The organism is Pseudomonas sp. Ps21-P2, assembly GCF_039672565.1.
Classification (GTDB): domain Bacteria; phylum Pseudomonadota; class Gammaproteobacteria; order Pseudomonadales; family Pseudomonadaceae; genus Aquipseudomonas.
Window position 1 is genome coordinate 1 of record NZ_JBDFPL010000003.1, and the last position, 115,343, is coordinate 115,343.

The 115,343-nt window shown below is 59.1% G+C and carries 105 protein-coding genes, 1 tRNA gene and 2 pseudogenes (1 of these 108 running past the window's edge); 65 read left to right on the top strand and 43 right to left on the bottom strand.

The features are described from left to right. Both ABEH28_RS07635 and ABEH28_RS07640 read right to left on the bottom strand, forming a co-directional pair. Positions 1-1,010: pseudogene (locus ABEH28_RS07635) on the bottom strand (RHS repeat protein); the annotation flags it as partial. A gap of 465 nt (positions 1,011-1,475) precedes the next feature. Beyond that, the gene (locus ABEH28_RS07640) at positions 1,476-1,919 is read right to left on the bottom strand and encodes a hemerythrin domain-containing protein (RefSeq protein ID WP_192174772.1); all 444 of its coding nucleotides are present in this window, start codon (positions 1,917-1,919) and stop codon (positions 1,476-1,478) included. 208 nt (positions 1,920-2,127) lie between these two features. On the opposite strand from ABEH28_RS07640, the gene ABEH28_RS07645 reads away from it, so the two are divergent. The 3 genes from ABEH28_RS07645 (at position 2,128) to ABEH28_RS07655 (ending at position 5,259) form a co-directional block, all read left to right on the top strand. Next, positions 2,128-3,069 (top strand): aliphatic sulfonate ABC transporter substrate-binding protein, encoded by a 942-nt coding sequence (locus tag ABEH28_RS07645; protein ID WP_346629551.1) that lies wholly within the window; start codon positions 2,128-2,130, stop codon positions 3,067-3,069. Positions 3,070-3,084: 15 nt separating this feature from the next. Beyond that, a complete protein-coding gene (locus tag ABEH28_RS07650) occupies positions 3,085-4,410 on the top strand; it encodes an LLM class flavin-dependent oxidoreductase (protein WP_346629552.1) in 1,326 nt (441 codons plus the stop codon). A gap of 126 nt (positions 4,411-4,536) precedes the next feature. After that, on the top strand, positions 4,537-5,259 hold the full coding sequence (locus ABEH28_RS07655; RefSeq protein ID WP_192174769.1) for a dienelactone hydrolase family protein: 723 nt from the start codon (positions 4,537-4,539) through the stop codon (positions 5,257-5,259). 23 nt (positions 5,260-5,282) lie between these two features. On the opposite strand, the gene ABEH28_RS07660 is transcribed toward ABEH28_RS07655, so the two are convergent. Continuing rightward, the gene (locus ABEH28_RS07660; RefSeq protein WP_346628168.1) at positions 5,283-6,137 is read right to left on the bottom strand and encodes a LysR substrate-binding domain-containing protein; all 855 of its coding nucleotides are present in this window, start codon (positions 6,135-6,137) and stop codon (positions 5,283-5,285) included. Between the two features lie 386 nt (positions 6,138-6,523). Between ABEH28_RS07660 and ABEH28_RS07665 the strand changes: the two genes are divergently transcribed. From ABEH28_RS07665 to ABEH28_RS07715, 11 genes are all read left to right on the top strand, one after another. Continuing rightward, positions 6,524-7,366: a transporter substrate-binding domain-containing protein gene (locus tag ABEH28_RS07665; RefSeq protein ID WP_346629553.1), complete on the top strand. Its 843-nt coding sequence runs from the start codon at positions 6,524-6,526 to the stop codon at positions 7,364-7,366. A 52-nt stretch (positions 7,367-7,418) separates the two neighbouring features. Beyond that, positions 7,419-8,267: a transporter substrate-binding domain-containing protein gene (locus ABEH28_RS07670; protein WP_346629554.1), complete on the top strand. Its 849-nt coding sequence runs from the start codon at positions 7,419-7,421 to the stop codon at positions 8,265-8,267. 16 nt (positions 8,268-8,283) lie between these two features. Continuing rightward, positions 8,284-9,723 carry an FAD-binding oxidoreductase gene (locus ABEH28_RS07675; protein ID WP_346629555.1) on the top strand — a complete coding sequence of 480 codons (1,440 nt, stop codon included), beginning with the start codon at positions 8,284-8,286 and terminating at the stop codon, positions 9,721-9,723. After that, positions 9,720-10,937: an aminotransferase class I/II-fold pyridoxal phosphate-dependent enzyme gene (locus ABEH28_RS07680; protein WP_346629556.1), complete on the top strand. Its 1,218-nt coding sequence runs from the start codon at positions 9,720-9,722 to the stop codon at positions 10,935-10,937. The genes ABEH28_RS07675 and ABEH28_RS07680 overlap by 4 nt, the downstream gene beginning before the upstream one ends. After that, complete coding sequence (locus tag ABEH28_RS07685; RefSeq protein ID WP_192174763.1) at positions 10,934-11,668, top strand: amino acid ABC transporter permease; 735 nt, start codon at positions 10,934-10,936, stop codon at positions 11,666-11,668. Before ABEH28_RS07680 ends, ABEH28_RS07685 begins: the two co-directional genes overlap by 4 nt. Then, entirely contained in the window at positions 11,658-12,446 is a 789-nt protein-coding gene (locus ABEH28_RS07690) for an amino acid ABC transporter permease (protein ID WP_346628172.1), read from the top strand. Before ABEH28_RS07685 ends, ABEH28_RS07690 begins: the two co-directional genes overlap by 11 nt. After that, the gene (locus ABEH28_RS07695) at positions 12,433-13,272 is read left to right on the top strand and encodes an amino acid ABC transporter ATP-binding protein (RefSeq protein ID WP_122535111.1); all 840 of its coding nucleotides are present in this window, start codon (positions 12,433-12,435) and stop codon (positions 13,270-13,272) included. Before ABEH28_RS07690 ends, ABEH28_RS07695 begins: the two co-directional genes overlap by 14 nt. Positions 13,273-13,311: 39 nt before the next feature. After that, complete coding sequence (locus ABEH28_RS07700; protein ID WP_346629557.1) at positions 13,312-13,908, top strand: cysteine dioxygenase; 597 nt, start codon at positions 13,312-13,314, stop codon at positions 13,906-13,908. 31 nt (positions 13,909-13,939) lie between these two features. Beyond that, positions 13,940-16,681: a cystathionine beta-lyase gene (metC, locus tag ABEH28_RS07705; protein ID WP_346629558.1), complete on the top strand. Its 2,742-nt coding sequence runs from the start codon at positions 13,940-13,942 to the stop codon at positions 16,679-16,681. A gap of 37 nt (positions 16,682-16,718) precedes the next feature. Further along, the gene (locus ABEH28_RS07710) at positions 16,719-17,417 is read left to right on the top strand and encodes an N-acetyltransferase (RefSeq protein WP_346628175.1); all 699 of its coding nucleotides are present in this window, start codon (positions 16,719-16,721) and stop codon (positions 17,415-17,417) included. Between the two features lie 281 nt (positions 17,418-17,698). After that, positions 17,699-17,869, top strand: coding sequence for a hypothetical protein (locus ABEH28_RS07715; protein WP_346629559.1), 171 nt, complete (start codon positions 17,699-17,701; stop codon positions 17,867-17,869). A gap of 102 nt (positions 17,870-17,971) precedes the next feature. Here ABEH28_RS07715 and ABEH28_RS07720 read toward each other — a convergent pair whose 3' ends face one another. After that, on the bottom strand, positions 17,972-19,156 hold the full coding sequence (locus tag ABEH28_RS07720; protein ID WP_346629560.1) for an MFS transporter: 1,185 nt from the start codon (positions 19,154-19,156) through the stop codon (positions 17,972-17,974). A gap of 279 nt (positions 19,157-19,435) precedes the next feature. Here ABEH28_RS07720 and ABEH28_RS07725 point away from each other — a divergent pair, with 279 nt between their 5' ends. From ABEH28_RS07725 to ABEH28_RS07735, 3 genes and pseudogenes are all read left to right on the top strand, one after another. Further along, positions 19,436-20,356, top strand: a complete 921-nt coding sequence (locus tag ABEH28_RS07725; RefSeq protein ID WP_192174757.1) for a Ku protein — start codon at positions 19,436-19,438, stop codon at positions 20,354-20,356. Positions 20,357-20,416: 60 nt separating this feature from the next. Beyond that, a complete protein-coding gene (gene ligD, locus ABEH28_RS07730; protein WP_346629561.1) occupies positions 20,417-23,092 on the top strand; it encodes a DNA ligase D in 2,676 nt (891 codons plus the stop codon). Position 23,093: 1 nt separating this feature from the next. Then, a pseudogene (locus tag ABEH28_RS07735) lies at positions 23,094-23,273 on the top strand (carboxymuconolactone decarboxylase family protein); the annotation flags it as partial. A 79-nt stretch (positions 23,274-23,352) separates the two neighbouring features. Here ABEH28_RS07735 and ABEH28_RS07740 read toward each other — a convergent pair. Next, a complete protein-coding gene (locus ABEH28_RS07740) occupies positions 23,353-23,688 on the bottom strand; it encodes a hypothetical protein (protein WP_192174754.1) in 336 nt (111 codons plus the stop codon). Positions 23,689-24,140: 452 nt separating this feature from the next. On the opposite strand from ABEH28_RS07740, the gene ABEH28_RS07745 reads away from it, so the two are divergent. After that, positions 24,141-25,136, top strand: coding sequence for an aldo/keto reductase (locus tag ABEH28_RS07745; RefSeq protein ID WP_346629562.1), 996 nt, complete (start codon positions 24,141-24,143; stop codon positions 25,134-25,136). 53 nt (positions 25,137-25,189) lie between these two features. Here ABEH28_RS07745 and ABEH28_RS07750 read toward each other — a convergent pair whose 3' ends face one another. The 5 genes from ABEH28_RS07750 to ABEH28_RS07770 all read right to left on the bottom strand — a co-directional run bounded on the left by ABEH28_RS07750 (position 25,190) and on the right by ABEH28_RS07770 (position 30,524). Then, positions 25,190-26,266, bottom strand: a complete 1,077-nt coding sequence (locus ABEH28_RS07750; RefSeq protein WP_346629563.1) for a nucleoside hydrolase — start codon at positions 26,264-26,266, stop codon at positions 25,190-25,192. 156 nt (positions 26,267-26,422) lie between these two features. After that, the gene (locus ABEH28_RS07755) at positions 26,423-27,736 is read right to left on the bottom strand and encodes an MFS transporter (protein ID WP_346629564.1); all 1,314 of its coding nucleotides are present in this window, start codon (positions 27,734-27,736) and stop codon (positions 26,423-26,425) included. Positions 27,737-27,877: 141 nt separating this feature from the next. Continuing rightward, positions 27,878-28,525: an N-carbamoylsarcosine amidohydrolase gene (locus tag ABEH28_RS07760; protein ID WP_346629565.1), complete on the bottom strand. Its 648-nt coding sequence runs from the start codon at positions 28,523-28,525 to the stop codon at positions 27,878-27,880. A gap of 35 nt (positions 28,526-28,560) precedes the next feature. After that, entirely contained in the window at positions 28,561-29,379 is an 819-nt protein-coding gene (locus ABEH28_RS07765) for an alpha/beta hydrolase (RefSeq protein WP_346629566.1), read from the bottom strand. Further along, a complete protein-coding gene (locus tag ABEH28_RS07770) occupies positions 29,376-30,524 on the bottom strand; it encodes an FAD-dependent monooxygenase (RefSeq protein WP_192174749.1) in 1,149 nt (382 codons plus the stop codon). The genes ABEH28_RS07765 and ABEH28_RS07770 overlap by 4 nt, the downstream gene beginning before the upstream one ends. Positions 30,525-30,884: 360 nt before the next feature. Here ABEH28_RS07770 and ABEH28_RS07775 point away from each other — a divergent pair, with 360 nt between their 5' ends. From ABEH28_RS07775 to ABEH28_RS07790, 4 genes are all read left to right on the top strand, one after another. Beyond that, positions 30,885-31,934, top strand: a complete 1,050-nt coding sequence (locus tag ABEH28_RS07775) for a 2,5-dihydroxypyridine 5,6-dioxygenase (protein WP_346629567.1) — start codon at positions 30,885-30,887, stop codon at positions 31,932-31,934. A gap of 426 nt (positions 31,935-32,360) precedes the next feature. Further along, positions 32,361-32,819: a MarR family transcriptional regulator gene (locus ABEH28_RS07780; RefSeq protein WP_192174747.1), complete on the top strand. Its 459-nt coding sequence runs from the start codon at positions 32,361-32,363 to the stop codon at positions 32,817-32,819. Positions 32,820-33,079: 260 nt separating this feature from the next. Continuing rightward, positions 33,080-33,598, top strand: coding sequence for a (2Fe-2S)-binding protein (locus ABEH28_RS07785; protein ID WP_346629568.1), 519 nt, complete (start codon positions 33,080-33,082; stop codon positions 33,596-33,598). Then, on the top strand, positions 33,595-37,176 hold the full coding sequence (locus tag ABEH28_RS07790) for a molybdopterin cofactor-binding domain-containing protein (RefSeq protein WP_346629569.1): 3,582 nt from the start codon (positions 33,595-33,597) through the stop codon (positions 37,174-37,176). Before ABEH28_RS07785 ends, ABEH28_RS07790 begins: the two co-directional genes overlap by 4 nt. A 1,145-nt stretch (positions 37,177-38,321) precedes the next feature. Here the strand turns inward: ABEH28_RS07790 and ABEH28_RS07795 are convergent. The 3 genes from ABEH28_RS07795 to ABEH28_RS07805 form a co-directional block, all read right to left on the bottom strand. Then, positions 38,322-38,966, bottom strand: a complete 645-nt coding sequence (locus tag ABEH28_RS07795; protein ID WP_346628331.1) for a TetR/AcrR family transcriptional regulator — start codon at positions 38,964-38,966, stop codon at positions 38,322-38,324. Positions 38,967-38,971: 5 nt separating this feature from the next. Next, a complete protein-coding gene (pssA, locus tag ABEH28_RS07800; RefSeq protein ID WP_346629570.1) occupies positions 38,972-40,315 on the bottom strand; it encodes a CDP-diacylglycerol--serine O-phosphatidyltransferase in 1,344 nt (447 codons plus the stop codon). A gap of 126 nt (positions 40,316-40,441) precedes the next feature. After that, on the bottom strand, positions 40,442-41,446 hold the full coding sequence (locus ABEH28_RS07805; RefSeq protein WP_346629571.1) for an NADP-dependent oxidoreductase: 1,005 nt from the start codon (positions 41,444-41,446) through the stop codon (positions 40,442-40,444). A gap of 253 nt (positions 41,447-41,699) precedes the next feature. On the opposite strand from ABEH28_RS07805, the gene ABEH28_RS07810 reads away from it, so the two are divergent. Next, entirely contained in the window at positions 41,700-42,461 is a 762-nt protein-coding gene (locus ABEH28_RS07810; RefSeq protein WP_346629572.1) for an SDR family oxidoreductase, read from the top strand. A 90-nt stretch (positions 42,462-42,551) separates the two neighbouring features. Further along, positions 42,552-44,024 (top strand): mechanosensitive ion channel family protein, encoded by a 1,473-nt coding sequence (locus tag ABEH28_RS07815; protein ID WP_346629573.1) that lies wholly within the window; start codon positions 42,552-42,554, stop codon positions 44,022-44,024. Positions 44,025-44,224: 200 nt separating this feature from the next. Here the strand turns inward: ABEH28_RS07815 and ABEH28_RS07820 are convergent, their stop codons facing one another. Next, positions 44,225-46,426: a TonB-dependent siderophore receptor gene (locus tag ABEH28_RS07820; RefSeq protein ID WP_346629574.1), complete on the bottom strand. Its 2,202-nt coding sequence runs from the start codon at positions 46,424-46,426 to the stop codon at positions 44,225-44,227. A gap of 143 nt (positions 46,427-46,569) precedes the next feature. Between ABEH28_RS07820 and sseB the strand changes: the two genes are divergently transcribed. Continuing rightward, positions 46,570-47,487 carry an enhanced serine sensitivity protein SseB gene (sseB, locus tag ABEH28_RS07825; protein WP_346629575.1) on the top strand — a complete coding sequence of 306 codons (918 nt, stop codon included), beginning with the start codon at positions 46,570-46,572 and terminating at the stop codon, positions 47,485-47,487. A gap of 155 nt (positions 47,488-47,642) precedes the next feature. After that, entirely contained in the window at positions 47,643-48,464 is an 822-nt protein-coding gene (locus ABEH28_RS07830; protein WP_346629576.1) for a hypothetical protein, read from the top strand. A 212-nt stretch (positions 48,465-48,676) separates the two neighbouring features. Here the strand turns inward: ABEH28_RS07830 and ABEH28_RS07835 are convergent, their stop codons facing one another. Continuing rightward, a complete protein-coding gene (locus tag ABEH28_RS07835) occupies positions 48,677-50,416 on the bottom strand; it encodes a hypothetical protein (RefSeq protein WP_346629577.1) in 1,740 nt (579 codons plus the stop codon). A 397-nt stretch (positions 50,417-50,813) separates the two neighbouring features. Here ABEH28_RS07835 and ABEH28_RS07840 point away from each other — a divergent pair, with 397 nt between their 5' ends. Next, positions 50,814-51,056: a hypothetical protein gene (locus ABEH28_RS07840; RefSeq protein WP_346629578.1), complete on the top strand. Its 243-nt coding sequence runs from the start codon at positions 50,814-50,816 to the stop codon at positions 51,054-51,056. 893 nt (positions 51,057-51,949) lie between these two features. Here the strand turns inward: ABEH28_RS07840 and ABEH28_RS07845 are convergent. The 3 genes from ABEH28_RS07845 to ABEH28_RS07855 all read right to left on the bottom strand — a co-directional run bounded on the left by ABEH28_RS07845 (position 51,950) and on the right by ABEH28_RS07855 (position 54,497). Next, positions 51,950-53,029, bottom strand: a complete 1,080-nt coding sequence (locus ABEH28_RS07845; RefSeq protein ID WP_346629579.1) for a hypothetical protein — start codon at positions 53,027-53,029, stop codon at positions 51,950-51,952. A 7-nt stretch (positions 53,030-53,036) separates the two neighbouring features. Then, a complete protein-coding gene (locus tag ABEH28_RS07850) occupies positions 53,037-53,609 on the bottom strand; it encodes a DUF3696 domain-containing protein (RefSeq protein ID WP_346629580.1) in 573 nt (190 codons plus the stop codon). An 84-nt stretch (positions 53,610-53,693) separates the two neighbouring features. Further along, a complete protein-coding gene (locus ABEH28_RS07855; RefSeq protein WP_346629581.1) occupies positions 53,694-54,497 on the bottom strand; it encodes an AAA family ATPase in 804 nt (267 codons plus the stop codon). A 618-nt stretch (positions 54,498-55,115) separates the two neighbouring features. Between ABEH28_RS07855 and ABEH28_RS07860 the strand changes: the two genes are divergently transcribed. Both ABEH28_RS07860 and ABEH28_RS07865 read left to right on the top strand, forming a co-directional pair. After that, positions 55,116-56,045: an LD-carboxypeptidase gene (locus tag ABEH28_RS07860; protein WP_346629582.1), complete on the top strand. Its 930-nt coding sequence runs from the start codon at positions 55,116-55,118 to the stop codon at positions 56,043-56,045. A 165-nt stretch (positions 56,046-56,210) separates the two neighbouring features. After that, positions 56,211-58,181 carry a methyl-accepting chemotaxis protein gene (locus ABEH28_RS07865; protein WP_346629583.1) on the top strand — a complete coding sequence of 657 codons (1,971 nt, stop codon included), beginning with the start codon at positions 56,211-56,213 and terminating at the stop codon, positions 58,179-58,181. 410 nt (positions 58,182-58,591) lie between these two features. Here the strand turns inward: ABEH28_RS07865 and ABEH28_RS07870 are convergent, their stop codons facing one another. Next, positions 58,592-59,779, bottom strand: coding sequence for a benzoate/H(+) symporter BenE family transporter (locus ABEH28_RS07870; protein WP_346629584.1), 1,188 nt, complete (start codon positions 59,777-59,779; stop codon positions 58,592-58,594). Positions 59,780-59,907: 128 nt separating this feature from the next. Next, positions 59,908-60,351 (bottom strand): MarR family transcriptional regulator, encoded by a 444-nt coding sequence (locus ABEH28_RS07875; protein ID WP_346629585.1) that lies wholly within the window; start codon positions 60,349-60,351, stop codon positions 59,908-59,910. Positions 60,352-60,432: 81 nt separating this feature from the next. Between ABEH28_RS07875 and ABEH28_RS07880 the strand changes: the two genes are divergently transcribed. The 3 genes from ABEH28_RS07880 to ABEH28_RS07890 are packed head-to-tail and all read left to right on the top strand — an operon-like array spanning position 60,433 to position 62,682. Next, positions 60,433-61,599 (top strand): PLP-dependent aminotransferase family protein, encoded by a 1,167-nt coding sequence (locus ABEH28_RS07880; protein ID WP_346629586.1) that lies wholly within the window; start codon positions 60,433-60,435, stop codon positions 61,597-61,599. A 60-nt stretch (positions 61,600-61,659) separates the two neighbouring features. Continuing rightward, a complete protein-coding gene (locus tag ABEH28_RS07885; RefSeq protein ID WP_192175052.1) occupies positions 61,660-62,262 on the top strand; it encodes a glutathione S-transferase family protein in 603 nt (200 codons plus the stop codon). 33 nt (positions 62,263-62,295) lie between these two features. Further along, positions 62,296-62,682 carry a lysozyme inhibitor LprI family protein gene (locus ABEH28_RS07890; RefSeq protein WP_346629587.1) on the top strand — a complete coding sequence of 129 codons (387 nt, stop codon included), beginning with the start codon at positions 62,296-62,298 and terminating at the stop codon, positions 62,680-62,682. Between the two features lie 441 nt (positions 62,683-63,123). On the opposite strand, the gene ABEH28_RS07895 is transcribed toward ABEH28_RS07890, so the two are convergent. Continuing rightward, positions 63,124-63,489, bottom strand: a complete 366-nt coding sequence (locus tag ABEH28_RS07895; protein WP_346629588.1) for a glutathione S-transferase N-terminal domain-containing protein — start codon at positions 63,487-63,489, stop codon at positions 63,124-63,126. 79 nt (positions 63,490-63,568) lie between these two features. After that, on the bottom strand, positions 63,569-64,114 hold the full coding sequence (folE, locus tag ABEH28_RS07900) for a GTP cyclohydrolase I FolE (RefSeq protein ID WP_065989346.1): 546 nt from the start codon (positions 64,112-64,114) through the stop codon (positions 63,569-63,571). Between the two features lie 632 nt (positions 64,115-64,746). On the opposite strand from folE, the gene ABEH28_RS07905 reads away from it, so the two are divergent. Then, on the top strand, positions 64,747-64,935 hold the full coding sequence (locus tag ABEH28_RS07905; protein ID WP_205484118.1) for a hypothetical protein: 189 nt from the start codon (positions 64,747-64,749) through the stop codon (positions 64,933-64,935). A 76-nt stretch (positions 64,936-65,011) separates the two neighbouring features. On the opposite strand, the gene ABEH28_RS07910 is transcribed toward ABEH28_RS07905, so the two are convergent. The 3 genes from ABEH28_RS07910 to ABEH28_RS07920 form a co-directional block, all read right to left on the bottom strand. Next, positions 65,012-65,572 (bottom strand): Smr/MutS family protein, encoded by a 561-nt coding sequence (locus ABEH28_RS07910; protein WP_065989376.1) that lies wholly within the window; start codon positions 65,570-65,572, stop codon positions 65,012-65,014. 106 nt (positions 65,573-65,678) lie between these two features. Further along, on the bottom strand, positions 65,679-65,999 hold the full coding sequence (locus tag ABEH28_RS07915) for a hypothetical protein (protein ID WP_192175048.1): 321 nt from the start codon (positions 65,997-65,999) through the stop codon (positions 65,679-65,681). Positions 66,000-66,233: 234 nt separating this feature from the next. Beyond that, positions 66,234-66,857, bottom strand: a complete 624-nt coding sequence (locus tag ABEH28_RS07920) for a cysteine hydrolase family protein (RefSeq protein WP_192175047.1) — start codon at positions 66,855-66,857, stop codon at positions 66,234-66,236. Between the two features lie 253 nt (positions 66,858-67,110). Here ABEH28_RS07920 and prmB point away from each other — a divergent pair, with 253 nt between their 5' ends. After that, positions 67,111-68,019, top strand: a complete 909-nt coding sequence (prmB, locus tag ABEH28_RS07925) for a 50S ribosomal protein L3 N(5)-glutamine methyltransferase (RefSeq protein ID WP_346629589.1) — start codon at positions 67,111-67,113, stop codon at positions 68,017-68,019. Between the two features lie 264 nt (positions 68,020-68,283). Here prmB and ABEH28_RS07930 read toward each other — a convergent pair whose 3' ends face one another. Then, positions 68,284-69,084 carry a hypothetical protein gene (locus tag ABEH28_RS07930; protein ID WP_346629590.1) on the bottom strand — a complete coding sequence of 267 codons (801 nt, stop codon included), beginning with the start codon at positions 69,082-69,084 and terminating at the stop codon, positions 68,284-68,286. 134 nt (positions 69,085-69,218) lie between these two features. After that, positions 69,219-70,214 carry an alpha/beta fold hydrolase gene (locus tag ABEH28_RS07935; protein WP_346629591.1) on the bottom strand — a complete coding sequence of 332 codons (996 nt, stop codon included), beginning with the start codon at positions 70,212-70,214 and terminating at the stop codon, positions 69,219-69,221. 127 nt (positions 70,215-70,341) lie between these two features. Between ABEH28_RS07935 and aroC the strand changes: the two genes are divergently transcribed. The 6 genes from aroC (at position 70,342) to ABEH28_RS07965 (ending at position 75,613) form a co-directional block, all read left to right on the top strand. Further along, a complete protein-coding gene (aroC, locus tag ABEH28_RS07940; RefSeq protein WP_192175043.1) occupies positions 70,342-71,433 on the top strand; it encodes a chorismate synthase in 1,092 nt (363 codons plus the stop codon). A 31-nt stretch (positions 71,434-71,464) separates the two neighbouring features. Continuing rightward, positions 71,465-72,619: an MFS transporter gene (locus ABEH28_RS07945; protein WP_346628333.1), complete on the top strand. Its 1,155-nt coding sequence runs from the start codon at positions 71,465-71,467 to the stop codon at positions 72,617-72,619. Beyond that, positions 72,616-73,230: a methylthioribulose 1-phosphate dehydratase gene (locus ABEH28_RS07950; RefSeq protein WP_192175042.1), complete on the top strand. Its 615-nt coding sequence runs from the start codon at positions 72,616-72,618 to the stop codon at positions 73,228-73,230. The genes ABEH28_RS07945 and ABEH28_RS07950 overlap by 4 nt, the downstream gene beginning before the upstream one ends. Before the next feature lie 106 nt (positions 73,231-73,336). Beyond that, entirely contained in the window at positions 73,337-73,885 is a 549-nt protein-coding gene (locus ABEH28_RS07955) for an acireductone dioxygenase (RefSeq protein WP_346629592.1), read from the top strand. Between the two features lie 5 nt (positions 73,886-73,890). Next, positions 73,891-74,574 carry an acireductone synthase gene (gene mtnC / locus ABEH28_RS07960; protein WP_346629593.1) on the top strand — a complete coding sequence of 228 codons (684 nt, stop codon included), beginning with the start codon at positions 73,891-73,893 and terminating at the stop codon, positions 74,572-74,574. Between the two features lie 322 nt (positions 74,575-74,896). Beyond that, complete coding sequence (locus ABEH28_RS07965; protein ID WP_282373315.1) at positions 74,897-75,613, top strand: LuxR family transcriptional regulator; 717 nt, start codon at positions 74,897-74,899, stop codon at positions 75,611-75,613. Between the two features lie 157 nt (positions 75,614-75,770). Here ABEH28_RS07965 and ABEH28_RS07970 read toward each other — a convergent pair whose 3' ends face one another. Continuing rightward, complete coding sequence (locus ABEH28_RS07970) at positions 75,771-76,049, bottom strand: DUF3509 domain-containing protein (protein ID WP_074891912.1); 279 nt, start codon at positions 76,047-76,049, stop codon at positions 75,771-75,773. A gap of 512 nt (positions 76,050-76,561) precedes the next feature. On the opposite strand from ABEH28_RS07970, the gene ABEH28_RS07975 reads away from it, so the two are divergent. The 15 genes from ABEH28_RS07975 (at position 76,562) to ABEH28_RS08045 (ending at position 92,737) form a co-directional block, all read left to right on the top strand. Further along, positions 76,562-77,098: an ankyrin repeat domain-containing protein gene (locus ABEH28_RS07975; RefSeq protein WP_346629594.1), complete on the top strand. Its 537-nt coding sequence runs from the start codon at positions 76,562-76,564 to the stop codon at positions 77,096-77,098. Between the two features lie 67 nt (positions 77,099-77,165). Further along, positions 77,166-77,690, top strand: a complete 525-nt coding sequence (locus tag ABEH28_RS07980; protein ID WP_346629595.1) for a hypothetical protein — start codon at positions 77,166-77,168, stop codon at positions 77,688-77,690. A gap of 109 nt (positions 77,691-77,799) precedes the next feature. Beyond that, positions 77,800-77,991, top strand: coding sequence for a PLDc N-terminal domain-containing protein (locus ABEH28_RS07985; protein ID WP_037009073.1), 192 nt, complete (start codon positions 77,800-77,802; stop codon positions 77,989-77,991). Positions 77,992-78,172: 181 nt separating this feature from the next. Then, positions 78,173-79,033 (top strand): polyamine aminopropyltransferase, encoded by an 861-nt coding sequence (gene speE / locus ABEH28_RS07990; RefSeq protein ID WP_346629596.1) that lies wholly within the window; start codon positions 78,173-78,175, stop codon positions 79,031-79,033. Between the two features lie 125 nt (positions 79,034-79,158). Further along, positions 79,159-79,410: a helix-turn-helix domain-containing protein gene (locus tag ABEH28_RS07995; protein WP_192175037.1), complete on the top strand. Its 252-nt coding sequence runs from the start codon at positions 79,159-79,161 to the stop codon at positions 79,408-79,410. Between the two features lie 5 nt (positions 79,411-79,415). Further along, the gene (locus ABEH28_RS08000) at positions 79,416-80,618 is read left to right on the top strand and encodes a type II toxin-antitoxin system HipA family toxin (RefSeq protein ID WP_346629926.1); all 1,203 of its coding nucleotides are present in this window, start codon (positions 79,416-79,418) and stop codon (positions 80,616-80,618) included. 270 nt (positions 80,619-80,888) lie between these two features. Beyond that, positions 80,889-82,961, top strand: coding sequence for an LTA synthase family protein (locus ABEH28_RS08005; protein ID WP_192175036.1), 2,073 nt, complete (start codon positions 80,889-80,891; stop codon positions 82,959-82,961). Positions 82,962-83,129: 168 nt separating this feature from the next. Beyond that, on the top strand, positions 83,130-83,366 hold the full coding sequence (locus tag ABEH28_RS08010) for a hypothetical protein (protein WP_192175035.1): 237 nt from the start codon (positions 83,130-83,132) through the stop codon (positions 83,364-83,366). A 249-nt stretch (positions 83,367-83,615) separates the two neighbouring features. Then, positions 83,616-83,954 carry a ribonuclease E inhibitor RraB gene (locus ABEH28_RS08015; RefSeq protein ID WP_192175034.1) on the top strand — a complete coding sequence of 113 codons (339 nt, stop codon included), beginning with the start codon at positions 83,616-83,618 and terminating at the stop codon, positions 83,952-83,954. Between the two features lie 459 nt (positions 83,955-84,413). After that, positions 84,414-85,823: a circularly permuted type 2 ATP-grasp protein gene (locus ABEH28_RS08020; RefSeq protein WP_074891898.1), complete on the top strand. Its 1,410-nt coding sequence runs from the start codon at positions 84,414-84,416 to the stop codon at positions 85,821-85,823. A gap of 12 nt (positions 85,824-85,835) precedes the next feature. Then, positions 85,836-86,795: an alpha-E domain-containing protein gene (locus tag ABEH28_RS08025; RefSeq protein WP_065989404.1), complete on the top strand. Its 960-nt coding sequence runs from the start codon at positions 85,836-85,838 to the stop codon at positions 86,793-86,795. Then, positions 86,792-87,646 (top strand): transglutaminase family protein, encoded by an 855-nt coding sequence (locus ABEH28_RS08030; protein ID WP_346629597.1) that lies wholly within the window; start codon positions 86,792-86,794, stop codon positions 87,644-87,646. The genes ABEH28_RS08025 and ABEH28_RS08030 overlap by 4 nt, the downstream gene beginning before the upstream one ends. Positions 87,647-88,450: 804 nt before the next feature. Beyond that, the gene (locus tag ABEH28_RS08035) at positions 88,451-89,656 is read left to right on the top strand and encodes an acetyl-CoA C-acetyltransferase (protein WP_346629598.1); all 1,206 of its coding nucleotides are present in this window, start codon (positions 88,451-88,453) and stop codon (positions 89,654-89,656) included. A 67-nt stretch (positions 89,657-89,723) separates the two neighbouring features. Beyond that, the gene (locus tag ABEH28_RS08040; protein WP_346629599.1) at positions 89,724-91,865 is read left to right on the top strand and encodes a 3-hydroxyacyl-CoA dehydrogenase NAD-binding domain-containing protein; all 2,142 of its coding nucleotides are present in this window, start codon (positions 89,724-89,726) and stop codon (positions 91,863-91,865) included. 149 nt (positions 91,866-92,014) lie between these two features. Continuing rightward, positions 92,015-92,737, top strand: coding sequence for an amidotransferase (locus ABEH28_RS08045; RefSeq protein ID WP_346629600.1), 723 nt, complete (start codon positions 92,015-92,017; stop codon positions 92,735-92,737). Between the two features lie 234 nt (positions 92,738-92,971). Here ABEH28_RS08045 and ABEH28_RS08050 read toward each other — a convergent pair whose 3' ends face one another. From ABEH28_RS08050 to ABEH28_RS08085, 8 genes are all read right to left on the bottom strand, one after another. Continuing rightward, positions 92,972-93,943, bottom strand: coding sequence for a magnesium and cobalt transport protein CorA (locus ABEH28_RS08050; RefSeq protein ID WP_192175029.1), 972 nt, complete (start codon positions 93,941-93,943; stop codon positions 92,972-92,974). Positions 93,944-94,035: 92 nt separating this feature from the next. Next, positions 94,036-94,791: a 1-acylglycerol-3-phosphate O-acyltransferase gene (locus ABEH28_RS08055; protein WP_346629601.1), complete on the bottom strand. Its 756-nt coding sequence runs from the start codon at positions 94,789-94,791 to the stop codon at positions 94,036-94,038. A gap of 152 nt (positions 94,792-94,943) precedes the next feature. Continuing rightward, a complete protein-coding gene (locus ABEH28_RS08060) occupies positions 94,944-95,633 on the bottom strand; it encodes a crotonase/enoyl-CoA hydratase family protein (RefSeq protein ID WP_122537869.1) in 690 nt (229 codons plus the stop codon). A gap of 139 nt (positions 95,634-95,772) precedes the next feature. Further along, positions 95,773-96,066, bottom strand: coding sequence for a DUF6388 family protein (locus ABEH28_RS08065; RefSeq protein WP_192175027.1), 294 nt, complete (start codon positions 96,064-96,066; stop codon positions 95,773-95,775). Between the two features lie 192 nt (positions 96,067-96,258). After that, positions 96,259-97,761, bottom strand: coding sequence for a cytosine permease (locus tag ABEH28_RS08070; RefSeq protein ID WP_346629602.1), 1,503 nt, complete (start codon positions 97,759-97,761; stop codon positions 96,259-96,261). A gap of 186 nt (positions 97,762-97,947) precedes the next feature. Further along, on the bottom strand, positions 97,948-98,346 hold the full coding sequence (locus ABEH28_RS08075) for a nuclear transport factor 2 family protein (protein WP_346629603.1): 399 nt from the start codon (positions 98,344-98,346) through the stop codon (positions 97,948-97,950). A gap of 190 nt (positions 98,347-98,536) precedes the next feature. Further along, a complete protein-coding gene (locus tag ABEH28_RS08080; RefSeq protein WP_346629604.1) occupies positions 98,537-98,971 on the bottom strand; it encodes a DUF4124 domain-containing protein in 435 nt (144 codons plus the stop codon). Between the two features lie 67 nt (positions 98,972-99,038). Next, a complete protein-coding gene (locus ABEH28_RS08085) occupies positions 99,039-99,533 on the bottom strand; it encodes a helix-turn-helix transcriptional regulator (RefSeq protein WP_192175023.1) in 495 nt (164 codons plus the stop codon). Between the two features lie 608 nt (positions 99,534-100,141). Here ABEH28_RS08085 and ABEH28_RS08090 point away from each other — a divergent pair. The 8 genes from ABEH28_RS08090 (at position 100,142) to ABEH28_RS08125 (ending at position 108,006) form a co-directional block, all read left to right on the top strand. Then, a complete protein-coding gene (locus ABEH28_RS08090; RefSeq protein WP_346629605.1) occupies positions 100,142-101,605 on the top strand; it encodes a site-specific integrase in 1,464 nt (487 codons plus the stop codon). A gap of 816 nt (positions 101,606-102,421) precedes the next feature. Beyond that, positions 102,422-102,832 carry a hypothetical protein gene (locus ABEH28_RS08095; protein ID WP_346629606.1) on the top strand — a complete coding sequence of 137 codons (411 nt, stop codon included), beginning with the start codon at positions 102,422-102,424 and terminating at the stop codon, positions 102,830-102,832. 153 nt (positions 102,833-102,985) lie between these two features. Beyond that, positions 102,986-103,549 carry a hypothetical protein gene (locus ABEH28_RS08100; protein ID WP_346629607.1) on the top strand — a complete coding sequence of 188 codons (564 nt, stop codon included), beginning with the start codon at positions 102,986-102,988 and terminating at the stop codon, positions 103,547-103,549. Further along, on the top strand, positions 103,549-103,809 hold the full coding sequence (locus ABEH28_RS08105) for a hypothetical protein (RefSeq protein ID WP_346629608.1): 261 nt from the start codon (positions 103,549-103,551) through the stop codon (positions 103,807-103,809). Before ABEH28_RS08100 ends, ABEH28_RS08105 begins: the two co-directional genes overlap by 1 nt. Further along, entirely contained in the window at positions 103,806-104,003 is a 198-nt protein-coding gene (locus ABEH28_RS08110) for a hypothetical protein (RefSeq protein WP_346629609.1), read from the top strand. The genes ABEH28_RS08105 and ABEH28_RS08110 overlap by 4 nt, the downstream gene beginning before the upstream one ends. Before the next feature lie 457 nt (positions 104,004-104,460). Next, positions 104,461-105,699, top strand: a complete 1,239-nt coding sequence (locus tag ABEH28_RS08115; protein ID WP_346629610.1) for a hypothetical protein — start codon at positions 104,461-104,463, stop codon at positions 105,697-105,699. A 409-nt stretch (positions 105,700-106,108) separates the two neighbouring features. Next, positions 106,109-106,420 (top strand): hypothetical protein, encoded by a 312-nt coding sequence (locus ABEH28_RS08120; protein ID WP_346629611.1) that lies wholly within the window; start codon positions 106,109-106,111, stop codon positions 106,418-106,420. A gap of 947 nt (positions 106,421-107,367) precedes the next feature. Further along, positions 107,368-108,006, top strand: coding sequence for a recombinase family protein (locus ABEH28_RS08125; protein WP_346629612.1), 639 nt, complete (start codon positions 107,368-107,370; stop codon positions 108,004-108,006). Positions 108,007-108,275: 269 nt separating this feature from the next. Here ABEH28_RS08125 and ABEH28_RS08130 read toward each other — a convergent pair whose 3' ends face one another. From ABEH28_RS08130 to ABEH28_RS08155, 6 genes are all read right to left on the bottom strand, one after another. Continuing rightward, positions 108,276-109,220, bottom strand: coding sequence for a hypothetical protein (locus tag ABEH28_RS08130; protein ID WP_346629613.1), 945 nt, complete (start codon positions 109,218-109,220; stop codon positions 108,276-108,278). A gap of 6 nt (positions 109,221-109,226) precedes the next feature. Beyond that, positions 109,227-110,159: a hypothetical protein gene (locus tag ABEH28_RS08135; RefSeq protein WP_346629614.1), complete on the bottom strand. Its 933-nt coding sequence runs from the start codon at positions 110,157-110,159 to the stop codon at positions 109,227-109,229. Positions 110,160-110,308: 149 nt separating this feature from the next. Next, entirely contained in the window at positions 110,309-111,037 is a 729-nt protein-coding gene (locus tag ABEH28_RS08140; RefSeq protein WP_346629615.1) for a hypothetical protein, read from the bottom strand. Further along, positions 111,034-112,221 carry a hypothetical protein gene (locus ABEH28_RS08145; RefSeq protein WP_346629616.1) on the bottom strand — a complete coding sequence of 396 codons (1,188 nt, stop codon included), beginning with the start codon at positions 112,219-112,221 and terminating at the stop codon, positions 111,034-111,036. Before ABEH28_RS08145 ends, ABEH28_RS08140 begins: the two co-directional genes overlap by 4 nt. A gap of 293 nt (positions 112,222-112,514) precedes the next feature. After that, a tRNA-Ser gene (locus ABEH28_RS08150) sits at positions 112,515-112,604 on the bottom strand. 164 nt (positions 112,605-112,768) lie between these two features. Then, on the bottom strand, positions 112,769-113,518 hold the full coding sequence (locus ABEH28_RS08155; protein WP_346628291.1) for a 3-oxoacyl-ACP reductase family protein: 750 nt from the start codon (positions 113,516-113,518) through the stop codon (positions 112,769-112,771). A gap of 119 nt (positions 113,519-113,637) precedes the next feature. Here ABEH28_RS08155 and ABEH28_RS08160 point away from each other — a divergent pair, with 119 nt between their 5' ends. Together ABEH28_RS08160 and ABEH28_RS08165 are read left to right on the top strand one after the other, a co-directional pair. After that, positions 113,638-114,561 carry a LysR family transcriptional regulator gene (locus ABEH28_RS08160; RefSeq protein WP_346629927.1) on the top strand — a complete coding sequence of 308 codons (924 nt, stop codon included), beginning with the start codon at positions 113,638-113,640 and terminating at the stop codon, positions 114,559-114,561. A 111-nt stretch (positions 114,562-114,672) separates the two neighbouring features. Continuing rightward, positions 114,673-115,236, top strand: a complete 564-nt coding sequence (locus ABEH28_RS08165; protein WP_346629617.1) for a cysteine hydrolase family protein — start codon at positions 114,673-114,675, stop codon at positions 115,234-115,236. Positions 115,237-115,242: 6 nt separating this feature from the next. On the opposite strand, the gene ABEH28_RS08170 is transcribed toward ABEH28_RS08165, so the two are convergent. After that, positions 115,243-115,343: the end of a methyl-accepting chemotaxis protein gene (locus ABEH28_RS08170; RefSeq protein ID WP_346629618.1), read on the bottom strand. It continues 1,837 nt past the right edge of the window; 101 of the gene's 1,938 nt are visible here — the last part of the coding sequence; the start codon falls outside the window, past its right edge — the gene reads right to left on this strand; its stop codon occupies positions 115,243-115,245.

The following is a 115,343-nucleotide window of genomic DNA, read 5'->3' on the forward strand; positions in this document are numbered from 1 at the left end:
GGACACGTACAGTTCTTCCGCTTGTTAGGCCGGGCTTTCGCAGGCTTCTCGAAACCAACCGCCTCCAGCTTCCCTTCGCCGCCCTGGCGCCTGGCCTGATTAACAACCCCCGGCTTGATGTTGAAGGCTTGCCCATGCCCATTGCGCGAACGCCAACTGACGACTGCCCCAGCCAACGTCTGCAGCAACGCCCCAATCGAGTTCTGAACCCCTGGATCCGCTAGACCATTAATCTGGACCCGAAGCTCTGACCCCATGGCACGCAACGACTCAGCCTGCCTGCGGATCGGGTCTTTCAGCGCTTCAGGCACAAGATGTTCGACGGTGCCGTTGACGATTTTTTGGCCGGCGGCGATGTAAACATCGGCAACCGCGATGAAGATGTTGGAAATCGCGCCTTTGGGATCGTAGTCCCACTGCTTGCGCCCATCGCTGATCAGTTGCACCGCCTCAAGCAGATTGCCCTCGGCATCGAGATCGCCGTTGACCACGCTCTCCAGACCCTTGGCGATCTCGTTCAGCACGCCTTCGCCGATCTTCCCCGCGTCATCGAGAATTCCAGCGAGCTTCCCCTGCGCCTGGGTCACAAAATCATCAAGGGTCCCGACGATGTCCGCATTGAGGTGCCCGATCAGCACCTCGATCAGCGAATCACCCAACACCAACTTTCCCGCCTGACGCATCTCTTGGCGCACCAGAAACAGCGTCGGCCGCAGGCTCATTCGCGCTGCCGCCATGGTCGGCGGCGTCGGCAAGACGCCAATCAAATTGATGCCCAGACTCACCCAATCCAGCGGGTCGCGCTTTTCGCTCGTCGCCAGCCGAACGATGTCATTCAGCGCATCAACCAGTGCCATGATGTTGCCCACCACGGGCAAAAATCCCGCAGCGTTCTTGATCCGCTCAAGCGAAACGACCCCGCCGCTGATGTCCTGCAGCCAGGCATCGACGTTCGCCGCACCGGCGCCAACGTCCTCAAGCTGAATCAGATCAAGCGGAACGATCGCCACCTGAGGCTCGTTTTTTGCGTCACTGCCGGACGTAACTGCGGGGTTTGCCAACGATGCTCTCCGTGCTCAAGAAACCATCCGAAAGGGCCTGAATGCCAATCCGGGGGCCACGGAAATATCAAGGGCTGTGCCAGCTATGATTTAGTCGATAAAAATCAATGAGTTAAGAAGGAATACGGAAGGTTTGAGCGAACGCCAAACCAGAGAACCCATAAAGCCTGCGCAAGAAGTTGCGCACTGCTGTGCAACTTCTTGCGCAGTCGCCTAGAGGCCAAAAACGACATGGCTTCCAGAGCAGTAAGGCCTCTAAAACACACAATCAAGTGCGCAACTTCTTGCGCACTCCACCAGACCCGCATTCAACCGCTCTTCACCTGAAACACCGCATCGCCAGCAAAATGCGGTCCCGAAAAATGGCCAAAAAAAAGCCCCGAAAATTCGGGGCTTTTCAGCATTCAGAGCGGCTCAAGCTTTGGCCAGTTGCTCCTCATACTCCTTGTGATACTCACGGGCCAGCGATTGCTTCTGCTTGTCGTCCAGCAGTTTGCCCGCCGACTGGAAGAACTTCTGCTCTTCTTCCTTCAGGTGGTGGTGGACCTTCTCCGACAGCTTCTTGGCCGTGGCCATCCAGGACGGGCTGGACATCTCGGTCTCGTCGAGCTCTTCCATCATCTCATCCATTTCATGGTGCTCGGAAATGGCATGGCGGCTGAGGTCGACACCGTTGTCGAACTGCATCAACGGGATATAGAAGAAGCGCTCTTCGGCGGTTTCGTGGGCCTGCAGTTCAGCTTTCAGCTGTTTGTAGACCTCGACACGCTCCTCGCTGTCGCCATGGGTTTGGATCAAGGCATCGGCATAGCCGCGTTGCCGGTCATGACTCTCTCTCAGGGCTTCGAAAATGTTCACGGGTGCTCCTTGGTTCGGCGACGGACTGATGTGCTTATCCCTAGACCGCAGCGGGTATTCAGCCGTTCCGTTGCGCTTCGGGCATATGCATAGACCTATAAGTTTCTTTCATAACTCATGCCGTTTTTTATAATGAAAGTGAAGCTGTTTCGATGTGCTCATTCGTTTTTGCGCTGAGCGCTCCTCCTGTGCCCGTTCAAGGATCCTCATGTCCCTGCGAAAGATCATCGTGGCCGCCGCATTAATGCTGGCGACCCTTACCGCTCACGCCGAGCAGGTCATCAACATCGGCTATCAGCGCTCGTCCACGCTGTGGATTCTGCTCAAGAACGACGGCCAGTTGGAGGAACGGCTCAAGCCGCTGGGCTTCACCGTCAACTGGCATGAATTCAGCAGCGGGCTCTTGAGTGCAATGAACGCCGGCAGTGTGGACCTGCATGCCGATGTCGCCGATGCGTTTGCCTTGTTCACGCAAGCGGCGAATGCGCCGCTGACCTACTACGCCCGTGAGAATCCTTCCCCGACAGCGCAGGCCATCATCGTCCCGGACAGCTCACCGATTCGCAGCGTTGCCGACCTCAAGGGCAAAACCGTCGCGGTGTCGAAGGGCTCGGGCAGTCATTTTCTGTTGATTTCGGCCCTGAAGAGCGCCGGGCTGACCCTCAAGGACATCAAGCCGATTTACCTGGAGGCGCCCGACGGTGTCGCCGCGTTTGCCAGCGGCAACGTCGACGCCTGGGCGATCTGGGACCCGTTCCTGGCGACCCAGCAGCGTGAGCATCATGTTCGCGTGCTGACCGACGGCTCCGGCGGCATTGCCAACTACAACCGTTTTTACGCGGCCAACACGAGCTTCGCCAAGGCCCATCCCGAGGTGCTGCAAGTGGTGTTCGAAACCTTGCATCAGGCAGGGCAGTGGGTGAAAGGTCATCCCCAGGAAGCCGCGGCGAATCTGGCGCCGCTGTGGGGCAACATCCCGCCTGAGACCGTCGAGCTGGCCAACAGCCGACGCAGCTACGACATCGTCCCGGTCAAGGTGGATGAGCTGGCCGAACAGCAGCGCATCGCCGACTTCTATTTTGAAGCCGGGATGATCCCCAAAGCGCTGAAGGTGTCCGACATCGCTGTCTGGACCCCGCACGCCCAATAAGTCAGGAGCGCGATCATGAGTCGTCACATTCACCTGTCGGCGTTCCTGCTGACCGGGCCGGTTATTCACAGTCATGCGGTCTGGCGCCATCCCGAAACGGTCGGCCATTACCTGGATCCCGAGTATTACGCCCGCACGGCGCGGGTGGTGGAGGAGGGCCTGTTCGATTTTCTGTTCTTCGCCGACCGGCTGGCGGTGGGTGACCAGATGGGCGGCTCGCGGGACGTGGCCCTGCGGTATGGCGCGCAGGATGCGACGCGTCTGGACCCGCTGCCGATTCTGTCCTACCTGGTCGGGCAAACGAGCAAGCTCGGCCTGGGCGCTACCCGCTCGACGACCTATTACGAGCCGGCGCACATCGCTCGGGAGTTCGCCACGCTGGATCATCTGTCCAAAGGCCGCGCTGCCTGGAACATCGTCACGTCGATGAACGACAGCGAAGGGCGCCTTTTCGGCAAGGACAAGCACCTTGAGCACGACCTGCGCTACGACCGCGCTGACGAGTTCGTCGAAGTGGCGCTGAAGTTGTGGCGCAGCTGGGCGCCGGATGCGCTGAAGCTGGACCGGGAAAGCGGCGTGCTGGCCGACCCGTCGAAAATCACCTCGGTGCAGCATAATGGGGAGTGGTTCAAGGTCGAAGGGCCGCTGAACATCCCGCGCACGCCGCAGGGGCGTCCGGTGCTGATTCAGGCCGGCTCGTCGGGGCGTGGACGGCGTTTCGGCGCGCGCTGGGCCGAGGCGATTTTCACCATTCACCCGCACCTCAAGGCCATGCACGCGTTTCGCCAGGACGTGCGCGAACAGGTCGTCGAGCAAGGCCGCCACGCCGACAGCTGCAAGGTGCTGACGGCGGTGATGCCGTTTATTGGTGGCAGCGAAGCCGAGGCGCGGGCCAAGCGCGACAAGCACAACGCATTGGCGCGCCCGGAACTGGGTCTGGTCACCCTGGCATCGCAACTGAACGTCGATCTCTCTCCGTTTCCGCTGTCTGCGACGTTGGCAGAGATCGCGCGCTCGCCGTCTATACCGCCTGCTGCGGCGGAGAAGCTGCTGATGCAGGGCCCGGACACGACGCTGGAGGAACTGGGCCGGATTTTCGCCAGCAGCGTACGGGTGCCGCAACTGGTCGGCACGGGGGCACAGATTGCCGATCAACTGGCGGAGATGTTCACGCTGGGCGGCTGCGACGGGTTCGTCATTTCCCCGGCATATCTGCCGGGCTCGTTCAGCGAGTTTGTCGAAAGCGTCATTCCACACCTGCAACGCAAAGGGCTGTTTCGCACAGCGTATGAAGGCTCGACCCTGCGTGAGCATCTGGGGTTGGAGGCGCTGGACTCCTGAACCCTGCGCCTGAGAAATTCATACTCCGTACAGCCACCTGACAGCTTTGCGCGATCATTGACGGGCTGACATTCGCGACATGCTGCGTATGATGAGCCCGACGTTTTTCGCAAAAGGCTCACGCTCATGATGAAGTTTTTCGCCGCGCTGCTGTGTGTGTTTACCGGCATGGCCCACGCAGAACCCGCGCTGCTCACCGACCTTGGGCTGCCGTATCTGGCGGCGGCGCCCGCTGAATCCAGAGACAAACCCCTGATCATTTTCCTGCACGGCTATGGCAGCGACGAGCGCGACCTGCTCGACATCAAAAACGATCTCTCCCCGGGTTACACCTACCTCTCCGTGCGCGCGCCGCAGGAAGTCGACGGCGGCGGCTACAAGTGGTTCACCCAGGACACCGATCAGGCTGAATATGAAGGCGTGACCAGCGACGTCGACAAAAGCACCGACCTGCTGCGGACCTTCATCCAGCAGGCCACCGAGAAATACCAGACTCAGCCCGACAAAGTGATCCTGGTCGGCTTCAGCCAGGGCGCGATGATGAGCTACCAGATCGGCCTGCAATACCCGGAACTGGTACACGGCATCGCACCGCTGAGCGGCAAGATTCTCGCGTCCCTCCATTCACGCCTGAAGCCCGATGAGCGCCTGAAATCGCTGAAAGTGTTCATCGGCCACGGCTCGGCCGACACCCGCGTGCCTTACTCGGGTGCAACCGATGCCAAAGCGGTGCTGGAGAATCTGCTGATCGTTCCGGAGTTTCATTCCTACGCCGGGGCAGGGCATACGATTACAACGGCTGAAGTGGCGGACTTGAAGCACTGGCTGGAAGCGCAACTGCAAAAATAACCACCTGGAAGAGGCCAGGGCCGCTACAGGCCCTGACTGCCACGAATCAATTCATACGCCCGGCGCGCCAGCGGATTCACCGTATTGGGACGAATCCACAGGTAATAAGTGACGTCGGGCATTCTCGGCAGACCGTCGGCTTCCCCCAGTACCCGCATGTCCGGCCCGAGCATCTCCATGCTGCGCGCCGTGACGCCAAGGCCCGCGCGCGTGGCCGCCTTGATGCCGATCAGGTTCGACGCCAGGTACGCCTGACGCCATTCGATGTCGGCGCGCTCCAGTGCTTCGATGGCATAGCGCCGGTAAATACTCGGCTCGTCCACCAGAATGAGCGGTATCGGTTCGCCCGGGACGTGCAGGTACTGCGCCGAACAGATCCACCAGACCGGCGACGTGCGCAGGGCGAATCCTTCCAGGGCCGAATCCTCGCGGGTCGAGATCACCATGTCGACCTTGCCTCGATGCAAATCCTCCATCAGAAACGGGCTTCGACCGACATCGATCTCCAGTCGCAGCTTCGGCGCAGAACGGGCAATGTGGCTGAGGATGGGCGGCAGGATGGTGTCGGCGATGTCGTGGGGCGAGCCGATGCGCAGGACGCCGCTCATAGTGCTTTCGCGAAGGGAGTTGAGCGCGTCGTCGTTCAGCGAAAGCATCTGCCGGGCGTGGCGTAACAGCTGCCGACCGGGTTCGGTGAGTTGCTTTTGACGGCCCTGTTTCTGGAACAGGCTGACGCCAATCTGCTGCTCCAGACGCTGCATGTGTTGCGTCACCGACGACTGCGTGCGCGACAGGTGCGCCCCCGCGCCAGCGAAGCTGTGGTGATCGACGACGGCGACGAAAGTGCGCAGCAGTTCGAGGTCTAGGGTCGAGGACATTGGTGGTTACTCGTTTAAACGGTTCATTACCCGAAGCGCTATCCCTTGTAGGAGTGAGCTTGCTCGCGATCGCGATCTGTCAGGCAAATCATCGGCACAGATCCACAGCAATCGCGAGCAAGCTCACTCCTACACGCCTGTATTACATCAGCTGAACGGGCTAATACATTACGGAATTTTATGAATGAGGAAAGGCTTACGTTTAAGAATATCGATAAGACACAATAAAATAAGCCTTATGCCTTTTTGCTCTGATACCTAAAACCAGAAAGTTATAACCATATTTGATATTTGAATTTCCGTTAGCTGCGCACCAACCCTAGGATGCAAATCACACAGGCGCTCATCTGAAAGCGCCGAGCCGATGATCATCCCAGGGGAATTCCATGCCATACACGCGCTCGCCAGTCGCTCGGTGCCTGCCGCTTTTCGTCGCAACGCTGGCCACACTTGGCGCCAGTTTCGCCGCTCAGGCCGACGCCACCCTGGACAAGATCGAACAGCGCCACCGCGTGGTGGTGGGTGTGCTGCTGTCCGGCGGCCCGTTTGGCTCCATTGACCCGAAGACGCAGAAACCCGAGGGCCTGAACGTCGACATGGCCCAAGACCTCGGTCGTCAGCTCGGCGCCGACGTGGAACTGGTGCCCGTGCTGCCCGCCAACCGTGTGCAGTTCCTACAGCAGGGCAAGGTCGATCTGCTGATCGCCAACATGGAGTGGACCGCCGAGCGCGGTCAGCAACTGGGCTTCGTACCCACCCCGTTCTATCGCGTCGGCGGCACGGCGGCCGTGCTCAAAGACAGCAAGATCACCCGCTGGGAAGACCTCAAAGGCCAACCGGTCTGCACGTCCCAGGGCAGCAGCTACGTCAAGCCGCTCACCGAATTCGGCGCTGAACTGAAAGCATTCAAAAGCTCCTCGGAGTCGTTGCTCGCCTTGCGGGGCAACAACTGCGTCGCGGCCGTGCACGACGCCACGCTGATCAATCCATTGGTGGCCGACAGCCCGGAATGGCAGAACTACCGCGCCCTCAGTCCCGAACTCAATCCTGCGCCGTCTGTGATCTGGACCCGCCCCGGAGAGACCGACACCCAGGCGAAACTCGACGCCATCGTCAAGGGCTGGCACCGCACCGGCTGGCTGATCGACGCCGAGAAGCGCCACCACATCACCCCGGCCTCGCCAGCGCTGGTCGAGCTGCACGACAAGTTCCAGGCCGCGGGCGCCTGAGTTGCCGCTCTTTTCCGCCCGGTTTTTCAGGTTTCCTACAAGGCATTCGTTCATGAGCAGCTTTTCCATCGGCAAGACCCTGTCCGCTATTGGCCTCTCGATCGGCCTGGCAATGGGTGCGACCCTGGCCCACGCCGACGCGACGCTGGACAAGATCAATCAGCGCCAAAAGATCAGCATCGGCGTGATCCTCAGCGGCCCGCCGTTCGGCACCATCGATCCGAAGACCGGCGAGCACCTGGGCTACAACGTCGAGCTGGCCAAGGGGATCGCGCAGAAGCTCGGCGTCGAAGTCGAAACCGTTTCCGTGCTGGCCCCCAACCGCGTGCAGTTTCTGCAGCAGGGCAAGGTCGACATCCTGATCGCCAACATGCAGTACACCGATGAGCGCGCCGAGATTCTCGACTACGCGCCGACGCCCTACGAAGAAGTCGGTGGCGCCGCGCTGATCCGCAAGGGCGCGGGCATCAGCAAATGGGAGGACCTCAAGGGCAAGCCGGTTTGCGTGTCTCAGGGCAGCAACTTCATCAAGCCATTGCAGGAAACCTATGGCGCTGAAATCAAAGCGTTCCGCAGCCAGTCCGAGTCGCTGTTGTCCCTGCGTGGCAACGGCTGCGTGGCCGCCGTGCACGTCAGTCCGACCATGCACGCGCTGCTGGATGATCCGGAGTGGGCCGACTACAACCTCCCGCTGGCCAACGACCTGATCCCGTCGAAATCGGTGATCTGGGTGCGCAAGGGCGAGCATGATACCGAGGCAAAAATCGACGCGATCATTCGCGACTGGCACCGCAGCGGCTGGCTGATCGAACTCGGCGAACGCACTGGCATGGCCCCCTCTCAAGCCCTGCGTGACCTGCACGAACAGTTCCGCAACGCAGCGCCGCTTGCCACCAAATGACCCCAGGAGGCCAGCGATGAACAGCGATCTGTTCCAGACGTTGCAGCAACTGATCGGCGCCAGCCATGTGCGGCCGGGCGCCGAATCTGCGGCGCAACTGACCGACAAGCAGGGCAGCTACGTCGGTCGGGCGCTCGCTGTCGTGCGTCCGGCCAACACCGACGAGGTCGCGGCGGTGGTCCGCGCCTGTGTCGCCCACAGGGCACCGATTGTCGTGCAGGGCGGCAACACCGGCCTGATGGGCGCGGCAACCCCGGATGCCAGCGGGCGTTCGGTGCTGTTGCTGCTCGATCGCTTGAATCGCGTGCGCCAGATCGATACCGACAACGACACGCTCACTGTCGAGGCCGGCTGCATCCTGCAGAACATTCAGGAGGTGGCCCGGGAAGCAGGGCGTCTGTTTCCCCTCAGCCTGGGCGCGGAGGGCAGTTGCACCATCGGCGGCAACCTCGGTACCAATGCGGGCGGCACCGCGGTGCTGCGTTACGGCAACACCCGCGAGCTGACCCTGGGCCTGGAAGTGGTCACCGCCGAGGGCGAGATCTGGCACGGGCTGCGGGGTCTGCGCAAGGATAACACCGGTTACGACCTGCGTGACCTGTACATCGGCAGCGAAGGCACCTTAGGCATCATTACGGCGGCGACGCTTAAACTGTTTCCGCTGCCCAAAGCGCAAAGCACTGCGTTTCTGGCGTTCGATTCGCTGGGCCAGGCGGTGAGTTCCCTGTCCCATGCCCGCGCCGGTTTCGGTGCCAGCCTGACCGCATTCGAACTGCTCACCGCCGATTGCCTGGCGTTGTTGCGCGAGCAGTTCCCCGAAGGTCCGCAGCCGTTTTCGAATGCCGCTCAACCCTGGTTCGCTTTGCTGGAACTGTCCGATAACCACAGCGAAGCACACGCGCGTCAGGCGTTCGAGGACGTGTTGGGCAGCGCCTTCGAAGAGGGCCTGCTGGCTGATGCGCTGATTGCCGAAAGTCTGGCCCAGAGCGAGGCGCTGTGGCTGCTGCGCGAGAACATGAGCGACGCGCAGAAGCGGGCCGGACGCAACATGAAGCACGACATCTCGATCCCGATTTCGCGCATCGTCGAATTCGTCGAACACACCGACGCCTTGCTGCAACAACACTTCCCCGGCGTGCGCAATTTCACCTTCGGTCACCTGGGCGACGGCAACCTGCATTACAACGTCGCCCACCCACTCGATTCCACCGTCGAGGCACACATGACCCATTACTCCGAACTCAGCCAACGGGTGCACGACAGCGCCCATGCGCATGGGGGTTCGATCAGCGCCGAGCATGGCATCGGCCAACGCAAGCTGAGCATGCTGCCGCGATACAAAAGCGCCGTCGAACTGGACCTGATGCGCCGCATTAAACAGGCGCTGGACCCTCTCAATCTGCTCAATCCAGGCAAGGTCCTGGCGAGCGTCGAAAGCCGGAGCACCGCCCCATGAGTGTTCGTTTGTCCAAGCGTATCCAGCGCGTTTCGCTGTCCGCCAACGCGGCGGCCAAATCCCGGGCCAACGCCTTGCGTAAGGCCGGTCACGACATCCTTGACCTGACCACCGGTGAGCCGGATTTCGACACGCCCGAGCACATCAAGCAGGCGGCCTGCGCAGCCATCAACGGGGGCGCGACCAAGTACACGCCGACGCCTGGGGTTAAAAAGCTGCGTGAAGCCGTGCAGCGCAAGTTGCAGCGTGAAAACCGTCTGGACTACGCGCTGCCGTCGATTGTCATCGGCAACGGCGCCAAGCAGGTCATCTTCAATGCCTTCGCCGCCACCCTGGACGAGGGCGATGAAGTGCTGGTGCCGGTGCCTTACTGGCCGTCGTTTCCGGACATCGTGCGGGTCAACGGCGGCGAGCCGGTGTTCATCGAATGCGGCCTGGAACAGGGCTGCAAACTGACCCCCGCGCAACTGGAACAACACATCAACGAGCGCACCCGCTGGCTCATCCTCAACGGCCCCGGCAACCCGAGCGGCGCGGTGTACAGCGAAGCGGAGCTGCTGGCGCTGGCCAAGGTGTTGCGTCGTCATCCCCACGTGCTGGTGCTGCTGGACGAGCTGTACGAGCACATTCGTTTCGACGGTCAGTCTGCGCTGAGCCTGCTCAACGTCGCGCCGGACCTGCATTCCCGTGCCCTGTTGATCGGCGGGGTGTCCAAGACCTACGCCATGACCGGCTGGCGCATCGGCTTCGGCGCCGGCCCTCAAGCCCTGACCGGCGCGATGACGGTCATGCAGTCGCAATCCACGTCCGGCGCTTCGTCGGTGGGGCAGGCGGCGGCATTTGCAGCGTTCGAAGGCGGCCTGGGTTTCTTGCCGGACCAGATCCAGGCTTACCGGCAACGCCGCGATCTGTTGGTGGCCGCGTTGACCGACGTAGACGGCCTTGATGTGCTCATACCCGAAGGTGGATTTTTTGTCTTTGTCCGCTGTGCCGGATTATTGGGACGCGTTCGTCCCGATGGCCAGCGCCTGACTAACGACAGCGACGTGGTGGATTACCTGCTGGAGCAGGGCGTGGCCGGGGTGGCCGGCAGTGCTTACGGTCTGTCCCCGTGGTTCCGTTTGTCCATCGCAACGGCCACCAGCAGCGTGATCGAGGCTGGACGGCGCATCGCCAACGCCTGCGCCCGGTTGCGGGTCGAGGCGCTGGCATGAGTCATTGGCTTGAAGGGTTCGTGCACTGGACGGCCGCGTTCGGCCTGAACTACAGCTTTTTGCTGGACGCCTATCAGCGCGGTTCGATGGTCAATGGCGCGCTGACCACCGTCTTGCTGTGCGTGTTCACCCTCATCGGTAGCCTGATCGCGGGCGTGGGGCTGGCGGCGATGCTGACCAGCGGCAAGCCCTATCTGGCCAGGCCTGCGCGGGCGTTCATCGAAGTGACCCGCAACACGCCGACGCTGGTGCAGCTCTACTGCGCGTTCCTGGTGCTGAACATGCTGCTGACTCAGGCCGTTGGCGCTGCGAACCCGCTGACGCCGTTCGCCTGGGTGGTCATCGTGATCTCCCTGCACAAGGGCGCGTTCCACGCCGAAGCCTTGCGCGCCGGCATTGAAGCGGTGCCGAGCGTGACGCTGGAAGCGGCGAGCTCCCTGGCCTTCAGCAGCCGCCAGTTGCTATGGAACGTGCAACTGCCGCTGGCGATGCGTTTTGCGCTCCCGTCGCTGATCAACAACCTGATCGATCTGGTGAAAATGACGGCGGTGGCGTCGGCCATTGCCGTAGGCGACATCACCTACGCCTCGATCATGATCTGGACCCAGAGCGACAACGTGCTGGAACTGATGATTCTGCTGCTGGCGTTTTTCGGCCTGCTCAGCTTCGTCGTCAATTGCGTGGGCCGTGCCCTCGAAGCCAAATTGAGGATGCCCGGTTATGGCCATTGATTCGTCTGTGCGTGTGCCGGCCGGGTGGCCGCGTCGGCATCCGGGCACGCTGGTGCTGCTGGCCGCGGTGCTGCTCTGGCTTGTCTTCGGCGCCCCGAAAAGCCCGGTGTTGGCGGCGCTCGTGGAGTGGTCGCCAGCGCTGGCGACGGGCTTTGCCCAGAACATTCTGATCAGCCTGCTGGCGATTGCCATCGGCTCCGTGCTCGGCCTGCTGGTCGGTGCGCTGGCGGTGTCGCCGCTGTGGATCACCCGGCTGCCCGCGAAGATCTGGGTGCAGGTATTTCGTAACGCGCCTTGGCTGGTGCTGATCTATTTCACCACCTACGTTTTCCCATTCGAGCTGCACATCGGTACGTCCTGGATCTCGTTTCCGGACTGGGTGAAAGTCACCCTCGGCCTAGCGTTGCCCGCCAGCGCCAACGTCGCGGAAATCTTTCGCGGCGCCATCGGTTCGATACCCGGCACGCAGTGGGAAGCCTCCCGCTCGCTGGCCTTCACACGCGGGCAGATCTTCCGTTCGATCATCCTGCCGCAGTGCTTCAAGCGCATGTTGCCGCCGTGGATGAACCTCTATGCGGTGATCACCATGGGCACCGCGCTGGCCTCGCTGGTGGGTGTGCATGACCTGATCGACACCGCGCAGATTGCCAGCAATACGGTCAACCGGACCGGCTTCACGGTGCTGATCTACTTCAGCGTGCTGGCCCTGTTTTTCGCCTACTGCTATCCGATCTCCCGATTCACTCAATTCCTGGAGCGACGTTATGCCTTCTCCTGACACGCGCGCCGAGCAACCGCTGGTCAGTCTGCGCGACATTCACCTGTCGTTTGGCAGCAATCGGGTGCTCAAGGGCATCGACCTCGACGTGCAGCGCGGCCAGGCGGTGTCGATCATCGGCCCTTCGGGTTCCGGGAAGTCGACCATCCTGCGCTGCATCACCGGCTTGCTGCAGACCGAGCGCGGCAGCATCCGCGTGGGCGACACCGATGTGCACACGCTCAAGACCGAGGCGCAGCGCATCGAACTGCGCAAGCGCGTGGGCTTCGTGTTCCAGCAGTACAACCTGTTCCCGCATTTGTCGGTGCTGGAAAATCTGGTGATCGCGCCGCGCAAAGTGCTGGGCGAATCAGCGGCCAACGCTGAAAAGCACGCGCACGAATTGCTCGCCAAAGTGCGCATGGAACACAAGGCCGATGCCTATCCGGGTCAGCTGTCCGGCGGTCAGCAGCAACGCGTTGCCATTGCGCGGGCATTGGCGATGCGGCCGGAACTAATCCTGTTCGATGAAGTGACGTCGGCCCTCGACCCGGAGACCGTCGGTGAAGTGCTGACGGTGATTCGCGAGCTGACCGAAGAGGGCATGACCTGCGTGCTGGTCACCCACGAAATGCGTTTCGCGGAGGACATCAGCGATGTCGTGTATTTCACCGAAAACGGCCTGATCGTCGAGCACGGCAGCCCCGAACACATCTTCCAGCGCCCGACCCATGAGCGGACCCAGACGTTTTTGCGCCATGCCCTGGGCGACGCCGGACGCCGTCCGGTCGCCAGTGGCGATCCGTTTCTGTTGAGCAATATCAGCCGTTACAGCCTGTCGGTCTGAGCCGGGCCTGTTGGCCTGAACCCACATAAGGAGCACCTGATGAGCATCGAGAACCGCAGCCAAGTCGTCGAAGCCTTTCTGCAACAGATACGCGCGATTCACCAGCGCGGCGTCGATCGCGAGGCATTGAAAAGCATCGTCACGCTACTCGAGGGACTGGCGGAGCGTCGTGATCTGTTCAACTTCGACACCTTTCCTGCACCCGTGCCGGGGGAGGGCGACACCGCGTTCCGCTACCGGCTGAACGACCACGGCGAGACCCCGACGCTCTACATGAACTCATTGCTGCCGGGGAAAAGTACGCTGCCGCACAACCATGAAACCTGGGCGGTGATCGTTGCGGTCGAGGGGCAGGAGATCAATTACGTGTGGGCGCGCACGGACGACGGCAGTGATCCGGCAATCGCCCGGCTCGCGCTGGAAAAGGAAGTGGTGGTGCAGCCCGGAACGCCCATCAGCTTCCTCGGCGAAGACCTGCACGGCATCAAGGTCGAGGGCGAGCAACCGACCCTGCATTTCCACTTGTACGGGCGCCCGCTGGAATCCTTGAACGGGCGCTATGGCGTGAACCAGGAAGGCAAGGTGCTCAATTACAACGCCTCGCAAATGGCCCCGTCGATCAAGGCCTACGCCTGATGGCGCTCTACAACAGAATCACGAGAACGTCATGAGCCAGAAAGTCACCCCGCACCAATTACACGCCTGGCTGTTCGACGGGCAGGAAATCGCCGTCTTCGATGTTCGTGAACACGGCCAGTACGGTGAAGCGCATCTGTTTCATGGGGTAAATCTGCCTTATAGCCGCCTTGAGCTGGACGTGCATCGCCTGGCCCCCAACCCTCGGGTCCGTCTGGTGATTTACGACCGCAATGATGGCGACCTCGCCTCACGTGCCGCGCAGCGTCTTGAAGCGCTGGGCTATAGCGGCGTGCATATTCTTGAGGGCGGCACCGATGGCTGGCGCGCCGCCGGACGGGAGCTGTTTGCCGGAGTACACGTGCCGTCGAAGGCCTTTGGCGAGTTGGTCGAAGAGGCCCGCCATACGCCACACATCAGCGCCTCCGAGCTGGCGGCGATGCAAGCCAGTGGCACGCCACTGGTGTTGCTGGACGGCCGGCCGTTCGATGAATACCGCAAGATGACCATTCCCGGTTCCGTCTGCTGCCCCAATGGCGAGCTGGGCTATCGGCTGACCGAGCTGGTGCCGGATGACACCACGCCTATCGTGGTCAACTGCGCCGGCCGCACGCGCAGCATCATCGGCGCGCAGACGCTGATCGACCTGGGGGTGAAAAATCCGGTCTACGCCCTCGAAAACGGCACTCAGGGCTGGTACCTCGCCGACTTGCCGCTGGAACATGGCAGCGAGCGCCGATACCCGAACGTCCCGCCGGGCGCTTCGCTGGAGGCGCAACGTCAGGCGGCTCAACATCTCGCCCGGCGCGCCGGGGTGCAGGCGGTGGATGCGCCGCAGGTTCTGGCGTGGTCTGCCGACGAATCCCGGAGTCTGTTTCTGTGCGACGTGCGTACCCCGGAAGAATTTGCGCTGGGCAGTTTGCCGGGCGCGCAACACACGCCGGGTGGGCAGTTGATTCAGAGCACCGACCTGTACATCGGTGTGCGTCAGGCGCGGTTGGTGCTGGTGGACAACGACGGCGTGCGCGCGCCGATCGTCGCCGCCTGGCTGCGTCAGCTGGGCCACGACGCCTATGTACTGGAAGGCGGGTTGAACAGCGGCTTGCACCTGCCGATCGACAACTCCGGTGTCTTGCCGCCCCTGGCTGAAGTGGGCGCTGCCGAACTGGCAGATGCGCTCCGAGACAATACGGTCGTGCTGATCGACCTGCGCGGCAGCATGGCGTTTCGTAAAGGCCATATCGAGGGGTCGCGCTGGTCGATCCGTCCTCGCTTGGCTGCCGATGTGGTTGGGCAAGGCAGCCCCGTCGTGCTGGTGGCGGAGCAATCGGCCGTGGCGGCGCTGGCTGCACTGGAGTTGCCGGAGGAGCTGCGCGGCTCGGTGCGCTGGCTGAATTTCAATGCATGGCAGGCGGCAGGTTTCAACCTCAGCGAAAGCGCCGGTGATCCGCCTGACGAGGACTGCATTGATTTTCTGTTTTTCACCCATGACCGTCATTCGGGCAACAAAGCGGCGGCCCGGCAGTACCTGGCCTGGGAGATCGGTCTGTTGGGGCAAATGACCGAGCAGGAGATCGCCAGTCTCAAGCCCTTGTCGGCCATCGCAGAAGATGATCGCGTTCGTACCCGGCTGGTGCATGCCGCCCGAGGCGCAAAGGGCGACGGGCCGCGCGGCGTGAACCCGCCGGTCACGCGAATGAGCACTGTGTTATTCGATAGCCTTGGCGACATGCGCGACGCACGAAAGCGCCGCGACACTGAGCGCGTGTTGAGTTACGGCGCGCGTGGTAACCCGACGGCGTTCGAACTGGAAGACCTGATCACCGAGCTTGAGGGCGGTTACCGCACTCGCCTGTTCGGTACCGGCCTGGCAGCGGTTGCGCAGACATTTCTGGCCTACCTGCGCCCAGGCGACCATGTGCTGATTACTGACGCGGTGTATTCACCGGTGCGGCAGATCGCCGAAGCATTCCTGGCGCCGTTTGGTATCCAGTACAGCTACTTTTCTGCCGACGGCAGCGGCTTGGCGCAGCAGCTGCAAGCCAACACCCGAATGGTCTACACCGAGGTTCCCGGCTCGCTGCTGTATGAACTGTGCGACCTTCCGGCGATTGCTGCGCTGTGTAAATCGAAAGGGATTTTGCTGGCAGTCGACAACACCTACGGCTCCGGGTATCAGTACCGGCCTCTGGCCCTGGGCGCCGACATTTCCATCATGGCCCTGACCAAATACCTGAGCGGTCACAGCGATGTGGTCATGGGCAGCGTCTGTACCACCCAAACCGTCTGGCAGCGTCTGGCCGTCATGACCGACACCTTCGGCAACACCGTGAGCCCGGACGATGCTTATCTGGTGCTGCGCGGTGCCCGCACCCTGGCGGCAAGGTTGGACGTCCACGAGCGCCAGGCCTTGCAGGTCGCGCACTGGCTCCTGGAACAGCCGCAGGTTAAAAACGTGTTCCATCCTGCGCTGCCCCATCATCCGGGCCATGCCCTATGGAAGCGCGACTTCAGCGGCAGCAACGGCTTGCTCACCTTCGAACTCGAGGACGCCGACCCCCGCTATCTGGAACGTTTCATCGACGCGCTGCAACTGTTCGGCCTGGGCGCGTCGTGGGGCGGGTTCGAAAGCCTGATCATCGTCGCGAACGTCGGTGATCGTGATAACGGTCCGGACAAATCCCTGAATCCGTTGCTGAGGCTGCACATTGGGCTGGAGGATGTGGAGGCGTTGATTGAGGATTTGCGGAGGGGGTTTGAGGCGATTGTCTGATCGACGAATAGGCCTTGATTCGTGACCAGCCCCGCAAATGTTGGATCGGCTGCGTAAACGTCTTTACCAGGCCGTGCAGGCGGCAAACCCGAAAGAGTTGATCGTTCGAAAGGCCAAAATTTCGGTCGCGATAAATATGTACCGCATGCTGGTCGGATGCTTTCGCCATTATTCGCTGCCTCGGGTTTGGACGAATATGGCGATGGGAAGGCATGGAAAGGACACCAAACTGCGTGATCAGATCCTTAAATCGGAGGCGCGCCAGCAGGTCAATAACGCCGTTGGCAACTCGCTCAAGCTAAACGCGCTGGGTGTTAATGGAGGGTTAATACGCTTTGCGCCTATAGATTCAGCCGCGATAGAGATCAGTCATGGGTGGTATGGCAGCTCATATCCATGGGGGGACGTACCGTGGTGGAAGCGCAAAGATGCCAGAGGGCTTGATCTCGCCCTTTGGCATGCCGATGAACTTTGCGGTTTGTGTTATGCAACACCGCGAAGGAGCCGTTTGCGGATCAAGGTCATCCTGCTTGAGGGGCAGCCGAACACGAACCATCCCCTAAAAGGACTGGTGGCCCGGATGATGTTTCTAGCGGTAGGTGTTTACGCAAGGATGCTGGGCTGTGAAGTCATCCAGATTGAGAGCCCCGAGCCAGGTGTGGTGAGTTACTACCAAAGGTTGGGTTTCCAGTTCGATGCGGATGGATGCCTTGTCATTTCGGCAGGTCGTTCCTAATATGACTTTCTCAACCAGGGCAGGGAGGTGCTCATGAACACAAGGAAACGCAGAGAAAAACTGCAGTCGATCGCTGAGTTCCGAGCCTCAGCGCGCAAGCGCGCTGTTGAAATAATCCCCTCGCAGATGCACTTCCTGCGCGGAGCGCTCGAGATTGAAAGAGAGCTTGAACCCGCCGGCCCGATGGCTGGGTTCAGGGGCTGACTCCTCAAAAGAAAACCGCCGACATCGTCAGTTTTGTTGTTCTAGGATGTCCCCAGGACCACAGCAGGGAGGTGCTCATGAACATCAAAAAACGCAAGGCCAAGATTCGGGAAATGACGGAATTCAGTGCCGAAGCGCACAAGCGTGCTGCGGAATATGTTCAAGCTCAGCTGCATTTTCTGCGCGTAGCAATCGAAATTGGAAGAGACCTTGAACCAGCTGGCCCGATGGCTGGGTTCAGGGGCTGACTCCTCACAAGAAAACCGCCGATATCGGCGGTTTTTTCTTGAGCGGCAATCAGCGCCTCACCCCTATGGCCTCAGCATTCGTGAGGTGCTGTGTTCCATTCTTCATGGCCGTGAGTTCTTCAAAAACCCTAATAACGCCAACACCGGAAATACACTCCCCACGACCACAATCCACACCCAGCCACCATGGTCATACAGCGCACTGGCGACCACCGATCCAATCGCGCCGCCGATAAAGATGCTGGTCATGTACAGCGCGTTAAGCCGGCTGCGGCTTTTGGCGTCGAGGGCGTATACCGCGCGCTGGCCGAGGACCATGTTCATCTGCACGCAGAAATCGAGGATGACCCCGGTGACTGCCATGCCGATCACGGCGTATGCCGGTTCGATCAGGCTGGGCAGAAAGCTCAGTGCGGCGAACAGCATGGCGCACAGGCTGGCGACGCGGGTGTGGCCGGCATCGGCCAGGCGGCCGGCGATGGGCGCGGCGATGGCGCCGATGGCCCCGACCAAGGCGAAGAGGGCGATCTGGCTTTGCGACAAGCCGTGATTGCGCGCCAGTTCCAGCGGCACGGCGGTCCAGAACAGGCTGAAGGTGGCGAACATGCACGCCTGATAAAACGCGCGCTGGCGCAGGACCGGCTGTTTGCGCAGCAGGGTCCATAACGATTTGAGCAACTGGCCATAGGTGGCGCTGTGGGCAGGCTGATGTTTAGGAATGGTGGTCGCCAGCACCACGCTGATCAGCAGCATCACCACGGCGGCCGTGCCGAACACCGCGCGCCAGCCGAAATGGTCGGCGATCAGGCTGGCAGCGGGCCTTGCCAGCAGAATCCCCAGCAGCAGGCCGCCCATGATGCTGCCGACCACGCGCCCGCGTGTTTCTTCCGGCGCGAGGTTGGCGGCCAGCGGCACCAGAATCTGTACCGCCACCGAGCTGAAACCCACCAGCAACGAAGCGATCAGGAACAGGTTGGGCGTCTGCGCGAACGCGGCGCTAAGCAGACTGAGCATGGCGACGCCGGTGGTGACGATCATCAGGCGACGGTTTTCCAGCAAGTCGCCCAGCGGCACGAGGAAGAACAGGCCGAGGGCGTAGCCGATCTGGGTCAGCGACACGATGAAGCTGGCGAGTGTGCCGGACAGGCCGATGTCCGGCGCAATCAAGCCAATGATGGGCTGGGCGTAATACAGGTTGGCAACGATCGCGCCGCAGCAGAACGCGAACAGCATCGCCAGGCCCTTGGTCATGGTGGCGCCGTGGGTCGCGGGAGAAATGGACGTCATGGGAATACCTGGAGAGGTTGCAGGCTCGGCAGAACGATTCTGGTACGGCGTGCAGAAAAGAGTGGCGCGAGGTTAACGCTTTTTCGTTGCGTTAAGAAGGGGTGGCAGTGGAATGGCGCAGCGTTGGTCGGCGCACGTCATGGAGTGACGCCTTACCCGCACCAAAGCCGTGCAGCCCACGACAATAGCGACGTTCCGGTCGCCCGGCCGAAACTTTTCCACGTGCGCTTCGGTCACTGCTTACACATACCCCCCTCACACCCCATCGGAAATAAAAATATGCCTCGGGCAATCTGGAAAGGCGCGATCAGTTTTGGACTGGTGCATATTCCTGTGGCGCTGGTGTCGGCGACGTCCCGCCAGGGTGTCGACTTCGACTGGCTGGACAAGCGCAGCATGGACCCGGTCGGTTATAAGCGCATCAACAAGGTCTCCGGCAAGGAGATCAATAAGGAAAACATCGTCAAGGGCGTGCAGTACGAGAAAGGGCGTTACGTCGTCATCAGCGAGGACGAAATTCGCTCGGCGCACCCCAAATCAACCCAGACCATCGACATCTTCGGTTTCGTCGACAGCGACCAGATACCGCTGCAGCACATCGACACCCCGTACTTTCTCGCCCCCGACAAGCGCGGCGAAAAGGTCTACGCGTTGTTGCGCCAGGCGCTGGTCGATACCGGCAAGGTGGCGCTGGCCCATGTGGTGATTCGTACCAGCCAGCACCTGGCGGCGGTGATGCCGCTGGAGTCGGCGATCGTGCTCGTGCTGCTGCGCTGGCCCTCGGAAGTGCGCGGGCTCGACAGCCTCGAGCTGCCCAAGGAAGCCACCGACGTCAAGCTCAGCAAGAGCGAGCTGGACATGGCCAAGCGGCTGATCAAGGACATGAGCACCGAGTGGACGCCGGACGCCGAAGAATACCGCGACACCTTTCAGGACCAGATCATGTCGCTGGTGGAAACCAAGGCCCGCGAAGGCAAGATCGAGAACGTCGAGACCGATGCTGGCGACACTGAGCGTAAGTCGGCTGATGTCATCGATCTGACCGAGCTGCTCAAGCGCAGCCTGGGCGGTCGCGGCACTGCAGCGAAGGCGGCGCCTGCCAAAGCCAAACCGGCGAGCAAAAGCAAAGCCGAGTCCAAGGACGATGCGCCGGCGAAGCGCCGTGCTCCGCCCCGAAAGAAGACCACCAAGGCCTCTTGAACGCGTGTCCTGTAGTAGCGTTAAAAGATGCACCGTTCCAATGCGCAGAGGTTCATCGTCATGACAAAACCTGTGAGTGAATACACCCGCAAGCGCAACTTCGATGTCACGTCCGAGCCGGCCGAAAGCGAGGGCAAGACGCGAAGCAAGAAAGGCAAGGCGCTGAGTTTCGTCATTCACAAGCACGACGCGCGCAACCTGCATTACGACTTTCGCCTTGAGCTGGATGGCACACTTAAAAGCTGGGCGGTGCCGAAAGGGCCGAGCCTGGACCCGAAGAACAAGCGCCTGGCGGTGCACGTCGAAGACCATCCGCTGGGTTACGGCACGTTTGAGGGCAGCATTCCCGAGGGCCAATACGGTGCTGGCGACGTGATCGTCTGGGATCGCGGCATCTGGCAGCCCCATGGCGACCCGCAGGAAACCTACAAGGCCGGCAAGCTCAAATTCACCCTGATCGGTGAAAAACTCACCGGCGACTGGGCGTTGGTGCGGACTCGCTTGCCCGGCAACAGCGACAAGGAGCAGTGGCTGTTGATCAAGGAAAAGGACGATGCCGTGCGCTCGGGCGAGGAATACGACGTCGTCGTCGACAAGCCGGAAAGCGTGGTCAGTGGCGCAACGGTGGGCGAAGGACGCAAGCCGGCCAAGAATGCCAAACGTAAATCGGCGGCATCTGAACCCGCTGCCGACACCTCTGCCGCGAAGACGCCCGCAAAAAAGCCAGTGCAAAAAAAAGCCAAAACGCCTTCGCCCAAAAAGCCCGGCGTGCCGGCCAAGCTCTCGCCGCAGTTGGCGACGCTCATGGACACCCCGCCCGAAGGCACATGGCTCTACGAAATCAAGTACGACGGTTATCGGATTCTGACCCGCATCATCGATGGCGAGGTGAAGTTCTTTACCCGCAACGGCAATGACTGGACCGATCGATTGCCGCTGCAGGCCAAAGCCGTTGGCGATTTGAAGCTGGACAACACGTGGCTGGACGGCGAGGTGGTGGTGCTCAACGACGCCGGGCTTCCGGATTTTCAGGCGCTGCAGAATGCATTCGACATCGACCGCAGCATGGACATCATTTATTACCTGTTTGACGTGCCGTTCCTGAACGGTGAAGACCTGCGGGAGACGCCGGTCGAAGACCGTCGTGCGGCGCTGAAGAAAGTGCTGGGGCGACAGAAAAAGGGCCTGCTGCGGTTCTCCGAAGCCTTCTCTGCCGGCCATCGCGACATCATCGAAAGCGCGAGCCTGATGTCCCTCGAAGGCGTCATCGGCAAGCGGGCCGGCAGCGTGTACCAGTCCAAACGCAATGCCGACTGGATCAAGCTCAAATGCAAGCTGCGCCAGGAGTTCGTCGTCGTCGGCTTCACCAAACCTCAGGGCGCGCGCAATGGTTTTGGCGCGCTGCTGCTGGCGGTGAACGAGGAGGGCGCGGGTCTGGTGTATGCCGGTCGGGTCGGCACGGGGTTCAATCAGCAGATGCTCAGCGACTTGCTTGAGCAGATGAAGCCGCTGGAACAGGACCCCTCACCGCTGGCGAAGAAAGTTACCAGCGCCCAGGGCCGGGGTGTGCACTGGATAAAGCCGACCTTGGTGGCGGAGGTCGAGTTCGGCGAATGGACCCGTGACGGCATTATTCGTCACTCGGCGTTTGTCTCGTTGCGCAGCGATAAGCCGGCCAGTGAAGTGGTCCACGAATACCCCAGGACGCCGAGAGACATCAAAGCACCGTTCAAACCCAGCGCCGCCAAAGCCAAAGCGCCGAGCAAGAAATCCGCGACCCGCGCCGATCCTTCAGCCGAGAAGCCAAAGCCGGCCAGCAAGCGTGCAGGCAAGGACCGCATCGACGTGGCCGGCGTGATGGTCAGCCATCCCGAACGGGTGATCGACGCCGAAAGCGGTCTGCACAAGATCGAGCTGGCGCAGTATTACGAATCGGTGGCGGACTGGATTTTGCCGCACCTGGACCATCGGCCCGTGGCGCTGTTGCGCTGCCCCGAAGGCGTGGCGGGCGAGCAGTTTTTCCAGAAACATTCCGAGCGCATTGCGATCCCCAACATCAAGCAGCTGGACCCCAAGCTCGACCCCGGCCACGCGCGTTTGATGGAGATCGACAGCGTCAAGGCACTGGTCGGTGCGGCGCAGATGGGCACCATCGAACTGCACACCTGGGGCGCGACCTACGATCAGATCGAGCTGCCGGACCACTTCGTCCTGGATCTCGACCCGGACGACCAGTTGCCCTGGCGCAGCATGATCGAAGCCACACAACTGACGTTGTCGACCCTCGACGAGCTGGGCCTGGATGCGTACGTCAAGACCAGCGGCGGCAAGGGCATGCACATCGTCGTGCCGCTGGCGCGCCGGGCGGATTGGGAGTCGGTCAAAGCCTTCGCCAAGGCGCTGGCGCAATTCATGTCGCGGGAGCTGCCGGACCGATTCACCGCCACGTCCGGGCCGAAGAACCGGGTGGGCAAGATCTTCATCGATTACCTGCGTAACAGCCGGGGCGCCAGTACGGTCGTGGCCTATTCGGCGAGGGCGCGGCCGGGGTTGCCGGTGTCGGTGCCGATCAGCCGTGACGAGCTGACCGAGGTGAAGTCCTCGGCGCAGTGGACCATCGCCAACCTGCAGCAGCGTTTGCGCAAGCTGAAAGCGGATCCGTGGGCCGGTTACAAGAACACACAGCGCCTGACCAAACCAATGTGGAAGCGTCTGGGCGCCACGCCGCCGGGGTGAGGCTTTGAGTCACTCGCGCTGTGACGGGTGTCTGGCCAGCCATGCCCAAGCCGCCATCGCCGCGGGCGCGACCCGTGAAGAAGTCGCCGCCGCACTGGCTACCGCGATCTCGTTGAATGCGGGCGCTGCGTACATCTATTCGATGCACGCGCTGGAAGCGTATGACGCGCTGAAGCCATAAATCGCGGTAGCTCGCGGCGATACGCAAAGGCCGGCAGGGTGCTTGCCGGCCTTACGCGTCGCTTCCGCACTTGGTTAGATCACTTGACCCCGTCAGTCCGCTCGCCCACTTCCGCCGGATAAAATTCCCCTTCAAGCCCTGCGGTCAGCAGGCGTTCACGCACTTGTGTTTCGACTTCGAGCACCTGCTCGGAGTCGTCGATGTCGTCAACCACCAGCCAGACCGGCATGACGTTCTGACCATGGGTGCCTTCGCTGAGCATGTCGTGGGAGAAGACTTGGTTGGCGCGCCACAGGCACAGTTCGTCATCGGTGTGATGGGGTTCGCGAACGGCGGTCGGTGAGGTCAGCCAGATTTCGGTGTAGGGGCGCAGGTCTGCGTTGGCGAGTTCGTTCAGGGTGATAACGGTTTTCATTTTGTGTCCTCCAGTGTTCAAGATGGAGTTGTGACGCATGGGGCTGCCCAGCGTTCCCGCGATCTGCGCAGATGGTTGCAGTATCTGCCGAGATTAAGAGCGTCTGCCCGGAGGCAGACTGTGAAGATCAAAAGCGCTGCGCAGATCAAGAGCTTCCCGGCTAAAGCCGGGCCTACAGTGCGCCGCCGATGCCATGGGATGCACGCGCTGCTGTTTAGTGGGACCGGCTTCAGCCGGGAAGAGGCCATTCCAGGCGCTGATGTCCGATCGTTCCCACGCTCTGCGTGGGAATGCATCCCGAGGCGCTCTGCGTCATTCCGGGCCGATAGGAGGAATGATTGAGTTCCAGCGCCAACCCGCGATCTGCGCTGATGGTCGTGCGGACTTGAACCGGGGCCGCGTGCGTGGGGTCGACCATTCACTGTGCGCTCACGTCAGCCCGACCCGGAGACATGCCCGTGACCGACCCACGCCCGCTCACCCGCAGAAGACTGATCGCTCTGGCAGCAGGTGCCTCGGCGGCGTTGGTGTTTGACGCAGCGGTCGGTGATGCGAGTGCAGGCGTCCCCGCCACAGCATCCGAACCGCCACAACCTGGCACATCGCCCGTTCAATCAGGAGAGCGGAACATGCTCACGCGAGACATTCCATCCAGCGGCGAAGCGTTGCCGATGATCGGCCTCGGCACGTATCGCGGGTTCGATGTCGAGCCCGGCAGCGATGCTTACAAACTGCTGCCCGCCGTGGTGGATCAGTTGTTCCACGCCGGCGGCACGGTGATCGACAGCTCGCCCATGTACGGCCGCGCCGAGGAAACCACGGGCGAGTTGCTGGCGATCCATCAGCCGTCATCGCCAGCGTTTCTGGCGACCAAGGTCTGGACCCGAGGGCGCGACGAAGGCATTGCCCAGATGGAAGCGTCGTTCCGGCTATTGCGGACCCAGCGCATCGACCTTATGCAGATCCACAACCTGCTGGACTGGAAGACTCACCTGCCAACGCTGCGTCAGTGGAAAGAGGAAGGGCGCATTCGCTACGTCGGTCTGACGCACTACACCCCGTCGGCCTACGCTGAGGTGGAAGCTGCGCTGAAGGCCGAAGCGTTCGATTTTCTGCAGATCAACTACGCGCTGGACGATCGCGCGGTCGAGGCGCGGCTGCTGCCGCTGTGTCGTGAGCGAGGGGTGGCGGTGATCTGCAATCGGCCGTTCGGTGGCGGCGGTCTGCTTGGCCGCTTGCGCAACACGCCGCTGCCGGGGTGGGCGGGGGAAGTTCAGGCCAGGAGCTGGGCGCAACTGGCGCTGAAGTTTCTGATCTCGCACCCGGCAGTAACGTGCGCGATTCCCGGTACGGGAAATCCGAAATACATGAAGGAAAACGCCGAAGCCGCCAGAGGGCCTTTGCTTACCGATGCCCAGCGCCAGCAGCTGATTGCCCTGATCGGCTAATTTTGCCTACCTCCGGTTGGGCCGTTTCATATGAACGGCGCGAACTGAGGCGATCAGCGTTTGACCGGCGCAGGCAGAGTGACCAGATCCACGTACGCATCCCAGAACTTCTTCTGATCCACGGCGTACACCACTTTCGCCTTCTGTGTGCCGACGGGCGCGCCCTTCTTGTAGCCCATGGAGCGGCCGTAATCCGGTCCGAAGTGGGCGTCGACATCGACCCACAGGTCTTTGGACTCGGTGACCAGTTCCGGATGCACCAGGTACAGCGCAGGCAGGCTGTCCCAGGTGAAGCTGTGATGGTTCGGGTCCTTGTCGAGCTCAGGCCCCAGCACCGTTTTGTACAGGTTGGGAATCACGCCTTTGCTGGCGACGATGCGCTGGTAGACCGAGCTGTCGAAGATGACCTTTTCGCAGACATCGTTGGGAAAAATCACGTGTTCGATGGGCGAGCGCAGGACGATTTTTGCGGCCTCGGGATCGAACCACCAGTTGAATTCCGCCGCTGGCGTCGTGTTGCCGGGGATCTCGATGGCGCCGCCCATGTAGACGATGCGTTTGATCAGCGGCACGATTTCCGGGGCGCTGCGAATCGCCAGAGCGATGTTGGTCAATGGGCCAACGGCGAGAATGGTCACCTCGTGGGGGTTTTTCTTCACGCTGTCGACGATGAACTGCGCGGCGGATTCGCTGCGTAATGCAGTGTGCGTCGCAAGCCCGTCCGGCGGCGAAACCAGTTGCGAGGCCGAGGTCGGACGCGGGGTCTTGAACGCCCCCGGCCAGCCTGCGCCGAACAGGGCTTTTTCCTGGTCATACGTGGCGAAGTCGTGCAGCAGCGGGTAGGCCGCGCCGGAGTACACGCCGATGTCCTTTTCCACGCCCATGCGCTCGACAGCCTTCAGCGCATCGACCTGCTCCTGATCGACCCACGCGTTGCCGCTGACGAGGGTCATGCCCAGCAGGTCGATGCGCTTTTGCGCGTGCAGTTGCGCCAGCATGATGAAAGCCTGGCCGTCGTCGTTGAGCACGTTGAAATCGGTGTCGAAGATGACCTTTTCCGCGGCCTGCAAGGAGGTCGCGGACAGTCCCAGCGTCAGGGCCAGGGCACAGCTTTTCACAAACGCCTGCATGGTCTGATTCCACAATTGTGATGGGATGAATACGATTCGCCGGGTTGGAGCGCGGCGTGTCCCGCGAACGCGGTGGGTCAGTCAGTAAAACGTTGACTGACCCACCGCATTCGCCAGCAAGCTGGCTCCCCCGGGATAGGCGTCCAGCGCGACGAGTTACCGATTCACCAGCTTTGCCGGCAACGCCACCACCAGCAGGCTGCTCAAAATCAGGCACCCGGCAAAGAACCACAACGCGCCGGCGCTGCTGCCGGTGACATCGATGGCGATGCCCATCATCGAGTTGCTCACCAGCCCGGCGATGTTCGCCAGCGAGCAGGCCAACGCGAAACCCGTCGCCGCCGCCCGGCCCTTGAGGAACGTTGCCGGCAGGCTGAAGAACACCGGCACCGCGCCAATGATGGCGGCCGAAGCGACGGCAAACAGCGCGACGGTCGCGACCACGTTATGGGTGAAAAACGGGCTGGCAGCCATGGCCACGGCGCCGATCCAAAACGGCACGATGATGTGCCAGCGCCGTTCGCGACGACGGTCGGAGCTGGCGCCGATCATCAGCATGCCGATCAGCGCCGCGACGCTGGGCAATGCGGTCAACACGCCGATGTGGAAGGTGTCGGTGACCCCGGCGTTCTTGATGAACGTCGGCATCCAGAAGCCCATGGCGTAGGCGCTGAGCAAGATCGAGAAATCGATGCCGCCGAGCATCCACACTTTCAGATTGAAAAAACCGTCGCGAAAGCTGTGCTTGCTGTCCTTGCCCTCAACGTCGTCCAGGCGCAGTTCGCCTTCCAGCAAGGTTTGTTCGGCGCTGTTCAGCCATTTGGCTTCTTTCGGATTGTTCGGCAGCGCCCAGAACGTCATCACCCCCAGCAGCACGCTGGGAATGCCCTCGATCAGGAACAGCCACTGCCAGCCACGCAGCCCGGCAGTCTGGTCGAAATGGCCCATGATCCAGCCCGACAGCGGGCCGCCGATGACGCTGGAAAGCGGCAGGCCGATCATGAACAGCGCGATGATGCGGCCGCGGCGGTAGGTCGGGAACCAGGTGGTCAGGTAAAACAGCACGCCGGGCAGGAAGCCCGCTTCAGCGGCGCCGAGGAGAAACCGCAGCACGTAAAACTGCGTCGGCGTGCTGACGAACAACATGCAGGACGACAGCAAGCCCCAGGTGATCATGATCCGCGCGATCCAGATCTTCGCGCCGACCTTCTCCAGGACCAGGTTGCTCGGCACTTCGAACAGGATATAGCCAACAAAAAATAGCCCGGCGCCCAACCCGAACGCGGTCTCGCTGAAGTGCAACTGGTCGAGCATTTGCAGCTTGGCGAAACCGATGTTGATGCGGTCCAGGTAAGCGGCCAGGTAGCAGAAACACAGGAAGGGGATGAGCTTCCAGGTGATCTTGGTGTACAGCGCTTTGATCGGGTCCGCGGCTAGGTTCGCGGAGGTTTCTACATTCGCAGAGGGCATGGGTGTCTCCTGGCGTTTCTTCGACCGGTGAGCGCGGCGGCTGATTTTGCCTGCGTTTGCGGTGTTGTCATATGGGGGACGAAGCGGCAAAGCGCCAAGCTTCAAGCGGCAAGAGGGGACCGCATGCTCTTGACTTGCGGCTTATCGCTTGAAGCTTGCAGCTTGCAACTGTGTCATCGCCTCCTGCTTGCTCACCACATCTCCGTACTTGCTGTCGATGTCGAACAGGTTCGCTTCATGGGGATCGGGATGCCGGTCACCCACGCATTCGCGCACGACGATGGTCCGGAAGCCATGCTGCACGGCATCCACCGCGGTCGCCCGGATACAGCCGCTGGTGGAGCAACCGGCCAGCACGACGGTGTCGATCCCTTGGGCGTGCAGCATTGATGCCAGTGACGTGCCGAAGAACGAACTGGCGTACTGCTTGCTGATCACGACCTCTTCGGGCAATGGCTGCACGGCCTCGCAGAACGCGGCCAGCGGGTTGCCTTCGACCATGTCCTTCATCACCGGCGCTTTTTTCACCCACATGCCGCCGTCCGCGAAATGCGTGGGGTGGTAGCGGATGTTGGTGTGCACCACCGCGATGCCGTGTTCCCGCGCACAGGCCAGCAGCTCGACGCTTTCGGCCACCGCACTGACCACGCCGGGCGCATATAAAGGCGCGCCGGGTTGGGTGTAGCCCTGCATGAAATCGATCATCAGCAAGGCCGGTTTCGCACCAAAACCGATGCGATTGCCCCAGACGCCCTGATAGTTGGCGTCCGCGCTTTGTGGGTCGGTCATTGCGTTCTCCTGTTCATCGTTTTAAGCGAGGACCGTCAGGTCAGCGGCGTACCGAGAAAGTCACCGAACGCGGCAAAGAAGCCCGGCAGGTTGTCCCACGGAATCATGTGTCCGGCGTTTTCCACTCGCGCGATCAGGATGTTCGGTTGTAGCTGTCGGATTTCGGCTTCGTCTTCCGGTTGAATCACGCCGCCGCGGCCAGCGACGATGAGCAGGGCAGGGACCGGAAGGTTCGGCAGGTCCTGGTGGAAATCCACGTCGTGGAAGTCATTGAAGGCGCGGACGATGGCGGGCTCGTAGCAGGTGTGCAGCCACTCGGCGCGCAGTTGCAGTTGTTCCTCGGTCCAGGTCGGGCAGAACGCGCGCATGTCTTCGGCGCTCATGCCCTGTTGCGACTGGCGGATCGAATCGACGTACCACGGCAGCTTCGCCGGGTATTCACGACGGCCCGGCCCGGACACCGGCGGATCGATCAGGACCAGGCTTTTCAGGCCCTGGGGGCAACGAATCGATGCCCGAACGGCAAAACGCGCGCCCATGGAGTGACCGGCCAAGTGATAGCTGTCGATGCCCATGGCGGCGGCGAACGCACCGATGTCGTCGGCGCAGGTGTCGACGCTGTAATCCAGATCCGGCCCCGTCGAAGAAAGCCCGCGACCGCGCGCATCCAGCACGTAGGTGTCGAAAGACTGGCCCAGGCGTTCAGCGACGAACCCCCAGGTGATCGCCGGGCTGGTGATGCCCGGGATCAGGATAAGCGCCGGTTTGCCGGAGTGAATGTCGCCGCCGTAGCGCAGGTAATGCTGACGGATGCCGTTGGCCTGGACGTTGCCGCCATGGATGAATGTGCTCACGCCGCCACCCCCGATTTCAGCTCCTGGCCGTACAGGTCGTACCCGTAAACCCAGGCCGGATCTTCCTGGGTGCGCAGCCAGGTGTTGGCGTTGGAAACCGCTTGCACCCGAGAGGCGCGTTCCTTGCGATTGGCTTCGTAGAGCTGGAACGCCGTGCGGTAGTCGGTGAGGCCGGTTTCCTGGAGGCAGCGGGTGAGCATCGCGGCGTCTTCAATGGCCATGCCGGCGCCCTGGGCCATGTGCGGCTTCATCGGGTGGCAGGCGTCGCCCAGCAAAACAAGGCGACCGCGACTCCACAAAGGCAACGGGTTGCGGTTGAGCAGCGGCCACTTGGTCACGCTGTCGGTGGACTCGATCAAGGCCTGCACAGTGGGGTGATAACCGGCGAAGGCTTCGTACATTTCGTCCCGGCTGCTGTCGACCCAATTGCCCTCGAAGTCCCACGCTGCATGGGGCACGCCGGTGACGTAGTAATACTCATCGCGCTTGCCGGTGGTGTGATAAACCATCATGTGACGGTCCTCGCTCCACCATTTCACGCAGTTCTCGAACTCCAGGTTGTATTTGGTCAGCACCTCGCTGGGGATCAGCGCGCGGTGGGCGACCCAGCCGCTGTACAGCGGTTTTTCATGGCCCAGCAGCTCTTCGCGAATCTTGGAGTTGATGCCGTCGGCGCCGATCACGATGTCGGCGTCGGCGTGGGTGCCGTCGGCAAAATTCAGGCGCACGCCGTTGTCGCGTTCTTCCAGCGTGGTCAGGCATTTGCTGAAGTGCACGCTGCCCGGCGCCAGCGTCGACATTTGCAGCGCGTGCAGATCACCGCGGTGCACGGTGATGTAGGCCGCGCCGTACTCCTTGAGGGAGAACTCGCCCAGGGCGATGCGCGACAGGTAATCGCCGGTCGCACCGTCGCGGCTGAACCAGAAATCCGGGTGCGAACCCATGTCGCTGAGCTGTTGCTCGATGCCCATGCGCCGGAAGATTTTCATGATGTTCGGGCCCATGTGGATACCAGCACCGATACGAGAAAACGCGGGGGCTTGTTCGTAGATATCGACGTGGAAGCCGGCTTTCTGCAACAGCGTCGCAGCCGCAGCGCCCCCCAGACCGGATCCGACGATGGCGATTTTTTGCGTGGTTGGCATGGCGCGCATTCCTTTGTGTTTCATGAGCTCTGAATGACCGGAGCTCTGGATGACGGCGAGGCGAAAAGAATGTATCGCGTCGCTGGGTTTTTAAAGTGTATACGCTGATATTTTTAAAAGTGAACCGATATTTCCAGAAACGGCAGGCGGTGTCGCAAACAGGCATGTCACCTGCTGTAACCCTTATTCATTGGGATCTGTGTGGTTGGGTAACAGAGTGGCGTGCCTATTGCAGCGGCGTCCGGATTGATGTCTTATCGCTTTTAATAAGTGTGTACGCTTTAAAAAGTGCACTGGTCTGATGCGCGACGCCTTGCAATGGTGCATCCGGCTCGTCATCCGCCCCAGAGGAGAAAAGAGATGCCGGTTAGCGATTGCGAATTGACCCAGATGTTCGAGCACGTGCTGAAACTGTCGAAAGTGGACGCGACCCAGAGCGTGGCGGTGCTCAAGAGCCACTACTCAGATGCGCGTACGGTGCGTGCCGCGATGGACGCCGCTCAACGTTTGGGCGCCAAGGTCTATGCGGTAGAGCTGCCGTCGTTCAATCACCCCAAAGCCATGGGCAACGACATGACCGCCTACTGCGGCGACACCGCGCTGACCGGCAACATCGCCGCGCAACGTGCCCTTGAGGCGGCGGACCTGATCGTCGACACGATGATGCTGCTGCACTCGCCGGAGCAGGAGCAGATCCTCAAGACCGGCACGCGGATTCTGCTGGCGGTGGAGCCTCCGGAAGTGCTGGCGCGGATGCTGCCGACGGTGGCGGACAAGGAACGGGTGCTGGCCGCCGAACAGCTGCTGAAGGCGGCGCGCTCGATTCAGGTGAAGTCCCGGGCCGGCAGCGATTTCCGTGCGCAACTGGGGCAATACCCCTCCGTCACCGAGTACGGTTTCGCCGACGAGCCGGGTCGTTGGGACCACTGGCCCAGCGGCTTCCTGTTTTCCTGGCCCAACGAAGAGACCGCCGAGGGCACGCTGGTCATTGATGTCGGCGACATCGTGCTGCCGTTCAAAACCTACTCCCGCGAGCAGATCACGCTGGAGATCGATAAGGGGTTTATCACCGGGATTCACGGTGGTTTCGAGGCCGAGTACCTGCGTGATTACCTGAAGTACTTCAATGACCCTGAGGTCTACGGCATTTCCCACATCGGCTGGGGCCTGCAACCCCGCGCCCAGTGGACGGCCATGGGCCTGCACGACAAGAACGACGGCATGTGCATGGACGCCCGGGCGTTCTATGGCAATTTCCTGTTTTCCACGGGGCCGAATACTGAAGTCGGCGGCACCCGCAAGACCCCGTGCCATCTGGATATCCCGCTGCGTCGTTGCGACATTTATCTGGACGACCAGGCCGTGGTGCTGGCCGGGGAAGTGGTGGCGCCCGAGGCATCGAACGCCTGACGCAGGCCTGCATTTGGCTTGCGCTACGCGGGACTCAGGTTGTACGCAAAACTTGTGGGAGTGACCGGGGTGGCGCTCCACCTTGCTCACGAAGGCGGCATTCCTGTAGATGAAGATTTAGGGTCCTTACCTACTTCTTCGCGAGCAAGCTCGCTCCCACAGGTTTTGCATACGTCCCGGGATCTTCCGCGCACAGCAACCTTGTGGGAGTGAGCTTGCTCACGAAGACGGCATGCCAGCTGCCGAAATTCTGGAGGATGTACCGTCCTTTTCGCGAGCAAGTTGAAGCGCCACCCCGGTCGCTCCCACTATTCATCTGTCGGCGGATACACCAGCGACACAACTCACTCGTTCCGAAGATTCCCCTCAACTCCCGCAGACGTTACTGTAGCCACCACTTTCCAGATCCCGCCGAACGAGCCACCCGTGTCCACTGACAACCCTTCCAATAACAATCCGTCCTACACCTTTTCCGAGCAAGTGGGCCATCTGCTGCGCAAGGCCTACCAGCGTCACTTGGCGATCTTCCAGCAGAATGTCGGCGATTCGCAGCTCACGGCGGTGCAATTCGTGACCCTGTGCGCTCTGCGCGATCACGGCCCCAGCTCGCAAACCGAGCTGGTCAAGGCCACGGCCGTGGATCAGGCGACCATTCGCGGCATCGTCGATCGCCTGAAAGCCCGGGACCTGATCAGCCTCGACCCGGACCCGCAGGATCGCCGCAAAGTCATCTGCAGCCTGACCGACAGCGGCCTGCAACTGGTACAGGAAACCGTGCCCCGCGCCGCGCAGATCAGCGAGCTGACCCTGAGCAAACTCAACCCCGCCGAACGCGTGGCTGTACTGTTTCTGCTGCGCAAACTGATCGACGAGGGCGATGAGTAACGCCGCCTGACAGCACCGCTGTAGGAGCCCGCTTGCCCGCGAACACGATCTGCCCGCGACATTTATGTGCCTGACCCACTGCATTCGCGAGCAAGCTCACTCCTACATGGAGAATGTTCAGTCCACCCAATTGCGACGTCGAAACGACCAAACCCACCCCAATACTCCAACGTCCTACAGCCTTTTCTCCGCTGGCATGCTTCCTGCTCTCGTTTCATGAAGTAATTACTTCATCAAATGCAAGCTACAGCGGGTAACACATGAAGGCTGATACAAGCGAGCCACAGCGGGCGGCGGAGAAGACCGTGACCCTGAACGTCAACGGTCAGGCCACACGTGTCACGGCAATGCCTGACACGCCGCTGTTACTGATCCTCCGCAACGATCTGCACCTTAATGGCCCCAAATACGGCTGCGGCCTGGGCGAGTGCGGCGCCTGCACGGTGATCATCGACGGCGTCGCCGCACGCTCCTGCGTGTTTCCACTGGCCGGCGCCCAAGGGCGCGAGATCACCACGCTGGAAGGCATCGGTTCGCGAGACCGCCCGCATCCGGTGCAGCAAGCCTTCATCGACGAGCAGGCCGCGCAATGCGGCTACTGCATGAACGGCATGATCATGACCGCCAAGGCCTTGCTCGACCGCAACCCGCACCCCACCGAAGCGCAGATTCGCAACGAACTGTCAGCAAACCTGTGCCGCTGCGGCACGCACCTTGAAATCCTCAGTGCGGTCATGCGTGCCGCGCGTCATCAGCCCAGCCCGGATCCCGCCCAATGACCCAGACTTTGCCCACGCGCGATGAATTGCTCGCCCAAAATGGCGTGCTGCTGATCGTCGACGACATCCTGCCGCCGTCCGGTCCGGTCGCCAAAGGCGGCACCCCTACGGTCAGGCCAATGGAATTGGGGCTGTTCATTGCCATCGATCAGGACAGCCGCGTCTATGCCTTCAACGGCCATGTGGATCTGGGCACCGGCATTCGCACCTCACTGACGCAGATCGTCGCCGAAGAGCTGGACCTGCAGATGGATCAAGTGACGATGATTCTGGGCGACACCGAGCGTGCGCCGAATCAGGGCGCGACCATCGCCAGCGCCACTTTGCAGATTTCCGCCATCCCGTTGCGCAATGCGGCGGCCGAGGCGCGGCGCTACCTGCTGCAACAGGCCGCGCAGCAGTGGTCGGTCGATGTGGATTCGTTAGTCATCGACAGCGGCGTGATCAAAGCGCAGGACGGTCGCGCACTGACCTTTGGCCAACTGCTGGTGGGTCAGCGCGTGGAACTGCGCATTTCCGGCAACGCACCACTCAAGCGGCTGGAGGACTACAAACTGGTGGGGCAGGGCGCCGCTCGTGTCGACATTCCGGGCAAGGCCACCGGCGAATTGACCTACGTGCACGACATGCGTTTGCCGGACATGCTCCATGGCCGCGTCGTACGGCCGCCCTACGCCGGTTACGACACCGGCGACTTCGTCGGCACCAGTCTGCTGGACGTGGACGAATCTTCGATCGCCCATATCCCCGGCGTCGTCCGCGTGGTGGTGATTCGGGATTTCGTCGGCATCGTCGCGATGCGCGAAGAGCAGGCGGCCAAGGCGGCGCGTGAACTCAAGGTCACCTGGAAGCCTTGGCAGCACAATTTGCCGGACATGAGCAACATCGAGCAGGCGATTCGCGACAACCCCAGCATTCAGCGGGTGGTGCTCGATCAGGGCAATGTCGATGAGGCATTGGCCCAGGCCAGCGAGCGGATGACGCGAACCTATCTGTGGCCCTACCAGATTCACGGCTCCATCGGACCTTCGTGCGGGTTGGCGGACTACAGCGAAGAAGGCATTCGGGTCTGGTCCGGCACGCAGAACCCCCACATGCTGCGCGCCGATCTGGCCTGGCTGCTGGAATACCCCGAAGAGCGCATCGACATCATCCGCATGGAAGCGGCCGGCTGTTACGGGCGCAATTGCGCTGATGACGTCTGCGCCGATGCCGTACTGCTGTCCCGCGCCGTGGGCCGGCCGGTGCGGGTGCAACTGACCCGCGAGCAGGAACATGCCTGGGAGCCGAAAGGCACCGCCCAGTTGATGGAAGTCGATGGCGGGATTAACGCCGATGGCGGCATCGCCGGTTATGACTTCAGCACCCGCTACCCGTCGAACAACTCACCGACCCTGGCCTTGCTGTTGACCGGGCGCGTGGAGCCGGTGGCGACGATGTTCGAAATGGGCGACCGCACTTCGATCCCGCCCTACGACATCGAACACATGCGCGTCACCATTCACGACATGGCGCCGATTGTGCGGGCGTCGTGGATGCGCGGCGTGTCGGCGCTTCCCAATACCTTCGCTCACGAGTCCTACATCGACGAGTTGGCGTTCGCCGCTTGCGTTGACCCTATCGAATACCGCCTGCGCTACCTGCAGGACGAGCGCGCTGCCGAACTGGTTCGCGCCACCGCCGCCCGAGCTGACTGGACACCGCGCACCCAACCGATGCAAATCCCCGAAGAAGATGGCGTCCTGCGCGGGCGCGGTTTTGCCTACGCGCGCTACATCCACAGCAAGTTTCCCGGCTTCGGCGCAGCGTGGGCGGCGTGGGTGGCGGACGTGGCGATCGACAAGCACACGGGTGATGTGTCGGTGACTCGCGTGGTGATCGGCCACGACGCCGGCATGATGGTCAATCCCGCCGGTGTCCAGCATCAGATCCACGGCAACGTCATCCAGTCCACCAGCCGCGTGCTCAAGGAACGGGTGACGTTCGAGGAATCCACCGTGGCGAGCAAGGAGTGGGGCGGCTACCCGATTCTGACGTTCCCCGAAGTGCCGAAAGTCGACGTCATGATGATGCCGCGCCAGGCCGAGCCGCCCATGGGCGCCGGGGAATCGGCGTCGGTCCCGAGTGCGGCGGCCATTGCCAATGCCGTGTATGACGCGACCGGGATTCGCTTTCGCGAGCTGCCGATCACGGCGGAACGCATTCTCGCCGCGCTGAACAGCGCTGGCGTGGAATCCAACAGCCAGCCGCCGCAGTCGCCGAAAGCCAAACGCTCAAAGTGGCTGTTCGGTTCCTTGTTTGCTGCGTTCGGCGCGTTGCTGGGCATGGCCGCGACCGCGTTGCCCTGGCGCGCGGAAATCGCGCCGATCACGCCGCCCGCAGCGGGCACCTGGTCATCGGCGACCCTGGAACGCGGGCGATTGCTGGCAGCGGTCGGCGACTGCGCGGTCTGCCACACCGCCCCGAATGGCGCCAGCAATGCCGGCGGGCTGGCGATGGAAACGCCGTTTGGCACCTTATATAGCAGCAACATCACCCCGGACCCTGAGACCGGCATTGGTAACTGGTCGTATCCGGCGTTCGAGCGGGCGATGCGTGACGGCATCAGTCGCGATGGCAAACACCTTTACCCGGCGTTTCCCTACACGGCCTTCAGAAACATCGAGGACGCCGACATGCAGGCGCTGTACGCGTACCTGATGTCGCAGACGCCGGTGAAACAGGTGCAGCCCGCCAACGACATGCGTTTCCCGTTCAATGTGCGGCCGTTGATGGCGGGCTGGAACGCGCTGTACCTGCGCAAAGGCGAGGTGCAGACGCAGCCGCAGCAAAGCGCTCAGTGGAATCGCGGTCAGTATCTGGTCAATGGATTGGGGCATTGCGCCGCCTGCCATTCACCCCGGGATCTGCTGGGGGCGGAGAAGGGCGGCACGTCGTTTCTTGCCGGCGGCACGGTGGACGGCTGGGAAGCGCCGGCGCTCAACAGCCTGTCGAAAGCGCCGACGCCCTGGACCGAGGATCAGCTGTTCAATTATTTAAGCAGCGGGTATTCCGATGCCCATGGTGTGGCGGCTGGGCCGATGGGGCCGGTGGTCTCGGAACTGGCGAAACTGCCGAAGAGCGATGTGCGGGCGATTGCGGTGTATCTGGCGGCGTTGAATGAGCCTGCGTCTGGTAGTGCTGACATCCGTCCCGCGACGGTGAGCGGTCTGGCAGAGAAACCGAGCGTTTCGCCTCAGTCATTGAGCAATGGTCAGCGGGTGTTCGAAGGCTCGTGTCAGGGTTGTCATGCGGACGGTCTGGGACCGAAGCTGTTTGGCGTAAGCCCTTCGCTGGCGACCAATACCAATGTCCACAGCGCGCTGCCGGACAATCTGATCAAAGTGATTCAGCAGGGAATAGACAAACCGGCGACGGCAGATCTGGGTTACATGCCGGGCTTCAAGGACAGCCTGTCGGACACCCAGATCAGCGACCTGGCCGCGTACCTGCGCAACCGATTTGCGCCTAATGAGCCGCAGTGGACGGGGTTGAAAGACAGGGTTGCGTATCTCAAGGCCAATCCCGGCACCCACTGACTCGGCGAGCCTCTTTGGGTGACATCCCGCTTCAGGCAACACGCTGACGCCCGGCAAAATACGGTCCCGTGGGAGTGAGCTTGCTCACGAAGGCTGCATCTCAACCGCTAAATATCTAACGGATGTACTGGCCTCTGTAGGAGTGAGCTTGCTCACGAAGACTGCATCTCAACCGCTAAATATCTGGCGGATGTACTGGCCCTTGTGGAAGTGAGCTTGCTCACGAAAGCGGTATCTCAGCCACAGAATATTCAGCGGATGTACCGGCGCCTTCGCGAGCAAGCTCGCTCCGACAGACTGCATCTCAACCGCTAAATATCTGGCGGATGTACTGGCCTCTGTGGGAGTGAGCTTGCTCACGAAGACTGCATTTCAACCGCTAAATATCTAGCGGGTGTACTGGCCCCTGTGGGAGTGAGCTTGCTCACGAAAGCGGTATCTCAGCCACAGAATATTCAGCGGATGTACCGGCGCCTTCGCGAGCAAGCTCGCTCCCACAGACTGCATTTCGACCGCTAAATATCTGGCGGATGTACTGGCCCCTGTGGGAGTGAGCTTGCTCACGAAGGCTGCATCTCAACCGCTAAATATCTGGCGGATGTACTGGCCCTTGTGGGAGTGAGCTTGCTCACGAAAGCGGTATCTCAGCCACAGAATATTCAGCGGATGTACCGGCGCCTTCGCGAGCAAGCTCGCTCCCACAGACTGCATTTCAACCGCTAAATATCTAGCGGGTGTACTGGCCCTTGTGGGAGTGAGCTTGCTCACGAAGACTGCATCTCAACCGCTAGATATCTGGCGGATGTACTGGCCTCTGTGGGAGTGAGGTTGCTCACGAAGGCTGCATCTCAACCGCTAAATATCTAGCGGATGTACTGGCCCTTGTGGGAGTGAGCTTGCTCACGAAGACTGCATCTCAACCCCTAGATATCTGGCGGATGTACTGGCCTCTTCGCGAGCAAGCTCGCTCACGAAGACTGCATTTCGACCGCTAAATATCTGGCGGATGTACTGGCCCTTGTGGGAGTGAGCTTGCTCACGAAGACTGCATCTCAACCGCTAGATATCTGGCGGATGTACTGGCCTCTTCGCGAGCAAGGTGGAGCGCCACCCCGGTCGCTCCCACAGGTGCTGCACCAGTCGGCCTACTCCGGCAACACCCTCACACCCCGCATCACCAAGTCCTGAATGAACGCCAACCAATCCGTCCGCTCCCCCTCTGCGGCCATGTCCTGACCCAGGAACGAGCTGAGGGTGTGCAGGTTGGAGTTATAGAAGTAGCACAGCGACGCGATCATCAAATACACGTGCTTGATGTCCAGGTCCTGCCGAAACAGACCCTGCGCTTGACCGGCGTCGATGATCGGTCTGAGCACGCCGACGGCTTCGCCTGACAGGCGTCGCAGCTCACCGGACTGGCGCGCGTGCCTGCCCTTGTGCAGGTTTTCGATGCTCAAGATGGCGACGAACTCCGGGTGGCTGACGTAATAGTCCCAGACAAACGCCACCAACTGGCGCAGCGTCTGCACCGGCGTCGACGGGTCCAGTGACAGCAGGCTTTCGGCGCGGTTGAACTGCTCGTAGGTGTGCTCAAGCACTTTGACGAACAGTTTCTCCTTGCTGCCGAAATAGTAATAAATCATCCGGTCGTTGGACTCGGCTTCGGCAGAGATCTTCTCGATGCGCCCGCCGGAATAGCCGTCGCGGGTAAACACCGTGATCGCCGCCTGAAGAATGCGCGCGCGGGTTTGATCGGCCTGTTGCGCGCGAACGCCAGTGCTTTTGCCCATGGTCGTCAGAGAATCCGGTACAGCAGGCGCTCGACGCGGACCCGGCTGACCCGCCGCAGAAAGGTGCGCACGCCAACCGGGTATTCGCTCAGAGTATCGAGCTCGTCAAACTTGCCGACCCGATGGGTATTGCGCATCAGCAGCGCGATTTCCTCGGCGCGCGGCTTCAGCCATTCGCCCTTGGGGTCATCGATCAGCACGGCATTTTCCAGGTCCAGCTGGAAGGCCCGCGGGTTCAGGTTGTTGCCGGTCAGCAGGGTATAGCGGTCGTCCGACCACAGGCCCTTGAGGTGATAGGTGTTGTCGCCGTCTTTCCACAAATGGATGTTCAACTGGTGCTTGGCGATCGCCGTCTGATGCTTCTGCATGAAGCGACGCAGGCTGATCTCGTACAGATACGGCAGCGCGGAGATCACCTTGAATGGCTCCTCCGGCGAAATGAAGAAGTCGTTGGCGGTCTTGTCGCCGATGATGATGTCGACCTTAACGCCCCGCTTCAGCGCGCGATTGATCTCGCGCTTCACCACCAGCGGCATGTTGAAATACGGCGTGCACAGCGTCAGTTGCTCATCGGTCGCGGCGATCAGATCACAGAGGGTTTTGCTCAGCGGGTTCTTGTTGCCGATGCCCAGCAGCGGGATGACGCGCATCTCGCCGTTGTCTCGCACGCCATCATTGACGTCGTAACTGGCGCGCTTGAGGTGCTGGCGGAACTGACGAATCTCCCCGCGCAGGCTGCGAGAGCTGGGCGGCGAGGGCAGGTCGAGGCGATGCACCGCGTCGGACGGTAGAATGTCCTGCTGGACCAGACGCTGGAACGAGTCGGCCAGGCCTTTGCTGTCAATCAGGTGATAGCGATCGAGCCGGTATTTGCCGAGCTTGTGCAGATAGACGTTATTGATGCTGGCGCCGCTGTAGATGACGCAGTCATCGATGACACTGCCCTTGAGGTGCAAGACGCCGAACAGCTCGCGGGTTTGCACGGGCACGCCGTACACCGGCACTTCCTGATCGTGTTCCAGGTTTTGTGCCTGGTACCACGCCGAGTTCCCGGCCTGCTTGCCGGCGCCGATCAGGCCGCGTTGGGCGCGGAACCAGTCGACCAGCACCACGACGTCCAGCTCCGGTCGCGCAGCCTTGGCGGCATACAACGCATCGAGAATTTCCTGACCGGCTTCGTCCTGCTGCAAGTACAGGGCGACGATGTAGATCCGTCGGGTGGCGGCGGCAATCTTCGCCAGCAGTGTTTGCCGGTAATCGGCCGCACTCGGCAGAATCGTGATCGCCGTGCCGGAGGATTCAAAACCACGCAGCGCTGCAAGGGTAGAACGTCGGAAGGGAGCCCGCATAAGCCTCTCGATGGGTCGGATCAACAGCGCACGAGCTTACACCAGAGTGCGCCCTCTGGTGGTTTTGGCAGTGTTATCCGTGAGTTGTTCAGCGGATTATCAGCGAGGGCTCACACTTGGAGGTCCTCATACCTTCAGAACCAGCTTGCCGCTGTTCTCGCCCTTGAACAGCATCTGCAGGGTTTCGGGGAAGGTCTCAAGGCCCTCAACGATGTGCTCTTTGCTTTTCAGCTTGCCCTGGGCCAGCCAGCCGGCCATTTCCATTCCGGCCTTGGCGAAGTGTTCCGCATGGTCCATCACCACGAAACCTTCCATGCGCGCGCGATTGACCAGCAGCGACAGGTAGTTGGCCGGGCCTTTGACGGCTTCCTTGTTGTTGTACTGGCTGATGGCGCCGCAGATCACCACCCGCGCCCTCAACGCCAGGCGGGTCAGGACCGCATCGAGGATGTCGCCGCCGACGTTATCGAAATACACGTCCACGCCTTTGGGGCATTCGCGTTTCAGCGCCGCATGAATGTCTTCGTTCTTGTAGTCGATGGCGCCGTCGAAGCCGAACTCATCAATCAGGGTCTGGCACTTTTCCTTGCCGCCGGCGATACCGATGACCCGGCAGCCTTTGATTTTGGCGATCTGACCGGCAATGCTGCCGACCGCACCGGCCGCGCCGGAAATCACCACGGTATCACCGGCTTTGGGCTGGCCGACTTCGAGCAAAGCGAAGTAGGCCGACATGCCGGTCATGCCCAACGCCGCCAGGTACACCGGCAGTGGCACCAGTTTTGGGTCGACCTTGTTGAAGCCCTTGGGCTCGCCGACGAAATAATCCTGCACCCCGAGCACGCCCTGAACGTAATCGCCCACGGCGAATTTCGGGTGTTGCGACTCAATGACCTTGCCCGCGCCCAACGCGCGCATCACCGCGCCCAGCTCAACCGGCGCGATGTAGGACTTGCCTTCGTTCATCCAGCCGCGCATGGCCGGGTCCAGGGACAGGTATTCGCTTTTCACCAGGATCTGGCCTTCGGCGAGTTCGGCAACGGGCACGGTCTGGAAGGTGAAATCTTCACGGCTGGCGGCACCCACGGGGCGGCGCGCGAGGAGGAATTGGCGGTTATTCAAGGCGGTCATGGCAGGCTCTCGATTATCGGCGAAGCGGCAGTGATAGACCGGAACGGCCCGGACAGCAAGGATTGCCACTGCACCGAATGCCCGCTGATCCACGCTGATGATGGCGCTCGTCTTTGATCATCATCGCCACCAATGGCCCGGCAACCGGCCTCCTGATAGTGCTGACGCTGATTGTGTCGTGACCGCTAAGCTGCGGCCCATCACGGCATGTGCCGAGCCTCCTATTGATACGTACAAAAAAAAGGATGATCCCATGAGCATGACGTTTTCCGGCCAAGTCGCGTTGGTCACCGGCGCCGCGGCGGGTATTGGCCGAGCGACCGCGCTGGCGTTTGCCGAACACGGTCTGAAAGTGCTGGTGGTGGATCTGGACAGCGCGGGCGGCGAGGGCACGGCCGAGTTGATTCGTCAGGCGGGCGGCGAAGCGCTGTTTCTGCCGTGTGACGTCACTAAGGACGCCCAGGTGCAGCAGATGATGGCCCAGGCCGTGGACGCCTACGGCCGCGTCGATTACGCCTTCAACAACGCCGGCATCGAAATCGAGAAGGGCCGCCTCGCCGAAGGCAGCGAAGCCGAGTTCGACGCGATCATGGGTGTCAACGTCAAGGGCGTCTGGCTGTGCATGAAGTACCAGTTGCCGCTGATGCTGGCCCAGGGCGGCGGGGCGATCGTCAACACGGCATCGGTTGCCGGGCTGGGCGCGGCGCCGAAGATGAGCATCTACAGTGCGTCCAAGCACGCGGTGATCGGGCTGACCAAATCGGCTGCCATCGAATACGCCAAAAAACACATCCGCGTGAACGCCGTGTGCCCGGCGGTGATCGACACCGACATGTTCCGCCGCGCCCACGAAGCCGACCCGCGCAAGGCCGAATTCGCCGCGACCATGCACCCGGTCGGGCGGATCGGCAAAGTCGAAGAAATCGCCGCCGCCGTGCTCTACCTGTGCAGCGACGGCGCCGCGTTCACTACCGGGCATTCACTGGCGATAGACGGGGGCGTGACGGCGTTCTGATCGGTCAGACCGTTCGGCGAAAAGCAGACCGGCGCTCCCGGCGAGGTATTCAGCTAAGCTCCACGGGCTGTCCACCCCCAGGGAATGTCGATGGATCATTTGTGGTTCGCCTATCCGCTGATCAGCGCTGCCGTGCTGCTGGTCATCGACCTCACGCTCTGGCAGTGGCTGCACCCGCGCTGGCTGCGGCGCAAGCTGGCGTGCCGGCTGGTGCTGTTCGTGCTGTTCAGCATGGCGCTGCTCGATGGCGGGCTCAGCCCGCTGTATCCGGTGCCCGCAGACTGGTCCGTTCCCCGCCATGTGCTGGGCACCATCCTGACCATCGCCTGGTGGCTGTTCGGCGCGCGGACACTCACCGTGCTCGCCGTCATGGTCATGGAGCCTCGGATCGGCGGCAAGGGTCATCTGCTGCAAGACGTCATGGGCGCAATCATCTTCCTCGTCGCATCAGTGGCGGCGGCCGGCTATGTGCTCGACCTGCCGGTCAAAGGGCTGCTGGCCACCTCCGGCGCAGTCGCGATCATCTTCGGCCTCGCGGTGCAAAGCACCCTGGGTGACGTCTTCTCCGGCATCGTCCTCAACGCGACCAAGCCGTTCCGCGTGGACGACTGGATTCGCGTCGACGACATCGAAGGCAAAGTCATCGAAATCGACTGGCGCTCCACCCACCTGCTGACCTCCGAAGGCAGCATGGCCGTGATCCCCAACGCCATGGCCGCCAAGACCCGCATCGTCAACTTCAGCCGCCCGGACCATTTCCATTCGGTCACACTGTCCATCGAACTGTCGACCCGCCTGCGGCCCAGCCTGGTGCTGGACTCCCTGGAGAAAGCGCTGCTCGGCTGTCGCGAACTGCTGGCCCAGCCCGCGCCGTCGGCGGTGGTGGTCAAGTCCGGCCTGCGTATCGTCGAATACGAAGTCACCGGCTACGTAAAATCCCGGGACCGGCGCTCAGCGGTGCGTAACCAACTGTTCGACCTGATTCACCGGCAGCTCGCCTCGACCGAAACCCGCCAGGACCAGCAACGCCCTTCGACGCGACAGTCTGCGGTGCTCAACACCGTCAATGCGCTGCGCATGCTCAGCGACGCCGACCGCGCGCAACTGGAACAGCACATGCGCCTGGGCGCGTATCCGGCGAAAGACATCGTGCTCGCCGAGGGCGTGGTGCCTGATGCGCTGTTCATTATTGAGTCCGGGGTGGTATCGGCGTCGCTGCAACGGCCGGACGGCTGGCTGGAAGTGGGGCGCATGGGGCCGGGTGAGCTGTTGGGTGAGACCGGCTTCCTCGACGCCACGCCTACGCTGGCTCGATTCTGTGCGTACACCGATTGCATGATTTATCGGATCGACAAGGCTGATCTGGAACCGTGGCTGGCGGAGCATCCGGAATTGATTGGGGCGCTGGCGGGATTGGCTAAGTTTCGGGCGAAGGCGAGGGCGGCGATGTTGGAGGCCAAGCCGGTGGTGGCTGACGCCAATGGTTTTCTCGGTTGGTTGCGCAAGAATGTGAGGCGGTTTGAGGTGACGCGCGGGCAGGGGCCGGATGACAAGAAGCGCTGACAAAGACAGCGGGTTGTCGAGAAGTAAAACTCTCGCAGGCAACTGACGCTTCGCCGAGGCGTACCTCAGATGCTGCTGAACGCTTGATCTGAGCTATGCCTTGGGCGCTTGGGCCAACCTGCTGGCTGACCCTGAATTCGACTCATCGAAAGCCGTTTGATCCGAGGGAATCATGATGCCTATCCCTTGGGAGCGATGACTCAGAAGTCTATGGTGCCCGAGAGTTTGACCAGACGCGGGTCGCCCTGGCTGAGATAGCCACCGTTGGCTGAGGCCCAGTAGTTCTTGTCGGTGATGTTCTCCACATTGACGCGCAACGTCAGGTCCCTTTGATCGACTTTAAGTTTGTAGCGCGCCCCGGCATCGAACCGATTCCAGGTGGGAAGGCTCAGGTTATTGGCCTGATCCGCATACTGGCCTCCAGTACGTAGCATACGGGCGCTGAGGGCAGCTCCCTCCAGGCCAGGAACGTCCCAGTCGACGCTCGCATTTAGCTGGAAGGTGGGCACCCCGATGGCATGATTGCCATCAGTGAGCCCGCCCGCGGTGTTCTTCAGCTCCGAGGTCATGCGCGTGCCGCCTGCCATCAGGCGAAGGCCTTCGATGGGCTCACCAAACACGCTCAGCTCAACGCCTTTGTTCACCTGCTCGCCGTCGCGAATGTAGAGGCGCTGGGTCGCATCGACGTAGCCATCGCTGGGCTTCTCGATTCGGAACACGCCGAGATTTGCGCCGAACGATTGCATGTCCAGCTTGATACCCGCTTCCAGTTGCTTGGTGCGGCCAGGCGGGAAGGCCTCCCCAAGGTTGGTGACGTTGGTACCGGACGCGACCGGCCCTTTGGCCAGGCCTTCAATGCGGTTTGCATACAGGGAAACGGTGTCAGTCGGTTTATAGACGATGCCGTACACCGGAGTGGTGATGGATTCGTCGTAAAGCGAAGTACGGCTGCCGTCATTGGCCGGATTAGCCACGCCGTTGGAGGTGGTGCCGTCGTAGGAGTAGTTCTCTACGCGCAGCTGCTGACGGCGTACGCCATATGTCAGCAGCAAACTATCGTCGAACAAGCCAACATTGTCGGAAACGGCCAGGCTTCGGTTACGGGTTTTGCCGGTGACACCCGGATCGCCCATATCGCCGCCGGTGAGGGAAACCGCCGTTGGCTTGGGCAGGTCAGGTGTGGTGTAGATATTGGTATTCCCGGTGACCGAGCGGTAGAAGGTGTAGGCGTTCTCTTGCTGGGTCCAGATAGTGGAGGCGCCAATCGCGATCTGATGACTGACCGGCCCGGTTTGAACATGACCGTTAAGCCCCGCTGCAAAGCTGGTGTTGTCCTCATTGTGCGGGATCTCGGAGCCGCCGACAGTTGCAACTCCGTTATTACCTACGAGGGTTGGCGTGCCGTATACGCCAGTTTCACGCGTATGCTTGGCGCCCCCTGCAAGGTAGGCAGTCCAGTTTTCATTCAGGTCCCAGTCGCCACGCATCATGCCGAACGTGTCTTCGGTTTCGGTATTAGTCCAGTCCTGGCCGTAGTTGTGGCTGGCGTCAGGGGCGGTCGGGATTTTGGTCGCATTACCCAATTGCACGGTGTTGCGTAAACCGTTGATGCGCTGTTTTTGGTAGCCAAAGTCGGTAGAGACGCGAAAGGTGTCACCCCGATAATCGAGTCCCGCGACGAACAACTTGGTGCGCTGGTTTTCGTCATCAATCGCAGTGTCGCCTTCACGTTGGCTAAGGTTGACTCGCGCTCCGAATCGATTGCCCTCGCCGAAGCGTTGGCCAAGGTCCAGATGCTCACCAATTCGGCCATCGGAACTGATGTCTTGGGTGTAACGGCGAGTCGGCACGTCTTCAGCACGCTTGGGCTGCAGATTCACGCTGCCACCCAAGCCCGTACCGGTGGGGCTTACGCCGTTGATAAAAGCGTTGGGGCCTTTGAATACTTCCACCCGCTCAATCGCGTCCGTGGAGAGAATTTGCCGAGGAAGGACGCCGTACAGACCGCCGTAGGAGATATCGTCGCCTGCCAGCGGCAAACCGCGGATCACGAATATCTGCGACTGATTACCGAAGCCGTAAGACTGGCGCACCGACGGGTCGTTAAGGAGTACGTCTCCCACATCTTCAGCCTGCTGATCCTCGATAAGCTGGGAGGTATAGCTGGTCATGGTGAAAGGGACGTTCATGTTGTCCTGATTACCCAGAACACCCATCTGCCCGCCACGAGCGACCTGACCACCCGCATAGACCTCAGGCAGCGTGTTGGAATTGGCCTTGACGGCATCCGCGTTGATGTCAGTAGCACCGAGCTCCACCGCAGAGTCGGCAGCATTGGCGATGAAGCTCGCAGAGCAGCAAAGCGCAAGCACGGTGGGGCGAAACGGATGCGAAAGGAACATTACGGGCTACCAGGAAGGTGATCAGAAAGGGTAGAAGCCTCCTTGGCAATGCGAAGTATTCGCAGGTGAGAATGATATCAGAGGGCTTTCAAGTTTGTGGCCATTGACGACACATTTTTCACATCGCGTGAAATGCCCTGACGATGTTGAATGCAAAGCGCTGCCATCAGCAGAACCGCCTGTTCTTCCTGTTTTCACAGTCCCGTGGAAAACTACGCGCGCTTTGCACTCACTTTTTGTCTGATTTGATGGAGCCACGGATGGAAATCATGAACAACCAGCAAGAAAACACCCTCGAACAAGCACTCAGGCTGGCGGCGGATGAGCCGGCCCATCGACCCGACTTCTTCAAGACGCTGTTGGATTCCACCGTCTACGTGCTTGGCACTGCCGGGACTGGGAAAGGTCATGTCACGCTCGAAGCGGGAAGCAACATCAGCATCGCGAACTGGCACAAGGCTGATGGCTCACCTGTCATCCCGTTTTTTTCTTCATTGCAAACACTGCAAGCATCCATAGACAGCGAAGAGTCCTACGTAGAGATTCCGGCCAGATCGCTGTTTGAGATCACACGGGGCGCCCCTCTTTTTCTCAATCCAAAGTCTCCTTATGCAAAAGAGTTTTTGCCGGAGGAAGTGCGCCATCTGCTCTCCGACGGGATCGGCCAGAAGCCAGCGCAGCGCACGGTCGAAAAAGACACGACCGTGCTGCTCGGACAGCCGTCGCAATACCCGTCCAGGATGATCCACTCACTCACGCAGTTACTCGCCAAACATCGCAACGTAAAACGTGCATTTCTGGCGTTGATGCATGACCCATCGGTTGATCAAAAGCCTCATCTGATCATTGGTATTGAAGCGGACGGAGATTTTGAACGGGTCATGCGCGAAGCCGGTAACGTCGCCGGAGATACCGCCCCGGAAGGCGAACCCGTCGACCTATATCGCGTTCAGGACGGAGAGGAAGGCCTTAGCGATTACTTCCTCACGGAAACGACGCCTTTCTATGAACGGAAGTCGGCAGGCTGGCTGCGGTCATTGCTTGGTATTGGTAAAGCGTGACGAAGATCAACTCAGAGGTCTTACGGTGTGATCCACACGGCAAAAAACATGGCAAGAATGAAAAGGGGGCGAACTTATTTTGAGGTGAAATGCATCCGTCCCTTATCTCCGTAATTAAATACCTAACTACATACGCTATTAGCAGAGAGCGGCCCATGTCTGAAAAATGCTACATGTGCGATATGCCAGGCATCACCGTCGAGCATGTGCCGCCAAAATGCTTGTTTCCTGAGTTAAAGGATGCTGGGATTAATCTAAGGCTGAACTTGATCACAGTACCTTCCTGCGAGGAGCATAATTGTAAAAAATCTGATGACGATGAGTTTCTGATGGTAAGTATTGCAGGGATTCTCGGAAACAACTCAATAGGTTACGAACACTATAATGGAAAAATCCAGCGCGCTTTAAAACGCACTTCTTACAAGCTTTTAGAAAAAGTCTTTCTTAAAAAGCGAGTAGTTCGGCTGGGTAATGAAAATAAGTTTATTGAGGTGCTTTGGGGCACCCCAGATTATAAACGGCTAATTGACTGCTTTACGCATATTGCCTATGGAATACACAGGCATCACTTCAAGGCCAGCTTCTCAGGCAGTACCGAGGCACTTTTGGGATTTCTTCACACAAATATACCCAACCCAAAAGTATTCAAAGCTTTCATTAGGGAAAAGGCAGGCTTAGAACTTGCCGACAAAACTAAGCATGGTGATAATCCAGCCGTTTTTTATTATCAATATACAGATCCAGACCAGTTCGGAATTTACCTAGTAAAATTATGCTTTTATCAAAATGTAGATGTCTACATTTCTTACATGCCATCGTTTTCAGAGAAGCCATTCCACATAGCCTTCGAATTAATGGGCTTAGGGTGTAAAACGATCATTACGTTAGGTGATAAAGAATTCGTGTTTAACTCGGCCGTCGAGTTGGATGATCCTACTCTACAATCGGGAGTTGATGGTGAAGAAGATGACCGATAGAAGTCTATAACCTTCATCGAAACTCATTACCATTTTTTGGCATTAAGGTGCTAAGTGTGAATCTCTAAAGCTCGTCATGACTAAGATCACGGTAAAAGAAGGTACAAAAAGAGGACGGATTTATATTCCCATTACAATAAATCCGTCCCTTCATCAATATCTCCGTCCCCCACGAATGCGGCCGGCGGTTCACGCCTTATCGTCCGACTCCCTCAAGCCGGCGATTGCGGCGGAGTGTGGTAGACCGATCCGTTATCTGAAGAACCCGACGTCGCAGTGTGATAGCTGGCGTCGTCATCCGAGGAATCATCCACCGGCACCGGGGTTTGAACCTGGAGCGGGGCAGGTGCCGCCGAAGATGCCGACCCAGGGCGCACTGCCTCGCTGGAGGGGCCGCCGCTTGTCGTGGGTTGCGTCTGCTCGCCCTTGAGGCTTGCGCGAACACTGCCTGCCGGAGACTTGGTAGAGGCGGGTGCCGAGTTCTCGGCATTCGTGATCCGGTTGCCGGTGAGGCTGGTTCGTGGAAGAGAGCCCGAATCAGACGCCGCGCGCTGGGACCGTTGACTAGACGGTCTGCTGACACGGCCTGGCACCTCGCCGAGCGTCTCGCCGGGCGTTTCGGCCGGATCTTCATGCACGGATTGAGCGGTCTCTGTAGCGCCTGTCGTGGGTTCCGCCGTTGTCTTGCGTCGCGACTTAAAGTCGTCAACCAGCTTGTCCCCGACTGCCACACCCGCAGCGTTACTGCCGAACACGACCGAGCCGCCCACTGTATTGACGGCATGTTTTGCGAATGAACTCAGGGCGGGGTGCTGTTTGCTCAAGGCGTTGACCGCAGCGCCTTTGCCGGCTTCCAGTGCGGTGAAGCCAGCGGTCAGCGTGCTCACGTTGGCGGCGCCGGAAGGGGTGAAGGTGGCTTTGGCGGTTCTTGATACTGCTCCGAGCGGATCGGATATGAGTGTGCGGCCGGCGTCGGCCAGACGTCCCACTCCATTGGCGAGCGGCGTACGGACAGTTTTCGCGTCCCGCAATGCCTTCAACGCGTCGATCCATTCGGTTTCCTGACTCAGATCCTCTTTGGCTTCGGCATCTCTTCGTCCCAACAGCAGCGCCGGGCCACTGGTGCCTTGCTCGGTGCGCCGATTGTGGGTGAGGTAACCGGTACCGGTACCGGCAGCGAGTCCACCCGCAATGGCAATAGCTGTGTCCACAATGGGCTCGGCCTTCGGATTGATCGCCGCCACCACCGGGCCTACCACCGTCCTGATCCCATTCCGGATCGTGAACGTCTGCGCCTCCTTGGCGTTCTGGATGGCCAGGTTCGCGGTGGTATCGATAGTCTCCAGCGCGGCATTCAACGACTCATGCAGTTTGTCCGTGGGCGCATGCAGGTAGTACGCGTCTTCTCGAAGCTTTTTAATGGAAGCGCCGCCAACCTGATCCATCGCTGATGCCGCCGCGAGTGAAATCGTCCCCAGTGCTGCCGCTTTTGCCACCGGGTTTTGTATGTTTACCCCGATGCCCGTGATCACGGGAATGGCCGCCTGGAGCGACGACGCCACCGCAAACGGTACGCCACCAGCGGTACCCGACACCATTGAAGCGCGGCGGTCCATTTTCTCGGCTTTTTCCATCAACGTTCCAAGCTCCTGGAACGAAATGTTCTCCTCCATCAGCTTGTTGACTCGGCTCTCTACGATTCGATCGATCTCTCCCCGGTGCCCCGATTCCGGATCCAGACGATCTTTGTAGGGCTGGAACTGATTGCTCACGTAGGTCGTAAGCAAATGCTTCATTTCACGGGCTTGGGTCTGAGCCGCCGCGCTAACCTCAACGGATTGAGGATGACCCTGCCCCACGGCAGCGTGACCGGTGGCGGCCGTCGAATTTGACCGTTGCTGAAGTTCGATGGAGGGGGAGGAAACGGGGGTTTGCTGGCCAGACACGCGCATGTTGAGGTCCTCTCTGGATATGGGATGCAGCTCGACAAAGCTGCTATCAATGGTCGTTTTCCAGAGGGTGTGTGGCCGGAGGCGTCATTCCGGTTCCTGTTGGAACGGCGGTATTTGACGGTTGTGTTTCAGGGTGATGACGTTTTCCTGTCGACGAAAGGGCGCATGAACGGAGCCCGACCACACGTCAGTGCCACATCGGGGATTTACAGGAGGCAAGCTGGAAATAATCCGCCCCCTTATCGCCTGTCGACCATCCTCTCTGGGCCGAGTGCTGCCTTCGCGAGGGGCTGCTATGTGTTGGAGTCTGACACTTGCGTGATCCAGTCGGCACACCCAGGTCCCTTGGCAAATCATCAGGGTTTTCTTACCCGATTAGGAGGAGGATTGACCGCAAATGGAGATTCAACTGGTCACGCGCCTGCCGCTACAAATTGCCGCCCTTGAGCAAGAAGCAGTAGCAGAAGGTTTCAGGTTTATCACCCGGGTGACTTTGGAGTGGCATTCAGGAACCAATCGCTTCGAAGCGTCAGGGGAATGCTTAATGGCAGCTGACCTAGACCTGAAACTGGTAGGCATTGGAGGGCTGTCGATAGATCCTTTCATGCGCGCTCTTACTGGAAGGCTGCGGCGTGTTTAGGTAGCTCCCGCGTCACGGGGCGACAGATGAGCAGGCAACTGGTTCGCGCCATTGTTCACGCCGCTTTGAGCTTTGAAAGTGTCGGTCTTCACACAGGCACATCTGAGGGAAACGCTTTTTTACCTGCGCTGCGGCTTCAGACGAATTGAAGACGCCACGCAACGCACAGCTTGCGGCTCAGAAACCTCTGACTCTGTCAGCTATCGACTCATAGCAGATTTCCACGAACCTAGTCGATCACTTAAAGTGGTTACTTATCAGCAAGTCGGCCGGACCAATCCTTTAAAGTGCTCCGCTAACGCAACTTAAGATTACGAACAGATTTACGTACCGTGTCGGCATAGGAAGGCCCGGCGCCGCATTCAATCGCTAGTTTAAAAACTCATCGGCAGCGACGTGCGGATCCAGTCCGTGTGATCGCACGCATGACCTCGCGAAAGGAGCTAGGTCATTGATATCCCCTCCTGTCAGGTACCCTGAACATAAAGCTCCCCTCTTGAAAGTTTCTATCGCTACAGAAGGAAGCTTAGGCCCGCACAAAAAATACTCGAAGTGTTTTAAGAAGTGCGGACGGCGAAGGATTTCGTCTCCACAGGTGCCATTACTTTTAAATATTTCTTCGCGCGACTTGCCCCTACCTCCAAGGTTGAAATCCGGATCCATAAAGTAGGCAATCCGAATCTCGGGAATAGCGGCTCTCTCAAAAAGACTTAACGCTAGCAACCTCATTGGTTCGAGTGAGCAACGTAGCTCCTCGTTATTTTGCCAATTAAAATTTATGGACAAAAAAAGCGTTAACTCTTCTTCTGTCAAGATAATATCTGGATTTCTCATATAGTCCTCCCCAATAGGGGATCCAGTCATCGGTGCGAACATATTAGTACGTGGAAATTTTAAGATATTCGACCGCCAGCGCATGCCCAAGACAAAATCCCGTCTCTAATTTTATACCACTCCGAACTATTGGGATTGTTATGATCTGGCAGGGCGTGAGGAATGCCTTCAATCGACTCGTTGAGGTAGTTCGAAACTTTCTCCAAAGTAGTTCCTTTTAGTGGCGTATATATCGAGCACCTGTCTTTCACGCACGGTGGAGGACAAGCGGGGGGGGCAAACGATGATCTTTTTGATGCCCAGTATACATTTTTATCGGATCCGCCTAAAAAATCAGAGCAGGTCTTTCTTGTCTTCAATGCCAGATAGTTCCACAAGTCCAACTCGGCGAGTTTTTCTAGAGTGACAAACCAAGATTCAGTCCCTGTGAGGTTTAGCGCAGACTTAATCATTGAGGGGTGAATTAGGTTCTCAGCAGAATAGCATTGAAGTATAAGCGCTTCCTTCATTGGGTGGGGGGAGTTTTGCTCCATGATAGAAATGGGGCCTGCGGTATTGCTACCGAGTTCAGCTCCAGGAAAATCAGTGTCAGCATCAACTATACAGTACACCAAATAATTAGAGTTCTTGAGATTTTGATATTCCCTTGGTGTTTGGCTTCCGCCACCCGCTACCAGCTCGTAGGCCAGCATCAAGCCTTGAACTGCTCGATCCTGCGCAATCAATAGCTTCGCAAGCCCAGTATAGAAATTACCATCAGTACGATTCTCAACTAATATCCTGGTTTTTGAGAACAGCTCATCCCCGTTAATCATATCAAGAGAAATCAATATCTGATGTTTATGGCCGTCAAGCTCTTTTGATAGCACTTTATTTCCATGTACCACTCTCACGTATACCATACATGCTCTATATATCGATAGCTTTCCTCGCAGTCGACGTAGAACCGCAGAAAGAGTCCTGCGAGCCCGATCACTAAGATTGGGCAGCTTTAACAGAGTTTCGATGGTATGTTTTTCTGAGAAAATCAAATGCCTGCCATTACGCCTTGCAGTGCACAAGTCTTCAAGGAAGTCTGTTAGCTTTAACTCCTGTTCATCAACATATTGCAGTACCGTCCGATCAAGATAAAATAGCATTTCGACCTCAAGCGTCAAAAAAGCCGTATGGCCATTGCTCAAGAAATCCATTCTCGTCGAAATACGATTCCGTAAGAATAGAATGATCACTATCTGCTGACTTTTCTAAGATATATATGCCAATGTCTTCTGTAGTGATTACGCTGTTGTCTACCGCAGTACCGAATTGATTAATGAAAACCTCGCTATGAGTTTCAATCATAAATTTGATATTGCTATGCTCTTGGGCCACCGAAGCAAAAAGCATTGCAAGCTTGGACTGCATATGCGGATGCAAATGCAGCTCAGGCTGTTCTATCACGAACAAAAACGGGGTAGCCGTTGCTCTGGATTTCATACACTGCCAAACTTGGGCCAGAATCGGCGCCACTTGTGAAAATCCAAATCCAGTGTCTGCCATATTCGTCTTAGTTCCAGAGGCGTCGGAAATAAGTATTGATACGTGGCCTTCTGAAGTTTTTGACTCGAGTGAAAATCCTAAGTTTTTTTCTGTCCAGTTAGCGAAGTCTGATGCTGCCCTGGGTGATAAGTCGTTTAAAAACATTGCTAAATTTGTGCCTTGCGGATCAATCTCTTCCACAGACAATCCCTGCAGTCGGTAATAGCGCTCAGCCGACGCCCTCAAGGGTTTGGTGTAACGAACGTTGCTAAAACCCTCAGTAAGCTAATCACGCATTGTCTCCCATATAAGTGGAAAGTCTCTCCACATCACATATGCCCGTAGGAACGATACGAAATTTTTAGTCAGGTCAGCCGAAGAGATGCCTAAGCGCCTAGCGATCAAAACCCTATTATAGAGAATGTTGATCGGGAGTTCGTCTAACTGTTCCAGCGCAATTGAGCGAGCATCTAATGAGAATGCTTTTAGTAGTGTTGTAAATACAGATTGATTGACTAGTTTTAAGTTCGCTCTATCAACAGGATAAATATCAGGCAGCAGCCCTGAGTGGCGGTACAGATAAACTACCTTCTGCGCCGCTATACTAAGATCAACTCCAGAGATGCTAAACTTCGCACTAATCATGCCGCGCATGGAAAATCTAGCGGTGCACGTCCCAATCTTAAGTTCATAGATCGCGGTCTTTTTTTCGTCCTCAAATATCTCTGCAGTCACCTCCACTCTACGAAGCCGGCTGTTTGGCTGTTGTATTCGTTTCTGCTTGCTTTGAAAATATAGCGAGTGAGGGGCAATGTTCAAGCTGTTCTTAACAAACGTGAAACTAATTGCGTCCGAATCTTTGGATGATCTTGATTTCGCATTATGATAAGAACCGAAGTCTACATCCGAGCCGTACCATAGGATACCTGACTTTGACTTGAGCTTTGCACCTTGTTTGAGTAGCGGAAATACCCTCGCGAGCGTGCTTTTACCTGAGCTGTTTCTGCCGAGCAGTACATTTATTTTTTTAAGTTTTACGTATCCGGTATCGCTCAAGGTTCGAAGATTTTTAATTCGAATTTCGTCCATGACTAATTCCTGATGACTAAATCAAACGTTGTGACAGCAAACGGCTGCTATCTTATACCTAATTCTGCGCGTTACAAGTTATCTCCTGTCGCAATACTCATTTATTTCCAAGCTAGTATCCGCCCTAGCCTCCGCTACTCACAGATAATTTTTCAATCATTCATCCGCACCGCCGTGAGGATCAACCGTTTATACGGAATCAAAAGCCGCAGGGCTGCCGTCGCAGCGTTTAACGACTGACTGCTTTCTGCCTTGAAGCTGCAGTAGAGACTGTCCGCTTTGGGTCGTTAGGTGCTACTCACACTGGCCCAAGTGCCCACGGCCCGCAGGTCAGCGAAGCATCTGGGCTGAGTTGATTGCTATATGTCGGTCGAGTACGCCCATTCAGAGGGCGTCAATCGCTAACCAACATGTCCCCTCAATAAGCCGCGTGCCGCGAATCCTCGATACACACTGCGAGATTGTTAATTCTCCAAAACCCACCACAAGGTGCGCCCATAAATGTGCGATCACGTCTCCAACCAGTCATACGCATATATGTCAGCCCCCCCCACTAGATTCACTCCCCCCAGTGCTCTACATTGCACCATCACCAAACACCCGCCGAGCCGTCAAAAAATGCCTGCCTCCCGCCCAACCCTCCACCCTCAAGTCCTTCGCGCTGGCGACGCCGTAGCGCTGGTGTCCCCAGCCGGCCCGGTCGCCGAAGCCCGGGTGGAAGCAGCCGTGCGGGAACTGACCTCCTGGGGACTACGCCCCCGCGTCTACCCCCACGCACTGGACAACATCGGCTTCCTGGCAGGCACTGACGCCAATCGCATTTCCGACCTAAACGACGCCCTGGCCGACCCCGAGATCCGCGCCGTTCTCTGCAACCGCGGCGGCTACGGCGTTCAGCGCATCCTCGGCCAACTCGACTACGACGCCGTACTCCGCGACCCGAAACTGGTAGTCGGCTTCTCGGACATCACCGCCTTGCACGCCGCACTCTGGACACGAACGGGTCTCGCCACGGTTCACGGCCCGGTGGCCGCGCAGCTGGAGAAGGGCGGCATCTTCGCCAGCACGCTCAAGCAGGCATTGATGAGTACCGAGCCATCCGTCATTCATGCCGATCCATCAGAACCCACCTTCAGCGTGCGCACGTCGGGCGCTGTCGAGGGCGTGCTGCTTGGCGGCAATCTGAGCATGCTGAGCACCTGCATCGGCACACCCTTCATGCCTGACCTGGAGGGCGCGATTCTGCTGCTCGAAGACGTCGGCGAGCTGGCGTATCGGGTGGATCGCAATATCACTCACCTGCTCAATTGCGGGATTCTGCAACGACTCGGCGGTATCGCGTTGGGTCAGTTCAGCGAGCCGGGTCATGGCAATAACCCGATCCGGCCGCCCGATGTCTTGATCGAGCGTCTGGGCAATCTGGGCATTCCGGTGCTTGGCGGTCTGTCCATCGGCCATGGCGACCGCAATCTTGCGGTGGCGTTGGGCAGTCATGCGGTGCTGGATACCGAGGCGGGCACGCTGACGGTGGCCCCGGCCACGCGCTAGTACGACGATCACCGTTCTGTAAGCGACCTCGCTCTAGCTATTTGCCAGCATTCTGACGTCAAGACCTTGTTTTGCCCCGTGGGCATTGCGAATCTTCACGGATATTGATTGGCCGTGCGCAGATGGCCTTGCCAAGTGCGCCCTCAAGCTGTGGAGCGGAAACTGATGATGTCGGCCGTGAAGACGCGTTTCGCTAATCTGGGGATGGCCAAGAAGCTGGGCATCGGGTTCGTGCTGGTGCTGCTGTTGACGGCGCTGGTCGCGGCCATCGGGGTCTGGTCGCTGCGCTCGATCAGTGCGCATTTCGACAGTCTGAAGGCGATGACCGCGCTCAACAGCGATGTGAATCGTGTGCGGCTGCTGGAGCAGGATTACGCCTTGCACGGTGACCCGCAGGTGGTCGATCAGGTTCACGCCGGGCTCGATGGTTTAAATGCCCAGGCGGAGCAGCTCAAGGCCGGCGCGCCGATCAACGAGCAGGTGATGGGCCAGGTGCAGCAGGCGCTGGCGGCCTATCGCGCGTCGTTTGACGAGTTCGTTAGCATCAGTCAGAGCAAGGATCTGGCGCTGGAAATGGCCAGTTGGTCGGTGTCTAGCGTCGCCAATAATCTCGATGTGTTGCAGGCGGGGCTGGCCGATGATGGCGCCTACACGCTGAAGGATTCCCAGGGCCAGCAGGGCGCGGAGTTCATCGAGCAGGCCGGTCAGGTCAGCCAGGTGTCCAAACTGATGATGCAGGCCATGGACGAGGCCCGGGTGCGCCTCGACAAGAGCCGCAAGACGGGCTCGGGCGAGGAGGTCAAGACCGGCAAGATCGAGCAGGCGGTTCAGGCGCAGGAACTGGCCGAGCAGCTCAAGGGCGTGATCAAGGACGCCGGTTACCTCACGGTGCTGACCGAGGTCGGCGGGCACATCAGCAATTTCAGCGACAAGCTCAACGAATACACCGGGCTGCTGGAGTCGGAAGCGAAGGTCTCGCAACAACTGGCGAGCAACGCCAAAGCTGTGGTGCAGCAGGTCAATCAGGCCTATGACGCCGAAGGCCTATCGATGCAGAGCGAGTTGCAGGCCAACTCGATGATGATCATCGGCTCGTCCGTGTTGGCGCTGGTGGTCGGGCTGATCGCGGCGCTGGTGATCACGCGCCTGATCGTCGCGCCGCTGCGCAGCGTGATCGCCACCGCCCAGCGGATTGCGGCCGGCGACCTGAGCCGCACCGTGAATGTCACCCGCAAGGACGAAATCGGCCAGTTGATGCAAGCGATGCAGCAGATGGGCGCGGGCTTGAGCACTATCGTCAGCGGGCTGCAGGCGGGCATCGAGCAGTTGGCGACGTCCGCCCATTCCCTGTCGGCCGTGACCGAGCAGACCAATCTGGAAGTCAGCAGCCAGAAGGAAGAAACCGAGCAGGTGGCGACGGCGATGAACCAGATGACCGCCACCGTCCACGACGTCGCACGCAACGCCGAAGAAGCCGCGCTCGCCGCGCAGACTGCCGACGACAAGGTCGATTCGGGCCAGGCCGTGGTGCGCCAGAGCATGCAGCGGATCGAACAGTTGGCCTCGTCGGCCAGCTCCGCCAGCAATTCCATCGAGAACCTCAGCGCGGAAATCCAGAACATCGGCACCGTGCTCGGCGTGATCAAAAGCGTCGCCGAGCAGACCAATCTGCTGGCACTGAACGCCGCCATCGAAGCGGCGCGGGCGGGGGAGCAGGGCAGGGGCTTTGCGGTGGTGGCCGATGAGGTCCGCGCGCTGGCCAAGCGCACGCAACAGTCCACGGAAGAAATCGAGCGGCTGGTCAGCCGTCTGCAAAGCGGTGCCCAGGCGTCGGTGGTGCAAATCCGCAGCAGCGGCGAGCTGGTCAAACTGGCGGTGAGTGATGCGCTGCAGACCGAGAGCGCGCTGGGCAGCATTGCCGCGGCCGTGTCGATGATTCAGCAGATGAACCAGCAGATTGCCGCTGCGGCGGAAGAGCAGAGTTCGGTGGCGGAAGAGATCAACCGCAGCGTCACCAGCATTCGCGCCAGCGCTGATCAGTCCGCGCTGGCGATGCAGGGCAACGCGGCTTCCAGCATCGAACTGGCGTCGCTGGGGCTGGAGCTGAAAGGCATGGTCGGGCACTTCAAATTATGAGTCGGGCTTGTAAGCCATGCTCCGCTGCTCAGCCGGAGCATGATCCCGCGCTTTTGCAGTTCAGTCGTCGCTGAGGTCCACCCCCGAACCCGGTGTCCAACGTGCCACCTGTAGATGATCCCCATCGTCCAGACAGCCGCGCTGTGGCGCAGTAAACACAATTCCTGTGTGCGAGCTTGCTCGCGAAGACGGCATTTCAGCCACTGAAGACTCAGCGGATATCCCGGCCTCTTCGCGAGCAAGCTCGCTCCCACAATCCGTAGGTCGCCAGATACATCGGCGGAGTTGGTATGTTTGACGAGCGCGCGCTTGCCCGTGAATGCAATCTGCCTGCTGCCATTGATGTCGACTGACTCACCGCGAATCGCGGGCAAGCGCGCTCCTACAGAAGAGTGGCATGCCGCGCGCGCTCATTTGCGATAGTTGAGAATCACCAGCGTCAACACCCCCGCGACGATCCCCCAGAACGCCGAACCGATGGAGAACAGCGTCAGCCCCGACGCGGTGACCATGAAGGTGATCAGCGCGGCTTCGCGCTCTTTCGGCTCGTTCATGGCCACGGTCAGGCCGTTGATGATGGAACCGAACAGCGCCAGCGCGGCAATCGACAGCACCAGTTCTCTGGGAAACGCCGCGAACAGTGCCGCCAGCGTTGCACCGAACACCCCCGCGATGGCGTAGAAAATCCCGCACCAGATCGCCGCCGTGTAGCGCTTGTCGCGGTCTTCGTGGGCGTGGGGGCCGGTGCAGATGGCGGCGCTGATGGCCGCGAGGTTGATGCCGTGGGCGCCAAACGGCGCGGTGATCAGCGAGATGATCCCGGTGGCGGTGATCAGAGGCGAGGCGGGAACCTGATAACCGTCGGCGCGCAGCACCGCAACGCCCGGCATGTTCTGCGAGGTCATGGCGACGACGAACAGCGGAATGCCGATGCTGATGGTCGCAGCGATGGAGAACGACGGCGTGGTCCACACCGGCATCGCCACTTCCAGGGCGAAGCCGCTGAAGTTCAGCAGGCCGAGTATGCCCGACAGCGCGACGCCGACCAGCAAGGTGACCAGCACGGCGTAGCGCGGCGAATAGCGTTTGACGATCAGGTAGGTGAAAAACATGCCCAGCACCAGGCCGGTGCGGTGTTGCGCGGCGACGAAGATTTCGCTGCCGATCTTGAACAGAATCCCCGCCAGCAGGGCCGCTGCCAGTGATGTCGGCAGGCGCTTGACCAGCCGTTCGAAGCTGCCGGTGACGCCGCAAATGATCACCAGCGCCGCGCAAGTGATGAATGCGCCGATCGCTTCAGGGTAGGCGACGCCGCCCAGGCTGGTGATCAGCAACGCCGCGCCCGGCGTCGACCACGCCACGGTGATCGGCGAGCGATAGCGCAACGACAGGCCGATGCTGCACACCGCCATGCCCATGAACAGCGCCCAGATCCACGAGGAAATCTGCGCCGAGGTCAGCCCGGCGGTCTGACCGGCCTGAAACATCAGCACCAGCGAACTGGTGACGCCGGTCATCATGGCGATGAAGCCGGCGACGATGGCGGAGGGCGAGGAGTCGGTCAGCGGTCGCAATGGCGCGAGGGGCACGTCAGTCATGCGGGTCTATCCTTGGCGCAGCGGTTGAACAGAGCTGCCAGCCTATACGCAGTGGTCATGCCTCGTTGCAATACAGCCATCGGCGCAATGGTCGGCACAGTTTCGGCCGCGGTCTGCAAACCGGCGGGTCAGCCGCGGGTCATCGTGTTGCCCAACACCTGATTCACCGCCATCCAGCCATCCACCGCGTCTTGCCCGGCTTCGGCGAACACCCGTTGCAGCAGCTTGACCTGCTCGCGGCGCAACGACTCTTCAAATTTGCGTCCCTCGGCGGTCAGCTCCAGCAGGCGCTTACGTTTGTCGTCCTCGGGCGCAACGCTCAGCACCAGCTCCATCTCAATCAACTGCCGCAGCGGCGTGTTCAGCGCCTGCTTGCTCACCCCGAGCTTGCCGAGCAATTCCTTCACGCTCAGGCCAGGGTAGCGAGCGATGAAAAACACAATGCGCTGGTGCACCCGACTCAGCCCACGTCGGTCGAGCATTTCATCGGCCTTGGCGGTGAACGCCTGGTAGCCGAAGAAAAACGCTTCCATGGCAATTTGCTGGGTGGATGAATTTTTAAGGTCAAGCATATTGACGTATCCGTGTTCGGCATCGTAATTTCGGTCAACCAGTTTGACGTATTCCCCTTTCTTTCCGCCAGCGGTGATCCCATGCCATTTTCCGAACGCGTTACCCGTTTGAAGAGTTCACTGATTCGCGAAATCCTCGCCGCCGCCCAGCGCCCGGAGATGATGTCCTTCGCGGGCGGATTGCCGGCCGAGGCCATGTTGCCGAAGAGTGAATGGTCTGACATGCCGCGCAGTATCGGCCAGTACGGCATGAGCGAAGGCGAGCCGCAGTTGCGTGAGGCGTTGGCCGCCCAGGCGCGGGCGTTGGGCATCGACTGCGACGCGAGTCAGGTAATGATCGTCAGCGGTTCCCAGCAGACGCTGGACCTGGCCGCCAAGCTGTACATTGACAAGGGCACTGAGATCCTGCTCGAAGCGCCGACCTATCTGGCGGCGCTGCAGATCTTCCAGCTGTTCGGCGCCGACTGCCTGACCGTGCCGCTGCGCGCCGAAGGCCCGGATCTTGAAGCGCTGCGTCAGCGCCTGGAGCAGCACTCGCCGTCGTTCGCGTACCTGATTCCCACGTTCCAGAATCCGTCGGCGGTGCGCTACAGCGAAACCGCGCGGGATGCCGTGGCGGCGTTGCTCGACGAGTTTGGCGTCACCCTGATCGAAGACGAGCCGTACCGCGAGCTGACGTTTGACGGCGGCAGTGCCCGGCCCATCGTAAGCCGCCTGAAAAAAGCCAGCTGGATCTACACCGGCACCGTGTCGAAAACCCTGATGCCGGGGTTGCGCGTCGGCTACCTGATCGCCACGCCGGACCTGTTCCCGCATTTGCTCAAGCTCAAGCAATCGGCGGATCTGCACACCAATCGAGTCGGCCAGTGGCAGGCGTTGCAGTGGATCGGCAGCGAGCACTACGAGCAACATTTGCTGGAACTGCGCAGCTTCTACCGCACCCGTCGCGATGCGTTCGAAGCCGCGCTGCAGCGGCATTTCGCCGGTCTGGCGGAATGGAACAGTCCCCAGGGCGGCCTGTTTTTCTGGCTGACGCTCAAGCACAAAATCGACACCCGCACGTTACTCGACAGCGCCCTGGCGCAGAATGTCGCGTTTATGCCGGGCGAGCCGTTCTTTGCCGATCCGGACGCGAACCCGGGTTACCTGCGGCTCAATTTCAGTCACATCGACCCCGAGCGCCTGGACGAAGGCTTGAAACGGCTGGCCGCCGTCATTCGGCACACACAGCTTTCACAGGCGGCCTGATACATTACGCACACGCACGACCGGCACGACTGACGGCACACGATTGAGGGGAGAGGGCTGATGTACAAGGTTTACGGCGATTACAACTCGGGCAACTGCTACAAGATCAAGCTGATGCTCAACCTGCTCGGCGCGGAATACGAGTGGGTGCCGGTGGACATCCTCAAGGGCGAGACCGAAACCGAAGCGTTTCTGGCGAAGAACCCGAACGGCAAGATTCCGGTCCTTGAGCTCGAAGACGGCACCTGCCTGTGGGAGTCCAACGCGATTCTCAACTTCCTCGCCGAAGGCACGCCTTACCTGCTGACCGAGCCCCGCCTGCGCACGCAAATGCTGCAATGGCAGTTCTTCGAGCAGTACAGCCATGAGCCGACCCTGGCGGTGGCGCGCTTCATTCAGTTTTACCTGGGGATGCCAGAGGATCGGATGGAGGAATACCACTCTTTGCACCGGCGCGGTAACAAGGCGCTGAAAGTCATGGAGCAACAGCTGCTGCGCACGCCGTTTCTGGTGGGCGAAAACTTCTCCATCGCCGACATCGCGCTGTACGCCTACACCCACGTCGCCGATCAGGGCGGCTTCGACCTGACGCAGTTCCCGGCGATTCAAGCCTGGCTCGCGCGGGTCAAGCAGCAACCGGGTTACGTTGGCATGCTGGACTGACTTCAGCGTTGTTCACTTATAAGGAGATGACACATGCAGTACAGGATGATCGCAGTCGGAATGCTCATGGCGCTGGGCATCGGCTGCTCGGCCCAGGCTCAGGACTGCGACGCCACTCAGGCGTCGATGAACCAGTGCGCGAGCCAGGAATACAAGGCGCTGGACGCTGAATTGAACACCCAATACAACGCGCAGATGAGCTACCTGAAGACCCCGGCGCGCAAGAAAGCCCTGCAGGATGCGCAGAAGAAGTGGATCGCGTTTCGCGACGCCGATTGCCAGTATCAGGCCGGCAAGCGGGAGGAGGGCGGGAGCATGTGGCCGCTGGTGCAGGCGCAATGCCTGTCAGCGCAGACCAAAGTGCGGGTTGAGCAATTGAAGGCGTATACGGCGTGTCGCCAGGAAGGCTGCCCGAAGTAAATGCTCACTTTTTAGGCTGCCTTTGTGGTTTTGACACCACGTTGGCCCGCCGATGACGCAACTCCTGTAGGAGCGAGCTTGCTCGCGAAGAGGCCATTCAACGCACTGAATTTCCATCGGCAGGCACGCCGCCTTCGCGAGCAAGCTCACTCCCACAGGTTTTGAGGAATGGCCGAGAGGATGAGTTGACCCCGGATCCCACAGGTTTTGCGGAATGGCTGAGAACTGAGTCGACCCCCGATCCCGTGGGAGCGAGCTTGCTCGCGAATTGGCCAGTCAACGCACTGAATTTCCATCGGCAGGCACGCCGCCTTCGCGAGCAAGCTCACTCCCACAGGTTTTGAGGAATGGCCGAGAGTATGAGTTGACCCCGGATCCCACAGGTTTTGCGGAATGGCTGAGAGGGTGGGCCGACCCCCGATCCCGTGGGAGTGGACTGCATCAAACCGCCGAGAATCGCTTCTCCAGGTAATCAACGATCACTTTCGATTCATACATCCACACCGTCTGGCCTTCTTCCTCGATCCGCAGGCAAGGCACCTTGATCCGGCCGCCGCCGCTGAGCAGCGCCTGACGATCGGGCTCGTTGTTCTTCGCATCACGAAGGGCCACAGGCACATTCAAACGGCGCAGCGCCCGGCGGGTCTTCACGCAGAACGGGCAGGCGTGGAACTGATACAGCGTCAGCGCTTGCGCCGACGCATCGACGGCAGCCTGGGCTTCGGGAGAACGCTTCTTTTTGCTCGGCCGCGTCAGGAAATCGCCCGCGATTACGAGCTGGCCGAGACCGACTCTCACTGCTTTCATCAACACGCTAAAACCTCACTCGGCGGCACGAACCGCCAGACAGCCGCAGCCTGATGCTGCGGCCTTCAGGACGCCGGGATCACTTGATCAGGCTGAGAAACTCGGTGCGGGTCGCAGCGTTTTCGCGGAATTCACCCAGCATCACCGAAGTGATCATCGACGAATTCTGCTTCTCGACGCCGCGCATCATCATGCACATGTGCTTGGCTTCGATGACCACTGCCACACCCAGCGCGCCGGTGACCTGCTGGATGGCTTCGGCGATCTGGCGGCTGAGGTTTTCCTGGATCTGCAGGCGACGAGCGTACATGTCGACGATGCGCGCGACCTTCGACAGGCCCAGCACTTTGCCGCTCGGGATATAGGCGACGTGGGCCTTGCCGATGAAGGGCAGCAAATGGTGTTCGCAGAGCGAATACAACTCGATGTCCTTGACCACCACCATTTCGCTGTTGTCGGAGCTGAACAGCGCACCGTTGGTGACTTCTTCGAGGGTTTGCTCATAGCCGCGGCAAAGGTACTGCATGGCTTTGGCTGCGCGTTTCGGGGTGTCGCGCAAGCCTTCGCGGGAGACGTCTTCGCCGAGTTGACCGAGGATGGCGGTGTAGTTCTGTTCCAGAGTCACAGGGGTGTGTTCCGTGTGGGTTCAAAAAACGCAGGGTTGCGGGCCTGCAAAGGCGCACATAGTAGCGTAGCTGGACGCGCAGGGGTACGGCAGGCGGCCGAGACGCCTGCGGCATGGCGCCGCCGTGACTGTGTCAGCCGACCTTTACCCAACCTTTACCGAGGGGATATGTCGGAATGTGTCGGCTTGATGTCTGAAGTAACGGGTGACAGATGCCCGGATGAAGAGAGTGCTTATGATGTTTAGCCGAATCGCGAAAATCGCACTGGTGATTGCCCTGGCGTCGTCGGTTTCGGGGTGTTTTTTCGGACCGGGTTGGGGCCGCCACGGCGGTGGCTGGCATGAACACCGCTATTACGACGGTGGCCCATACGATGGCGGACGGGGCGGTTACGGCCCTGGACCTGGACCTGGTTACTACCGCCGCTGATTTTTACTGATCATTTGACGCATGAAGCACAGGCCGCGAAGGGAAGACCCATCCCTCGCGGCCTTTTTGTTGGGTGCAAGTTTCGTATCAGGCTCGATACCTGATCGGTACCAAACCACGACGCGGATTCGCAGGCTTGTGCTGTCAGAAGCAACAGGTGATGAATACCTGTGATCAAGCCCGCTTTAAGAGAGAAATCGAAATGTTGAGTCGTATAGCGAAAGTCGCGATGGTCATCGCGGTGATGTCGGCCATGTCCGGATGCTGGCCATTCTGGGGCCCGGGCGGGGGAGGCCACGGCGGTCACGGAGGCGGTGGTGGCGGCGGTCACTATGAAGGCGGTGGCCCGGGTGGCGGCGGTGGCGGTGGCGGCGGTCCTGGCCCGCGTTGATCGGATAAGCGCTTAATGAGCGGTGGGAGCGACCGGGGGTGTCGCTCCCACAAGGACTGGTCGGCAGACGCCTGTCTTACTCGTCACGTCCTTCCATCATGGTCCGCTTGAGGATCACGTACACCGCGCCTGCGCCGCCATGCTTGGCAATACAGGAAGCAAATCCCAATACCTGCTGATGCTGACGCAACCACGTATTGACGTGGCTCTTGATCATCGGCCGCTTGCCGTCCAGCCGCACCGCCTTGCCGTGGGTAATGCGCACGCAGCGCACTTCCAGCTTGGCCGCCTCGGCGAGAAATTCCCACATCGTCTCGCGCGCCATTTCGACGCTCATGCCATGCAGGTCCAGGCTGCCTTCAAAGCTGATCTGCCCCAGCTTGAGCTTGCGCATCTGGCCTTCCTGCACCCCGTCACGGGCCCAGTACAGCGTGTCTTCAGGGCCGACATCGATCACGAACTGGTCTGACAGACCATCAACGGTAATCGTCGCATCGGAGCGCACGGTGGCCGCCTGACGCAGCTTGGCCAGGTTCTTACGGTCGGTTTTGGGTTTTCCTACGTCCGCATGTTCAGTCTTGATGGGCTTTACGCCGCGAATCTCACTTCTGAACAGGGAAAAATCGTCGTCTTGCATGGTGGTCTCCGCGAAGGGGGCCAGTTTAACCGCGTCACGCCAGAATCGGCGCGACTATCGATGATCAGGGCTTTCGATGATTAAACGGCAGCGGATGACGCGAAGGTCAGTCGTGCTTCTTCATCAGGTGGGGAGACATGTTCAGTTCGCCGGCACGACGGCGGCGACGGCGACTGCGGCGCCAGAACCAGATGCCGACATACAGCATCAACAAACCGACGATGACTGTGACCGCAGCGCCCGCCGGACTGGCATTAAGTTCGCCCAGTGCGACGGGGTTGCCGATCAGGCTGGCAACACCGGCCATTGCCAGCAGCACGCCAGCGGTGGCCAGAACGGCCGACATCGCTGCAATAATGCGCATCCGCCAGCTGCCCTGGCCCTTGGGGCGCAGGCGACGGGCATCAAAACCATCGGATATTTTCATTCCGATTTCCTCTATGGGTATCGGCGCTCTGACCCGCACAGCGTGGGGGTGGTTCCCGCCTGGCCAGGTTTCAGGGGCATTACGAATCGATTACGGATAGGCGGTCAGGTGAACAGGGTTAACCCCGCCTGACGACTGCATTTGTACGCCTTTTCTTCAGGAACTGCCGGAAAATGATCCGCGCGAGGGGAATGCGCAGTCAGCTCGTTGCAACAGCTCCTGTCGAGGGAGGATTCAGATCAGGTCTTTGGTCAGCGCCAGTTTGGCGAAGTTGTCGTTCATGATTGCCATCTCCGCCTGCTGCACCAGCTCGGCCTTGATGACGCCGCTCGGGGTCGGCAGATCGCGGGTGGCGCAGGCGTCCTCCACCAGCGTGCAGCGAAACCCGTAGTCCTTGGCCGCGCGCACGGTAGTGCTGACGCTGGAGTGGCTCATGAAACCGCACACCACCAGGTCCAGCCGGCCACGGCTCTCCAGCAAGCTGTGCAGCGTGGTGCGGTCGTCGGTGGAGACGGTCCCGTTCAGCGCGTTCGGCAGGCGTTTTTCGATGATGATTTCGTCACCCTGCGGCTGCAGTTCAGGCACGAATTGCCCGCGCTCGCCCTGGGGATCGAACATTCCGCCCACGGTGCCCAGATGACGCACGTGAATGATCGGCGACTTTGCTGCACGGGCGGCAGCGACCAGTTTGACGATGTTGTTGATGGCGTCCTGAACGCCGGTCAGGGCGAGAGGGCCGCTGAGGTATTCCTTCTGCGCATCGATGATGATCAGGGTGGCATTACTTAATGTGGCCGCTGCGTATTCACGGCCACTGAGTTGGAACATGGTCTTGGGACCAGTGTTTGAAACAGACATCGGGGGGCTCCTTCGAGTGGGGCTTTTGCCACATTGTCCACTGGCAGAGCGATTCTGTGAATCGCCATGCTCACAGACCTCGCTTTTTTGCCGGGCTTCAAGCCGTCGAGCAGGTCGCGGTTGCTGTCATAGTGCCTGCAAAACGAGGTAAAGACTGTGGAAAGTTTTGCGCGAGGCCGCTGCACCCGGTGCGGGATCGTTTGTTGCGTGGATGGCTGATAGAATCGCCCGTCGTTTTTTCAAGGAGTCTGCCGTGATCACTTCCCGCCTGCGCACCCTGCGCGATCATATCCGTTGGGCTGTCAGCCGTTTCCACGGGGAAGACCTGTTTTTCGGCCATGGCACCGACAACGCGTGGGACGAAGCCCGCCAGTTGGTCCTCGGCGCCCTGCACCTGCCGTGGGAAATTGCCGACAGTTACCTGGACTGCAACCTTGAAGACGAAGAGCTGGTGGCGGTGCAACACCTGATCAAGCGACGCATCGAAGAGCGTGTGCCCACGGCGTATCTGCTGGGTGAAGCGTGGTTCTGCGGGATGTCATTCATCGTCGACGAGCGCGTGCTGATTCCGCGCTCGCCCATCGGTGAACTGATCGAGCAGCGGTTTGCACCCTGGCTGGCCAGCGATCCGGCCCGCATTCTCGACCTGTGCACCGGCTCCGGCTGCATTGGCATCGCCTGCGCCGACGTGTTCCCCGACGCTGAGGTGGTGTTGTCCGACCTGTCGTTCGAGGCGCTGGAAGTGGCGAATCAGAACATCGAGCGCCATGGCGTGGACCAGCGCGTGTATACCGTGCAGGGCGATGGTTTCGACGGCCTGCCGGGCCAGCGTTTTGACCTGATCGTGTCCAACCCGCCGTACGTCGATGCCGAAGATTTCGCCGACATGCCTGACGAATACCAGCACGAACCCGAGCTGGCGCTGGCCTGCGGTGACGACGGCTTGAATCTGGTGCGGCGCATGCTGGCCCGGGCCGCAAACCATCTGAACGAGAAGGGCTTGTTGATCGTGGAAGTCGGCAACAGCCAGGTTCACGTCGAAGCGCTGTACCCGGAAGTGGACTTCGCCTGGCTGGAATTCGAACGCGGCGGCCACGGCGTGTTCATGCTGACGGCAGAGCAGTGCCGCAATCATCAAGACGTCTTTGCAGCGCGGATCTAATCAGATAATCGGCGGGCCTCTTCCCGGCTACAGCCGGTCCTGCTATGGATACGCGGTCAAACAGTGGGACCGGCTTCAGCCGGGAAGGCGTCGGACGTCACACCGCAAATCTGATGGCGAACACACCGGCCTCTTCCCGGCTAAAGCCGGTCCCACTATGGATACGCGGTCAAACAGTGGGACCGGCTTCAGCCGGGAAGGCGTCGGTCGTTACACCCTAAATCTGATTTCGAACACACCGGCCTTTGCCCTGTTAACGCCGGGTCACCGATGGGTCGCAATCCAGATCAGCAGGCCGGCCTGAAACACGGCGAAGGTGACCAGGCAGGCGATGGTGAAGCGCAAGCCGGCGTCGTCCCGGCGGTATTTGCTGACCTTGTCTTCGGACTTCTTGATCGTGACGTCCTGTTCCTGAATCCTCTGTTCGGCCTGTTGCAACATCTGCGCGGCGTCGAGGATCTGCACGATCTGGATTTTGTCGGCGTTCCAGGTGTTATTGAGGTTGCCGACCTTGGCGTCCTTGATGGCGCCTTTCAGGTGCTGCGCATCGGCGTAGACGACTTCGAAACCCTGGGTCTTGAGGAAGTGATCGCGACGCAGGCGCGTGTCCTCGTTGAGCGCATCCTTATTCGCCAGTGCGACGCCTTCAATCTTGTACTCGGCGCATCGTTTCTGCGCCCAGGCGATGCCCTGGGCCAGCATGAAACGGCCCAGCCCCCGGTTCCACGGATCGATCTGCAAGCCGGACGCCGGGCCCACGCGAACGCTGCGATTGGCATGATCCACCCAGATATCCAGACAATTCTGTTCTTTGCGGGTCTTCTGCCCCGGCAACTGATAGGTCATGCGCAGCAGGCTGAATTCCTTGTTGTGGCGCTCGGCCTTGCCGAATTCAACGAAGCGCAGCGGGCGGGCGCCGGTCGCGCGGTCGGTCGGCAGGGGCGCCAGACGCAGCATCGAGAAGTGCTCCGCGTGTACTTCTTCCCACAAGACAGGCGCGGCGACTTCGCCTTCTTTGGCTTCGGTCGGCTCGACCGCGTCGGTTTGCATGGTTGCTTCTGTCATCACGGCGATCCTGTTATCGACATTGCCCGGCACATGGCACCGGCACACGATGCCAGCAGACAGCTATCGGCCGTTTCTGACGAAGCTAAAGGGATCGTGCGTCGACTTCCGCGTCAACGAGAAGAGCACCGGCCTCAGGCGGCCGGTACCGAGTCGAGAAATTTCAGGATGCGGTCGGTCACTTCGCTGGCCAACGGCAACTGCGGATCCTTGTAGGACGCCAACTGCCGCTTGATGTCCATCGGCACGATGCGCAGCACGTGGTTCATGCCGTCGATGATCGCCAGTTGCGAGTCGGGTTTGGCCTTGTGCAGCAGCTCGGCGTCGCCCACGCCCACTTGCATGTCGTTGCGGCCCTGAATGATCAGTGTCGGGATTTTCAGTTGCCCGAACGCTGCCGTCGGGTTCTGCCGGAACAACGAAATCAGATAAGGCTGCACGCTTGGGCGGAACACCACCTGAAGGGGTTCGGGCACGTCGTTGTCAGTCTTGCCGGCCTTGATCTCTTCGATCAGTTGCTCGCTGCGCGCCAGCAGCGGAGGAGGGAGGCGATCCTGCAGTTGCTCGCGGACCACTTGATCCACCGGGCGACCGGTGCCGGCTACCGAGATCAACGCGACGGCGCCCGCACGTTCTGCCGCCAGGGTGGCGACCAGTGCGCCTTCACTGTGGCCCATCAGAACCAGAGGGCCCAGGCGCGAGTCGGTCTTGAGTTTGGCGGCCCAGGCGACCGCGTCGTCGACGTACTTCTCGATGCTCAGATCGCGCTCGTCCGGGGTGGCAGGGCGACTGGCCGCGACGCCGCGCTTGTCGTAACGCACGCTGGCAATGTTGTGCTTGGCGAGGATCAGGGCGAGACGCTTCATGCTGTCGTTGCGTCCGCCGTCGGAGTTGTTGCCATCACGGTCGGTCGGCCCTGAGCCGGCGATGATCAACACCACGGGCACCGGTTTCGCCGATTTGGGCAGCAGCAGCGTGCCGAACAGCTCGCCGGTGCCGGTGTCCAGGCTGATGGGGCGCTGCAGCACGACGGGCGTTCCGGCGTGGGCGATGGATGACAGCAGGGTCAGGCTCAAGATGATCGCTCGCAGCGGCCAGAAGCCGCGAATCAGGGGTAAGGCGCTTAGCATTGCAGGACCGTCATCAATAAAGTGTCAATTGGACGCGGGCAAATGAATAAGGTTCGAGGATGAACTGCGCCATAAGCCTGCGTATACTGGCGCGCTTGAGTTTTTGAACGTCCTCGGAGCCTCCCGCATGTCCGGCAATACCTACGGCAAGCTGTTCACTGTCACCACTGCCGGCGAAAGCCACGGTCCGGCACTGGTTGCCATCGTTGACGGCTGCCCGCCGGGCATCGAGCTGTCGCTGGAAGACCTGCAGCGTGACCTCGACCGCCGCAAGCCGGGGACCAGCCGCCACACCACCCAGCGTCAGGAGCCCGACGAGGTCGAGATCCTGTCCGGCGTCTTCGAAGGCAAGACCACCGGCGCGTCCATCGGCCTGCTGATTCGCAACACCGATCAGAAGTCCAAGGACTACTCGGCGATCAAGGACCTGTTCCGCCCCGCCCACGCCGATTACACCTACCACCATAAATACGGCATCCGCGACTACCGTGGCGGCGGTCGCAGCTCTGCGCGGGAAACGGCCATGCGCGTCGCCGCCGGGGCCATCGCCAAGAAGTTTCTCGCCACCCAGGGCATTACCGTTCGCGGCTACATGAGCCAGCTCGGCCCGATCGAAATCCCGTTCAAGACCTGGGATTCGGTGGAAGACAACGCCTTCTTCAGCCCTGACCCGAGCAAGGTGCCGGAGCTGGAAGCCTACATGGACCAGCTGCGTCGCGATCAAGACTCGGTGGGCGCGAAGATCACGGTCGTGGCCGACGGCGTGATGCCGGGGCTGGGCGAGCCGATCTTCGACCGTCTCGATGCCGAACTGGCCCATGCGTTGATGAGCATCAACGCGGTCAAGGGCGTCGAGATCGGCGCCGGCTTTGCCTGCGTGGCCCAGCGCGGCACCGAGCATCGTGACGAAATGAGCCCCGAAGGTTTTCTGTCGAACAACGCCGGCGGCATCCTCGGCGGGATTTCGTCCGGCCAGCCGATCGTTGCGCATCTGGCCCTGAAAGCGACCTCCAGCATCACCACGCCGGGGCACTCGATCGACGTCGATGGCAACTCCGTCGAGGTCATCACCAAAGGCCGCCACGACCCTTGCGTCGGCATCCGCGCCACGCCCATTGCCGAAGCGATGATGGCCATAGTCCTGGTTGACCATCTGCTGCGCCACCGCGGGCAAAACGCTGACGTGCGCGTCACCACGCCGATTCTGGGTCAGCTGTAATGCCTGAGCCGCGCGTTGCCGCCGCGGTCATCTGAGCGTGGCGGCGCTCCCTTACTGGCGGCTCGCCAGCTTCTACCTCTTCTATTTCGCCCTGCTTGGGGCCACGGCGCCCTACATGGCGCTGTATTTCAGCCACCTGGGATTTTCCGCCGCGCGCATCGGCGAGTTGGTCGCGATCCCGATGCTGATGCGCTGTGTTGCGCCCAACGTCTGGGGCTGGCTCGGCGATTACACCGGCCGACGCCTGACCATCGTGCGCTTCGGCGCCATTTGCGGACTGGCCTGTTTCAGCCTGATTCTCGTCGACACGTCCTACGCCTGGCTGGCGATGGTCATGGCCCTCTATGCGTTTTTCTGGCACGCGGTGCTGCCGCAATTCGAAGTCATCACGCTGACGCATTTGCAGGGCCAGACTTCCCGCTACAGCCAGATCCGGCTGTGGGGATCCATCGGCTTCATTCTTTCGGTGGTCGTGTTGGGCCGGATGCTGGAGTGGTTCAGCCTGGATTACTACCCGCAACTGCTGCTATTGATCCTGCTCGGCATTATCGCCAGCAGTTGGTGGGTGCCAAACGCGCAGCCGGTGGTCTCGGGCGTGCGGGTCGCGGGCGAGGGCTTTCTCAGGCAGCTGATCAGGCCGGGTGTGCTGGCGTTTTATGTCAGCGTCGCATTGATACAACTGAGCCACGGGCCGTATAACACCTTTCTAACGCTGCATCTGGAACACCTCGGCTACAGCCGCGGGATGATTGGCCTGCTGTGGGCGCTGGGGGTGATCGCTGAAGTGTTGATGTTCATGGCGATGAGCCGTGTGCTGCAGCGCTTCAGTGTCCGTCAGGTGCTGATCACCAGCTTCGTGATCGCCGCATTGCGCTGGCTTTTGCTGGGTAATCTGGCCGATCATCTGGCGATTCTGATCGTCGCCCAACTGATGCACGCAGCCACCTTCGGCAGCTTTCATGCGTCGGCCGTGCATTACGTGCAACGCAGTTTTGGCCCACGCCAGCAAGGTCAGGGTCAAGCGTTGTACGCCGCCCTTTCCGGCACCGGCGGGGCGATGGGCGCTTTGTATTCCGGTTACAGCTGGAACGCGCTGGGCGCCAGCTGGACCTTTGCCATTGCGAGTCTGGCGGCCGTGGCCGCTGCTGTCCTGACCGCCACATGTATGAAAGAGGAGCGCGTATGAGTCGCGAAGCACTGGCTCGGGAAATCATCGAAGCGGGGCAGTTTCTGTACGCCCGGGGCTGGTCGCCCGCCACCAGCAGCAATTATTCCGTGCGCCTGTCGCCGACCGAAGCGCTGCTGACCGTCTCCGGCAAGCACAAGGGCCAGTTGGGCATCGACGACGTGCTGGCCACCGACCTGGCCGGCAACAGCCTGGAACCGGGCAAAAAGCCGTCGGCCGAAACCCTGCTGCACACACAGCTTTATAGCTGCAAGCCAGCGGTAGGCGCCGTGCTCCACACTCACTCGGTCAACGCCACCGTGCTGTCCCGGCTCACTGCCGGCGACCACCTGGTGTTCGAGGACTACGAGCTGCAAAAAGCCTTCAGCGGCGTTTCCACCCATGAATCAAAAGTGGTGGTGCCTATTTTCGACAACGATCAGGACATTGCCCGGCTCGCGGACAAGGTTCAGCCCTGGCTGGATCAGCACCCTGACTGCGCCGGTTACCTGATTCGCGGTCATGGTTTGTACACCTGGGGCGCGAAGATGAACGATGCCTTGCGCCAGATCGAAGCCTTCGAATTCCTGTTCGAATGCGAGCTCAAGACCCTGTCCGTGCTCAACCGCTGATCGCTGCAGCGTTGATGGTTGCGCGCAGCGTCCCCACTGCCTGAATCAAACGCGTCGGATCGGCCCCAGAGCCGACAGACGCGGACCGAACCGAGGAAGCCCCGCAATGAGCAGTCTGTCCGTTTACCACGTGTCATCCCCCGAACTGCCCAACAAGGTCCTGACCCACCTGGAAGACATTGCTTCGACCCTGGCCGAGCACGGCGTGGCGTTTGACCGCTGGCAGGCGGCAACGCCGATTACCCCCGGCGCCAGCCAGGAGGAGGTCATCGCGGCCTACCGCACCCAGATCGACAGGCTGATGACCGAGCGGGGTTACGTGACCGTCGATGTGATCAGCCTCAACAGTGACCACCCGCAGAAGGCCGAACTGCGCGCCAAGTTCCTCGAGGAGCATCAACATGGCGAAGACGAAGTGCGGTTCTTCGTCGCCGGCCGCGGGCTGTTTACCCTGCACATCGACGACTTCGTCTACGCCGTGCTGTGCGAGAAAAACGACCTGATCTCGGTTCCGGCCGGCACCCGTCACTGGTTCGACATGGGCGAGCATCCGCATTTCGTTGCCATTCGCCTGTTCAACAACCCGGAAGGCTGGGTGGCCAAGTTCACCGGCGAAAGCATCGCCAGCCAGTTCCCGCGCCTTTTGGAAGACTGACCAACATGACCATCAAAGCGATCCTGACTGACATCGAAGGCACCACCAGCGCGGTGAGCTTCGTCTTCGACGTGCTCTTTCCGTACGCCAAGCAGCATCTGCCCGGGTTCGTTCGGCAGCATGCCAGCGAACCCGACGTGGCCGCGCAGTTGCAGGCCGTGCGCAACGACAGTGCTGAACCTGACGCGAGTGTCGATCGGGTCATCGAGATCCTGTTGCAATGGATCGCCGAAGACCGTAAAGCCACGCCGCTCAAGGCATTGCAGGGCATGGTCTGGCAGCAGGGTTACCAGGCCGGGCAGCTCAAGGGACACGTTTACCCGGATGCCGTCGAGGCGCTGAAACGCTGGCATCAGGCAGGGTACGCGTTGTACGTCTACTCCTCGGGCTCGATCCAGGCGCAGAAGTTGATCTTCGGCTGCTCCGAGGCAGGCGATCTGTCCGGGCTGTTCAGCGGCTACTTCGACACCACCTCCGGGCCCAAACGTGCCGAGGCGTCCTATCGATCAATTGCGTCAAGCATCGGCCAGCCGGCGGAAGCGATTCTGTTCCTGTCCGACATCGTCGAAGAGCTCGATGCCGCGCAACAGGCCGGCATGGCCACCTGCGCACTGGTGCGCGATGGCGGAGAACTGAACGGGCACATCAACGTGAGCAGTTTTACGGCGATAGAGCCCAGCGCTTTCTGATGAATCTGGTGTGCTGAAAACCGACGGCCGATGTCTCTGACATTGGCCGTTTTTGTATCCAAATGCGGAAAAATGTAAGTTGGTTTTTGTTCGTTTGTGGGAAGTTGCTTGTTTCACGGTCAGGCATGCCTGTTTGTTTTCGACGCTGTGTTTAACCCTCCTCGACTGTGTAACCCTTCGCCTGTCGCACCCTGACAGCTTTTGAATGCGCCTCGTGCGGTCGTGTTGACGACAGCACCTGACGCCGTTTTCAGCTGCCATGCATAAAAAATCCAAGGGGCATCAGGGCTGCGAATTTGATGGTTTTAAACGGGAGGGGAACATGAAAAACGCACAGACAGGGACGCTGAGTCCGTTGATACAACAAATGGTCACCAGCATCACTGAACAGGACGGCGATGCGGCCATTGCCAACGCACTTGACTGGCTACGGGCTGAATGCCGCAGCGAACGGGCCATGCTTTATCAGTATCGCAACGGCGTGCTGCTCAGTTGCATCACGTCGAACGTCGACAGCTACTGGAAGGATCTTTATTGCCAGGGACGCCTGATGATCGAAGACCCGGTTATCCGTTGCTACCGCCACACCATGGGTTTTCTGAATTGGGAAGAGGCCTTCAAGACCTACCCGCCGTCTGCGGCCTACATGGCTGCGGTGGAGGATTGCGACCTGCTTCCGGCGTTTTCCTATGGCTACAGCAGCCAGACGCGCGCCAATCAGGGCGTCGTCACCATCTGCACGCTCAACGGCATGGAGCGACCGCTGAGCCACAACGATCGCTACCTGCTCACCAGTCTGGTGCCGATGCTTCACGTGGCGGGGAAGGGCCGACAACTGCAGACGCGGGCGCTGTCTCCGAAAGAACTGGAGATCCTCAAATGGGCGCGAGAAGGCAAGACGGCGTGGGAGATCGGGCTGATAAAAGAAGTTTCGGAGGCGACCGTGAAGCATCACTTCAAGAGCATCTACGCCAAGCTCGGGGTCACCAACCGCGCTCAGGCCGTGGGCGAGGCATTGTGTCGGGGGATCATCCAGTAGACGGAGGCCCAATGCGCGCCAGCGTCTAACGTCGCCCTCAGCGAAAAAAAGCCCAAAAAAAAACCGCGATAGCATCGACTATCGCGAGAATCTACAAGGGATGCTTCGATGAGAGTGAAACGTGCTGCTACCGGAACGCCAGGTGCCGGCTTCGTACTTATCGGGTGTGATAAGTAGGCAGATCAAAACGGTGCTGGCTCTGCAACATCGAGATAGCGGGCAGCTCGCTGGCTTGTGCGGCCAGGTCGCGACGAATCGCGCTGATCACCCATTCCAGTTGCACTGGAGTGTGCAGTTGAGCGTAAGACACGCAGCGGCGGATGTTGGTGCCTTCTTCGTTGCGCAGAGTCAACAGAACGCCACCGTCCGGACGCGGCTGGGTGGTGACTTCGAAATCGGAAAATACGGATGCGAATTTTTCTTGGATGAAAGTCATGTCTAGAGGCTCCATTGCTCATGGGATAACAAGCTTGGAATGACTAGTGCAGTGACTGTGCCAGCTTTTGACGTTAAATAAACTTCAATAAAATCAATGGTTTACAGGTTTTACAAAAATTCTGCTTCGTGCAATTTGCATGAATGCCTCTCGTGCATCCTGCAATTTACCGGAGTGGGGGGTGGTGAAGGGGGGCTGCGAGGCGGGAGTCGCGCTTTGCGGACATAACTCAGACAGCGGTATCCGGGATTTATTTCGTTTTGTTGCGAAATTTTCTCGCCGGGCCCCCAGTTCGCGCTATCGGGCTCATTGAAACTGATCGTTTGGCGCCGGTTGATGAAGCTGGCATCGTTGGTGTCATCTGCGGCGGCGCTATCCACGGTGCGCCATGAGTGATGGCGTCATCAGTGGAACTACAGGCTTTATCCACGGCTCATAGATTGCCTGGCCCGTGAATCGCCGCATCCTTTGATTTTGTCCCGCGCAATGCCTTGCGCTACTGGAGTTAAAAAATGTCAGAAGCCCCCGCCACGCCCGGTTCTGCCACGCGCATGACAGACGAAGAGGCACTGGAATTTGCCGAGCAGGTGTTCGACCGGGCTCGTGCTGGTGACGCCCCGATGCTCGACCGGCTGCTGGAAAACGGCTTGACCCCCAATCTTCGCAACCATAAAGGCGACACGCTGTTGATGCTGGCCAGCTACCACGGTCATCAAGACGCAGTGCGGGTGCTGCTCAAGCACAAGGCTGACCCGGAACTGCGCAACGACAATGGCCAGAGCCCGATCGCCGGCGCTGCGTTCAAGGGCGATCTGGAAACCGTGAAGATCCTTGTGGAAGGCGGCGCAGACGTCGAAGGCGCATCAGCCGACGGCCGTACCGCATTGATGATGGCGGCGATGTTCAACCGTACCGCGATCGTCGACTACCTGATCTCCAAGGGTGCCAACCCTCACATCCAGGATGCCAAGGGCGTCACCCCGCTGATGGCCGCGCAGACCATGGGGGCGACCGAGACCGCCGAACAGCTCACACGTCTGGGGGCGTAAGCGATAGAGGCGCGCAGCATTTCCAGCTATCCTGCGCGCCTGTTTTCCAGCCCCCGGACGATCTGCCATGAAAGCTTCACTCATCGAATTCATCAGCAAGATCAGCTCCGGCTGCATGAGCGATGAAGAAATCGAAAAAATCGCCGACGAAGCCGCCCAGGCTTACGCCGATCCCGACGCATTTCTGACCGCCAACCCCGACATCAATTTCGACGACACCTTCCCGATCCCGCTGGGCGAGTGGGTCGTCATCGGCAGCCTGCCTGATACCGTCTTGCTTCAGGCTGATACCTATCCTGATCTGCTCACCGAGATCATGGCGTCGTTCGGCCCCAACGTGGCGTTCAACATCAAGCCCAAACAGCTGACTAAAGCTGAACCCCTGGCCGCGCTTAACCGTATTCAGATTCAGCTTTCCAGCATGAACAAGGACATGGGCGGGTATGTGCTGATGGACATCAGCGAGCCGCTGGACCACGTGTTGCAAACGGTGCTGGTCTACGGCGCTGACGTTGAGCGGGTCATGGCACTCGGCGTCGAGCTCGGCATATTGATAGAGCCCGCGCTGGAGGCGCTCAAGGCGCAGGTTTGATCTCCGGCACCGCGTTTTGCTGCGCCGAGAAATATCCCTGCCGACCAACGGAACCCTCATTGCAGCCCGCCACTCTCAAGTGAGCAAGCCTTCAATTAGGAGCAACACCATGGGTTCTACCTTCAACGGTCTGATTGGCCTGATCATTCTGGCGCTGGATATCTGGGCCATCATCAACGTGCTGAAAAGCGGCGCGGAAACCGGGAAGAAAATTCTCTGGATTTTGCTGATCGTCATCCTGCCGGTACTGGGCCTGATCATCTGGGCAATCGCTGGCCCGCGTGGCAACGTGCGCATCTAGTATCGCAGCAAGGCTTCAGAACACATGACGCCCGACTGGCCTGGCCAGTCGGGCGTTTTTGTTTTGCCAGATCACCCGCGCCACCACGACATTCGACCTGTCATGCTCTGCGACGTAGAATGCGCGCCTTCTTGTGGGCGGCCTGCCGTCCTGTCATCAGTAGTTATCGGGGACTCCATCCATGAGCGATTATCAAGAAACGTTGTACGAAGGCTATGGCCAGCGCTTTCGCATGGAAAAGATGCTGCATGAAGTGCGCACCGAGCATCAGCATCTGGTGATCTTTCAGAACCCGCGCATGGGCCGGGTCATGGCGCTGGACGGCGTGATTCAGACGACCGAAGCCGACGAGTTCATCTATCACGAGATGCTCACCCACGTGCCGATCCTGGCCCACGGCCGCGCCAAACGTGTGCTGATCATCGGCGGTGGCGATGGCGGCATGCTGCGCGAAGTCGCCAAGCACGCGACGGTCGAGCACATCACCATGGTCGAGATCGACGGCACTGTGGTCGAGATGTGCAAGGAATACCTACCGAACCACTCCAAAGGCGCTTTCGATGATGCGCGTCTGAACCTGGTCATCGACGACGGCATGCGCTTCGTTGCCACCACTCAGGAAAAATTTGACGTCATCATTTCCGATTCGACGGACCCGATCGGGCCGGGCGAAGTGCTGTTTTCGGAAAACTTCTATCAGGCCTGCCATCGCTGCCTCAACGAAGGCGGGATTCTGGTCACGCAGAACGGCACGCCGTTCATGCAGCTGAGCGAAGTGCAGACCACGGCAGGGCGCATGAATGGCCTGTTCGCCGACTGGCATTTCTATCAGGCAGCGGTGCCCACCTATATTGGTGGCGCGATGACGTTTGCCTGGGGCTCGACGGATTCCGAGCACCGCAAAGTTTCGCTGGATACCCTGCGTCAGCGATTCGCCGGCAGCGGCATCGTCACCCGTTACTACAACCCTGAGGTTCACATCGGCGCCTTCGCATTGCCGCAGTACGTGCTTCAGGCGATCAGCAAGCCAAGCAACGCCTGACAGTTGTTATGTTACGTAAACCTGACATCTGCCACGCGATGTCAGGTTTGCGTAACTTCTCCTTGCTCGCCAGTCATGTCACGTATACATTCCATTGATCGTTTAATGTTATGCAGGCGTGACAAATGGACGCGACGTTATTGCTCGAGCGTTTGGGCAGTCAGATCGAAGAGATGCGCAAATCCCGCGGCCTTACTCAGGTGCAGCTGGCCTACCAGTCGGGCATGACACGGCAAAAGCTCGCCGAAGTCGAAAAAGGCAGCCCGACTGTGGCGGTGAATTTCTACGCCAAGGTGCTGGCCGCGTTAAATGCCGAGATAAAAGTCGTTTCCGCCCGACGCCCGACGTTTGAAGAGCTGCGCGAGGTGTTCCAGTGAAACCGCTGGATCGTGTACGCATTTTTACCCCGGAGGGTGAGAGCGGTGAGCTGTCGGCGTCTGAGTCCGGCGACTACCTGTTTCGCTATGGCCTGGACGCCAGCCCGGCGTCGCAGATCAGCCTGACCATGGGCGTTCGCGATGCGGCTTACGTCTCGCGCAGCCTGCATCCCGTCTTCCAGATGAACCTGCCCGAAGGCTTCGTGCTGGAACAGTTGCGCAATCGCCTCGCCAAAACCACGCCCATCAACCCCATGCTGCTCATGGCATTGACCGGTAGCAGTTCGCCCGTCGGCCGCATTGCAGTGGCGTCTCCAATGATCGATGACTTATTGGGTGGGGCGGGCCCCGTTGCAGGCAAAAGCCTGGGGCAGATACTCAGTTGGGACGGGACGCAGGATCTGTTTGCCGAACTGGTCGATCAGTACATTTTGCGCACCGGGATTTCAGGCGTTCAGCCCAAAGTCATCGTGCCCGATGCGGACTTCGTTACGGACCCTAAAGCCACACTGTTGATGCCCGAATTGATCGTCAAGTCGGGGAGGGCGGACTTCCCCGGGCTGGCCGTCAACGAATACGTGTGCATGGACGCGGCGCGCAGAGCCCGCATGCCGGTACCTGAATTTTATCTGTCGGATAACCGTCAGCTGTTCGTCATGCGTCGCTTTGATCGGGACGCTGACCAGCGTGCCATCGGCTTCGAGGACATGGCCGTGCTGATGGGCCTGGGCACGGAGCAGAAATACGACTCCAGCTACGAAAACATCGCCAAGGCCATTCGCTTGTTCTGCGCGCCTGAGCACGTGCGTGATTCGCTGGATCGGTTCTTCGACATCGTCGCGCTCAGTTGCATGGTCGGCAACGGCGATGCCCATTTGAAGAACTTCGGGGTGCTGTATCGCGACCCGCTGGGGGCGGACGCTCAATTGGCGCCCGCCTACGACATCGTCAACACCACCGCGTACATAAAGGACGACGCGCTCGCCCTGCGCCTGGATGGCTCGAAGAGCCTGTTCGGCTCGAGGCTCGGCATTCTGACCCTCGCGTCGACCTGCGACATCCGCAAACCGAACGTGCGCATCGAACGGCTGATCGCAGCGGTGCAGGCGTCGCTGCAGGAAAACGCCTCGCTCAACGCCCACGCACCCCCTGTTTTCGACGCCATCGAAGACGCCGTCGAGCGGTATGCCCAGACGTTCAAGGTGTGAGCGCTATTCAAGGCTTTGTAAGAAAATATGAGAGGCGTCGTTAATGAACGGAATTTTCACCGTTTCTTCGGGAAGATTCGCGCCGTTCCAAGGCTGCCCACTGATTGAGATAAATGTTTGAGCCGATCCGTCATGAAGAATGCGCGGGATCGGTGGTAAACCGCGAGGGTTCACGTAATATTTGGCCCCCGCAGCCCGGACCGGCATTTCGATGTGGTCGGGCGCACCGCTTTTTGAACCTAAACCTGAATCCAACGGATCCCACAACACATGGCCAAAACGGACGCCCCGGCGCGCGCGCCGCAACCTACCGTCAAATCGCACCTGGCCTATACGCTCCTGAGCGGCCTGGTGCTGATGGTCCTGTACACCCTTTTGCGCGTTGCGCTGCTGGTCTATAACCGCGAAGGCATCGGCGCGACGCCAGCTTCGACGTTTGTCGAGGCGTTCGGCAATGGCCTGCGATTCGATCTGCGTCTGGTCGTGTACATCCTGATTCCCCTTCTGCTGTCCCTGTTCAGCGCGCGCCTGATGGCGGCCCGTGGGGTGTTTCGCTTCTGGCTGACGCTGGTTGCGAGCCTGACCGCGTTCTTCGGCCTGATGGAGATGGACTTCTACCGTGAATTCCACCAGCGCCTGAACGGCCTAGTTTTCCAGTACGTCAAAGAAGACCCGAAAACCGTTCTGAGTATGATCTGGTACGGCTACCCGGTGGTTCGTTATCTGTTGGCGTGGGCACTGGTGACCTGGTTGCTGAGCCTGGTCTTCAAAGGCGTCGATCGCGTGACCCGGCCCCGTGGCGGGTTCAACGTCGCCAGCGCCGACAACCGTGTGGTCGCGCCGTTGTACAAACGCGCCGTGGTCTTCCTGCTGTGTCTGGTGGTGGCCGTCATCGCCGCTCGCGGCACCTTGCGCCAGGGCCCCCCGCTGCGTTGGGGCGATGCCTACACCACGGACTCCAACTTCGCCAACACCCTTGGCCTGAACGGCACGCTGACGCTGATCGCGGCGGCGAAGAGCCGCATGTCCGAGGACCGCGACAACATCTGGAAAGCGACTCTGCCTGTGGCTGAAGCCCAGCAGACCGTCCGCGACATGCTGCTGACCGCCAACGACAAGCTGATCGATCCTGAGAAAGCCGCTGTCCGTCGTGATTTCACACCGCCGCCGGCCAACACGCTGCCGATCAAGAATGTCGTCGTGATCCTGATGGAAAGCTTCGCCGGCCACTCGGTGGGTGCGCTGGGTGACGAATCGAACATCACGCCTTACTTCGACAAACTGTCCCAGGAAGGTCTGCTGTTTGATCGCTTCTTCTCCAACGGTACGCACACCCATCAGGGCATGTTCGCCACTATGGCGTGCTTCCCGAACCTGCCGGGCTTTGAATACCTGATGCAGACACCGGAAGGCAGCCACAAGCTGTCCGGTCTGCCGCAGCTGCTCAGCGCGCGCAAGTACGACGACGTTTACGTCTACAACGGTGACTTCGCCTGGGACAACCAGTCAGGCTTCTTCAGCAACCAGGGCATGACCAACTTCATTGGCCGCAACGACTTCGTCAACCCGGTGTTCTCGGACCCGACCTGGGGCGTGTCCGATCAGGACATGTTCGACCGTGGCGCCGAGGAGCTGAAAGCCCGCGAGGCCAAAGGCAAGCCGTTCTATGCCTTGCTGCAAACCCTGTCCAACCACACGCCGTACGCACTGCCGGCCAATCTGCCGGTCGAGCGCGTCACCGGGCATGGCACGCTGGATGAACACCTCACCGCCATGCGTTATTCGGACTGGGCGCTGGGGCAGTTCTTCGAGAAGGCCAAGAAAGAGCCGTACTACAAAGACACGCTGTTTGTGGTCGTCGGTGACCACGGCTTCGGCAACAACGAGCAGATCACCGAGATGGACCTGGGCCGCTTCAACGTGCCGATGCTGATGATCGCCCCGGGCCTGCAGGACAAGTTCGGCAAGCGCAGCAGCATCGTCGGTACGCAGATCGACATCGTGCCGACCATCATGGGCCGCCTGGGTGGCGACACCGTGCACCAGTGCTGGGGCCGCGACTTGCTCAATCTGCCGGCGGGAGACGAGGGTTTTGGCGTGATCAAGCCATCGGGCAGCGAGCAGACCGTGGCGCTGGTCACCGGCAACCGGATACTGATCGAACCCAAGGAAATGGAGCCGAAGGTCTACAGCTACGAGTTGGGCACCAAGCCCCATGCCGAGCTGATGCCGAATGCGCCGGACGTCGCCGAGTTGCGCAAGAAGCTCGACAGCTTCCTGCAGACCGCGACCAAGAGCCTGCTGGACAACACGGCAGGGGTCAAAGACGCAAAGCCACAATGACCGCAGCCTGATGAAAACGCCCCGAGACCGGGGCGTTTTTTTTGCCTGCGAATCCTTGGCTTCAGGCTGCCAACGTCAGCTGTGCGCTGACGATTCGGGTTGAACGTCGTTGCGCTGCAAGGGTCAAGATCATCAGGCCGTTGTCAGGCCTTTACTGAGGAGACATTGATGAAAGTGTGGACTATTTCGTTTCTGGATAAAGACGGTGTGCAGCAAACCCTCGATCTTGAATCCGATCACCGTCCCAGTGAAGAAGAGGCTGCGCAGCAACTCCGTCCGATCCTGTTTCCGGTCGCCAGTGATCTTGATCTGAACGACCTCGACGGTCGCACTGCCGAGCCCACCGTGAAGACACTCAAAGAGCAGAACGCGGTACAGATCATCTCCATCATCGAGGCTTCGTAAGAAGCCTGCATTTCCCGCCATCCTGCCAATTGGCAACGCACTGGCAATGGGCGTACTCTGCGATCGAGGTCGGTGATGCATCTACCCGAGTCCGCTCGCGTACGTATGCCCGTTTTGTAAAACGCACCGGCCTTGTCAGCGACATGCTTGAGTCCCGGGCGGCAGATGACCTGCCGCTACACGCCTCGCCATCGAAGGGTGTTTCGGGATAGTTGAAACTCTATCTATCGTTGCATAGGAGGACGTTTCATGAGCACAGCCTATCAAGAAGACATCAGCAGCCATGTTCTGCGCTGCATGAAAGAAGGCGGTTTCGACTTCGCACGCATTCACCCCATCGAGTTCTATGCCACCTTTCCGGATGAGGACCGGGCGCGTCAGGCTGCGGAAAAATTTCGTGGCGAGTCAGTGAATGTCCAGCTCAATGCACTGGAAGACGGTGCCTGGCACCTGGAACTGAGCAAGTTGATGTACGCAACCTACGATGGGATAGGCGACTTCGAGCAGGATTTCCAGACGGCGATTTTCGGTCTGGACGGGGAGGTTGAGGGCTGGGGCGTCAAACAGGAGCTCAAGCGCCTTCATTGAGCTGATTTGATCAACAGCCATGCGCCGAAGCGAGGCGCCGATCGTTGAAAATTGTCTCCCGCCTCCACGACCAAGTGTGGAGCGGGAGATGCACCGAGCTGAATCACGGGCAAAAAAAAGCCGCTCTCTTGGGAGCGGCGGAAAGGGAATATCGAGTGGCGTTGCCAATAAGGTTTTGAGCCAATCGCCTTGTGTGATCCGGCGGGTTGGTCTGCGATATGGGGCGATTATGCTCAGCCCCTGAACCGGACGGAAATGAACTGTCGCTATGCCAGCGATAGATTTTCAGAGTGAACGACGCTTCGCCATGAAGCGTTGGTGAACGGGTTAGGGCGCATCGTGCACAGGAATGGTGCGGACGCTCCGGCTGTTTAATTCAACCCATTGATATTAAAGCGTTTATGCCGATGGCACGGGCCTTGCGAAGGCTCTGGTGTCCATGGTGACAAGGAGTACGGCATGATCCGCACCTTTTATGACGAGATGTACGATGCGGGCGGCATAGTTCGTCCGCATTATCGGGAATTCGCCCGCTGGTTGGGTGAAGCGCCGCCTGAGTTGCTCGCTCAGCGTCGGCGTGAGGCCGATTTATTGTTTCATCGCGCCGGGATCACATTCACGCTGTACGGCGACGAGCAGGGCACCGAGCGGCTGATCCCCTTCGACACCATTCCGCGGAGCATTCCGGCCAGCGAATGGCGGGTGGTGGAGCGCGGCTGCATTCAGCGCGTCAAGGCGCTGAACATGTTTCTCGCTGACCTCTATCACGATCAGCGCATCATCAAGGCCGGGATCATTCCTGCCGAACAGGTCCTTGCCAACGAGCAATACCAGTTGGCGATGCAGGGCCTGAATCTGCATCGCGACCTGTATTCGCACATCTCCGGCGTCGATCTGGTGCGTGACGGCGACGGCACGTATTACGTGCTCGAAGACAACCTGCGCACGCCAAGCGGCGTGAGCTATATGCTCGAAGACCGCAAGATGATGATGCGGCTGTTCCCCGAGCTGTTCGCCGCGCAACGCATCGCGCCGATCGATCACTACCCGAATCTGTTGCTGGACACCCTGAAGAGCTCTAGCCCGCTGGATAACCCCAGCGTCGTCGTGCTGACCCCCGGGCGCTTCAACAGCGCGTTTTTCGAGCACGCGTTTCTGGCCCGGGAAATGGGCGTTGAACTGGTGGAAGGCGCTGACCTGTTCGTGCGCGATGACCGCGTGTTCATGCGCACCACCGACGGCCCGAAAGCGGTCGACGTGATTTACCGCCGGCTCGACGACGCGTTTCTCGATCCGCTGGCGTTCAATCCGGATTCAATGCTCGGCGTGCCGGGCCTTCTGGCGGCGTACCGGTCGGGCAATGTGGTGCTGGCCAATGCCATCGGCACCGGCGTGGCGGACGACAAGTCGGTCTACCCCTTCGTCACCGACATGATCCGTTTTTACCTCGACGAAGAGCCGATCCTCAAGAACGTGCCGACCTGGCAGTGCCGCAAGCCCGAAGAGCTGTCCCACGTGCTCGCCAATCTGGGCGATCTGGTGGTCAAGGAAACCCAGGGCTCCGGCGGTTACGGCATGCTCGTGGGCCCCGCTGCCACCGCCGCCGAAATCGAGTCGTTCCGGGCGCGGCTCAAAGCCAAACCCCACGCGTATATCGCGCAACCGACCCTGTGCCTGTCGACCTGTCCGACCTTCGTCGAGAACGGCATCGCCCCGCGCCACATCGACCTCCGCCCGTTCGTCCTGGCTGGCCGCGAAACCCGTGTAGTGCCCGGTGGTCTCACGCGTGTTGCCTTGCGCGAAGGCTCGCTGGTGGTGAACTCGTCGCAGGGTGGCGGAACCAAGGACACCTGGGTGGTCGAGGATTAAGGATGCCTGCCAATGCTAAGTAGAACTGCTTCGGATTTATACTGGATGTCGCGGTACCTGGAGCGCGCCGAGAACCTCGCGCGGATGCTCGACGTCAGTTATTCGCTGTCGCTTATGCCCCAGGACGGACGCGGGGATGGCCTCAATGAAATCGCCATGCCCCTGCTGATCACCGGAACCCTGGACGATTACCTGGAGCGCCACGGCGACCTGCACGCCGAGCGCTTGCTGCACTTTTTCGCGCTGGACGCCGAGAACCCGGCCAGCATTTTCAGTTGCCTGGGTGCGGCGCGGGCCAGTGCCCATGCGGTGCGTGGGCGCATTACTGCCGACATGTGGGAAAACATCAACGCCACGTACCTGGAAATTCGCGGCATCGCCGAGCAGGGTTTGAGCCGCTACGGCATGAGCCGGTTCTGTGAGTGGGTGAAGGAACGTTCGCACCTGTTCCGCGGCGCCACCTACGGCACCATCATGCGCAACGACGCGTTCCGTTTTATTCGTCTGGGGACGTTCATCGAGCGCGCCGACAACACCCTGCGCATGCTCGATGCGCGCTATGAAATGCTCGAATTGCGCGGCCCGTCCGCCAACGCGGCGGCAGACAGTTCCGCCGCTGGCTACTATCAATGGAGTGCGCTGTTGCGCGCGTTGTCGTCATTCGAGGCGTACACGGAGGTTTATCGCGATGCACCGGGTGCCCGTCAGGTCGCCGAATTGCTGCTGTTGCGTGCGGATATTCCGCGCTCATTGCGTGCGTGCCTGGAGGAGCTGGACATCATTCTCGCCAGTCTGCCGGGGGCCAATGGCCGTCCCGCCCAGCGTCTGGCCGCCGAGCTGGACGCTCGCCTGCGCTACACCGGCATCGACGAGATCCTCGATGAAGGCCTGCATGAGTGGTTGAACGAATTCATTCCACTTCTGGCCCAACTGGGTAGCGTCATTCACACTTCTTACCTGGAGGCTGCATGAGACTCTCAATTAGCCACGAGACCACCTATCACTACGACGATCAGGTCCGCGCCAGCATCCAGTATTTGCGTCTGACCCCCCACGACAGCGAGCGCCAACAGGTGTTGAGCTGGCAGCTGGCATTGCCGCGCCCGGTGCGTGCGCAGATCGATCCGTTCGGCAATATTCTCCACGTGCTGACCCTGGACGAACCCCACGAAGCCATCGTCATCGGTGCGCGCGGCCAGGTCGAGATCGACGAGAAGCGCGAGGCGGAACACGAGACTCAGTCGTCCCTGCCGTTTCTGCGCTTCACCCGCCTGACCGAGGCTGACGAAGCGATTCGCGCCTTTGCCATCGCGCAGACCCACAAGCGCACCGACCGCACCGCGCTGATCGACATGATGCACGCGCTCAACGAGCACATCACCTACACGCCAGGCTCCACAGCCGTCGATACCAGCGCCGCCCAAGCGTTCGCCAGCCGTGTTGGCGTCTGTCAGGATCACACCCACGCATTTCTGGCCTGCGCCCGCAGTCTCGGGGTGCCGGCGCGCTATGTGTCGGGTTATCTCTACAGTGACAGCAGCGAACATCTGTCCAGTCATGCGTGGGCAGAAGCGTGGATTGACGACGCCTGGTACAGCTTTGATGTGACCAATCAGTTGGCGATCCCGGAACGGCATCTGAAGCTGGCGGTCGGCCTGGATTATCTGGACGCCTGCCCGGTGCGCGGCATGCGCCGTGGCGGTGGTTGCGAGCAGATGCACGCCAAGGTGGTCGTGTCGCCCTCATCGCCGATTGCTGTTCCGGCCGCTGCGAGGAAAAAGCCCGTCCCGGCGCCGATGATTCAGGTGCAACGCCAGGGTTGATCAGTCCCTAGCGGTCGGGCGTTCAGCTCGGCCGCCTTCCCACCCCTTGCGCGCTATTCAGTGCGCCAGGCAGCCACTCCCCCGCCACAGAAAAAGCCGACACTCCGCAACACAACGACCTGATACCCATACGACCGCCGCTCACCTTGTATGAGACAGGGAATCAGGTGACGCCGTCTCAGGATGCTGCACGTGCCGAGCGCGGGCTGCTCAGCCAAACAACCGAGTCATGTTCGGCAAGATCAGCAGCAGCGTAGTGGCGAAAACGATAAGTCCGGCCTGACGTATTTTCGAGCGCTTGAACTTGAACTTGAACATGGTAAATGCCTTTTCTTGTTATTCCTGAGCGACAGAAACCCATGGGCTTTGGCCGAGACCAAGACGGGGGTTGGCAAAGGTGAGGCAAAAGAGCAGGTGCCCCGATCACCAGATCGTGGACGGCGGGCGCTGGGTGAATCGATTTTGTTATGGCGCCACTGCTACTGACTTAACCTTAGAGCCCGCGTGCTGTGCGGTTTAGATCATTGAGGATTATCCAGTCCAATTCTTATAACTTCGTTAGGATTGGCGAATAGCCATCGCTCAGATATTCGCCTGCTAGACACCTGCGACCAAAACTGCCTGCTTTCAATAGCCCGCTACCGTTCGTCCGAGTCCGAAACTTCTCACAACCAGCTACCCTGTCAATCGATCCGGCGAAAGAGCGCGCTCTGTGATATCGCTTGTGATAGACAGTGCTCCCATGACAGTTCGACTATCGGCCGGACATATAAAAAGACAGATCATCGGTTTAGCGAGGACAGCATGACCGAAGCGTTTATTTACGATGCCTTGCGCACGCCGCGGGGCAGGGGCAAGCCGGATGGCGCGTTGTACAGCGTCAAACCGGTGGATCTGGTGGCAGGGCTGTTGAAAGAACTGCAAGTGCGCAATCACCTCGACACCCACCACGTCGATGACATTGTGCTGGGCTGCGTCACGCCCATCGGCGATCAGGGGGCCGACATCGCCAAAACCGCAGCGCTGGTCGCCGATTGGGCCGTCAGCGTGGCCGGGGTTCAGATCAACCGGTTCTGCGCATCGGGGCTAGAAGCGGTGAATCTGGGAGCGATGAAGCTCCGTTCCGGGTTCGAGGATCTGGTGGTGGTCGGCGGCGTCGAGTCGATGTCGCGAGTGCCGATGGGCAGCGACGGCGGCGCCTGGGTACTTGATCCGCAAACCAACCTGCACACCCACTTCACGCCTCAGGGGATCGGCGCCGATCTGATCGCCACCCTCGAAGGCTTCAGCCGCGATGACGTGGACCTGTTCGCCGTGCAATCCCAGCACAAGGCGGCGCTGGCCCGGGAGCGGGGTGCGTTTCGCCGTTCGCTGGTGCCGGTCATGGACCGGAACGGCCTGCTTTTGCTCGACCATGACGAGTTCATCCGCCCCGACACCACACTGGAGGCGCTGGGCAACCTGCGCCCGAGTTTCGAGGCCATCGGCAAAATGGGCTATGACGCCACGGCGCTGCGCGTCTACAGCCATGTCGAACGCATCGAGCATGTGCACACGCCGGGCAACAGCTCCGGTATCGTTGATGGCGCCGCGTTGATGCTGCTCGGCACCGCGCAAAAAGGTCAGGCCCTGGGACTGCGACCGCGGGCGCGCATCGTGGTCACGGCGGTGACCAGCACCGATCCGACCATCATGCTCACAGGACCTGCGCCCGCCACGCGCAAAGCCCTGGCGCGGGCGGGGCTGACCATTGATGACATCGACCTGTTCGAGGTCAACGAAGCCTTCGCCTCGGTGGTGCTCAAGTTCATCAAGGACATGGGTGTCGACCCCGACAAGGTGAACGTCAACGGCGGCTCGATTGCCCTCGGCCATCCACTCGGCGCCACGGGCTGCATCATTCTCGGCACGCTGCTCGACGAGCTGGAAGCCCGGCAGTTGCGTTACGGCCTGGCGACCCTGTGCGTCGGCGGCGGGATGGGCATCGCGACGATCATCGAGCGGGTATGAACGTGGAGCACGATAACAGCTACGCCGACCGCCTTTACCCGATAACCGTTTCAGGAAGAACGACCGCATGAGCGATGCCATCCGCTACGAAACCGGCCCGGATCAGATCGTCACGCTGACCCTCGACATGCCCGGCCAGCAAGCCAATACCATGAACGCGGCGTATCGCCAGGCCATGGCCGAGACGCTCGAGCGCCTGCAGGCGGACAAAGAGGCCATCGCCGGTGTGATCATCCGCTCGGCGAAGAAGACCTTCTTTGCCGGCGGCGACCTCAACGAGCTGAGTCAGGTCGACGCCACCCGCGCCGCCGCCTTCTACCAGATGACCATGGACCTCAAGGCCCAGCTTCGCGCGCTGGAAACATGTGGCAAGCCGGTGGTGGCTGCCATTGAAGGCTCGGCATTGGGCGGCGGCCTGGAGCTGTGCCTGGCCTGTCACCATCGCATCGCAATCAATGGCGGCCAGGTCAGATTGGGCTTGCCGGAAGTCACCCTCGGTTTGCTTCCGGGCGGGGGCGGCACCGTGCGGCTGGTACGCATGATGGGGCTGGAGAAAGCGCTGCCGTTGCTGATGGAAGGCCGGACCATGGGCGTCGAGCACGCCTTGAAAACAGGTGTGATCGATCAACTGGCCAGCGATGCCGATGACCTGATGGCCAAGGCGCGCGAATGGATTCTGGCCAACCCGGCGCCGATCAAAGCCTGGGATCAACCAGGGTTTCAATTGCCCGGCGGCACGCCTGCGCACCCGAAAGTGGCGCAGATGCTGGCCATCGCGCCGTCGATGTTGCGCAGCAAAACCTGGGGCTGCTATCCGGCGCCGGAGAAGATCCTGGCCGCAGCCGTGGAAGGCGCCCAGGTGGATTTCCACACGGCAGAAAAAATCGAGGCGCGTTACTTCACCGAGCTCGCCACGGGACTTGTCGCGAAGAACATGATCGGCAGCTGGTTTCAGCTCAACCGGGTCAAGGCCGCAGAGGCGCGGCCCAAGGCGCCGCCGGTGTTCAACATGCGCAAGGTCGGCATCCTCGGGGCCGGGCTGATGGGCAGCGGCATTGCCTATGTCACGGCGGTGGCGGGCGTCAGCGTGGTCCTCAAAGACATCAATCTGGCCGCGGCGCAGAAGGGCAAGGATTACTCGGCGCGACTGCTGAACAAGCAGCTTGCCAGAGGCCGCATCACCGAGGCTCAGCGCGATGCCGTGCTGGGCCGTATCAAGCCAACAGGCCGCGACAGCGACCTTGAAGGCTGCGACCTGATCATCGAGGCGGTGTTCGAGAACCGCGAGCTGAAAGCGCAGGTCAGCGCCGCCGCCGAGCAAGTGGTCGTGCCCAATGCGGTGATTGCGTCCAATACCTCGACGCTGCCAATCACAGGCCTTGCCAGCGCCATCAGCCGGCAGGAGCGCTTCATTGGTCTGCATTTCTTCAGCCCGGTGGAGAAGATGCGCCTGGTGGAAATCATCAAGGGCGCGCGCACCAACGACATGACCCTGGCGCGGGCCTTCGACTTCGTTCGCCAGATCGGCAAGACCGCGATTCTGGTCAATGACACGCGCGGCTTCTTCACCTCGCGGGTGTTCGCCACCTACGCCGACGAAGGCATTGCCATGCTCGGCGAGGGCGTCAGTGCGCCGATGATAGAGACCGAGGCGCGCAAGGCCGGGATGCCGGTGGGGCCGCTGGCGGTGTCCGATGAAGTCTCGTTGCGGCTGATGAGCCAGATTCGCCAGCAGACGCGCAACGACTTGGCAGAACAGGGCGTTGAGCTCCCCAGGCATCCGGCCGACGCGGTGATCGAGCAGCTGTTGCATGAATTCGATCGCGCAGGGAAAACCTCCGGCGGTGGTTTTTACGACTACCCCGACGGCGGACCCAAGCACTTGTGGCCGGAGTTGAAAACCCGGTTCGAGAAGCCCGACGCACAGATCAGCGGCCAAGATATTCGCGACCGGCTGCTGTTCATTCAGGCCCTTGAAACCGTGCGTTGCATGGAGGAGGGTGTGCTGCGATCGACGGCGGACGCCAACGTGGGTTCGATGCTTGGCATCGGCTTTCCGGCCTGGACTGGCGGGGCGTTGCAATTCGTCAATCAATACGGACTGAAGCCGTTTATCACCCGCGCCCGGGCCTTGGCCGAGCGCTATGGCGAACGTTTTCAGCCGCCTGCGTTGCTATTGGAGAAAGCGGAGGAGGGGACGCTGTTCTAGCGCCGGCTCCCGGTTGTGGCGGATGTAGTGCCGCGACAGCCGGGGTTCAGTTGAAGACCGCGCGCGGCCACAACTGGGCCTTGCCTTGCCCCGGCCTTCAAGGCAGGCTTGAGCCCACGCATTTTCGCTTTGTCGCTTCAGGAATTTTTATGTCGTTACGCATCTGCATTCTGGAAACCGACGTACTTCGCCCGGAGCTGGTCGATCAATACCAGGGTTACGGGCGGATGTTCGAAAAACTCTTTGCTCAACAGCCGGTGCCTGCGGAGTTCGTCGTCTACAACGTCATGCAGGGCGATTACCCGCCGGATGACGAGCAATTCGACGCCTATCTGATCACCGGCTCCAAGGCCGATTCCTTCGGCACCGATCCATGGATCGAAACCCTCAAGACGTATCTGCTCGAACGCTACAAGCGCGGCGACAAATTGCTGGGCGTGTGTTTCGGCCATCAATTGCTGGCGCTGCTGCTGGGCGGCAAGACCGAGCGCGCATCCCAAGGCTGGGGCGTCGGCATTCATCACTACAACCTCTCACCGACCCAGCCATGGATGACGCCGGCGCTGGACAAACTCACGCTGCTGATCAGCCATCAGGATCAGGTCACGGCGTTGCCCGAAGGCGCAACGGTCATTGCCACCAGTGAGTTCTGCCCATTCGCCGCGTATCACATCAACGATCAGGTGCTGTGCTTCCAGGGTCATCCGGAATTCATCCACGACTACTCGCGCACCTTGCTCGACATCCGTCAGGACGCGCTGGGTGAGCAGGTCTACGGGAAGGGCATCGCCAGCCTGGAAGAAGACCACCACGGCACGGCGGTGGCGGAATGGATGATGCGGTTTGTGGCGAACAAGCGGCCGGTGAACTGACATCGCGGTTGCGCTCATTTTGCAACCACGCAGGTGCATCTGCCGAACGATCAATTGTGGGAGCGAGCTTGCTCGCGAAGAGGCTGGAGCATCCGCTACATCTACGGCGGCTGAAACGCCGTCTTCGCGAGCAAGCTCGCTCCCACAGATTAAGAGTTCGTCAGTTCCCACGCCGAGCCCCGTGGGAGCACCCGGTAAGTCATTGAAGATTCAATACCATGGCGCGCCAACCCGTCAAAGCCAACCCGACCGCTTGAAGCTCGCGAACAAAATCCCGCACCCGCCGACGATCACGCCCAACACCATGTAATACCCGTAATGCCAGGTCAGCTCCGGCATGTTCTGGAAATTCATCCCGTAGATCCCGGCGATGGCGGTGGGGAATGCCAGAATCGCGGCCCAGGCGGCAAATTTGCGCTGGGTCAGGCTCTGCCGCGAAGACTCCAGCAGCAGGCTGATTTCGATGGTCTGGCTGGCGATGTCGCGCAGGTTGGAGAGGTCTTCCATCTGCCGTTTGACGTGGATCTCCACGTCGCGGAAGTAGGGGCGCATGTTCTTGTCGATGAAGGGGAAACTGAGCTTCTGCAGCTCTTCACCAATCTCCACCATCGGCGCCACGTAACGGCGCAGGCGCAGCAGGTCACGACGCAGGGCGTGGATGCGGTGGATGTCGGCTTCGTTGAGGTCCTTGCGCAGCACGTTGTGCTCAAGCTCTTCCAGCTCGCAGTGAATCGATTCGGTGACCGGCTGATAGTTCTCGGTGACGAAATCCAGCAGCGCATACAGGACGAAGTCTTCCCCGTGCTCCAGCAGCAATGGCCGAGCCTCGCAGCGCTGACGTACCACCCCGTAGGACTTCGAATCGCCGTTGCGCGAGGTGATGACGTAGCCCTTGCCCGCGAAGATGTGGGTTTCGATGAAGATCAGCTTGCCGTTCTCGCGGATCGGCGCGTAGGTCACGATGAACAGCGCGTCGCCGAAGGTCTCCAGTTTCGGCCGGCTGTGGACTTCCAGCGCGTCTTCGATGGCCAGTTCGTGCAGATTGAACTGCCGCTGCAGCGTGGTCAGTTGTTCGAGGTCTGGCTGCTCAAGGCCGATCCAGACGAAATGCCCAGGTTTCGCCGCCCAGGCCGCGCCTTCGTCGAGGGAGATGTTGGTGACTTTCTTTCCGGCACTGTAAACGGCAGCGGCAACCACTCGACCCATAATGTCTGCTTCTTCTTTTAGGGAGAACTGACGCGCAGCTTAGCGCGCTCCCAGATCAGAGTCGGCGGATTTAAACGAGTTCGCAGGTTTTTTCAGTGCTGTTCAGCGTCTGTTCGGATGGCAGCAGCGGACCCGCGGACCTGCGCGTCCATGCTGGCGATGCAGGTCTGCATCTGGCCGTGACAGAGCCCGATGAGCTGCGGAATGTCTTCGCTGGTCAGGCCCGCTGTCGGGATCGCGGGCAGCGTGCGGATGATCACCTCGCCACTGTTCCATCGATTCAAATCCATGCTGCGCACGTACGTGCTTACGCACACGGGCACGATGGGCACGCCGGCCTCGATCGCCATCTGAAAAGCCCCGCGTTTGAACGGCAGTAATTCCGCGCCTTCGTTGCGCGTGCCTTCGGGGAACACCCAGATTGAAGTGTCTTTGTGCTGCAGGGTTTCGGTGGTCTGGAGAATGGCGCGGCGTGCCCGCTGCGGGTTGCCGCGATCGATCAGCACGTTGCCCGCCAGCCAGAACAGCTGGCCAAAGAACGGCACCCACTTGAGGCTCTTCTTGCCGATGCAGACCGTGCGCGGCGGCACGATGTTGCCGAGGACAAACAGATCGTAATTGGACTGGTGATTACAGATGATCACGCAAGGCCTGGCGTGCTCGAACTGCGGGCTGAGCTGCGCATTCAGGCGCAGCCCGAGAATCCCCATGGCGGGGAGGGCGTAGAGGCGAGCACACAGGCGGCTGTTGTCAGGGTTGAACGGGCGGCACACGCCAAGCAAAAGCCCCAGCGCGCCAGCGACAAGAAAGTGCAGGCCCATCAACAACATACGCATTACAAACAGCATGCAAAAACCACCCGGTAGGCGAAAAGCCGCGCAGTGTACGGATGTGCACTGGAATCGGCAATCGGCCACGGGCCGGGCGGAGGGTCAGGAATTTAACGGGATGTTTCGGGGGAATGCGCTGCAGGGGAATGCAGCGCCTTGTCGGTGATGCCTCAGAGCGGGATCTGACGATCCAGCTCGATGGCCCGGTCGAGGGTCTCGAGGAATTCCTTGCGCACTTTCAACTTGGTCTGCTTGTGGGCGCGCATGTTGATCTTCTTCATCTGCAGCGCGACGGTGCGCGCGGCTTCGGTGAGTTCTTCCGGGGCGACCACTTTGTCGAAGAAGCCGGCTTGCAGCGCGCCCTTGGGGTCGAACATTTCGCCGCAGATCACCGAGCGGCCGAAGGCACTTTTGCGCAGGCGGTCACGGGCCAGTTCGATGCCGGCGTGGTGCATGGTCATGCCGATTTGCACCTCGTTCAGACCAATGCTGAACGGACCTTCAACGCCGATGCGGTAATCCGCCGACAGCAGCAGGAAGGCGCCTTTCGCGACAGCATGACCGCCGCACGCGACCACCACGGGGAACGGGAACGACAGCATGCGCCGCGCCAGCGTGGAGCCTTCGGCGACCAGGGCCATGGCGGCTTCCGGCGACGAGGTCATGATTTTCAGATCGTACCCGCCCGAGAGAATCCCCGGCTGGCCGGTGATGATCACCACGGCGCGGTCCTGCTCGGCGCGGTCGAGTGCGGCATTGAACGCGGCGACCACCTCGTTGCTGATGGCGTTGACCTTGCCGTTGGCCAGGGTCAGCGTCGCAACGCCGTCATCCAGTTGATAGGCGACCAAATCACTCATGGAGCGAGTCCTTTTTTGTTTTGAAGTGGCGCAGACGTTACCCACCCGGCAGGGCAAGGTAAAGCGCAAAGGATGACTGGCAAGTCAGGGGGCGGGTCGCCAGGCCTGGCGACCCTGAGATCGAGCGGAGAGCGCGCGGTTAAGCCTCGACTTCGTTCAGTTCGCAGTACTCTTCCCAGTCCATGTCCAGTGCCTCGGCCGCTTCCTTGTGTGCAGCAAGGCGCAACTCCTTCAACTGCTCGGGGGTTTCGGCAATGAAAGTCAGCGCCAGCTCCCAGGTCGGGATCCCCAGATTTTCGGCTTCGTCTTCGAAGGCCCAGAGGGTCTGCTGTTGCTGCTCTTTCGGGCTCAAATCCTGGATTTCAGCCTGCAACATCGGATTGGTCACGATGTACTTCGCCAAGGCAGCTTCGGTCCAGTCGTTTGCGTTCATGCGGGGGTGATCTCCTGTGGGTCGAGCTGACGTGTTGCTGTGGGTGGATGCTGAGGTGAGGGGCGATTGTGCGTGATGTAAATCACTGGCGCCAGCGGCACACGCCCCGTCGGTCGGGGTAGCCCCGTGCGCAGGCCGCCGAACAAAAGGGGCCCGCTTTGCAGCGAGCCCTCGGTCAACGGCGTCGGAATATCAACCGATCGCCATCGGCTTCTTCACATTGCGGTGTGCGTTATCGCCCAGCAGCGGGTGAGGGCCGTGGGGGCCATACACCCCGACCGGTTCCGGAAAGGTGCGCAGCAAGGTGATGTACAGCAGCGCGGCCAGGCCAAGGGTGATCGGCAGGCTGATGTCGATGCCGCCCGCCAGATTGCCCAGTGGACCGACAAACTGCCCCGGCAAGTTGACGAAGCACAGGCCCACCGCCGCGCTCGGAAGCCACGCGCCCAGGCCGCGCCAGTTCCAGCCGTGTTCGAACCAGTAATGGCCACCGCTCTGACCCCGCGTAAACACTTGCAGGTCCGCCGGGTGATAGAAGCCACGGCGAACGATCAGGCCGAGCACCATGATGACGATCCACGGCGAGGTGCAGGTGACGATCAGCACCGCGAAGGTCGAGACGCTTTGCACCAGATTGAATGCGAAACGGCCGATGAAGATGAAGGCGATGGCCGCGATGCCGATCAGAATCGTTGCCTGAGCACGATTGAGCAGGCGCGGAAACATGCTCGACATGTCCAGCCCGGTGCCATAGAGCGACGTCGTGCCGGTCGACATCCCGCCGATGATCGCGATCAGGCACACCGGCAGAAAGAACCAGCTGGGCGAGACTGCCAGCAGGCCGCCGACGTAGTTGTTGTCGGTGATGTACTGCGGCGCCTGGGTGGCCACGATGGTCGCGGTGCACAGGCCGAACAGAAACGGAATCAGCGTGCAGATCTGTGCCAGAAACACTGACGCCATGATGCGTTTTTTCGATGTCTGGCGTGGGATGTAGCGCGACCAGTCACCGAGAAATGCGCCGAACGACACCGGATTGCTCATCGCCAGAAGCGCCGCTCCGATGAATGCCGCCCAGAAGCCCTCGCTGCCACGATTGACCGTGCCGGCGAAGCCCGCATCGAAGCTGCCACTAAACGCAAAGAGGCCGAGCAGGAACAACAGGCTTGAAGCGAACACCGCGATCTTGTTGACCCACAGCATGAAGCGGAAACCGTAGATGCACACCACCAACACCAGCACGGCGAAAACGCCGTAGGCCAGCGCCAGAGTGAAGTCGTTTTCCGGCAGGCCGACCATGCGTTTGGCGCCGCCGATCAACGCATCGCCCGAGCTCCAGACCGACAGCGAGAAGAACGCCACCGCCGTGAGCAGCGACAGAAACGAGCCGACAATGCGCCCGTGAACGCCAAAGTGCGCGCCGGAAGAAACCGCATTGTTGGTGCCGTTGAGGGCGCCAAACAGACCCATTGGTGCAAGGATGATCGACCCGAGCACCACGCCCAGCAGGATTGACCAGACGCCGGCCTGGAACGACAGGCCGAACAGCACCGGAAAGCTGCCCAACACTGCCGTGGCGAAGGTGTTGGCGCCGCCGAAGGTCAGACGAAACAGGTCGAGGGGCGCAGCGTCGCGCTGATGGTCAGGGATCTGTTCGACCCCGAAGGTTTCGATCGTGGTGGTGGGGTGAGCCATGGGATGTTCCTGCGCGCTGTCGTGTTGTTATAAGGCAGGCGCACAAGCGCTGGCCCGTTATCGCGACCGGTGAACCCGATCGTGGCATTGGCAGTGGTCGGCATTGCGACCATGAAGCAGGTCAAGCAGTGCGTTGTGCGGGCGGCAGCCTCTCAGGGCCACTCGCCATTTGATGGCACGTCCGGGCTAGCCCGTTTTCACCGACAGGTGTTCGTGGCAGGCCAGCCAGCGGGCGCCATAGTGCCGAAAGACAATGGTTTCGCGCTCGCTGAAATGGCTTTCTTCATCGCCGAAGCGGACGTGGGTGTCCACGTCGTGCATGAAAATCGCCACATCACCCTGGACGCTGATGTGCGCGTTGCGCGATCGGCAACCAAGCACCGCAAAGCCGTCTGCCTGCCAGCCCGCCCACACATCGCGGTAAGCGGCGCGGGACAGCAGGGGGGCGGGGAGGGTGTGAAAGAGGAAGGTGGCGTCTTCGGCGAATGCGGCGAAGTAGGCCTCGGTGTCGTTGCGGGCGAACGCGTCGATCAGCGCTTGTGCGGCGTGTTGAACGGCGTCGTGGCGGGTGTCGGTGGAGGTCATGGCCGGCTCGTTTTTGTGATTCTGGCGATGGGGCCCGACTGTAAGCAGCTCTCACGGGGCGTCACATCGGCGCCGGTAAAAACTTAGTTCAGAAAATTGAGAAGTAATGGTGAGCGGCAAGCCTTAAGCGACAAGCGACAAGCGACAAGCGACAAGCGACAAGCTGCAAGTGGTGAGCAGCGGTGCGCAGTCAGTTTCCCGAGGATTTCATCAGGCCGCTTTTGACGGGCTGACGAACACGGCCGCCGGAAGGATCGAAGCAGGCGCTTTCATAGCGAGGGGCGACGCACGTCGAGGGCAGGCCAGGGGGCGGCGGGCGAATGCTTTGCAGCCGGTCGGCAATTTCACGCTCGTTGGTGATGATCAACTTTCTGCGCCGGCTGACCTGCAAAATCTCGGTAGCGTTCTTGTTCAGGCGATAGGGGAAGTCGGTCTCCTCCCATTCGCTGGAAAGTCGAGACGGAGGCGGGCGCAGAGCTGTGGATTCGCCCACGTAGGTCGGGCAAGGGCTTTGGGCGAAACTGATCGCGCCGTTGCCGGCGACGCACTTGAATACGTCGGCGTGCGTCACGTCGCACAACAGCAACGTGATGACCGCTGCGGACAATGCTGGAAATCGGATCATCGAAACCTCCCTGGATGGCGCAAGGCTACCATCCGGAAGGTGCAGTTGTCAGTGACCCTGATCGGGATCAGTGGGTTTCGTGGGCGGCTTTCTGGACTTTCGCCAACGCCAGGGCCGCGAACATGTCAGCGTCGCCCTGCAACACCTTCAGGTGATCTTCGACATGATCGGCGCTCGAGCGCGGCGCTTCGGAGTCAACCAGTCGGGTCACTTCGCACAACGCATTCGCCGTGATCCACAGGCTCTGGCGCAATTGGCTGATGATTTTCACCATGCTTTCCGAGCTGTCGAGATCGGCTTCACTCTCCGACTCCTCATGGGTCTGCATCGTCGAAAACGAGGGCAATTCAACGCGGGCCGAGGCCTCTACTCCCGTGACGACGCGGGTAATGTCCACGCCGGCGGCGGCGATCTTGAACAGATAATCCGCCCTGGGCAGTCGCTGCCCGCTTTCGTAATGCCCCTGAGCGTTGGCTTCCACGCCACCGATGGCGCCCAGTGCGCTTTGTGTCAATTTCAGACGTTTTCTTTCTTGGCGCAAACGTTTACCGATGCCATTCATCACCTTCTCCTGCGAATTCGCACCCTGCGTGTGTCTCTCGCGGGTGCGCAATGGGGGCCGGAATACGGACTGTTTTTTTGTGTGTAGCGCTAGTCGTGTACGGGAATTGAATTCATTCACACAGTACGACGGGTAGACCTTAGCTGCTCAGACACCCAAATGGCGATTTTTCCGACGCTTTGCGTGGAAAAATCAACGCGGGACGATTCTAGTTAGTCCGGTGGGTGGGGTCACGTGGTCGTTTGCTGGGTGGGGTGGCTCGGGGCAAGAGCAGACACATCACTGGTCTACCAGTCGATGCAGGAACTGGGGGGGGGGGGGGAGCTTGCTCGCGAAGAGAAGTTTTGGCCGGAGAAGATCTGGCGGTCGACATGCCGTCTTCGTGAGCAAGCTCACTCCCACATAGACGAAATTTGTCGAGAGACACAAACAAAAATCCCCGCACGCCATAAGCGCTGCGGGGATCTTTTTAATGTGGCGGTGAAGGAGAGATTCGAATAAACCTACCCTTTGAGCCTGAAAGCTCCGTACTACAAGGCTTACAGTGCGCATAGTAGTACAATTGAGTAGTACAATCCCCTTCATTGACCACCCTACGACGGACTCCTATGCCAGATAATTTGATTCAAAAGAAAGGTGAGTCCAACTGGTACTGCCGCCTTGCTGTGCCCGCTGATGTGCAGGGAAAGCTAGGTTGCAAAGTGCTCGTGAAGTCGCTGGAGACTGGATCGCGAAAGGTGGCGATGGATCGTAAGCACGCGATTGTAGGCGCGTGGAAGGCTAGGATTGCGGCAGCCAGAGCAGGGCGCCCCCTCCCCGAAGGCTGGCAGGATGATGTGCTGTTAACTCAGAGCATTATCACTGAGATGTTCCAAGGTCAAAAGAGAGCGCTGATCGGTGAAGCTGCACCAAAGCTTCCTGAGATTGATCCTGCGGTACAAGCCAGAATGATGGGAAATCCTAGATTCGTTGCCGCGTTTGAGTCTTTCGTCCGTGAACATCTTGAGAGGGGGTTAACAGGAAAGATTGAGCTGATGGACAAACTCAGTAAGGGTATTACTGGGCTAATTCCGTCGCAGCTCACCCGGGCATACGACCTTCCGTTGGATAAGCAGGCCGAAGTAAGAGGTGTGTTGGCGAGTCCCGCCAGTTACAAGTCTTCCTCGCCTATCACACCCAAGCGCTTGGACGCTTACAGGACATTCAGAGAGAGCCGGGGAGGGGCGCAGAAGCACGTTGACCAGCAAGTGACCCGAATGACTCGCTTATCAGATTTTCTTAAGGAAAAGTCGTTGCCGCTTGAGTTCGATAGCATCGACGCTTGGCTGCTATCAATGGATCGAGCCCCCGCGACGCTCAATCAGCATCTAATGGCTGGAACCTCATTTTGGGATTGGGCCATGAAATACGACGCTGGCTGGCGTGTGGATTTCAAAGACAAAGCAAACCCTTTTAAAGGTCATGACTTGCCACAGGGCGGCGGCAAGAAAACCTCCGGTGCAGAGCGGCAAATTTACACACCGGCGGAGGCTCACAAGCTCCACACGGCTGCAAACCTAGCCGGAAATGCTCCACTCGCTGATTTGATCTTGTTGGGATGGTATTCGGGTGGTCGCGTCGAGGAGCTTTGCCAGCTCAAGACTACGGATGTAATCACGGTCGAGGGAGTCCAGTGTTTTAACTTCCCGCGCTCAAAGTCTAAAGCCTCTGAACGACTGGTCCCAGTCCATCCGAGCCTTCTCCCGGTTGTAGAGCGTCTGTGCAAAGCGTCCGTCGATGGATTCTTGATCCCAAGCGACAGTAAGGACAAGTACGGCAAGCGGTCTCACAATCTTTCCAAAGAGTTTGGCAAGCTCAGGACGAAAGCAGGCTTTGGTCCGCTGCACGTGTTCCACGGGTTTCGGCATGGCGTTGTCACTGCGCTGTTGCGTGGAGATGTGCCGGAGGCCATCGTTCAAGAACTAGTAGGCCATGAAAGTAAGTCCGTGACGCACGGCGTTTACAGTAAGGGCGCCAGCACAGCTCAGAAACTAGCAGCGATAGAAAAGTTAGCTCTGCTTCCGAAACAATAATCAAGCGGTATAAGAGACAAAAGCAACGACATATGCGACATGGGGCTATGCAAAGAGGCAAAAGGATGGTATAATAGGTAAACAAAGACAAAGAACATTTCCGATTCTGTATCTCATACGCGACATCATCTGCAACAACCTACACTTTCCCAAATTCAAACATCTGAACCAATCTCGTCTCCTTCGAGTAGTTGCGTTTGGGCGTGATAGGTCAAGGCAATTACGGTGCCTTCAGCAACCTCTAGCAGTGGGTTGGGCCGCTACTGTCAGAACAGCCCTTCACTGTTCGTAGCATGACCCGTGCTAAAAGCCTCGATCCTCTGGGCAGGGTATAAATCCTTGGTGGTGTTGGCCTCGACACTCCATTCAGCCGAACTCTCGGGTTCGGCTTTTTTATGCGTTTCATCCTTAATCTTGCAAACAAACGATCATGCAACCACCTACCCAGAAGGAGGTAATCCCTTGCCTGCGAAACGAAGCCTCATCAGATACAGACCTTGTGCCGTATGCGGCAAGCCTGTAGCTACACAGCGCACAACTTCAACTCCAACATGTGGAGTGAAGTGCTACACGAATCTTTACCGCCAGCGTATCAAACAACAAACTCAAATAGAGTAGGAATTACCAGCATGCTGAAAATACCCTGTCCACGCTGCGTCATATGTAGGCGAAGCTTCCCAGAGAGGCGCCGGCTGACAACTTGTAGCCTAGACTGTGACCGTGCATTACTGCGAAAAAAGGCAAACCCACACATATAAGTTACTGCCTAACCCAACCCCACCATAAAAAGAGGAACTTCTATGGAGCTAAAAACCTATGAGCAATTACTTTATCGTGAATCGCCCCAGCAACCTTGTTGTCGGAGTCATTGCTACCAGCTACACGCCAGTTGATACACCGCTAAAAATTTTTGTCCTTGCCAACGAACAATCCCTTGCGTTCTACGATAAGCATCTAAGTAGGGACCACGAAACCCTATTAGACATCGGCGAGTTGATGAAGAAGTCGGCACACATCACCGATCAAGTGCCGAAAGGCAATACTGGGAATGCCAAACCCGCATCCCAGCGTACAAGAGCGGAGCAGTCCGTCTCGGTGCAAGACCGAGAAGAATACATCCTAACTTGGATTCGCAACCACCCTGACGCCGATGAGTATGACTTACATGATGCAATTCCGATGGGCATTGTAGCTGCTCGTGCATACCTCAAGCTGTACGGCTTCTGATGGCCTTACAGGGCATCAGAACATGCAAGTAAGGGCGTAGTGTCACTTGCAGCTTTTGCACGCCTACACGCGACGTAATACGGAGCTTAAAAGTCTCAATTTCGCAATATCACAGCCTACCTTTAGGCAATTACCCTTTTTAGGAGAACTATCATGGAAAGCCAGAACACCCCGCTGCAAAATGTATTTTCGCAGAGCACTTTTGATCGTATGTGCGATCAAGCGAGAATTTTCTACGAAGCAACAATCGAGAAACCACAACACTTGAACGCCAAGGGCGCCATTGTCGAATTCATGATTGAAGGCTGCCAATCGGCAGCAGAAAAATATCACGAACTTCGGTCCGAAGGATACACACCTCTACCAGTGGAATCACCGCTGGAAAGCTTCCACCTTGTGGGCACTGCTGGCGGAGTGGTACTGATTCAGATTCATGTGATTAAGCCAGCGGAGCAACAAGCGGCTGAACTAAACGATATCTTCGCTGGTATGAAAGTGCAGTACCTCAAAGACCTTGAAACCGCTCAGGCGCAAGAGATTGAGAGGCAAGTCGAGATTGCCCTTGCCGCTGCTGCTCGAAAGGAGCAAGAGAAACAACTCGCTGCACAAAAGGCACTTGCAGATAAGGTTCGAGCTGAAATGCAGGAAAGCAGAGACAAGCTTCGTGCCACTTTGATTCAGAAAGGTAAGTTGAATGAAAACGGCGAGGCTGCTTAATGGATAACCTCGAACTCATTCTAAGGCGCCGCTGGGCGCCTGAAACACTGCCGGTTGAAGTGCCGGTGCAAAAGTCGCAGACAACATGGACACTAGTGATGAAAGCCAGCGAGCATGGCGAGGACTATGTACTCACTGCATGCAACGAGCACAACAAAGCAAATAGTCGCTTTCCATTCCAGTCGTTCATCCTTCCGGCAAATTTGCCGGGAGTTGGGAGGAAAGGTGATTGGGTAATCAAGCGGGAGTCAAATCAATGAACTATCAACAAATCATGCAACAACCGGACTACGAGTCCGCTGCCCGTACATACGTTTCGGAAAAGTTCGGAACCCCTGTCGCTCAGACATTCCCGATCTTTTCCAGCATCGTGCTTCGTGGCATTTTCGCTGGTAAGCCTGAGTCAATGGTTCTGGCTGAAATTCTTGCTGGATTCTCGCTGAAGCCACTTTAAAGGCCGTGGCAACGCCACTGCTGTTATCTTTGATAATGGTGCCATGACGCTGTAACCCTTGCTACATAAGGCTTTCAAGCCATTTACACGTTACAAATGTATGCCCGGCATACAACATCATCTTACTCGAACAGGAGAACATTCCATGGCTTCGCCATACGAATTCACATCACAAGGGGCGGCGATGTCAGCCGCCATGACATTGATCGGATCAACACGTAAACGCTACATCGTTAGAGAAGTGACCAATGTCCACTGCCTTCGCCGTTGGGTAGTTGCACATCCTGACGGTAATCCCGCTATTCCCTTCGAGAGGTTCGCAGCATGAAAGTTTGCACATGCAAGAAGTGTGGTCATGTCTACGCATCAAAGCGTATCCGCCCATTCTGTAGTAGTTCATGCCGTCAGGCATTCATGACCATCTATCCCATTCCCGCTATCCTGATTGGAGCAATAAATGAAACAAGCAACACCAGTTACAACCAAGGCTAAGAAGCCAAAAAAGAAGCGCTACAGCCGTAGATGTACCAAATGCTCCAAAGTGTTCACCACTCCCACCGCCACTAAGAAGTATTGTTCCGTGCAATGCTCTCGTAAAACTGCCAACAGCAAACGCCCTAAAGTTGACCGTATCGAAAAGGCTCGCCACTCAGCGCCGTTCTATCGCCTTGTGTTGGAATGTAAACGTGCAGGAACTCTGGAAGTGCTCAAGGGCCACACAGCCCAATCGCTACTCGAAGTGATCCAGCTTCAAACTCTGGCCTTCAAGTGCAACCAATACGGAACGGTGCGCCTGTTCGAGCTTTCCCACATCGCTCCTGTAGAAGGTCAACGCCACATCGGAATGTACTACGCCGATAACTTGGTGCTTAGTCCCAAGAAGCCAAACAAGGCCCACGGGACAAACTACTTCGGCTGGGGGCGCCGCATCGCCCGTTCAGACTGTCACCCTCGTCATGCCGTGCATGAGAACGAACGCGATAGCGATGTGCTGGAGCGTCTAATTGACTACCTTGGCAAACCGCTGGTTGATGAAGTGGTAAAGCGGGGCAAGATCAGACCTACACGCCACAACGAGCTTCTACGCTGGCTACGTGAGTTCCTGAACCCATCTGACCCGGTGCATGCCCGTCACTTGAAGCAGTTGGACGCGATGACGCCAGTCGAATTAGGTGTTCTGCAATCACAGCTCAAAGGCAAGGAAGCTAAGGGATGGTCACCAAAGACGGTGAAGTATTCACCTGTAGCCGTACTGGTTATGGAGCTAGAGCGTCACGCCCAATATCGTCCAGAGTTGTCGCAAGTGCTCGAAGACCTGCCTTACCTCCAGTACCTACGCCTTCGTTCGACAGATGAAGTGGCAGACAAGGACTTCGAACAAGCCTTGTTCGATCTACTCCACGGCAAGGCCGTAGACGATGTGCAACACGTCATTGATGCCTACGTGCAACGCAACACTAAGGTTATGGATTATGACAGTCCTGATCCAGTGCTCGGTACTGTGTACGAAAGGCCAGCTCGTAAAGAACGTATTCCAGCATACAAGCCGATTCGTTTCCCTGTGCTACTCGCCAGAATCGAATCACCAGCGTTCTCAGTGTCGTTTGCTGAAACGCTGGACGGCCAACAAGCTGACATCGTTCCTGTCTTGTTCAACATCGAGCCCGACACAAGCTATGACCCTGTTCCATGGTAACGACGATCAAGCCCCTGCCAGCAATGGTGGGGGCTTCTTGTTAGCCCGAAGAAAGCAGCAAGGTCACTGCTATACTCTTTGAGTAGGGCGCCCACCAGCTATAAACACGCTACAAGCCCTATTCCCTGTGGCTTCCAGCCAATTTCTATCGCTACAAAACGTTACAAACGATAGCGGCGCTATCGAGCTATCTGCTTAACGCAGTGTAGGGCCTCTAATAATAACTATGTCATCGCTAAACAGGCGAGATAGTTATTATGTAGAAAGCTGGCATAGTTATTATGCTCCTGCATTATCTTAAAACGCATTTATCTGTCTTGCACATTCCTCGAATCGGTTGTAAGTTTAGGTCTCCCACAACGACCTGATGCTAATTTTCGTAGCTCAGTACCACACAAGGAAACGTCTAATGCTGCATGTGATGCTGTCCCTAGATTATGTAAATGGCGAAGATACACGCGGTGATTTCTATAAGGATATTGCAGCCAAGAATTGGATCAAGCGGGATAAAGTTGATACTGTCTGGACGCTTCGCTTCGATAACTACACTCAAGCAGAATCGGATAAAGTAGTAAATTATATCTCGTCAACTCTTCTAGCTGCTACAAAAGAATATAAACCTGATGCGATTACCTATGTAGCTCAGATTGGTAACGCAAGAGCAGTATCGGGCGGGATAGTCAAGAAATCCGGTGTCTATTCGTCATACACGGGGAGCTAATCGTTGAGGTAATTTAGCTGACCTTGGTAGGCTGGGTTTACAGCGTCAGATTTTATACGCTGTAAACCTCCTATTAATACTGTGCAGACCTATAGGCGTTAACCCCTGTGCATATCCAAAACACTATGTAGGTCTGCCCATGGCTGTTGGTCTCCACCAGTAGCGGCCTTGCATTCCGGTGCATGGTTAAAAGGTGTCTCGCAGTCTTCCAGCGCCTGACTTTGCATACAGGATATGCAAACCATTCTCCCGGCAACAATCGCCCACCGGGCATTCCAAGCTTCGATTTGCTGTTCAGCGTCCATACTTTCCTCCTGAATTTAACTCAGCATAAACCCTCAGAAACTATCGTAGAACGCTCAAAACGATGCACTCGAATGAGGTTTTCACGCATGCTCGAAAGTTGTAGCACGTGGTTAACGTGCCTCTAGCCTAGCAACGGCGGGGCCTGTGCTATCAAACTGCTAAGCTGGACGCTTTCAAAGGAGTTTATTAGCAACAAGCTAACGATCAAAAAGCGCTTCCAGAATCAAAAATCGACACAATCTCGACATCCCAACGACCGTTAGGGAACTATCGTTCTATCTTAGTGACAAATCGCCACTACCTGATCAGAGCGCGTCCCAATGTCGGAATCTCAGGCACTCAAGCTGTTGGCATCATTGCCCCATGGCGGCGCTACCAAGGTGCACCCGCTGGACTTCTCTGCGCTGTTGTATCTGAGGGATCAGGGCCACGTCACTGTCGCATTAGTAGACGGATGTATCGTTGCCGAGCGAATTGCCGATGCCGCACAGTCAAGGCGGGGACATTCACACCTATCGTTTAGGTCTACTCATATGGTAGTGCGATAACCGTATGTCGGGCGCTATCATAAAGGGTTAGGTGATACCTATATGATCGTATTATCATTGGCCTATCGAAATAGACGCCAAAGGATAGTCGCCATGAACGCCCACCTCTACCTCCGAGCCAGCACCAAGGACCAAGACGCGAACCGTGCCAAGGTGGCTCTTGAAGCGTTTGCGGTTGAGAAAGGCTTGGGTGTAGTTGGCGTGTATGCCGAGAACATCAGCGGCACCAAGCTTCAGCGGCCCGAACTTATGCGCCTGCTGGAGACCGCCGAGTCAGGCGAAATCCTTCTCTGCGAGAGCGTGGATCGTTTGTCGAGGCTGTCACAGGACGATTGGGAAGTGCTGAAGACTACGATCAAGGCGAAGGGCTTGCGTCTGGTTATCGCTGACCTGCCCACCAGCCATATGCTGGTGCAAGACAAAGGCATCACCGGGCAGATTATGGAAGTGATCAACAACATGCTGTTGGACTTGATGGCAACCATGGCACGGCTGGACCAAGAAAAGCGTGTTGAGCGGATCAAGCAAGGTATCGAGAACAAGAAGGCTGCCGATCCCGAGTGGAAGCCGACAGGTAAGACGAAGAACATTGACCTCTGGAAGAAGGTGTATTCGCTTGTAGCTAAGCACCCGGACATGACCGCCGATGACGTGGCCAAGCTTGCTGAATGTGGCGTAGCTACGGTGTACAGGATCAAACGTGAAGCCAAGACCGCTCAGGATCAAGCCTAAGCATCACTGCAACAGACGACACCCGAGGAGGTGCAACGTATGAACGCTCACCATCTGGCCCTACAGGGCCTCCTGGCGGCATCGCTCTTTAACAACTGAGAGACTTATTAGTGGGTCCGTTTGGAGCTTTGCCACGAGGCCGGTTCGGCTTGTGTTTGATAGCTTTGCGGATGTCTCCAAGGGCCCACGTTATTTTTTCTGGCTGCACAGTCAATCGCCTTTCACATGCGATCTGCTCGCGGCGGGGGATTGGTATTCCCAGAAGACTTTTACTGATGCTTTCGCGCTTCGATCTCCATGTGAATGGTTTGGAAAATCAGGAGGCCGTACTCCATCAGATTTCTGAAGAACCCAAGCATCGGATCATGAAATGTCGCTAATGACTTGGTTTTCTCTGGGTCCGTAGGGTATTCGAGCAAGTCAACTATCTTGCCGTGGCCGTGGGGTATGAAGAACGAGTTCACGAACCCCATTACGCTTTTCATGTCCATATCCGGCAACTCTTGATGCACTCTGCCTGCTAGGGTTCCAGCATCGTCGTAGTATCCGCCATTGTGGACAATGTAGTGCCTTAGTTTTTCGACCAGAACGAGTATCACCCTGTAATTTGCCCCCGTCGGGTTTTCGGATTCGAAATGCTCGAAATGCTTCGACGCTCTTCGAAACTCTCTAAGCTGTGCGTACGGCTTCCGGTCCTTCCTTGTCGGGAGTTGATGGTAGCGCTGGATGTCGTGCGAACCCTCGTGTTTCCAGTCAACTGGACGCTTCCATATGCCGATCCCAGCAAGGCCGCAATACGCGTAGGCTCTTTCGACGAAGTCTTCAAAGGCTTCGTACGCCTCTACCAAAAGCCACTGATACGTCTTCAGTTTCTGAAGCAGATTCAGTTCTAAGCGATCCTCCAGCGATAACGCCGGTGCGTTGTGCGTGAGGTCTTCGCCGGTTGATGGGCACCTGAAATGGAATGGATGTTCCATCCCGTACTGAAACTCAAGCGCCCACTCTGGTAGCTGGTCGTGGAATTCCTGAATTGCCTTGTGATGCTCTGCGTATATCTTGTTCGCTTGTGACTTGTGCTGATTGAGTTGCGACAACTTAGACGCAAGTCTATCAAGCTCTTCCCTTATGTAGTCTATGGCCATCTCGTCATATCCGTCCTTATTCAGGGAAGAGGAAGTTACCACTGCGCGGTCGGAGTCAGCTGCGACGTACATGTATTATCAAATCCCTTCATTCTCAGCCATTATCGTTGCGTCGTCTGCTAGCAGATGGTCAAAATGATAGTTCATTGAATTACTTATCTTCTTGTCAGGCCTTACATTCTGCCAGTCAAATCTAGCGATCTGATCAATGAGTGGTGGAGCCTCAAACGACTCATCGAATAACAATGACTCAGTTATCACGGTACTTACTAGCCCAAAAGGGTACAAAAAATCACTAATGGTGGCGGTGCCCACAAGCTCACCGTTCATCTCCGTCATCTGTGGTACGCCATTTTTCCTGTGGCCTGTCACCTGATACTTCTTAGCTAATCGGTCGATTTTCACGTTGAGTATGTGGAGATGAGTGGCACGGTTTTCGTATTTCTCCCCACGGAATACATCAGTTGCTGCAATCACCCTCTCCATATCTGAGCAAAGCACTTTGATAAAGTCTTCATCCACCTTTAGGGCTCCACGCTTAGCGCCGGGGAAAATCATCTTATGAAGTTTTCTTGGGTATGCTACTTGAGCTTTATTCCCATCTATGAATTCAAGGTTGTTTACGTGGGTTTCAAGGTACTTCTGAAACTCATCCACATGTTTGTAATAATTCGTTAAATGATTGTTAGATTGGGTAAGTTCTAGCTGGATGTTACTAAGCTTTATTTGAGACTGGGTCAGCTCCATCTGAGCCTTGGACTGAACTGAACGATGATTGGCAGCGAATAGCGCGATCAGCGGAATGGATACTGCCAGAAGCCCTAAAGGAAACTTAAATATTTCAATTGCATTATTCCAACCCTCGCTTGAGGGGTTGAATTTCAAGTTCGGAGTGAATACCAAGATAGTAAGTGTAATTAGTAACGCAGAGACAAGGATTGTGATAATAACGTACGCCACAGATTTTAACTTTAAAAAAGTAACGTGGGGGTCAAAGTCCAGCCATTTCATTGATTCATCTCGTTATGATGCCGAAGGTATTATACAGGTTGAGTAGATGTATCGCGAGTTCTACCGGTTTTTCAACTCGCGAAATATCAAGGTTTCAAGGAGGCTGAGTCGTAGAACCGCATCCTCCGCAGTACAAAGCAAGTACCACTTCAGCCGGATGCTAACGAATTCACTTTTGCACCGGGGACGAAAAGTGCAGCTTCTATGCCGGAAATAAAAGCGTCCAAGGAATCAGATACAGACCTAACAGTTGTGTATATTTCATCAAAGTCAAGTTGAGAGACTATTCGGTGAGTTTCTGCCTCTCTTTTCCGGTAAGGTTTGTTTGCCAGCGCATAGATTTTCTTTATCTGGTTAGTGGGATGTGGGACCTCATTTTCAATGGTCGGGCTCGAAGGGTCCACTCCGACCTCGGCTATTATTCGGGGTAGGCTTAAGGAAGGGTCGACTCGTTGGAAGTGTGTAGATTCGGCAAGAAACCAAGCTTCGACCTCAGCAACAGCTAGGAAAATTTGAATGGTTTGTCCCGGGAAGTTGAGGCCCTCAGCCAGACCTGCCTCGTATCTTGCTTTATCACCGATTCCTTTAGGGAATAAATCTTGAAGGCCCATAATTACGCTAAAGTCTTTTGCTGCTAGCATTTCCCGGCGCTCGATAATTGAGCTTTTAACGGAGCCATCACCGCCGCAATTAACCAACATAACCAGCACATCTGCAACATCTTCTGGAGCGCCTTCACTTCTGAGCCTAGAGTAAGCGCCGCCTCGGTGTATCCATAGCTCCACACGAGCCACTCCATAGCCAGCAATTTCCAAAATTAATTTGTTGACAAAGTGCAGTTCAGTTTGGCCTTCTACAAATATAGCTACTTTCCTCATTGCGCACTATCCTTTACATAATGCTCCCCTGAGAAGAAATCAAAGTTGCTTAAGCCGGAATACTCAAAATCTATAAAGGTCTCACGTGAATTTGTATGGTCAATCGACTGAACGACGGAGCCCTTACGCTTTAATACAGACCAGTATTCCAAAGATACATAGTTCATCACGTACCGATCGTTGGAGGACATGATTAACTGAATTTTATGCTCCAGCGCTTGGTTCATAAGTAGCTGTATCAGTTTTCTAGAGCGTTCATGATCAAGTCCCTCGCCTATGTCATCAATCAAGATAAGTGGACTGTCACCCAGTTTGGGTTCTCTGCCGACCATTGTGCTTCTTGTCCAAAATATGTTGGCAGTGAATTGCACGATGATAGCTAACGCTCGATACATGCCCTGGGACAGTGAGTCCTGAGTAACATAGCAGTTCACACTTCTTTCCTTCACGGCTAAAGCCATAGGCGAACTGCCATTGACGATAACTGTGGCTATAGGCACGAGCATTATGTCATCAACTTCGTATCCAATATCTTGCATTGCGTTGACCACAGCGTCTCGGTAGTCCGACTTAAATCTAGCGTTGGTATTAGCGAACACATGTCCGACATTGTCGACCATTGAACTCACATCTAACATCGCCGATGGGTCTGGTGGGGTAATGGCCGAGCCACTGAATGTCGTTTTACCAAAATCCGAGCCGAATCTATAAAGGCACGCGGTTTTAGCCCACCTTTTCAAGTGATCAAATTGGGGATGCTGATATGCGTCGCTCCTGACTACCGCCATGAGTTGATTGACGTCGACCTTGTACTGAACTTTATTATCCGTGTTGCGACGTATAACATAACCGTCTCCAGTTTCGTCCCTTCGCATCACAGCTACATTTTTAACCCTAAAGAACTCGTTAACAATTATACCGTTCGCAATCGAGACATTATATGACTGTTTCTCTTGGCTTTCCCCTTTAGGTCTCGTGAACCCTGCGTCCCAAGTCCCACTATTGAAGCCACCCATTCGTCCTGCTAGTATTCCCGCAAGTGCCGAAATAACATTTAAGACCCGAGTTTTCCCGCTTGAATTTTTGCCAACGAGCAACGTGATATGCCCGAAGCTCATTTTCTGCAAAGACCAGTATGTGGGCTTCCCTTCGTTCTCGTGATACGCCAACGATTTTAAAAACACTGCGTCACCTCCCTGTCTTAAGAATTTCTATCTTGGCACAAGATGTGTGGGATTCGCCATCGCCACCACGGAGCCAATTCAGTAGTAAGACAACGCAGCCTTTAGCGCGGTAATGCGGGATTGGGTGTGGTCGGAGCAGGGCGCGCTGGGGAGTCTGGGCGGGCGGATGCGTTAGGAGGAGGGATGAGGCATTAGGACGGGGATGATGGAGAGCGGTTAGTAGTACAATTGAGTGGTACAACCCAGAATGCAAAACGCCCGTAACTCGTTGAAGTTACAGGCGTTTTTTAATGTGGCGGTGAAGGAGAGATTCGAACTCTCGATACAATTTCTTGTATACACACTTTCCAGGCGTGCTCCTTAAGCCACTCGGACACTTCACCGTATCTCTTCAGACGTTCAGTCTGTCGAGGCGCGCTAATGTAGTCGAAAGCTTTGGCGAAGGCAAAACTTTTTTTCAGAATTTTCATGCGGTTAAGCAAAAAGCGCGAAGCCCCTTGTGCTCATAAAGGTCCGGGGCTTTGCGTTGAAGGCGAGAGCGCCGGGATCAGGCGCCGAAGCCGCCGTCGATAGTCAGGCTGGCGCCGGTGACGTAGCCCGCTTCGGGGCCGGCGAGGTAGGCGACCATGGCGGCGATTTCTTCGGACTTGCCGTAGCGAGGGACCGCCATCAGGCCCATCAGTGTTTCGGCGAAGTCGCTGTCCGCCGGGTTCATGTCGGTGTCGACCGGGCCGGGCTGGACGTTGTTGATGGTGATGCCGCGCGGGCCGAGGTCCCGGGCCAGGCCTTTGGTCAGGCCGACCAGCGCCGATTTGCTCATGGCGTAGACGCCGCCACCGGCGAAGGGCATGCGGTCGGCGTTGGTGCTGCCGATGTTGATGATGCGACCGCCTTCTTTCATGTGCCGCGCCGCCTCCTGACTGGCGATGAACACGCTGCGTACGTTGATGGCCAGGGTTCGGTCGAAATCTTCGAGGGTGAATTCGTCGAGCGGCGCAATGGCCAGCACACCGGCGTTGTTGACGAGGATGTCGAGGCCGCCGAACGTTCCAACGGTCTTGGCGACGGCGCTGCGGATGTCTTCGGCGTTGGCGCTGTCGGCCTTGATGGCCAGGGCTTTGCCGCCGGCTGCGGTGATGCTGTCTTGCAGTTCTTGCGCTTTGGCTTCCGAACTGACGAAGGTGAAGGCCACTGCTGCGCCTTGTTCGACCAGCCGTTTGACGATCGCAGCGCCGATGCCGCGTGAGCCGCCTTGGACCAGTGCTGTTTTGCCGATCAAATTGGTGGGATGCGTCATGTCGATCTCCGGTGAATGTGAGGAGTGGGTGGATGGGCACGAGTATCTGCCGACGATTACCCGCGCGGTAGCCGGTAATCAAGATAGTCTGTGTAAACCGGAAGTTGTGAGTGAGTGCGATGGAGAACTTCAACAGCATCGAATGCTTCGTGCGCAGTGCCGAGGTCGGCAGCTTTGCCGAGGCGGCGCGCCGCCTGAGCCTGACGCCTGCCGCCGTTGGCAAGAGCGTCGCCAAACTTGAGGCGAAGCTGGGCGTGAGACTGTTCCAGCGCAGCACGCGCAAGTTGACGCTCACAGAAGCGGGCCAGCGGTTTCTCGGCGAAGTCAGCGCCAGTCTCAACACCATCCAGAACGCTGTCGCCAACCTGGCCAGCGCCGAGGGCAGTCCCGCCGGCACGTTGAAAGTTAGCGTCGGCACCATGTTCGGCTGCCTGTATGTGGTGCCGCTGCTGGCCGATTTTCTGCAGCGCTACCCGGCTATCACCCCCGACTGGCATTTCGATAACCGGCAAGTGGATTTGATCGGGCAGGGCTTCGACGCCGCCATCGGCGGTGGCTTCGATCTGCCCCAGGGCGTTGTCGCGCGCAACCTGGCGCCCGCTCACCGCGTGCTGGTGGCGTCGCCGGAATGGGTGGACGCCCACGAAGGCATCGCGCACCCGGACGATTTGCACGACTGTGACGGCATTCTGATCCGTTCGCCGCAAACCGGGCGGATTCGGTCCTGGCCGTTGAGCCATCGCAGTCATGAGCAAAGCCCGTTGCGCATGAAGGTGCGCATGACCCTGAGTGATTCCGAGGCTGCCTGCCGCGCGGCGAGTCAGGGTTTGGGCGTCGCGCTGGTGAGCATGCCGTTTGCCCTGCCGTACCTGCGCAGCGGTACGCTGCAACGGGTGCTCCCGGAGTGGTATGTCGAGGACGGCAACATTTCCATCTATTACAGTGGGCACAAGCTACTGCCGGGCAAGACCCGTGCATTCGTCGACTTCATCATCGAGCAGTTCGCCGAACAGCAATGGGCGCAGCATTTCAGTGCCCTTTAATATGCGAACAGTAGCTGCTGACGCAGCCCCGTAGGAGTGCGGTCACAGTGAATTCAGCGTCAAACAATCAGCAAGGCGGGGTACGCCCCTCCAGTCATGAAAGGAGGAGCAGTGGACATCCATCACAAAGCCGCGCTGGTCCTCATCGACATGCAGCAGGGCATCAACCACCCCAAGCTGGGGCGGCGCAACAACCATGACGCCGAGCAGCGGATGCTGGAACTGCTAAGCGCCTGGCGCGACAGCGGGCGCACAGTGATTCATGTGCGGCATTTCTCCCGCTCACCGGACTCGGTGTTCTGGCCGCAGCAATCAGGTGTCGAGTTTCAACCGGCGTTTATGCCGTGGGACGACGAAGGCGAGCTGCACAAACAGGTGCCCGATGCGTTCTGCCATTCGGCACTTGAGGGTTGGTTGCGTGCGGACGGAATCAATCAGGTGGTGATCGTCGGCGTGGTGACCAACAATTCCGTGGAGTCGACCGCGCGCACCGGCGGCAACCTCGGTTTCGAGGTCATCGTGCCCCATGACGCCTGCTTCACCTTCGACGGCGCGGACTTCTTCGGTCAGCCACGCACTGCCGGGGACATCCACGCCATGTCGCTGGCCAACCTGCACGGTGAGTACGCGCAGGTGGTGGCGACCGAGGCTATTTTGCGCGCCTGCGCACCGTGACCGTGTTCAGAGACGGAAGCGCGCCATCTGCGCCCCAAGGTGTTCGGCCTGTTCCGACAGCTTCAGGCAATCTTCCCGACAGGCTTTGACATCGCTGACCGTTGATT

Coding starts and splice junctions, on each gene's coding strand:
- ABEH28_RS07950 (WP_192175042.1), top strand. CDS start 72,616: ATGAGTCGCGAAGCACTGGCTCGGGAAATCATCGAAGCGGGGCAGTTT.
- ABEH28_RS07790 (WP_346629569.1), top strand. CDS start 33,595: ATGACCCAGACTTTGCCCACGCGCGATGAATTGCTCGCCCAAAATGGC.
- speE (WP_346629596.1), top strand. CDS start 78,173: ATGAGCGATTATCAAGAAACGTTGTACGAAGGCTATGGCCAGCGCTTT.
- ABEH28_RS07815 (WP_346629573.1), top strand. CDS start 42,552: ATGGATCATTTGTGGTTCGCCTATCCGCTGATCAGCGCTGCCGTGCTG.
- mtnC (WP_346629593.1), top strand. CDS start 73,891: ATGACCATCAAAGCGATCCTGACTGACATCGAAGGCACCACCAGCGCG.
- ABEH28_RS07710 (WP_346628175.1), top strand. CDS start 16,719: ATGTTGGATCGGCTGCGTAAACGTCTTTACCAGGCCGTGCAGGCGGCA.
- ABEH28_RS07885 (WP_192175052.1), top strand. CDS start 61,660: ATGTACAAGGTTTACGGCGATTACAACTCGGGCAACTGCTACAAGATC.
- ABEH28_RS07930 (WP_346629590.1), bottom strand. CDS start 69,084: ATGACAGAAGCAACCATGCAAACCGACGCGGTCGAGCCGACCGAAGCC.
- ABEH28_RS07650 (WP_346629552.1), top strand. CDS start 3,085: ATGAGTCGTCACATTCACCTGTCGGCGTTCCTGCTGACCGGGCCGGTT.
- ABEH28_RS07660 (WP_346628168.1), bottom strand. CDS start 6,137: ATGTCCTCGACCCTAGACCTCGAACTGCTGCGCACTTTCGTCGCCGTC.
- ABEH28_RS07965 (WP_282373315.1), top strand. CDS start 74,897: ATGAAAAACGCACAGACAGGGACGCTGAGTCCGTTGATACAACAAATG.
- ABEH28_RS07875 (WP_346629585.1), bottom strand. CDS start 60,351: ATGCTTGACCTTAAAAATTCATCCACCCAGCAAATTGCCATGGAAGCG.
- ABEH28_RS08050 (WP_192175029.1), bottom strand. CDS start 93,943: ATGGGTCGAGTGGTTGCCGCTGCCGTTTACAGTGCCGGAAAGAAAGTC.
- ABEH28_RS07840 (WP_346629578.1), top strand. CDS start 50,814: ATGGAGATTCAACTGGTCACGCGCCTGCCGCTACAAATTGCCGCCCTT.
- ABEH28_RS07970 (WP_074891912.1), bottom strand. CDS start 76,049: ATGACTTTCATCCAAGAAAAATTCGCATCCGTATTTTCCGATTTCGAA.
- ABEH28_RS08060 (WP_122537869.1), bottom strand. CDS start 95,633: ATGAGTGATTTGGTCGCCTATCAACTGGATGACGGCGTTGCGACGCTG.
- ABEH28_RS07955 (WP_346629592.1), top strand. CDS start 73,337: ATGAGCAGTCTGTCCGTTTACCACGTGTCATCCCCCGAACTGCCCAAC.
- ABEH28_RS07880 (WP_346629586.1), top strand. CDS start 60,433: ATGCCATTTTCCGAACGCGTTACCCGTTTGAAGAGTTCACTGATTCGC.
- ligD (WP_346629561.1), top strand. CDS start 20,417: ATGACAAAACCTGTGAGTGAATACACCCGCAAGCGCAACTTCGATGTC.
- pssA (WP_346629570.1), bottom strand. CDS start 40,315: ATGCGGGCTCCCTTCCGACGTTCTACCCTTGCAGCGCTGCGTGGTTTT.
- ABEH28_RS07890 (WP_346629587.1), top strand. CDS start 62,296: ATGCAGTACAGGATGATCGCAGTCGGAATGCTCATGGCGCTGGGCATC.
- ABEH28_RS08025 (WP_065989404.1), top strand. CDS start 85,836: ATGCTAAGTAGAACTGCTTCGGATTTATACTGGATGTCGCGGTACCTG.
- ABEH28_RS07750 (WP_346629563.1), bottom strand. CDS start 26,266: ATGCAGGCGTTTGTGAAAAGCTGTGCCCTGGCCCTGACGCTGGGACTG.
- ABEH28_RS07845 (WP_346629579.1), bottom strand. CDS start 53,029: ATGCTATTTTATCTTGATCGGACGGTACTGCAATATGTTGATGAACAG.
- ABEH28_RS07820 (WP_346629574.1), bottom strand. CDS start 46,426: ATGTTCCTTTCGCATCCGTTTCGCCCCACCGTGCTTGCGCTTTGCTGC.
- ABEH28_RS07690 (WP_346628172.1), top strand. CDS start 11,658: ATGGCCATTGATTCGTCTGTGCGTGTGCCGGCCGGGTGGCCGCGTCGG.
- ABEH28_RS07775 (WP_346629567.1), top strand. CDS start 30,885: ATGCCGGTTAGCGATTGCGAATTGACCCAGATGTTCGAGCACGTGCTG.
- ABEH28_RS07720 (WP_346629560.1), bottom strand. CDS start 19,156: ATGACGTCCATTTCTCCCGCGACCCACGGCGCCACCATGACCAAGGGC.
- ABEH28_RS08135 (WP_346629614.1), bottom strand. CDS start 110,159: ATGAAATGGCTGGACTTTGACCCCCACGTTACTTTTTTAAAGTTAAAA.
- ABEH28_RS08005 (WP_192175036.1), top strand. CDS start 80,889: ATGGCCAAAACGGACGCCCCGGCGCGCGCGCCGCAACCTACCGTCAAA.
- ABEH28_RS07715 (WP_346629559.1), top strand. CDS start 17,699: ATGAACATCAAAAAACGCAAGGCCAAGATTCGGGAAATGACGGAATTC.
- ABEH28_RS08045 (WP_346629600.1), top strand. CDS start 92,015: ATGTCGTTACGCATCTGCATTCTGGAAACCGACGTACTTCGCCCGGAG.
- ABEH28_RS08055 (WP_346629601.1), bottom strand. CDS start 94,791: ATGCTGTTTGTAATGCGTATGTTGTTGATGGGCCTGCACTTTCTTGTC.
- ABEH28_RS08030 (WP_346629597.1), top strand. CDS start 86,792: ATGAGACTCTCAATTAGCCACGAGACCACCTATCACTACGACGATCAG.
- ABEH28_RS08125 (WP_346629612.1), top strand. CDS start 107,368: ATGAACGCCCACCTCTACCTCCGAGCCAGCACCAAGGACCAAGACGCG.
- ABEH28_RS07680 (WP_346629556.1), top strand. CDS start 9,720: ATGAGTGTTCGTTTGTCCAAGCGTATCCAGCGCGTTTCGCTGTCCGCC.
- ABEH28_RS07905 (WP_205484118.1), top strand. CDS start 64,747: ATGTTGAGTCGTATAGCGAAAGTCGCGATGGTCATCGCGGTGATGTCG.
- ABEH28_RS07695 (WP_122535111.1), top strand. CDS start 12,433: ATGCCTTCTCCTGACACGCGCGCCGAGCAACCGCTGGTCAGTCTGCGC.
- ABEH28_RS07995 (WP_192175037.1), top strand. CDS start 79,159: ATGGACGCGACGTTATTGCTCGAGCGTTTGGGCAGTCAGATCGAAGAG.
- ABEH28_RS07675 (WP_346629555.1), top strand. CDS start 8,284: ATGAACAGCGATCTGTTCCAGACGTTGCAGCAACTGATCGGCGCCAGC.
- ABEH28_RS07980 (WP_346629595.1), top strand. CDS start 77,166: ATGAAAGCTTCACTCATCGAATTCATCAGCAAGATCAGCTCCGGCTGC.
- ABEH28_RS08040 (WP_346629599.1), top strand. CDS start 89,724: ATGAGCGATGCCATCCGCTACGAAACCGGCCCGGATCAGATCGTCACG.
- ABEH28_RS08155 (WP_346628291.1), bottom strand. CDS start 113,518: ATGACGCATCCCACCAATTTGATCGGCAAAACAGCACTGGTCCAAGGC.
- ABEH28_RS08115 (WP_346629610.1), top strand. CDS start 104,461: ATGAAACAAGCAACACCAGTTACAACCAAGGCTAAGAAGCCAAAAAAG.
- ABEH28_RS07830 (WP_346629576.1), top strand. CDS start 47,643: ATGTCTGAAAAATGCTACATGTGCGATATGCCAGGCATCACCGTCGAG.
- ABEH28_RS08160 (WP_346629927.1), top strand. CDS start 113,638: ATGGAGAACTTCAACAGCATCGAATGCTTCGTGCGCAGTGCCGAGGTC.
- ABEH28_RS08035 (WP_346629598.1), top strand. CDS start 88,451: ATGACCGAAGCGTTTATTTACGATGCCTTGCGCACGCCGCGGGGCAGG.
- ABEH28_RS08070 (WP_346629602.1), bottom strand. CDS start 97,761: ATGGCTCACCCCACCACCACGATCGAAACCTTCGGGGTCGAACAGATC.
- metC (WP_346629558.1), top strand. CDS start 13,940: ATGAGCCAGAAAGTCACCCCGCACCAATTACACGCCTGGCTGTTCGAC.
- ABEH28_RS08095 (WP_346629606.1), top strand. CDS start 102,422: ATGAGCAATTACTTTATCGTGAATCGCCCCAGCAACCTTGTTGTCGGA.
- ABEH28_RS07665 (WP_346629553.1), top strand. CDS start 6,524: ATGCCATACACGCGCTCGCCAGTCGCTCGGTGCCTGCCGCTTTTCGTC.
- ABEH28_RS07865 (WP_346629583.1), top strand. CDS start 56,211: ATGATGTCGGCCGTGAAGACGCGTTTCGCTAATCTGGGGATGGCCAAG.
- aroC (WP_192175043.1), top strand. CDS start 70,342: ATGTCCGGCAATACCTACGGCAAGCTGTTCACTGTCACCACTGCCGGC.
- ABEH28_RS08010 (WP_192175035.1), top strand. CDS start 83,130: ATGAAAGTGTGGACTATTTCGTTTCTGGATAAAGACGGTGTGCAGCAA.
- ABEH28_RS07670 (WP_346629554.1), top strand. CDS start 7,419: ATGAGCAGCTTTTCCATCGGCAAGACCCTGTCCGCTATTGGCCTCTCG.
- ABEH28_RS07805 (WP_346629571.1), bottom strand. CDS start 41,446: ATGACCGCCTTGAATAACCGCCAATTCCTCCTCGCGCGCCGCCCCGTG.
- sseB (WP_346629575.1), top strand. CDS start 46,570: ATGTTGAATGCAAAGCGCTGCCATCAGCAGAACCGCCTGTTCTTCCTG.
- ABEH28_RS08075 (WP_346629603.1), bottom strand. CDS start 98,346: ATGACCTCCACCGACACCCGCCACGACGCCGTTCAACACGCCGCACAA.
- ABEH28_RS07920 (WP_192175047.1), bottom strand. CDS start 66,857: ATGTCTGTTTCAAACACTGGTCCCAAGACCATGTTCCAACTCAGTGGC.
- ABEH28_RS07895 (WP_346629588.1), bottom strand. CDS start 63,489: ATGAAAGCAGTGAGAGTCGGTCTCGGCCAGCTCGTAATCGCGGGCGAT.
- ABEH28_RS07770 (WP_192174749.1), bottom strand. CDS start 30,524: ATGCCAACCACGCAAAAAATCGCCATCGTCGGATCCGGTCTGGGGGGC.
- ABEH28_RS07855 (WP_346629581.1), bottom strand. CDS start 54,497: ATGGACGAAATTCGAATTAAAAATCTTCGAACCTTGAGCGATACCGGA.
- ABEH28_RS07795 (WP_346628331.1), bottom strand. CDS start 38,966: ATGGGCAAAAGCACTGGCGTTCGCGCGCAACAGGCCGATCAAACCCGC.
- ABEH28_RS07755 (WP_346629564.1), bottom strand. CDS start 27,736: ATGCCCTCTGCGAATGTAGAAACCTCCGCGAACCTAGCCGCGGACCCG.
- ABEH28_RS08090 (WP_346629605.1), top strand. CDS start 100,142: ATGCCAGATAATTTGATTCAAAAGAAAGGTGAGTCCAACTGGTACTGC.
- ABEH28_RS07935 (WP_346629591.1), bottom strand. CDS start 70,214: ATGCTAAGCGCCTTACCCCTGATTCGCGGCTTCTGGCCGCTGCGAGCG.
- ABEH28_RS08110 (WP_346629609.1), top strand. CDS start 103,806: ATGAACTATCAACAAATCATGCAACAACCGGACTACGAGTCCGCTGCC.
- ABEH28_RS07870 (WP_346629584.1), bottom strand. CDS start 59,779: ATGACTGACGTGCCCCTCGCGCCATTGCGACCGCTGACCGACTCCTCG.
- ABEH28_RS08080 (WP_346629604.1), bottom strand. CDS start 98,971: ATGATCCGATTTCCAGCATTGTCCGCAGCGGTCATCACGTTGCTGTTG.
- ABEH28_RS08105 (WP_346629608.1), top strand. CDS start 103,549: ATGGATAACCTCGAACTCATTCTAAGGCGCCGCTGGGCGCCTGAAACA.
- ABEH28_RS08085 (WP_192175023.1), bottom strand. CDS start 99,533: ATGAATGGCATCGGTAAACGTTTGCGCCAAGAAAGAAAACGTCTGAAA.
- ABEH28_RS07915 (WP_192175048.1), bottom strand. CDS start 65,999: ATGAAAATATCCGATGGTTTTGATGCCCGTCGCCTGCGCCCCAAGGGC.
- ABEH28_RS07985 (WP_037009073.1), top strand. CDS start 77,800: ATGGGTTCTACCTTCAACGGTCTGATTGGCCTGATCATTCTGGCGCTG.
- ABEH28_RS08120 (WP_346629611.1), top strand. CDS start 106,109: ATGCTGCATGTGATGCTGTCCCTAGATTATGTAAATGGCGAAGATACA.
- ABEH28_RS07810 (WP_346629572.1), top strand. CDS start 41,700: ATGAGCATGACGTTTTCCGGCCAAGTCGCGTTGGTCACCGGCGCCGCG.
- ABEH28_RS07725 (WP_192174757.1), top strand. CDS start 19,436: ATGCCTCGGGCAATCTGGAAAGGCGCGATCAGTTTTGGACTGGTGCAT.
- ABEH28_RS08100 (WP_346629607.1), top strand. CDS start 102,986: ATGGAAAGCCAGAACACCCCGCTGCAAAATGTATTTTCGCAGAGCACT.
- ABEH28_RS07740 (WP_192174754.1), bottom strand. CDS start 23,688: ATGAAAACCGTTATCACCCTGAACGAACTCGCCAACGCAGACCTGCGC.
- ABEH28_RS07975 (WP_346629594.1), top strand. CDS start 76,562: ATGTCAGAAGCCCCCGCCACGCCCGGTTCTGCCACGCGCATGACAGAC.
- ABEH28_RS07910 (WP_065989376.1), bottom strand. CDS start 65,572: ATGCAAGACGACGATTTTTCCCTGTTCAGAAGTGAGATTCGCGGCGTA.
- ABEH28_RS08015 (WP_192175034.1), top strand. CDS start 83,616: ATGAGCACAGCCTATCAAGAAGACATCAGCAGCCATGTTCTGCGCTGC.
- ABEH28_RS07835 (WP_346629577.1), bottom strand. CDS start 50,416: ATGCGCGTGTCTGGCCAGCAAACCCCCGTTTCCTCCCCCTCCATCGAA.
- ABEH28_RS07685 (WP_192174763.1), top strand. CDS start 10,934: ATGAGTCATTGGCTTGAAGGGTTCGTGCACTGGACGGCCGCGTTCGGC.
- ABEH28_RS08130 (WP_346629613.1), bottom strand. CDS start 109,220: ATGTACGTCGCAGCTGACTCCGACCGCGCAGTGGTAACTTCCTCTTCC.
- ABEH28_RS08065 (WP_192175027.1), bottom strand. CDS start 96,066: ATGAACGCAAACGACTGGACCGAAGCTGCCTTGGCGAAGTACATCGTG.
- ABEH28_RS07700 (WP_346629557.1), top strand. CDS start 13,312: ATGAGCATCGAGAACCGCAGCCAAGTCGTCGAAGCCTTTCTGCAACAG.
- ABEH28_RS08140 (WP_346629615.1), bottom strand. CDS start 111,037: ATGAGGAAAGTAGCTATATTTGTAGAAGGCCAAACTGAACTGCACTTT.
- ABEH28_RS07745 (WP_346629562.1), top strand. CDS start 24,141: ATGCCCGTGACCGACCCACGCCCGCTCACCCGCAGAAGACTGATCGCT.
- ABEH28_RS07645 (WP_346629551.1), top strand. CDS start 2,128: ATGTCCCTGCGAAAGATCATCGTGGCCGCCGCATTAATGCTGGCGACC.
- ABEH28_RS07760 (WP_346629565.1), bottom strand. CDS start 28,525: ATGACCGACCCACAAAGCGCGGACGCCAACTATCAGGGCGTCTGGGGC.
- ABEH28_RS07860 (WP_346629582.1), top strand. CDS start 55,116: ATGCCTGCCTCCCGCCCAACCCTCCACCCTCAAGTCCTTCGCGCTGGC.
- ABEH28_RS08020 (WP_074891898.1), top strand. CDS start 84,414: ATGATCCGCACCTTTTATGACGAGATGTACGATGCGGGCGGCATAGTT.
- ABEH28_RS07655 (WP_192174769.1), top strand. CDS start 4,537: ATGATGAAGTTTTTCGCCGCGCTGCTGTGTGTGTTTACCGGCATGGCC.
- ABEH28_RS07785 (WP_346629568.1), top strand. CDS start 33,080: ATGAAGGCTGATACAAGCGAGCCACAGCGGGCGGCGGAGAAGACCGTG.